Genomic DNA, 82538 nt, shown 5'->3' with positions numbered 1-82538 from the left:
ACCGGCTTAGCCGGAGAGTCACCTAATGAGGCGACGTTTAATGAATGGCTGGAGAGTGGCCAAACGCCAGAAGCACTAGCGGCAAGCCTGCTAGAAAGCGAAGACTTGCTAACCACCGGAGAACCGATAGATTTTGAGATATTGATCGATACGCTTTATGAGCGGGTGCTAAATCGCTCACCGGACACCGCAGGTGAGCAGTATTGGCAAGAGGTGCTGCAAAACGGAGATGCCAGCCTGACTGAAATGGTGATGGCGTTTACTGACTCAAACGAGCACCAGCAGCTCAGTCGTTCAGAAGTGGATAATTATCTTGATGCCGCCAACCTGGTAGGCGTCGAAACTGACCTTGAGTCCTACCTGTTCGGCTAGGGCTATGGACTAACCCAACGGCACCGCAACTAAGTAAGTGGCGGTGCCGATTTCCTCCCGTCGCTCAATACATGCAGTTTTTTTGAGAGCCAAGTGGCTTGGTGAGGTAATAAAAAAGCTTCCCCTACTCAAACTCAGAGCTTATGGGGAAGCTTTTTTGATACTCAATCCTAATGGGCTACAAATCTATCCTTAAGCCACTAGCAATTCTTGGTGAAGAGGCTCAGAGGTGCCAATAATGGGCGTACTTTCCATCAGCGTATCCAGCCCTGCGACTATCTCGCCTTGATGAGACTCTTCACCCTCGCCTGCCCATTCGATCTCTTCAGCGTAAATCTCGTCAAATTCAATTCGCTCACCGCGCTCAGGTATCAGTGTTGCCAAAGCAGGATCAATGCTATCAAAACTGTTTTGCCCCATAGCCTCTACAACGCCTAGCATACTCAGTACGCCCTCAAGTACTATGGCACTAGAAACCGCATCAAAATCTAGCTCTAGCCCTTCCAGCGCTTTTAAGCTCAGCTCTTCCAGGCCCCGTTGCTCAATGAGGAGCGTAGGCACACCATCAATAGCAATTCCATTGCGTGCTATTTGTGGCGTGTCGCCACCGGGAAACAGTGACAAGTAGCCATAATCAAAATCATCGAGCCCTTGTGATATAGCTACCGCCGCTTGCTGTGCTGTTGCGGTAATGGTGGGATCGACGTCATCATTGGTTGGCCACAAGACTGACATCGTGTCGAGCTTGCCTGACTCGTTGATGTAGTTATTTTGGTTATGGTAATCAAGAATTAATTCAGGTTGAATCGCTTCGACCACCTGCCTAACAGCGGTGGTTTCTGGGATTAATGATGCATCAATCACTTCACTAGAATCCCAGGTACGGTTGAGGTCAATGTCCTCGGAGTTACGACGGGGATCGATGGTTGTTTCAGGGTCTAATTCACCTGCAACGAGCCCCTCCCAGCGCTCAAAACCGTCAGGGTTTACTCGTGGCATCACGGTTAACGTCACTTGCTCACGCAATGCTTGAGCAGCTTCACTGTCACCGCTCAGCCACTCTAGAAAATGCATGGCCGCCTCTGTCCCAGTTGGTTCATCACCATGCTGTTGGGTCACGATCATTAATTGGCGCGCCCCTTCGCCTACCGTGGCACTATATAAGGGCCTGCCTTCCAGCGACTCACCCGCCTGCTCTAAGCTCAACGTATCATAGGTGGCATCTAACGCTTCCAGGTCTTGATAAAGCTGTTCATTGCTGCGAAAGCCATCCTGCACAAGAGAGCGTTCTGCATCGTAACTATCAGCATCAACACTGGACGAATAAAAATTAGCAATAGAGGCATAGGCCTCGAGCGCCTCTGCATCTGTCGGGCTAGCGCCCCCAATTAGAGCCTGTAACAGCGCTTGGGGAGAGAGCCCAGCACTAGCCTGCTCCGACCAATATTCAATACCCTCTGCCTCTGCTTCACGAGCAAACAGGCTTTGATAAACTTCGTTTATCCACTCATTATCTTCCAGCCCTGACAGTTCAATGCGCCTTGCCTGGAACTCTTCAGACTGCAACATAAACGCCGACACACCATCCATATCCACTGAGCCGCTTTCTACCTGCTCTAGCCAATAATTAAACCCGTCTGGATCAGCCGCGCGCCCTAGGACACCCAAATAAAGAGTTTGTAGATTTTTTTCAATGGAAAGAGTTGTCATCATTAATGCCTCCAGGCATCACTACATATCGTTCCCTGTATCGCCGGTGGAGCGTCATTAGCGAAGCTGAAAATAGGCAGCTACCGCTAGTCACAGCACTTTACTAAGCACCTTTATATTTTTCACGCAGAAGGCTGAAAGTGACAGCCATCCTTTTCACACCCCTTTAAGGAATAGAGACAAGCACCCTATTTGTCAATATTCACCCTGGGCTTATGTGCTGGCTAAGTCATCGTCAGAGACCTCTATGCTCCAGCACGAGTATTTCTATCCTCTTTTTCATTACAGTATGGCTGGCTTCCACCTACCCAGAAGCACAATAAAAAAGCCAGTCAACATTAGCTGACTGGCTTGTAGATCAAGATGGCCATACCTGACCAATGTCTTCTTTTAGTGTGTCTTTTGCTCAGGAAGCTCATCTTTTAGCGCACGCGCGTAGGCTGTACGAGCCGTTTGGGCGATAGCTAACTGCTGATTCAAACGTTGAATTTCTTGATCAGTCACGCGCAGGTTGAGTAGCTGATTACGTGCATTTTCAGATAGATCTGACACATTGAATTCACTGCCGTCGATAGTAACGGTTTGTGCTTTATCCTTCGCCATACAAAGCTCCTTAGGGTAATACAAATTAGCGGTGAATTATTGCAGCTACGCGCATAAATGTCGAAGCGGTGTGCACCTAACAAACCTTCTACTACGCTGCTTTGGTATCAAGCGCTGTCAACAGCCCATCAATATCGGCCGTAACTGGCAACGCCTGAGATGGGCGACTAGGGTGGCGTAGCGAAAATTCTTTTAGCGTTTTAGCAGGCAGTGCGGCATCCAGCGTTGGCACGCCGACTTGCCAGACCAAATGCCTTTTGGTTGAGTGAGTGTCCTCCTCAACCACTCCCCAACCCACTACCCCATGACCTTTCACGTAGCATAGTACTCGATCATCTTGCCGGTAATCGTTAGTCGATTCAAAATCGCTCAGGCGAAATGTAGCCATTCTGATGGGCCAATGCTTTTGCGCCCATTCTTTTGAAACGCTTTGCCAGAAGTATCGGGGGGATTCGGATACCGAAGGCTGTCGATGAGGATCTGGCAACGCGCTTGCCAACAGTAATTGATAATGCTTGCGAGCGACATGGTGATGCGCCAACCGTTGATGGAGCTCTGCAATGTGCGCATCTACAAGGCCTAAATTGATCAGCTGTTTTCGCGCTTTGGCACTTAATGCCCACGTGGGGTAGCGACGCCCTTCAATAACGATACTTTTCGGTAATTTCGCCATCACTTCCCAATCTCGTCGCTTAAAATCAACGCGGCATTGTACTCAATTCAATCAGCACGGTAAAAAGATTCGTCCTGCGCCTCTGGCGTTAGTCAGTCGGATTCATTCAGTCGCTATGTTTTCTAGCCCAGCAGGTATGTCTCGATATCTTCCGGCACCCCAATAAGACCCTGCTCGTAATGCTGTTGAACATATGCATCAACATTAGCTTGAGTTGCATTGATGTATTCATCAGAATTCGTAAACGCTAACACCAAATCCCCCCCATCAAATGCCTCTTTTTGTAGTTGCGTCTGCCAATAGACGGCTCCCTCTGCATCTGGGGCACGTCCTAAAACCTGCTCATAGAGAGAGTCGATCAGCACCTCTGCCGTCGTCTCAGTTTGGCTATCCAAAAACTCACTGCTTGCAAAGAAGTCTGCAGCGGTAGACGTAAGTGATTTGCCACCTGCTAACGCTTCAAGCCAATAGTCGAAGCCTTCCTCATCAGGTTCTCTCCCTAGCACACCGGTATACAAACGTACCAATGCAGTAGCCAATTCCTCCTCAGCTGCCGTCGGCCGACTGTCAAACCCAAGCGCTTCTGGGTCTAAAGCCTGCAAATCAACGCCCCACATTAACAGCTTTGCCCCCTGAACCAGAGAGTAGCTACTGGTCACATACTCTGCCGAGTTGGTAAACGCTAACGCAATGTCTGCCAGCTCTACTTGCCCCCCTGCGAGCTGCTCTAACCAGTATGCCTGACCCGCTGAATCCGGATCGCGGCCAAGGACACTGTTATAAAGCGCCTCAATACGCCCCTGCATTCCACCGCCTAGCTGGTCTGACAAGTAGGTAAACTCTTCCGATACCACAAAGCTATCCGCCAAAACGCGTAAACTACTCCCCGCATTGAATTGTGATACCCAATACTCAACACCTTCTTTATCCGGCTCTCGCCCTAGCAGACCTGTATAGAGTCGTAGCACTGGATCGATAGTGCTTTCTAAACCAGGGTAGCGAAGTAGTTCATCTCGACTTTGCAGCGCTTGATCAAGCGTCTCAGACCACTCCCAACCCGCTGCAGCTAGCAGGGATTCAAACGTCTCCACATAAGACGCGCTATTCTCAACGTCTTGGCTTGACAGTGGAGAAATCAAGCTGTCATTATCTTTAATCCATTGATCAAGTGTTGCTAAGTGAGCACTCACGTCAGCCGCCCATTCATCAGTCGAAACGGCGCCTACTACCACTGGGCCGTCACTTGATGAGTACCATACTGGCCCACCGCTATTGCCAGGATTAATTTCAAAGTTCTTGAGGTCTATTAAGTCATAACCAGACATAAGTGTTGTGGCACTATTGTCTTCCATAAGCCTTGGGCCACTGGCATCACGATATACACCGGGATAACCTGTCACACGATAGGTCTCTCCAGAGGCATAATCCCCCAATGAAAACCAACCAATATCATCACCAATGGCATCGCCTAACGAGACTAAAGCAAGGTCATACTCGCTTTCGGACGGTGACAAAAACCCTGGTTCTTCAACATCTAACTCATAATAATTAAGCCCAGCCGCTTGAAAGGTGCCATAAGGACGTGCCCCACCATCGCGGCCAAACTCCACTTCTACATCAGTAGCAGCCCCCAATACGGGATCATAAAGCACATGGGCAGCCGTCAGTACATCGTTACGACCGACCAACGTACCCGAGCCTGAGACCCGTGTACCATCATGAAAGGTAGCTTCTAAGTAAGCCACGGCTGAGAAAGGAAAGGTATTGCTATCAGTACCAACATAACGGGTCATGGATAAACCTCTTTAACAAGCCAGTAATGGCTTACCTTATAAAGCAACATTGGACTGCTAAGAATATTTTCTACGCTGCGAGATGCCGCCTCATAACTTTTCGTTAAAAGCCAATAAAATTTTTCTGATATTCTCGGAATGAGCTTAATTATTCACCGCAACCCAATTATGCTGTTATCCCGTGCTGGGCATTACCAACATTGTATCTTTGCGTGTCTGTAATTGACAAAACGTTAGCTGTATAGCATACATTGTTTGAATGTCTAATAAGTAAACTCAAACAATGCAGAAACAAGCGCATGCAATTAAATTACTATCCAAAATCGAATTGCAGATCATCACTATCGTCTGCAAATAATTCATCGACTGATTCAGTCATGCCTATTTTGGCATGCAGTGCAGCACGCTGTGCCAACTGGTCATGCTGCGCCATGGAAAACATCTGACCATAGGCTACCGCCAAAGGCACTCCCTGCAGTTGATGCAACTGCTGCGCTGTCAATCTATTCAGGGCCTCCTCTTCGACTTTATAAAGCCCTTTAATGCCTGGCCCGTCTTCAGTAGTTTGCCATGGCTTCAAGATGCCCTGCTCAGCAAGTGTCTGGCAGGCAGTGTCAGTAAGGCGGCGGTTCTTGGCGCACTCACCAACGAAGTCGAGTTGCTGCCTTACCGACTCTGTCAGCTCTCCCTGCTCATCGAACAGTGGCTCCCCCCCCTGTTGCAACAGATGATCGGCATGGACTTGCAGCACCATTTCATCTGAGTCCTGCCGCCTCGCTACTGCAAAAGGATAACCACGAAAATGGGCGGGAACATACGTCCCTAGCCAACGACCATCCTCGGGGTGGATATAGTGGTGTGAATGCGCTGCTCGACCAAGCAACGCAACAAGATGATAGCGCTCTTCACGCTTAATAAAACCCATAACGAACTGCGTCAAAGCCTGTCGCAGTTCTCCTGCCAGAATCGGTGCTACTGCCTGATCCGCGGTGAACCGATAGTTCTGGCGCGGCGAATAACGCATGGATGCATGCTGTTGACGCGATAAAGTAACCCAATTTGACATGCTATCTCCTTTACAAGAAAACCCCGATCCAAGGATCGGGGTTCAGTTTATCCCATACGTATATCAACAAAGATATAACGTTTAGGAACCAGATGTCGGTACAAGACCGACACCTGGAGTGCGTCCGCTATTACGCAAGGTTAACAGCAGAAGCATCGATTTCGTTACCGAAATCAACGATACCAACCAGCGACGCATCAGTGAACTCGTTGGCGGTATTGGCGTCGTTGACACCAGAACCGGTCAGTTCGAACACTTTGTATTCGCCAGCGTTGTTATCGTTCTCGATCATCACTACAGATTTAACGGTATTGCCAACAAGGTCAGCTACATTGGCAGATACGTCGAGAGTACCGTCGACGATGCTGCCGTAACCAGCGTTGTTGCCGTTTTGGATAGCAGCCAACAGATTTTCTGCTGTCAAGCCACCCCAAGTCTCATCTGCAGCATTACCAGTACCAGCAGCAAAGTCGTTGATGGTGATAACGTTGTTAGCAGTAACGGTAGTTCCACCGTTAACGCCAACAGTAGCGAACGTATCACGCGACTCTGCAGAAGTGCTGCCCTGGAATTCTTCGTTGCCTAAGTAGGCAGTGAAGTCCAGAGTATCAGCGCCAGTGCTAGTGCCGTCGGCGTCGAAGTTAACAACGGTGTTACGATCGAAGTTATCTTCAAATACGATGGTTTCGTTGCTGACATCGTTAGTTGACAGAACGATAACATCGCCGCCAGAACCAGCATTGATTTCGTTGCCGGTGTTGTCAGCAGTAGAGGCTGTACCAGTATAGGTGTCAGCCTGAACGCCACCACCAGTACCGATACCGTTAATACCGTGAGCAGCGCTGGTAGAGCCATTCAATACGGCTTGAAGGTTAGCGTCAGTGCCGTCGAAGTTAGAGTCATTAGACTCTTCACGGATGGCAGACTCGAGACGACCTTTAGCCGAATCACTCATGCCGCTTACGCCAGCAGGTGACAAGGTGATTTGCAGATCATCGGCTTCAAACTGGCCATCAACCTGTGAACGGATCACGAGGCTGTTGTCTGGGCCGTTTTCAGCAACCAGCAGCTTGCTAAGCACTTTATGGTTGTTAACAACCTGTGCAATTGCAGCATTGATATCACGCTGATCACCGAAGACGCGGTCACCCAGGATATCGTTCAGGTTGATGATACCTTCGAAACCATTGTCGAAAGAATCAGCTGCAGCAGAAGTTACTGCACCACCAAGGCTAGCACCGGCCAGTGTTACAGTCAGCTGAGCGCCGTAAAGCACAGCAGGAATATCGTTGCCAGCAGGCGTGGTTTGACCAGAAGAGAGGCCAGCCGCATTGCCGCGTAGATCGTCGAACTCTGTATTTACAGTGTTAACCAACCACGTAGCAGCGAAAGCGCCATCGTTCTTCATCATAGATGCGCCGCTGTTGTCGCTGTAGATGGTGTCGTTGCCAGCACCAGTGCTGATCAATACACCGCCTGCACCTTCAGCCCAAACAACGTCATCGCCTTCACCAGTATTGATCACAACGTTGTGTTGCAGATCTTGCTGGTTAGGCAGACTGAAGTCGTCAGCGCCTTGAGCAATGGTGTGAACAGTATCGTTACCCGCACCTGTATTAATGCCCAAAGAGAAGCCGTTGAACTCAGCAGCTTTGTCGAGGGAGTAATCTACAGTGATGCTGTCGTTACTGGCACTGGTGTTATAGACGTGAGCCTTGTTTTCAGCGTTCGGCGCCCAGTCATTAGCAGTTGAATCCAAACCTGCTTGACCAGCTACAGAAAGGTTCTCGCCTGCAAAAGCAGTAGCGTCGAAGTTGTAGACATTGCCTACGTTTTCGATAGACAGGTCGCCTTCAGCAGCACCAGAAGTTACTTCGATCTGTTCGAAAGCAACAAGCTCAGATTGACCAGCTGCAGTCATGCCGTGAGCAGTAAGAACATTGTCTACCTTGCTGCTACGATCAACTTCCAGGTTCAGCTTCTCGATAACTTTCTGAGAGTTGGACATACCACCGATGATGGCATCGCCAGCTGTGGAGCCACGACCAGCGTTGTCGAGAATCAGGTTGGTTTCGATCAAGGTAGTGCTGACGTCCGGCTCAACCGGCTGTGCAGTACCGGCTACCAGGAATTCGTCGTCAACAGACTCAACGCTGTTGTAGTCGAAGCTAACGTCAGAGAATGCGTTACCTTCTGGATCGGTAACCAGGATTTCCTGGGCAGTGAACGGCAGGTTCACAGTGTTACCGGCTACAGTTACTTGGTTGTAAGGGTTAGCCAGTTCAACGTTGTAGCCATTAAGACCCAGCTCGTCCAACTGTGCTTTTACAGCTTCTTGCAAGCCAGCATAAGTACCGTCAGTAGAGCGCACGTCTTCTAGAACGTAGTCTTCACCGTCAACGCTGAAACCGATAGTCAGTTCAACGTTAGTTAGCGGCGTCTCAGGCGTTGCGGTGGTTACGTCAGCAACGCGAACCATCAACTGAGAGTTGCTCTGCTGAGGACCTTCTTTGGTCAGCGAGTTGGTATCGAATGCAGCACGCAGGTCGGAATCAGTATCAACACTGCGCATACCGAAAGTGATGTCTTTGGTGACGGACAGTTTGCTACCCAGACGCACGTCATCAATGAAGAGACCTGAACGATCGCTGTTGTCAGACCAGAACTCTTCAACGCTGTCCATACGACCAGCATCCAGAACCACGCCATCCAATGCTTCGATGTGTGTTTCTTCGATGTTAGTAGTACGCGGCGCGACATATAAAGCATCAGTACCGAAATTAACGTCTCCAGCATCTACTTTCTGATCGTTAATCAGGCTAGCTTCAATCTTGTCGCGACCAGCGCCGCCGTCAAGAATGTCACCAGTAGACAGTGCGTTGGAAACGGCACCGTTCTGGTTTTGACCAACGAGACCCACAAAGGTGTCGTCTGCGTCAGTACCAGTTAAATTATCGCGACCTTCAGTCAGGACGAACGTTTCGCCAGGATTAGAAGGCTCAGTCGGCTCTTCAGGTTCAGTCGGCTGAGGAATACCTGCAACAACTTCAGCGATGTCCAACTCGCCAAGGTCAGTGCTAGCGTCAATTCCGGCTAGGAATTCAGCAGCATAGTTATCAGCTGCGGTGCCTGACTGATCATCACCTGCCGCTTCGGTATAGAGGTCGGCTGCAGCAACTTTATTTGCCAGCGTATCGGCATCTGGCTCATCAGTGTTGGTTGCATTCTGTACGATGGTTAATGCAATGCTCGCCAAATCTTGCTCACCGCTTTCTAACTTCTCTACATAGAAAGCCAGGCCTTCAGCGTCAGCATCACGACCAAAAGACTGCTGATAAATGCCGTTTACCAGTTCTTCGTTTTCAAGGTCGCCAAAACGAGTGGTGTACTCTTCGGAAGTACCGAAAGCACCAACAACTGCTTGCGCGCCGCGGGCTTCAATTTCCTCTGCCCAGAATTCTAGACCCTCTGCATCAGCAGGGCGGCCATAATAGGCTACGTATAATTGTTGAGCCAGATTCAAATTCTCTTGTGTTGCCATGGGACTATAGTCTCCTTGCTTAAGAAAGATACCACCTACAAAGGCGGCTCTTATCACCTTGAGCGCTCAAGGTATTTTTAGGTTCCTTAAATAGCATAGTTTTCAGCGTACTGACTAAGCAGATTGGCTGATCCTCCTACACTACTAACATCAACTGGAACACGCCTAATGTAATGTCACACATCAAGATAAGTCAATTGCTGTGACCGTGGCAAGGTTGCAAAAGCAACACAGGCTACCCGTGTGAACACCTACTACAATAAGCACTCAACGTCAAAACCTACTACAGGGAACCCGTTTTAGGTTTTCGCGCTAACGTCGAGCCAGCTGTGTCAGAACCCTCGCGTGGAGTTTTTTACTAAACTCCACGTTTTCGAACACTGATCGCTAATAATCAGTATAAAGCGATGCGAGCAATTCTTGCAATACTTAGATTGAGAAGGCGCCCTCTTTAACTTGGTGCATAAACTCGTCTCAAAATAGCTACTTGAGCCTTTAGGTCAAATTCCGCTGGGCGTTTTATTGCTTTTTTTTGACAAATAACTGACCCAACGCAACCACTGCTGCGGTATCGAGCTACCGATCCAGTTCTCGCTTTGAGCTCAGCGCCCAACCGTTTGTTCGCCCCATTTATTCACTGTATACCAGCTTTGTGACAACTTGATGCCAAGAAATTTTCTCCGCGTAATAGGCCTCACGGCCTTGCTTACCCATTTGCTTAGCCTGAGCGCGGTGTGCATAAGCATCATCCAACGCCGCAGCGAGTGCCTGAGGGCATGGTTCGCATTTCCAGCCTGTCACGCCGTGCTCAACAAATGCTGTGGGGCCACCACTATCAGTGCAGGTAATGACGGGCTTGGAGGCTAGCATTGCTTCTAATGTGACATAACCATAATCTTCATCAAAGGGAGGAAACGCTACTGCTAACGCATGGGCGTATAGTGTGCGCTTCTCCTGCTCGGAAATATGCCCTAATAGCCGCACTCGGTTACCCAAACCTAAGCGCTCAATCAGTTCTTCAAGCTGGCGACGCTGACTGCCTTCACCGGTGAGCAATAACTTTATGGGCGTCCGGGTGTTCGCCATGGCCTCTATCAATAGCATCTGACGTTTCAGCGGCTCCAGTCGGCTAGGGTAAAATGCATAGCCCCAGTCATCACCGCAGGTAAAGTGTTCAGCTTGGTGAGGAGGATGGTACAACGGTTCCGCCATTAAGCCGTTATAATAGTGCAAGCGTTCGGCCACACGGGGGGAGTTGGCAAACAGGTGTTTGGCCCCACTAAGGTGGCGCCGGTCAAACGCTTCTACCTGGGGTTTTAATGCGGCCAGTGCGGGACTTGCCTGTTTGGGGTCGTAAAGCTCATAGCAAACGCGGTGCTGATGCATTAACCAAACCACATGTGCGTGGTGGTGTAAGCCATAGGTAGGAAATTGCAGGCTGATAACACGATCAACCAACACGTCGTTTGGAGCAGTAAGGTCGAGTTGCTCAGCAAACATCATTTGGCGTTCAATCTGTGTTTCGCCATAGTGAAACGGTAGGCGTAGGCATTCCACTTGGTGCCCATAACGCCTTAGCGCCGCCACTAATCCTTCCACATGATAGTTGGCACCGCCGGCGATAAAAGGCGTATGGTTAGCTGTCACGAGTAGCTTCACGGTGCTTCCTTGTGGTTGGCCTTTAACCCTCGTAGAGCATCGCGCAACAGTTTAATCATGGCAGCAGCCTGTTCGTCGCTTAGCCATTTAATCGGTGGCTTTGCTTGCGATGATGCCGCTTGTGATAATGATGCTCCCGGTCGTGAAGTATCTGGCAGTGCAATGCCGAGAGTCATCATTTTTTGTTGTATATCAGCCATTTCAGTGAGCGTTATAGCTAACGCTTGATACTCCTCACGGCGCTGCCCTTGATGAACTAAAATATCATAAAATTCGCCCTCTTCTTTCCAGCGTTGTTGATAACGGCGCCACAGTAAGTTGACAATCACTTTCCACCCCCACAACCCCCTACGGCAAACGCCAGACAGCGCCGTTAACCGCCGATGCCAGCGGTTGAGCCGGAGCAGTCCACGGGGCAACTCTAGCCGCTCCTGCTTTATGTAGTCTTGGGTTTCAGTCGCTTGCAGCAGAATCATTAACGTGGCAACTCGACCTTCACGGGCTGCAAGCTCGCTATGATAACGAGCCCCTTGCTGGTCTGGCATACGCCCCATTAGGAAGCTATAGGCGCGTTCGACAAATGCCTGGTCATCTAGATGAGCACTCAATAGCTCGGCTAGGCGCGGCGCACGAGGATCGTAAAGTCGATGTTGTTGTGTTTGCAAAATAGGCACAAGGCGCTGCTGCCATAACCAGAGCCAGCTTTCAATTGCCAGCGAATCTTGTGTATCCGCCAACATCGCTTGATCTTTGAGACGCTTAACCAACGTGTCTATATCCTGCTCAACATTTGTCATGCTGGCGGCCTATTTCAAAAGCGCAGTCTAGGCGACACATACCTGAAAACTTGCTGAACCGGTAGCCCGCCACTTCAAAGGTATCGAGACTGTCATGCCACCAGTAACAGTTTTCCAGGTGGTGGTCACTTGAATGAAGTGCGGCAGAGAGGGTGTACTTGCCGGGTGCGATGTTGGCCTTAATACGCACTACTACATCGAGCTCCTCACCTTCACTCATGACCAGTGTTTGCTTGTGCTGATGGGTATTTTGGCCGAACACATCCTGCCCGTACCGATCGCGCAACAGTACTCCAAGGGCGATGTCATCAAGTGCAGCGCTGGCCTTTAAGCGCAAATGAATTTCCAGTGTTTCGCCACTAGCAAGCATTGAGCTTTGGCTATCTTGCCCCTGTACATGGCAGTGGGTTACCACGACTTCTTGGGTACCGAAGGCACCGGATTCACCTTCTCGCAGGTCATCGCCTTCTGCCTGCTCGGCCATAATTCGGTTGTAATGATTAACAGCGCCTTCCGGGTCGCCGTTATGAATTAAACGCCCTCCTTCTAATACAATCGCGCGGTCGCAAAGTACTTTGACTGCATTGAGGTCGTGGGACACAAACATTATAGCGCCGCCCTCTTGCTTAAATTGGCGGATACGCTGAATGCACTTTTGTTGAAAGTAGCCATCTCCAACCGAAAGCGCTTCATCGACTAAAAAGCAGGCGGGATCGGCGTGAATGGCAATGGCAAAGCCTAGCCGCATGACCATGCCGGAGGAGTATGTCCGCAGTGGTTCATGGATATACTCGCCTAGCTCACAGAACTCGATGATGGCGTCTCTGTGACGCTCGATGTCCCCATGCGTCATACCCAGCATCAGTGCATTGATAGTGATATTGTCGATGCCGCTGAGCTCTGAATTAAAGCCAGTACCAAGCTCTAGAAGCCCGGTTACTCGACCATCGATCTGTAAGCTGCCTGCGTCAGGCATCAATACGCCAGTGAGCAGTTTTAGCAGCGTCGACTTGCCCGCGCCGTTGCGTCCTAATACGCCAAGCACTTCACCTTCTGCCACCTCGAAGCTGACGCCGTCCAAGGCGGTATGCTGGGTATGGTGACTCTTGCCAGTAAGGGCTTCTTTCAAGCGTTCGCGCGGTGAGGCAAACAATTTGAAGGATTTATGCAGGTCTTTAACAACAATCACTGTTATCTCCAGAAACGCTGCACGCGGCTAGCACACATGGCTAACACACGTCGCTAACTCAAGTACTTGTACACGTGCTATAGGCGTCGTCGTCAAAGCGAGTCGCGCAGGTCGCGCTCGGTGCGTTTTAGCAACCAAAATCCGACGTACAGTAACACAAGTGTTACCGCTAGCATGGCCAGCAGCCCGGTAGCCCCAGGAAGACGCTGGTATAAAATCAGCTCTCGATAGGCATCAATAAACTGAAACATGGGATTCAAGCTGATCAGCCCCAGCGCCCAGTCAGGTATAATGTCGTCAACGTAAACAATCGGTGTCAGCCAGAACCATACCGGCAGTAACACCGCAACGCCTTCGCGAATATCTTTTAAATATACGGCGAGAATTGCCAGCGAAAAGCCGAGCGCATAGGTAAATCCCAGTTGTAGGGTGAGTACCACGGGTATTGCCAGCCAGTGCCAATCGATGGGAAAACCGATCATTAGCAGGAATACCGCGAAGAATCCCATGCTGATCAGGTAAACAACAATTTCAGCCAATAGTACCGAGAGCGGCAGCGCGGCTAGCGATGTATTCACTTTGGTGATCATGCCCGCGCGTTCGATAAATAGGTTGGTTATGGTGCTTAGGCTTTTGGCGAAGGCGGTCCAGGCGAGAATGCCGCTGATCAGATAGATACTGTAGGTGAAGCGTTCCACCTCGGCACCAAAGCCTTCAAGCCGTGCGCCCATAATGGCAGAAAAAATCAGCACAAAGACCAAAATATTTATTAGCGGTGAGAGCAGCGTCCAGATTCGTCCCAGCACCGAGCCTTTGTGGCGATCCACCAGCTCTTGGCGGGTTAGCAGAATAATCAGTGGTAAATGCTGCCGCCACCAGCTCAGGGTTTGACGTACTCGTTTTTTCAATAACGGACGCATCTCGCGGTTACCTGGCAATGCCATGGGCATGGCTCCTTGGATAGGTCGCTGTGTTTTCTGACGAACATTGTTCGGTTAATAATTGGTCTCCAAGCACCGCAGCTAACCACTGCTCGCTGCTTTGCTGCCAGCCGAGATAAGGCATGCCATCAGAAGCAATCGTATGACCTTCCCGCCAGTCGCTAGCCCAGTCTTGCAGCGCCTGCGCTAGCGCTTGAGGTGTATCGGCGTCGAAGTAAGTCGCATAGTCACCCGCGACCTCGCGGAAAACCGGAATATCTCGGGCGAAAATAGCAATACCCTGGCGAGCAGCCTCAATCAGTGGCAGCCCAAACCCTTCACCGTAAGAGGCTGCCACAAGCACATCGCTTCGCCGATAGAGCTCTTCCAGCAGCGTATCGCTGGCACCTTCCACCCAAAACAGCTGCTGGCCACGCCTCGGATGCCGTTTGATGCGGCGAACCAGGCCTTCTACCTGCCAGCCTTGCTTGCCCACCACCACCAGATTAATATCAGTGCATTCCGCCCAGCATTGCTCCATCGCGTCTAGCACTTGTTGATGCCCCTTGCGCGGTTCAATGGTGCCCACCATTAATAGGATCGGCCCACGACACCTAGCCAGCGGTTGCAACCATTGTTGCTCTGCTGTGCTTAATACCGCGCTCGTAGGTGGTTGAAAATCGGCTCCAAGGTGGAAGTGCTTGACCCAGGGCCGCTGCCCTTCCTGAAAGCCCTGCCGATCGAGCGCGGCATCAACTTCCTCGGCTACTTGGCGAGAGACACAAGTAATGCCATCTGCCAGCTCACTGACCGATGTAAACCATTCCTTCATCGTCGCTGGAATATGTTCAGGGAAACATGCAGGCAGTGATAAAGGCAGTAAATCATGCACAGTAAAATAAAACCTAACGCCGCTGGCACGCATTCGGCGCATAATGTGACCTGCCTGCTTGAGTAGCGGCGGCGCCCACTCCAAGGATACATAGCGATCGCCGGGGCGTGCTTCTACTGGCACATCGGGGCCCGGTGGCGCTAGTCCTAAGTGTTGGCTGGCAAAACCGCGGGCAAGATAGAAATCATCCCCCCCCCAGCGAATCAGCTCTATCCGCCAACCGGCAGGTGGGTAACGAAGAAGATAGTCGGCTACTCGGCGGGTAACGCGCTCAATCCCGGTTTTAAGGTCTTCCCAGGCAATAGTGCTAACATCAAACAGTAGCCGCGGTGCGTTTTCATCGGGTGTGGTATCCACCTCGCTTAGCACTTTTGTTAGTCGCTTGGCAGACTCAGCCTCTTGCAACTTGTCACTTAGCGGCTCGTGCGCTGCCAGTTGGTCAAGAAATCGTTCGTACTGGTAACGGGGCGCGATCAGTGGTGCCTCCAAAATCGCATGCCGATACTGCTCGGCCACCCGCTCTGGTGCCAGCATGGTGGTCACGTAAGCCCGCCCTGCCTGTCCCAGCCGTTCACGCTCGTCATCATCAGCAATTAGCTGACAAAGCGCTTGACGCAGCGGTGCTAACAGTTGCTGCTCGGGGTCATCGGCCAACTGCCAATGACTTTGCGAAGGCAGTTCCGCACTGCTGCCATGGGCGTTGGCAATCACTGCTAGTCCATGGGCCATCGCATCAATAATAGCGCCTGATGTCTCACCACGAGACTGGGTGCGTAGCTGTACGGCGATATCGGCGGCTTGCAGCCAACGCTGGTATTCCTGGCGAGAAGCATAGCCAGTGACAGTCACTTGGCAACCAAAGGGATGGCGCTTAATCCGACGCGCTAGCGTATGGCCGTACTCACCGCTGTGCTGCGCACCTACCAAGACCAGTCGCACCGGCTGGCTCGTGGCATTGACTAACGGCGGCTCGCTCTCTTCGAGATCACCTAAAAAGGCGTCCAGTAAAAGATGGGACAGTTTTTTGGGGTTAATGCCGCCGAAACTGGCAATGACTCGCTCATTGCTGGCGATTCCCAGCACCTTGCGAGCAGCCTGCTTGTCAAAGGGGGCTGGGAGTTGGCGTAAATGCGGAATTAAATACGTTGGACCGGCTTGCCCTTGCTGCCACCGTTCGGCCAATGAGCGGGCAAAGGCGGAGTGGTAAATCAAACCACCTGCTGGGCGAGTTACCATACCATTCACTGGGTATTGCTCCGCTCCACGCGCATTTTGTGCCGCCTCGGCATGTGCCAGCAGTGCCGGGTAGCCGTGATCAATATAAAGCTGCTGTACTAGCGCGTCAGGCTTCAAACCGCTTTCGTTAAGCCACCAAACAGCATCAAACAGGAAGTAATCGTGCAAGACCACAATCCCCGGATGCCGCTGTAGCAAACCGAATTGGTAGGCATGGTAAAGTGAATTCCCCACCTGATAAAGGGTGTAATCGAAGGATTCAGCTCGCTGCAGAAAAGTGTCAGCATTGATACATTCAAAAACACTGCTTAGCTCGCGATCTACTTCGGGCTGATCAACTACCAGCGTAATAGTAAAATGCGTGGCTAGATAAGGTAGTAATTCTGCACTGTAGTTGGCGATGCCCGTTGTTTGAGGCGGCAGTGGCGAAATAAAGGCCAGCGTCGGTCTGTCAGCATCAATACTTGAAGGCGTAGACGTCAGTTCGAGCGCCAGTCGCCTTTCACCCGTGGCAATATCTATTATCGCTGAGGGCATCAACGCATTAATCATATGCTGTACAACGATATCAGGCAAAGCGGCACTCACCGATGCCAGCGTTTCTTCCTGGTCGGGCAACAGCGTGTGACACCTTCTAGGAGCCACGCCAAGGCGAAACAGATGGCGGTGGCAGGCAACCAGACTAACTTCATCAAAACCAAGCAGCAAAACGTGAGCGCTGCCAGCAGGATTATCTGGCGTGAAAACCTCTGACAATGCCACCAGCCAATCCTCTAGCTGGTTGAACTGTGATTTCTTACGGGCATCAACTATATAAAGGGTATCGTTATTCATGCAGATGCGGCTTCCTACGCTGTTCCAACCCGTTCATTAAACGCTGTTGACGTTCTCCATAGCCTTCGGTGCGATTTGGCGTTACTCCACCTCCGAATGTACCTGCCTGGACTAGACGAATCACCCAGCCTTTTAGCTTTGGAAAGGGCTGAAGTATGCGCTGCCCCAAGCGCCTAATTAGTGGATAGCTGATCAGTTTTTTCACTACGGGGCGCAGCACTCGTTTGACGGCAATCTGAATCACACGTCACTCCTTGGTAATAAGGTACGTTTCAGCGGTACTTCTTGGACGTTTAGTTGAGCTTTTCACTCACGAGTGTTTCCAGACGCTGGGTAAACACGGCATTGCTGAATGCCTCAGCTTGGAGGCGGCAAGCCTGCGGCGAGAATTCGTGCGCCTCAAATGCCTCGATAGCCGCGCTTAGGCTCGCTACAGTTTGCTCAGTAAAGTAAACACCGGTGGCTTGCTGGTGATGCTCCAAACCTTTGACAGTTTCAAGAGCGCCTCCATGCCCATAAGCAATGACCGGCGTACCGCAGGCTTGAGCTTCCAGTGGCACAATACCAAAGTCCTCATCAGCAGCGAATACAAAGGCCTGGGCGCGTTGCATAAGCTGATGCAGCTTTTCCCCTTGCAGGTAGCCTATAAGCTCAATGTGCGGGCTTCCTTCTGCCAGCCGTTTTAAGCGCTGAAACTCAGGTCCGTCACCAACCACTTTCAGTTGGCGTTTTAATGGATCCTGGGCAAAGGCTTGTATGATCAAATCCATGCGTTTATAAGGCACAAGCCGTGATGCCGCCAGGTAGTAGGGCTCCCTCTGGCCGATATGTAATGTAAAGCTGTCGGTGTCTACCGGTGGGTAGAGCACATCTGCGTCGCGGCGGTAATACTTGGCAATACGCTGTGCGACGTTGTGGGAGTTAGCTAGAAAGAAATCCACCTGGGTGGACGTAAAGTAATCCCATTGGCGCAGGCGCTTAAGCGTTTTACGCACATACGCAGTCATGCCTGGCAACCGAAAGTGGCTATTTTCCAGGTAAGCCTCTTTCATATCCCAGGCGTAACGCATCGGCGTATGGCAATAGCAGATATGGGTTTGACCAGGATGTGTGATCACGCCTTTTGCCACTGCGTGGCTAGAGGAGATGACCAGATCAAAGCCGCGCAGGTCGAACTGCTCAATGGCATAGGGCATCAGTGGTAAACAATGGCGGTAAAAACGACTAATGAAGGGTAGACGTTGAAGACCGCTAGTATGAATACGGTGCTGGGTTAACCATGGGATGCTAGCGCGCTCAAGCGTATGCACTAAGGTGAATATTTCAGCTTGTGGGAAGACTTCTGCCAACCCTTTGAGCACTTTTTCAGCCCCACCATTAACCACCAACCAGTCATGTACAATGGCGACGCGAAGGTGCCGAAAACGTGTAGGGGCTACTTGCATGATGGACAGCTTTCCATGTCGAACGGAATAAAGCGCCATAGCTTAAAGTAAGCATGGCACTAGCTCCAGTGAATACGGCAAACAACCAGAGCTAGTGCCGTTGGTGATTTGCACATCGCTGTGTTGAGGACAGAGATCCTTGAGGGCGTTGTTAACGCGTTCTTGAGCGCTATTTTCACCGTCCTTGGGCGAAAGACCTTCGCTTCAACCTGCCCTAGCGCTCGTTATCGAATACTGCAGGAGAAGTCATTTCCAACTGCGATAGTTCTGGCAAACACACCGACGGATTGTGTAAAGAACATGCTTTCGCCCGCCTTCTACTCTCGCCCATACTTGTCGTTGTAACGCACAATGTCGTCTTCCCCAAGGTAGGATCCCGTTTGCACTTCAATAAGTTTGAGAGGAATCACGCCAGGGTTTTCCAGGCGATGTACAGTTCCCAATGGTATATAGGTGGATTCATCTTCGGAAAGCAGGAAACTATGTAAATTAGAGACGTCCCCATGACCTTCGCCTTGGGTTACCTGGGCAGTGCCTTGAACCACAACCCAGTGCTCGGCACGGTGATGGTGCATTTGCAACGAAAGTTGACCACCTGGTTTAACGACAATTTCTTTGACCTGAAAGCTATCCGTTAACACCATGGTGCGGTAATGCCCCCAGGGGCGATAAACCTGCTGATGCGACTGACACTCTTTTCGTCCCGCTGCCTTAAGGGCATTAACAATTAATTTGGTATTTTGCGCCTGACGACGATCGGCTACCAGCACTGCGTCGTCTGTTTCGACAATAATCAGGTTATTAACCCCCACTGCCGCCACTAAGCGAGATTCGCTATATACCAAGCTGTCGTTGGTTTCATGGAGCATTACATCACCATGTATTGCATTGCCGTTCTCTTTATCCTCGCTGGAGCGCAGCTCGTGGAGCGCGTCCCAGGCGCCTATGTCACTCCACCCTGGAGACATGGGCACAACGGCCGCCTGATTAGTATGCTCCATTACAGCATAGTCAATGGATTCGCTGCGACACTGTGCAAAGGCTTCTTCGGCAACACGCAGAAAGTCCATGTCTTCTGAGCGCTGCTCATAAGCGGCCTGGCAGTTGGTCAAAATGTCGGGGGCATAAGCTTTGAGAGCAGCTAAATAATTGCTAGCCTTGAACAAGAAGATGCCACTGTTCCATAGATAGTCGCCGCTGGCTAAGTAGCTTTCTGCTACCCCTAGATCAGGTTTTTCGACAAAGGCCTCAACGCTAAAACCTCCCTCCAGCGCCTGCCCACGTTTTATATAGCCATAGCCTGTGTGCGGCGAGGTTGGCGCAATACCGAAGGTTACCAACTTATCTTGCTGACTCAGTAAGCGGCCTTTTTCTACGGCGTCAGCAAATGCCTTTACGTCTTTAATGACATGGTCAGCAGGCATTATCAGTAACTCGGCTTCCGGGTCGGTTTTGGCTACTGCTAATGCGGCAAGCGCTAATGCGGGAGCTGTGTTTCTACCGCAGGGCTCCAGAATGATTTGGCTCTTCTTAAAGCCGAGTTGATGCATTTGCTCAGCAACTAAAAAACGGTGCTCCTCGTTACATACGATGATGGGGTCACCTGCGTTGGTGACACCTTTTAGACGTAGCGCCGCCTCCTGAAGCAAACTGACGTTGTCTTTATGCAAATTCAGAAACTGCTTTGGATAATGCTCACGCGATACAGGCCAAAGGCGCGAACCAGAGCCGCCAGATAAAATCACCGGTATAACCATATTTTCCTCGAAAACGTATTTTACAAACATCAAAAAGGGGCTGGTATTACTGGGTGAATACCCAACACCGTGCTAGCACGTAACTTGCCACAGCGGCGACTACCACCGCCGTGGCGATGGCCCAAAGCCCGGTTACCCCCACCCCTAAGGCACCCGCTAGCACTAGGTTGTTAATACTAAATCCAGCGAGAGACATGACGGTAAAGCGCCATAGACTTGCACTGCGACGAAAAGTAACCCGCTGATGGCCTGCTAATGAGATGCCAAAGGCGACGCTATAGGCCAGCGCATTGACGATAAACTCATGGAGCGCTGGGAATACCATTATCATCAACGCTGCCGCCAGGATATGGGTCATTGATGCCGCTAGCCCAATAAGGCCGAAGCGCAGCATCTGCCATAGTTCAGCGAGTGGAGGTGTATTCGTCACTGGTGTCCGCCACGATGTATAAGGGCCGCTGTTTACTTTCAATAAAAAGACGGCCGATGTATTCACCTAAAATACCGATAGAGAGCAGCTGCATACCGCCAAAAAATAAAACAGCTGTCATCAATGATGCATAGCCTGGCGCATCGCGCCCGAGAAACAACACTTGGCTAATGATGATGATAATATAGATAAACGCCAAGCAGGCGATGAGCCCGCCAATATACGACCATATGCGCAGCGGCAGCGTACTAAAACTAAACATGCCATCTAAGGCAAAGTTCCATAATCTCCAATAATTAAATTTAGATTCTCCCTTCAGCCGTGCGGGACGCCGATAGGGAACGCCAATACTTCGATAACCGACCCAGGCATAGAGCCCTTTCATGAAGCGGTTACGCTCCGGCATTGAGCGCAGGGCTTCGATCATGCGACGATCAATCAAACGAAAATCACCAGCGTTTTCAGGGATTGGCGTTTCAGTAATACGGTTAAAAAGCCGATAGAAGCCACTGGCCGAATGGCGCTTAGCGGCCGTATCATCAGGGCGCTCGCTGCGAATACCGTAAACCATATCGACACGCTGCTGCTGCCAAATCGTGACAAATTCCAGAATGAGTTCGGGCGGGTCCTGGAGATCCACATCAATGGGCACCGCCGCATCGCCATGTGCGTTGAGCAAGCCAGCCGAGAGCGCTGCTTCTTTACCGAAATTGCGGCTTAGCGCAATAAACCCAACGCTTTCGTAGCATTCAGATAGCCGTTTTATCTCGCGCTGGGTTCCATCTGTTGAACCGTCATCAACCATCAAAATACGCCACTGCCACGGAGCGTCGGCCAGCACGCTGTGCACTCGTTGAACAAAGGTCGTTACGGTATCGACCTCGTTAAACACTGGAACGACAAGCGTAATGAGAGGGGGAGTATTAACGTCCATGCGAACCTTTATTGGGTGGCTTGTGATGACAACGGTGAGTAACGGCCTGACGAAACCGCAACGGGTTGCCATAGAATGGTGACGTTTTCATGCGTCACACAGGCCCAGCTGGCTAATCGACACGCTTGTTGCGAGAGCTCGTGGTCGGTTATCAAATACACATGCCCTTCGGGCAATTCACCTTGTGCCAAATGGCGGCGATAAGTTTGTGTTGCTGCGTCGATGATTTGTTGATTTGCCCTGGCAAGGTAGGCAACGTTGATCGAGAGATGGTGTTCTGCTGCCAACCACAAGTAGGGTTTAATGGCATCAAGGTCATGTGCTGGAAAGGCGATCAAGCTGTCGTGTGATGCCCATACCTGACTTAACTCGTCATCCTTCAATACGTCGTAAGCACGGGGGTCAACACGACTGGCTTCGACTTGATTTTTAACCTTGTTGCGCATGAAACTGTAAAGCTCGCGCAAATCTTCTCTTTGCACCACCATGGCTAGAACCAGCAACGGTAACAGCCAGCATGCTCTCATATTTTGGGCAAGCTGGATAAACGTAATAACCAATAGTAAGTAAAGTAGCGGCCATACCATTCTACCGCTTGACCGTAGATAATCTTTGAACGGCTCAAACAACATGTCGTAGTAGAGCGGAATACTGCCTTGGCCTATCGATACTTCTCCAGCCATAGCGAATCCAAACAGGCCAACGGAGGCTATCCAAGCTGGTAGCCAGCGGTGATCAACTAACGCTTCTTGATGGTAGCCATCATTATTTACTGCATTAACGCTTGCTAGATTTACCTCGCGATTAAACCAGGTGCTGACTATCAGCGCTAACCACAGCAGCAAAACACCTGCGCCAACATAGGCCATACCTTCGTATTGACCTTCTTTAGCGGGCTGCCAGCCGGGAAAAAGCACTGATAGTGACGTAAAATTGTCGTTAAAAAACCATGCCGATGAACGCGGATTGAAAAACGTCAGTAGTTCAGCGGAATAAAAGCCGTAGCCACCCGACGCGGCGCTTTGGCTATCTAAATGAAAGTAGCCTGCCCCCCACATCACAACGAGGATAATGCAGGGTGTCGCCACCCCCATCAGCCACCACGCTTGATAGCTGTAGAGCACACTCATTGTTTGCTGTCGTACTGGCTTGCTTTTTGCGTCAATCGCCCCTTTCACCACCCTATAGCTAATCGATAACCACCAAACCGCCCAAAACACGCCTGCCATAAAAAAAAGATAGAAATGCATCAAAACAGCCACTGTGAGCAGTAACAGCCAACAAGCGGCCCCCTTGAGGCGTTGTTTTTCGGTTGTCAGCGTAAGCTCAATGGCGATTAGAATTATCCAATGCGCAGTTAAGGCTTCGTGGCCTTGAATACCGATACCGCGCAAAATAACGATGGGCAAGCTGCTGATGAGCAATGCGCCAGCTAGCGCTGCATAGGCGGGAACACCGACGCTCAGTAGTAACCGACAAGCTACTAAACCGTTCAAACAATAGTTAATGACAATGGCTAGCCCTAAATATTGAAAAGTGTCGGGCAGCCAGTGGTGGAACAATTTTAGAGGAATAGCGTAAAGCGGTATTGAGTCAGTATAGACAATACTTGTGGATAGTTCAGTGGCTAGCGTTTTCACGGCCCCTAGGGGCCAACCCCACGGCTCCTGACGGAAAAACTGCCAACCAATGTAATGTTGAAAAGAATCACCTTCGTGTAAAAGCCAATCAGCATCGCGAGGGTCCAGCATGCCACGGTAAAAATAAACAGCTAAAAGTGCTGATAGAATGCCAGCACCAACTGCCGTGATCGCCCCGTGCTTTTCGTACCACCAGCGCCACGTCCCTGTCGTCTTCATTGGTCGCTTACTCTAAGGCTGTCGATTCACAAATCCATGCGTGATGGTCATGGCGAGTATTTTGAGATCAAACCCCAACGACCACCGTTCTATATAATAAATATCGTATTCTACCCTCTTTTCCATCAACTTGACGTCGTCCGTGATGCCCCGCAGGCCGTTTACCTGGGCCCAACCTGTCATACCCGGCTTGACGCGATGACGCTGCATGTAGATATCAATGTGGTCTTTATAGTGGTCGTTGTGATCCATGGCGTGGGGCCTTGGGCCAACAAGCGACATTCGGCCTTGTAGTACGTTATAAAGCTGGGGAAACTCATCTAAGCTGGTACGTCGTAAAAAGCGCCCCAATGGCGTTACACGGTCATCATCGTAGGTAGCCTGCTGCGTTGTATCGCTTTTGTGCAGACGCATGGTTCTAAATTTATAAATTTTGAAGCGCTTTCCGTCTAGGCCATGCCGCTCTTGCTTGAATAATACCGGCCCACCCATTTGCCAACGAATTGCCGCTGCAACTGCTAACATTATCGGGCTAAAAAGCACAAAGAGCACTAGACCTAGCACGCGGTCTTCCAGTGCTTTAATAAAACGCATGGAGCCACTAAGCGGGGTGTAATTAAGTTCTAATGAGTAGAGGCCCGCCACCTGCGTAATACGGTGGTTCAACAAGCGTATATCAGGTAAGTCGGGGAAAAAGCGAATACTAGAGGGAATACCGGCAAGCAGGCGCATTAAGTGGCGCACGCGATTACCTTGAACCAGGGGGTAACCTATCCATATTTCGTCAAAATTGCGCTGAAAAATGTTCTCTTGGGCGAAAGCAGCCATTTTGTGAAAAAAAGTCGTGTCGTCTTCATCAATATAATGACCTACCACTACATACCCCGCATGGGGTGTTTCAATGACTTTTTTTTCTAATAGGGCGATATTATCCTTTTTACCAATTAACAGCACTCGCTTTAAGTTATGCCCTTGTGCGCGCAGGCGCCTCAAGTATCCGTACAGCAACGTACGCATTACACTGCCCACTGCTAGCACCGATAATGCAGAAACACCCATCCACAAACGAGAGAAACTCTGTGTGCCTTTAATGGCAACAAGCAATAGGCTGAGCAGGGCAATAGTCGCTACCCAGGTCACAAGATAAATACCGAGCATGGTGTAAAGGCTGCGCCCACGCCAAGGCTGGTAGAGCCCGAATAGCTCACCTACAGCGGGTAGCAATAGACTGCCAATAAGTATCAAGAAAAGGTAGTCATTGCCATCGTGGTCGATATCGGGCATCAGCCAAAGAGTAGCCAATGCTACTAACGTGGCTATACCCGCATCAAAGCAACGCATCGCGCGACGCAACCACTCACTACCTTGGCTTGTTTTTATAACGGCCATAGTATGATGGCTACCGAGCTACCTGCGCTGATGTGGACATTGAGGCCAGTAGCTCCATAATGCGAGCCAAGTCATCGCTTTCCAAGCTCCCGACTGCAGCATGCAGCGCCAGCGTGTCCAAGGCATAATTGCCCACGGTATCAACGTACTGAATACGCTGATCATAAAGACTCGCACGAGCATCAAGCACATCGACAAGATCGCGTAGTCCTAATTGTTCACCTCGTTCGGCGGCATCTAAAAACAGTTGACTCGATGAAATAGCTTGATTCAACGCCTCCAAGCGACGTTCGCCACCGTTAAGTGCTCTGATACGCTGCCGCACCTCTTGAATCGCAAGGTTGCGTTCATTATCGAGAGCAGCCAACCCTGCCTCTATACGCTTTTCACCTTGCCGAACGCTGGCATTAGTGTAGCCACCACGATATATAGGTACGCTTAATTCCACGCTCGCCCGGTAGTCTTCGCTTTCTCTCAGTTCATCGTCACTGACCCGATCTGAATAACTAAGATTTAGGTTTAGCTCGGGGTAGTAACCAGAGCGCCTGACGCTACTATCAGCCTGGACGACCTGTTGCTCTTCGCTAGCATATAGGACATTCAAGTTTTGATTAGTGCGGGCGATCCACGCTTCGGGATCACCAATATCATTATTGAGGGTAACCGTCGTAAGTTCGCCAGGCGCAGAGCTTTGAAATTCGGGCATCACGCCAGTGAGGCGCTCTAATTCGCTTAAAGCATTATCTAGCTCGTTTTCTGCCTCAACAGCATCGGATACCGCCTGATCATACCTGGATTGGGCTTCCAATAGGTCTACTCGATTCCCCACCCCTAAATCAAACGCACGACTTGCTTGGCGGACTTGCAGATCAAGTGACTTTTGCTGGGCTTCCAGCAGCCCAGAACGCTGTGCAGCTAAATAGGCTTTTACATAAGCTTCGCTTACCTGTATCGCCAGCTCTTGTTCTACAACGGCAAGCTGTAGTTCAGCAGCACTTACCTGAGCACTGGCAACATCCATTTTCCTCCAGCGCTCTAGGCTGAAAAGTGGTTGCTGTAGCTGAACTTGATAGTAAGTTTCATCAATTTCGCCGGGCCTTGTTGCGGGTTGACCCAAATCTTCATCACCAACGGTTTGGATATTTGTAGAATCTTGCCATAAATACCCTCCAGTTGCGCTGATTTGGGGCAGCAGCTGTGAGCGGGCCATAGGTACTTCTTCTTGAGTAGCATCTAGCTCGTATCGCTGACGAGTAAGGTCTGAGTCGTGACGCAGTGCCCGGGCAAATAGCTCAGGCAATGATGGCAGCGTTTGGGGTTGTGACTCCGAATTAGCCAACGCTTCTAGTTCAGTAAGCGCTTGATCATCTGCGGTAACATCGTTTTGTGCCAATGCCGGCTGACTAAGCAGCGCAACTGCAAGTACAAGCGCACTCAGGTTAAAAGGTGTCGTCCGTGTCATTAATCCTCCCGGATAGCGCGCGATAGCATGTCAGTAACTGGTTTGGCGATGTAACTAGCAAAAGTACGCTCACCAGTACGGATCATGACTTCAGCAGGCATACCTGAAAGCAGGTGCATTTGCTCCGTCATGTCCTCTTTTCCTTCATCAGTTACCCGAATGCGCGTTTTATAGTAATTCTGACCGGTCGCCTCATCTTCGAAACTATCGGCGCTGATGTGAATAATCTCACCATCAATTACATTTGTTAGTCGCTGGTTGAAAGCGGAAAAACGAATTTCAGCAAGCTGGCCTATGAAGAGGTTATCGATATCACGCGTTGGAACACGCGCTTCCACCACAAAGCCGTCATCTGACGGAACCACTTCCATGATGGGATCCCCAGGTCGAATAACGGCACCGACTGTATGAACTTGACGGCCCACCACGGTACCCGAAACCGGGGCGCTCACAACGGTTCGATTGACTTGGTCGGTCAACGAGGTAATACGCTCCTCCGCCTCCGCTATTTGCGCTTGAGCATTGCGCAGCTGTTCACCTACTTCGGCCTGAAACTCCTGTTGAGTGATCTCTTTTTGCATACGAATTTCGCTGATTTGCGAACGAAGCTGAGCAATATTAGATTGGAACTCAGCATTGTCGCCTTCGTATTGCAACACTTGACGCTCGAGTTCGCGCAGGCGCTGGTTGTCGCCGAGGCCTTCGCGATACAATGAACGGAAGTCTTCCGCTTCTGAACGCAATGAGTTAATGCGCTGGTTATTAACTCGTTCACGCGCTTCTAGACCATCAATCTGCTCTTGCATTTGAATGATCTGCTGATCCATTGAGTCTAGTGTACTGAGCAGCGATTGACGGCGCGCATGAAACAAACTTTGCTGAACAGCTGTTACCTGCTGGATCCTATCGTTATCCACCGACATCAGCTCTTCGGGCATCTCAAGCGTTTCGGCGCCTTGCTGTTCTGCTAGTAAACGCACTTCCATCGCTCGGTTTATATAGTATTGAGATTGAGCAATTTCAAGTTGCGAGCGCACCTGAGTATCGCTCAATATAACTAGAGGCTGCCCGGCCTCTACTTTGTCGCCATCTTCCACCAAAAGCTCTCGCACAATGCCACCTTCAAGATGCTGCACCGTGCGCTTAAACGACTCCATGGATACATTACCTGGGGCTACCACAGCTACCGCCAATGAAGCTGTCACAGACCACAATACGAACCCACCAAGCGCTATACCTAGAATAGCGTAACCGAGCTTACGATAGCCTTTATCACTGGTTGGTAACTTCTCTTGAGCCTCACCTTCAATGGTAGCAGGGCCTTGTGGCGTTACATCAATTTCGCTTTTGGCTGGGAGCTGATCTTTGTGACTGCTCATATTACGACTCCTCACTACCACGACCACCTGAAATGGCGGAGAGGCGAGCTGAACCCTGTTGGCCTACTTGAGGGCGTGGCTTTTTGGCAAACTGGGCAAGTACTTGGTCTCGGGGGCCAAACATACTGACTTGGCCTTCTTTCATGACCAAAAGCTTGTCCATTGTTTTTAGTACGCTAGTTCGATGACTTATTACAAATAGCGTTGTACCTTCTGCTTTTAATTGAGCAATGGCTTGGCTCAGCGCTCGTTCACCAGCGTCATCGAGATTGGCATTTGGCTCGTCTAGCACTACCAACACTGGGTTACCATATAAGGCGCGTGCTAACCCTAAGCGCTGGCGCTGACCACCAGAGAGTGCACCGCTATTTGAGGCAATAATCGTGTCGTACCCATCTGACAGTTCCAACACCATTTCATGAACGCCTGCTTTTTTGGCGGCTGCAACGACTTTCTCTGGGTCAACATTGCCAAACCGGGCAATGTTCTCGCTGATGGTGCCATCGAACAATTCAATATCTTGCGGTAAATAGCCGATATAAGGCCCTAGCTCGTCACGGTTGTATTGATTAATTGCACCTCCATCAAGCCTTACGTCGCCCACCTGTGTTGGCCATATCCCCAGCAACACGCGGGCAAGCGTTGATTTGCCTGCCGCACTAGGGCCGATGATGCCAACATGCTCACCTTTAGCGACACTAAAATTGATGCCTCGGATGGTGGCCATACGCGTACCTGGAGGAGCAGCAGCTACGTTTTCTATATCAACAACACCTTGGGGAGCAGGCAGCGACATGTGGGGTTGTTCGCCTGGAATCTGTACTAGAAGCTCGTTTAACCGGCCATAGGCACCACGCGCCGATACAAAGCCTTTCCAGCCACCTATCATTTGATCGATAGGGGCCAGCGCACGTCCCATAAGGATAGAACCAGCAATCATCATGCCGGGGGTCATTTCGCCTCTGAGCACTAAGAGCGCACCCAGGCCAAGAATCAATGACTGGAACAGTAAGCGCATCACTTTAGATGTATTCGTTAACGCGCCTGCTCGGTCGCTTGCTTGCGACTGCTTAGCAAGAAACTCATGATGGCGCTTTGACCAGCGCCCCATAATGCCAGGCAGCATGCCCATTGCATGAAGCACTTCAGCGTTACGTAAGTTAGAGTTGGCTAGGTTTTGCGCTTGAATCTGCTCACTATTAGCTTCAGCAAGCAAGGTTTTTGTAGACTTCTCATTAGCCACCGCTAGCGCAAATAAAATAATCCCCGCGCAGGTAGCAAACACCCCGAGCCAGGGGTGGAAAATAAACAGAATACCTAGGTAAACCGGCACCCAAGGGGCATCAAAAAAAGCAAACAGGCCATTTCCGGTAAGAAATTGTCGCAAGCTGGTCAGGTCATTAAGTGGCTGGGCACTTTGGCTGCCAGGGGACATTATGCTACGTCGAAACATGGCGCTGTAGAGGCGCTGATTGATAGTGGTATCTAAACGGTTCCCTATCCTCACCAACATCCTTGAACGTACCAGTTCCAGCCCGCCCATCACCATAAATAGAAATACGACGACGAGCGTCAACATGATCAGCGTATCGAGACTTTGCGTGGTGAGCACGCGGTCATACACTTGGAGCATGTACATGGGGGGAACTAGCATCAGCAAATTGACGAACATGCTAAAAAAGCCCACCGATACAAACGAACCCTTACAGGCGCTTAATGCACGCTGTAGATCCGTTGCTTCCTGTTGCTTTGCCATGGAGGGATCACCGTTGAATCAAAAGAAGTCACGCGAAGATTATCGCGGCAGCATAACAGAAACGCCCCTGCCTAGGGTAGGGGCGTTATGAGAGTAAAAACTGTCAGGAAGGGGGTCGAGCTTATCTATACCCAACCCAAGGTCTGCAAATAAACCGTTAACCAAACAGCATCATGCTCTCATCTGACTCGGTAAAACCAACCATAACGGCGCCTCGCTCGGCACCATTATCCAACTGATCCAACCAGAACTCTTTACCTGCCGAATCAGACGTTCTCTCGAGTACGTTTGAATACATCAGTTCAATAAAGGCGTCGTCTTCTAGATTCCCGTTTTGACTATTGAACTCAGCTGACGCAATAAAGCTGTTGGCAATATCACCTAAACCAGTAGTCTCCTTAATTTCCAACCAGTACCCCAACCCTTTACCATCCGCATAGCGATCAAAGGCAGCATCGTAAAGGCGCAATAGTGGGTCAACAGGCGCGCTGAAGACTGCATCGCTACGCTCATCAAGGTTTTGGATGCGCAGGTCTTCGCTGGCAGGGGTTTCTTCTTCGCTAAATGGCGTTTCGCTGAACATGCTGGCCATGTATTCAGCAAAGGCATCCTGCTCAGTGCCCTTATCGGCGAAGGTAAACTGGCCGTCATCTACAAACGCGTCCATAAGATCCACGCGGTCTTGATAGCTGCCTTCATCTAACGGATAACCGTCGCCGCCGTCGGCCAAAAAGCCTAAGGTAACGACTTTGATGCTCTCTTCAGCATCACCTACCAAGCGGCCATTGGCGACCAGTACATCGTTTGCACTGCCATCCTCATTAACGATTACCGCATTTTGGATGCGCTCGCCAGCGGGTTGACTTACATCAAAGCTGTATTGGATACCGCCCACCTGGGCAAACTGACCAGCAGTGACACCCGGCGCTGACGCTGCTACCGCATGCTCCAGGATATCCAATAGCGTGCTACGCGTGACGGTAATGATGGTCAGGTCGTTATTGAAGCGTAGCGATGACGCTGCATCCAGCTGGGATACACCCCCTTCCGGCTTGCCGATAGCGGGGTTGGCGCCCGGCACCTGATAGCTGGGCTCGCTATCGCTTCCTTCCACCACGACATCACCAATCGGCTCACGAATACCACCGCCGTTCTTAAACGATACCAGTACCTCGGCATCCAGCTGTTTGGCGTACCAGAGGTTGGCGTCGGCAGTCAGGTTACCCAGGTTGGTCTCTTCGGTACGCACTGCGCCCCGCTCCCCCACCAGATAAACATCGGTTAAACCAAGGATGTTGCCGTCTTGTTCAGCAACGAATTCCCCTACGGCGCCGATTAGGTCGTTGGCCACATCCCCTTTGGTGCCTTCAGCAAAGGCGCTTTCCAGGTCGCCCCACAGCGCTTCTACCTGTTCGTCAGTGGTGGCATAAACGCCTGAGGTGTTCTCATCGATTGAATCGGCAACAACCCGCCCCTGTTCGTCAAACTCCACCACTAGCTCGGCAACGTAGCGCCAGCCACCATCAGTATTCACTACCACGACATCATTACCTGAGGCGTCCTGGGTAACAATGGGGTATGAGTCATAGGGTTCGCCCGCTCCCGGAAACAAGCCGCGGTCTTGATCTTCTTGATCCGCCAGCAGGCTATTGGAACCACCGGCAATGACGATATCGACCCCATCCAGCAGTGTCGCTAGCTCTTCTTCAAACTGAATTTGCTGAAGGTGCGAACTGAGGATGATCTTATTGATGCCCTGCGATTCTAGGTCATCAATGACTGGCTGAATCAGGTCGGCCAGGGCCTGCATGTCGTTACTACCCCCTGTCAGCACGTCTACATCACCTGGCGAAGAGATGCTTTCAAGGATTTGGGTAGTAACGCCAATAATGCCAATTTTTTCACCACCACGCTCGGCAATCACCGCCGGGGCTAGCTTAGGCTTATTAGCGCCAGCTAATAGCTCTTCCAAAGTAGCTTGGAAAGCGTCTTGGCTGAATAACTCATTGGTAGCCAGCTCGCTTAGGGCGGCATCAGCGGAGAAATCCAGGTTGGCTGAGAGGTAAGGGAACTGCGAGCCCAGCCATTCAATTTCAGCAGCCGTAGCGCCGTTAACCACAGGCGCGATCATTGCAGCAATTAGATCAGTGCCTAGATCAAACTCGTGATTGCCCAATGTCACGGCCGCAGCGTCGACCAGATCCATCAACAGAGTCTCAACACGCCCAGAGGCCGCCGTGATTCCGCTCATGGAACCCGCTTCTAGCCCATAAATCTCTTCAACCGCGGCTTGGAAGGCCGTTTGTAAGCTTGAATCAGCGGCGGCGTTCAAATACGGCCCGGGCAGAACTAAATCACCCGAACCGACAAACAGCGAGTTGGCGTACTGATCTTCTAAGTGATCCACGATAGAAATGAAATTGGGTGCGTTAAGCAGATCTCCACCGCCCCCTTCCATATCGGCTGCGTGCAGGAGTTGAAGCTGGAAATTACTCATGGCGGTTCCCTTTTTTAATCCGTGGAAAAATAGGCAAACGTGAGGTTACGCAATCAACCATTGCAAATACGTGACGCTTTAAAGAAAAAGTATTCTAGTGTCGCCAAAAAATCACTTCGTAATCCAAGCATCATTAAAATAAAACATTTAAGTCATTTAATTGCTATGACTTAGTAATAAATTCAACCTTTCCATTCATCCTGTGAGGGCTGGTTAAATGACCAACTTTGAGCTTGTTTCTACGTTATATCGCGATATTTTATTGCGTGAGCCGGATGAGGCTGGCGCTAATTATTGGACTACCGCCCTGGATAGCGGAACTGTCGATGTTGCAACCACTCTTGACTCAATGGTGACCAGCGATGAATTTCAGCTGCAAATCCAGCCTATTATTACGCTCTATAGTGTTCACCTATTACGTACGGCCGACCCTGCAGGCCTCGCGTACTGGGTCAATGAGTACCGTAACGGCTTAGCATTGGAAGAGATTTCCAATAGTTTTCAAGCGTCTAATGAGTTCGAAGCCAGCGTTTCCAACTTGAACGATACCACTTGGCTAAATCAACTCTACAACAGTGTTTTGAACCGTGAGCCTGACCCAGAAGGCTTAGTGTACTGGTCAGCGCTGCTGGCGGACGGGCTGTCTCGTGAGGAGCTTGCCGCAGCATTTATGAACAGCAGCGAAAGCATTGAACAGCAACCAGCACGTGTATTAGCTCCTTTACTCGGCGATGGCTCCAGCGTGGATGATGTTGCATCGCTACTGAGTAGTTATATTGAGCAGCTTGAGAGTGAGCCAGAAGAACCTGAAGAGCCAACGGAACCTGAAGAGCCAACAGAACCTGAAGAGCCAACAGAACCTGAAGAGCCAACAGAACCTGAAGAGCCCAACAACCCAACTGACCCCAGTCAGCCTGAGCCAAGCAACCCAAACTTCAATCTGGGAGAGCGCTACCACACGGGCACGTCTGACGCTTCAGCAGCGATTGCCGTGGGTGAGGGTTTCATTCTGGTGGCGGATGACGAAGACCAAGTGTTACGCCTCTATGAGCGCGACACTGACGGCGCCCCTCTGGCGGAAATTAACCTAAATACTGCTCTGGGTTTGAATGACACCCAAGAGGTGGACTTGGAAGCGGTGGCGACTTATCAGGGTACCCACTACTGGCTAGGCTCCCACGAGAGCAGCCAGCGCTCAATGATTTTCGCCACTGAAGTGACAGGTGATAACGCTGAGAGTTTGAGCATCGAGGTGACGGGCCAGTTTACCGATTTAGCCAGCCAGCTTAACGACTGGGATGCCCAAAATGGCCATGGGCTTGGTGAAAATGCGCTGAGCCTCTCGTTAGGGGTCAATATTGAAGGCGCTGTGTTTATCGGTGATTCCCTTTATCTTGGCCTACGCTCGCCGTTGGATGATGACTTCGCACAATTAGTGCCCGTTGAAAATGTGATTGACCTAGTCGCTGGAGAGGCTAACGAAGCTTCCTTTGGCGATCCCCTGCGTTTAGACCTGGATGGTCGCGCTGTGCGCTCTATTGAATCTGCTGGCGATGAAGGTTATCTGATCCTGGCGGGCCCGGTTAACGATGACGACGACGTAGGTTTTGGTCTTTACCTATGGGATGGCGATTATGCCGTTCGTGAAATAGACGGCCCGGATCTCAATACCCTACCGGACGCACTGACGGCGAAGCCGGAATCACTTTTCGATGTTTCCATTACCGAGTCGGGCGTTACTGCGAGCGTGCTGTTTGATAGCGGTACGGTGGATTGGTTAGAGGATGGTCAAGAGTCTAAGGATCTGCCCGCCGAACAGCAGCGCTTTGTGAGCACAGACATTGAGTTCAACCTGCCTGATTTTGCACCTCAGGCCGGTGACATTGCGATTACTGCGGTCAGTGGTAGCGAAAAATCCTTCCAGTTCGTAGCATTGAAGGGTATCAGCGAAGGTGCGGAAATTACCTTTACTGACTCAGGCTGGGCAGGCGATGGCTTCCGTGCCAGCGAAGGCGCCGTTCAGTGGACTGCGCCTGAAGGCGGCGTACCTGCAGGCACGGTTGTTACTTACACTGCGGATTCTCCGCAATTCACTACTGCTAACAGCAGCGAGGTGGGTAATAACGGGTTTAATCTTTCGGTCAGCGGTGACCAAGTACTTGCTTTCGTCGGCGAGGCTAGCGACCCAACATTTATCTACGCGGCTCAAACCAACAGCGATGCGTGGCAGGAAACTGCTGACTCCTCTAATAATTCTGCCCTGCCGCCTGGCCTTGAAGAGGGTGTCACGGCGGTTGCCGTTGGCAGCGCACGCAACGCCGCCTTTACCGGTAATGGCTTCGGCACGGCGGAGGAGCTATTAAGCGCCGTTGGCAACCCTGAAAATTGGTCATTTGAGTACGCTGAATTACCCACCAATGCCACCACTGACTTTCATGTGGGCACGATGGAAGCTCCTTATGTGCCGGGCGAGCGCGATATTGGTTTAGCCATCACCGAGATATGGTCGGGCCAAAGCGGTTCTGACGTCACCGCTGATTGGTTTGAAGTAACCAACCGTTCGTCTGAAGCGCTTGATTTCAGCAATATGCCGCTTTACTACGATGATGACAGTGCCGATCCCATAGATGCTATAGAAATTAAGGGGCTAAGCTCGCTGGCTCCTGGTGAATCAGCGATTATTATGGTCGATGGCGATGCCGAATCAGTTGCGGAATTCCGTTCAGCGTGGAGCAACCTGGATAATATCGATGCCTTGAAAATCGGTTATGCCGAGAATGCTTCTGGCCTGGGCGGTGGCGGCGATGCCGTAACGCTGTGGCAAGGTGACCCACGTGTTGATGGCAACCAGGTGGCAATGGAAGCCTACCCAGATACCGACGGGTTTGACGCCGCTTCCTGGGATGTGAATTTAGGCAAATTCACCACCACTGATACTGAGGGGGCGATTAGCTCTGATGCACTGGGCGGTGATGGTAGTGATGTACCCGCCGTAGCGTCACCTGGGCTAGCTAATCAGCCCCAGGTAGATATTACGCTGATTTCTGCAGTACAGGGTGACTCGAGCAGTAGCACTTTAGAGGGTGAAAACGTTACGCTTGAAGCCATCGTCACTATGGTAGCGCCTGGTTTGGATGGCTTCTTCCTGCAAGAGGAAGATAGCGATAACGACAATAATGCCGAGACGTCAGAAGGTATTTTTGTGTACGCGGGTAGCGGTAGTGGCGATTGGCTGGAGCAGCTCACTGCCGGTGATCAAATTCGCATTAGCGGCGAGGTCTCAGAGTATTTCGAGAAAACGCAGTTAACTGCCGAACGCAACAGCCTTGAGGTGCTGGCTAACGATGTGCCTTTGCCTGAAAGCCAGCGAATCATCATGCCGTTTACCGACAAACAAGGCCTGGAAGCCTTTGAAGGTATGCGCGTAGCCATTGAAGCGCTGGACGGTGAGCCGTTGGTGGTCACTGAGCTTTACGAGCTGGGCCGTTACGGCGAAGTTACGCTTGCATCAGGGGGCCGCTTAGAGCAGTTCACGGAAGTCAACGAGCCTGATGTGGCAGGCTATAGCGCTTGGCTTGACGACGCCGAGGCACGCACCATTAAAATCGATGATGCGAATTCGGCACAAAACGCTGATCCGATTATTTATGGTCGTAACGGTGAGGAGCTTTCTGGTTCTAACCCGCTGCGCGGTGGAGATGAGCTTCAGACTCTCGAAGGCGTGCTTGATTACAACTTCGAAGAGTGGAAAGTCCAAAACGTCGAAGGCCTGGACTTTACCGGCGCTGAGCGTCCGGCAACACCTGATACAGATGCTCTGGGTGATGCCGATATTACAGTGGCCTCTTTCAATGTATTGAACTACTTCACTACACTGGATGAAAACGGCAACAAAACAGAGACCTTAAATGGCACTCTGCATGATCCACGCGGCGCCAATAATGCTGAAGAGTTTGCCCGTCAGGAAGCCAAAATCGTTGAGGCAATTAATACCAGCGGTGCTGATGTGGTGGGGCTCATGGAAATCGAGAACAACGGTTATGGTGACGATAGCGCCATTGCAACGTTGGTTGATGCGCTGAATGCAGATGTGCAGGATAAAAACATTCAGGATGTCACTTGGGCTTACAGCGTCCCCGAAGATGGGAATGGCAACACCACTAGCCCTGGGGATGATGCCATTGCGGTTGGGGTCATCTACAATAGTCAGGCGGTGACACCTACTGGCGCTGCAGCCACTAAAACCGATGGAGCTTTCGCCACTGCAAACCGTGCACCGGTGATGCAAACCTTTGAAGATAGTAATGGTGAAACCTTTTCGGTGGTGGTTAACCACTTTAAATCCAAAGGCAGTGTCGTCAATGGTGAAGACGCTATCGGCGACGGACAGGCCAACAACAACCCCACACGGGTCGAGGCCGCGGAGGAATTGCTTGAATGGCTATCCACCAACCCCACCGGTAGCAATGACAGCGACGTGCTGATTCTTGGTGACTTGAACTCTTATGCCATGGAAGACCCCATCATGACCCTGACCGATGCGGGCTATACCTTTCAGGACGATGATTACAGCTATGTCTTTGATGGATTCTGGGGTTCGTTGGATCATGCGTTAGCCAGTGAAACGCTCGCAACACAGGTCACGGGCACCACGACTTGGCATATCAATGCGGATGAAGCATCGGCATTGGATTACAACACCGACTTCACTAATGATCGTCAGGATGACAACCTATACGCCGATGATGCGTTCCGTAGTTCAGACCACGATCCTATCTTAGTAGGCCTGAACTTAGGCCTAGCTGAAGCTTAATTAAACGTACTACCTTTTGAGATGGCCTCCGCTTGCGGGGGCCATTTTTTGTCTTACTAGCCATTACCCCTGATCGCTTCAGCGCTCAAAGCGCCCCGTAGCGCTTCCCGCCTAGGGTGTTAAACTCACCGCAAGCACTTTTTTCAGGAGAAATACATTGAGTTCAGTACGTTCCACTACTGCTATTATTCATGACAGCGGCATTGCTTTTGGTACCAGCGGCGCACGAGGGCTGGTTGAACAGTTTACCGATGAAGTATGTGCAGCTTTCACCGTGGCATTTATTACCGCCATGCGGGACTCTTTTCCAGTAGAACGTATTGCGCTAGGTATGGATCGCCGCCCCAGCAGCCCGGCGATGGCAGCCGCCTGTACCAGTGCGGCCCATACGCTAGGAGTGAAGGTCAATGACTATGGCGTACTGCCTACGCCTGCCCTGGCGTTAAAGACAATGGCGGATGGCATACCTTGCATCATGATTACCGGCAGCCATATACCGTTTAACCGTAACGGCATCAAGTTTTACCGCCCTGATGGCGAGATTACCAAAGCTGATGAAACCGCTATTCTTAATGCTGAGGCGGCTATGCCTACCCTCCCCGCGCCAGTGCGCGGGGAGGTTTCTGAAGCCGCTAATCAGGCCTACTCAGAGCGCTTCACCACCTGGTTTCCAGGTGAGCCATTGAAAGGTTGGCGGGTAGGCTTGTACCAACACTCGGCCGCAGGGCGCGATTTGAATGCGCATATTTTGAGCGAGTTAGGTGCGGATGTAGTGGTACTAGGCCGCAGCGAAGCCTTTGTGCCTGTAGATACCGAGGCCGTTAGCGACGAGGATCAGGCTCAAGGGCGTGCCTGGGCAAACCAACACCAACTACAAGCCCTGTTTTCTACCGATGGCGATGGAGATCGACCGTTGCTTGGAGATGAAACGGGTACGTGGCAGCGTGGTGATATTGTCGGGTTACTCTGCGCCCGTGCATTGGGAATCGAAGCGCTGGCTGTGCCGGTAAGCTGCAATACAGCGATAGAAGCCTGCGGTGCCTTCCAGCTAGTTGAGCGCACGCGCATTGGTTCACCGTATGTATTGGACAGTATGGCTAAGCTCAGTAAGCGGTTTACGCGAGTGGCTGGGTTTGAAGCCAACGGTGGTTTTCTATTGGGAAGCAGATTGGAGAGTGATGGCCGTCAATTAGCCGCCCTACCCACCCGCGATGCGCTGCTCCCCGCCCTTACTTTGATGGTGATGGCCGCCCAACGCGGGATTAACCTCTCGCAGCTAATCGCTGACTTACCTGCCCGCTATACGGCAAGCGACCGACTCAAGGATTTCGCCACGGAGAAAAGCCATGCGTTGCTGACCGAATGGCAAACCTCACCTGAACTGATGCAGCAAACATTAGGTTTACAAGCTGGCATTTCAGCAGTCAATAGCACTGATGGCTTGAGAGCCACGCTTGAAAATGGCGATATCGTGCACCTTCGCCCCTCTGGCAATGCACCGGAGCTGCGCTGCTATAGCGAATCTGCTTCACAAGCAGACGCATCGGCACTGGTAAAACAGAGCTTGGCCGCTCTCGAAAAGCTGAACTAGGGGCCTTACTCTTAGCAAAGAACAGAGCACTAACAAAGAACGGGCGACCCTAATGGGCCGCCCGTTCTTTGTGGCTATCCTTCGCCAAGGAGAATGGTTACAGCTGCTTATTTATAAACCGGAAGCCGCGCACAAACCTCGGCCACTTTATCCAACACCTGGGTTTCGATGGCGCTGGTGTCTTCACCCTTGGCCAGTACGTCCAGAATGTCACAGATCCAACCTGCCAACGTACTACACTCTTGTTCACTGAAACCGCGCGTGGTCACCGCTGGGGTGCCAATACGCAGGCCAGAGGTGACAAACGGGCTTTGCGGGTCGTTAGGAACAGCGTTCTTGTTCACGGTGATATGAGCACGCCCCAAAGCAGCATCGGCATCTTTGCCCGTTACGCCCTGCTTGATCAGCGAAAGCAGGAAGAGGTGGTCTTCGGTACCACCAGAGACGATGTCGTAACCGCGATCGATAAACACCTTGGCCATTGCCTGAGCGTTCTTAACTACCTGCTGCTGGTAGGTTTTGAACTCGGGCTCCATAGCCTCTTTGAAGCAGATCGCTTTGGCGGCGATTACGTGCATCAAGGGGCCACCCTGGCCGCCGGGGAAAACCGCTGACTGTAGCTTCTTCTCGATATCAGCGTCGTTTTCCGCTGAGAGAATCACGCCACTGCGGGGGCCGCGTAGGGTTTTGTGGGTGGTGGAGGTGACCACATGGGCATGGGGCAAGGGGCTGGGGTATACGCCTGCCGCGACCAGACCAGAGACGTGGGCCATATCAACGAGTAAGTAAGCGCCTACTTCATCGGCGATTTCACGGAACTTGGCCCAATCAACAATTTGTGAATAGGCTGAGAAGCCGGCGATGATCATTTTGGGCTTGTGCTCGCGAGCAAGCTGGGCCACTTGATCGTAATCAATTAACCCCTGCTCATCCAGACCGTACTGAATGGCGTTGTAGTGTTTGCCAGAAAAATTAGGCTTGGCACCGTGGGTCAGGTGGCCGCCCGCATCCAGGCTCATACCTAAAATGGTATCGCCTGGCTTAACCAGCGCTTGGAACACCGCGCTGTTGGCTTGCGAGCCTGAGTGGGGCTGAACGTTCACGTAGGTGGCGCCGAACAGCTCTTTGGCGTAATCAATGGCCAGGTTTTCAGCGATATCGACGAACTCACAGCCGCCGTAGTAGCGCTTACCGGGGTAGCCCTCAGCGTATTTATTGGTCAGCTGGCTGCCCTGAGCTTCGAGTACGCGGGGGCTGGCGTAGTTTTCGGAAGCGATCAGTTCGATGTGGGCCTCTTGGCGCTCCACTTCTTTCTGCATGGCATCAAACAGCACATCATCAAATCCGGCAATTGTCATATCGCGGCTGAACATCGGCGGGAACCTCGTAACGAGAAAGGGTCATCATGGAAGAAGCGAGGGCGCTATCATAACGCAGCCTGACGCGACTTTCATCGCATCCTCGTCAGGTCTTGCATGAGCGTGATTCATGTAATGACAGAGAAAGTGTCATCGCGAACACAATGAAGCGATCTCAGGGGGCGTCAATTTGCGTTTTCCTTCGCCATGCAAAATACTGTATATTTATACAATATTTTAAGCACCAGGATGCCGACGATGCCGGGCCAGTCTTCTCACTTTACCCCTGCCTTGCCGTTAACCTCTCAGCCGCAGCCTTGTGGCCGCGCTGGTTTTAGTGGCTTTCCTTCGCCAGCCCAGGATTACGAGCCATGCACGCTGGATCTCAACACACGGCTGGTTAAAAACCCTACTGAGACGTTTTATGTCACCGCCACCGGCGACAGCATGGAGGGTTGGGGAATTTTTGAGGGTGATTTGCTGGTGGTTGATCGCAGTATTGAACCGCAACTGGGACATATTCTGGTCGCTATGCTAGAGGGCGAGGCGCTAATTAAACGCTATGCGCTCTATCGGGGAACGCCGCACCTGTGCTCAACACATCCTAACTATCCGCCACTGCCACTTGAAGGCAGCGACTGCCAGCTATGGGGGGTAGTGCGCGCCGTCGTGCACGAGTACTTGCGATGATCGGTCTAGTCGATGCCAACAACTTCTACGTCAGCTGCGAGCGGGTTTTTCAGCCCAAGCTGGAAGGTAGGCCCGTGGGGGTAATGTCGAACAACGACGGCTGTGTCATCGCCCGCTCCGCCGAGTTAAAAGCGCTGGGTATCCCTATGGGTGCGCCAGCCTTCAAGCTTGAAGAAATGCGTCAGCGCGGCGAGATCCACCTGCTGTCGTCTAACTATGAACTCTACGGAGATATGTCGGCACGGCTGACCCAACTACTACGCGATGCCTGCCCTGCAATTGCGCCCTACTCAATAGATGAAATGTTCGTCTACCTGGAAGGATTAACCACAGAGCAGTGTGAGAGGCTGGGGCGAGAATTGCACCATCGTATTCGCCGCCATTTAGGGTTACCGGTGTGTGTTGGGCTGGCACCCACCCACACGCTCGCCAAATTAGCCAATCACCTTGCCAAGCAAGACCCACATTACCAAGGCGTTTGCCTGCTTAATGGACAAGATCACACGACGCAGGCGCTGCTCAAACGTACGCAGGTGGGCAGCGTGTGGGGCGTCGGCCATCGGCTTGCCGGGCGCTTAGCGATTGGCGGCGTGACCACCGCTTGGGACTTGCGTCAAAGCGACGACAAGCAGTTGCGCAAGCGCTTCTCTGTGGTGCTGGCGCGCACCGCGCTCGAGCTGCGTGGCACGCCTTGTATGGAGATGAACGCCCTGGATCAACCGCGCCAACGCATTATGACCTCGCGCTCTTTCGGCCAGCCCACCGGCGTTTTTGCAGAAGTACATAATGCACTGCGGCGCCACGCCCAGCGCAGCGCTGAAAAACTTCGCGAGCAACGTAGCTTAGCTCGTGCGGTGATGGTATTTCTCAACACTAACCGTCATCGCCGCGATCAGTTGCAATACTTCCCGCAGGCGCTGATCGCCCTGCCCTCACCCAGCGACGATACCCGGGTGATCCTTGATGCCGTACGCCAAGGCCTTGAGCAGATTCATCGCCCCCGCTACCAGTTCATGAAAGCTGGCGTGATGCTGCTGGATTTAGTGGATGCAGAGCAGCACCAGCTTTCGCTGCTGCATCCGCCAGTCCGTGATCGCCATCCGTTTTTAATGGCAACCGTGGATCAGATCAACCAGCGCATGGGGCAAGGCACTATCAGCTTTGGTATGACGGATGCCCCTGCTGCTTGGCAACTGCGCTGCGCCCACCGCTCAGACCGCTATACCACGCGCTGGGACGAGTTGATGAAAGTGGGCACTCACCCCGGCGCAGTCGCCGCCGCCGAGGCAAAGCAGAAAGAGAAGCAAAAAAAAAGCAGGCGTTAACCAGCCCTAAGCGCAGTACGCAGCCGCGGGCTTAAGGTTTCTCCAAGCGCGACCATGGTAAACAGAATCCCCAGCAACCAGGGCCAGTGAGCCGCAAACGAGACCTGATAAACGCCCAGCGCGTCGACAAAAATCACCACAATGCCCAGCGGGCTAACGTAGCGCACCATGGTCAGCCACAGCGCATAAGGCAAGGGGGCAAGCCCCAGCTCGTCGCGGAAGGTCTCGCTTTTCAGCACAAACCCCGCTACCACTACCGTGCCCAGACCACCCAACGGCATCATCCAGCGCGAGGTTAAATAATCCAGCCAGTCAAAGAAGTTCTTACCGGCCAGTGTCCAATCCGCGCCCAGGTTAAACGACAGCATCGCCAGTGTGCTAATCAACCACAGCACAATACCTGTGCCCCAGGCGGCTGCCGAACGCGAGATACCTTTGTTGTCGCACAGCCAGGAAACCGTGGCTTCGACCATAGAGATCGAAGAGGTCAGCGCTGCCATAGAGAGCATCAGGAAGAAGAGAATGCCAAACAGGGTGCCCAGCGGCATCGCCTGGAAGGCCAACGGCAGGCTCATAAAAATTAGCCCAGGGCCTTCGCCGGGGTTCATGCCATTGGCGAAAATAACCGGGAAGATCGCAAGCCCCGCCATCAAGGCAACAACGGTATCCGCCACCGCCACACTCACCGTGGTGCGGCCAATAGAAGCGTCTTTAGGCAAGTAGCTGCCATAGGTCAGAATCGCCCCAGAGGCCAGCGAGAGGGTGAAAAACGCATGACCCAGCGCTGCCAGAAGGCCTTCGCTAGAGAGGCTGCCCGCATTGAAGGAGAACAGAAAGTTAACCGCAGCGCCAAAGCCACCGGAAAACATACCAAAGCCAATCAACACCACCAGCATGATCACCAGCCCCGGCATCATCCAGCTAACGCTCTTCTCGATTCCCTGCTGCACGCCTTTACCCACGATCAACATGGTGGCCAGCGTAACCAGGGTGCTCCAGAAACCGAGGTTCAGCGGATTGGCGTTATTGGCCCCGAACACAGCGGCCATCTCATCAACGCTGCTGCCCGCGAGCCCCCCGGTCAGCATCTTCCACAGATACGAGAACGACCAGCCCGCCACCACCACGTAAAACGACAGGATCATAAAGCCGCAGAGCATGGCCATCCAACCAATCAACGACCAGGCCGATGAACGGCCAGACTCATTGACCACGCGCCGTATGGCATCCACCGGGCTACCACGTCCCCGCCGACCAAACGCGATTTCGACCATCATCACCGGCACACCCACGGCAAAGATGCACGTTAGATAGACCAGCACGAAGGCGCCGCCGCCAAACTCCCCAGTCATGTAGGGGAATTTCCAGATATTGCCTAGCCCCACCGCCGAACCGGTGGCCGCCAACATAAACCCCCAGCGGCCTAGCCATTGGGTGCGAGGTTGCCTAGAAGAGGTCATTTGCCCATATCCCGTAAGAAAAAGGCGCTCATCCTAAAGGATTTCGAGGGTAATGCCCACTAGGCCCCAGTTCCTAGGCGTACACCGTGGCTTTTGCGGCGGCATCCAAGCGTTGAGCGGTTTGATCTACCCGGCGCAAACAGGCCAGCAGCACCGCGCCAAGCGTTACAAAACCGCCCGCCAACCACAGCCCAACATCATAGTGGCCAGAGGTTTCAGCCAACATACCGGTTAATGCCGGGGCGCATATCTGGGCGGCGCCGTATGCCAGAGTCATCTGCCCCATTAGCCGCGCGGGGCTGGAAGGATAGAGCCTACCTGCCATGGTCAGCACAAGGCTGACGCAACCAAGGAAGGTACCGCCATAGAGCACCGCACTGAGCAGTACCACTGCTGAGTTCGCGGTAATCGCAGGCAGTACGATCCCCACTACCTGAATCCCCATGGCGAGAATAAGCGCCCCTAAATAGCCCACTCGACGGGCGACCAGATCCCACAGCATCACCGCTGGGGCGGCGGCTAAACCGGCCAGAGCGAACGTCCAGTTGCCCATCCCCGCCAGCAGCGGCTCACGCTCAACGATGGCAACTAAGAAGGTAGCGCTGATCACATAGCCATAACCGGCGCAAAAGTAGGCGGCGAGCATCCAGCGCATAAAAGTACGTGTTGGCGGCGTAGCGGTTCGGCTACTCGCCACGTGAGCCCCCTCTAGCGGCCTTTCCGGCCGCGGCAGCCAGCGCCAGGCAGGCACCAGCAGCACGGCACCCAGCAGGCTAAAGCCCCACCATTGGGTCTGCCAGCTAAAGGAAAACTGGAGCATCATCTCCACTGCCACCGCCGCGACAATCATGCCTAGCCCCAAACCGGCAAAATGAATTCCCAGCTCGCCGCGCTGGCGATGTTGGATTAACCAGTGAAGAATCAGCCCTGACGCTAATAGCATTGCAGCGCTGCTTGAAAGACCCGCCAGAAAACGCAACCCCGCCCAAACCCAGAAGTGATCGGTAAGCGCCATACCCGCAGTCGTGATTACCGCCAGGATTAACCCGCAGCGAAATAGCGTGTCTTTGATATAAATACTGTGAATAGAGGCGGCCAGCACGGCCCCCAGCATATAGCCCGCGTAGTTAACCGCAGCCAGCCAGCCGCCATCGGCATCACCCATCCAGGTCTGCTGCTGCATCACCGGTAGCAATGGGGTATAGGCAAAGCGCGCGATGCCAACACATAATATTTGGCTAAAAACGCCCGCCAACAGCACTTTGAAGCGCTGGGCACCTAGCGTTGCGACGGTCATGGGGCTACTCCTGAACGGCTCTTTAACGACGACTGAGCTGACGTTATGTTAATTAGCGTGCGTATTTTATCGTCATAGTAAGGCCTTTCAGGCAGCGGGTCATGACCACCTAAGTCGAGGAGCGAGGTTAAAAAGGCCTAGCTCGCATCAACCTCCATGCTTAACAGCAAAAACGATAGCGTCTTGCCATGCCCATCCAAGTTGAGCGCGCCATTAACGCCGCCCTGCAGCACGTCATCGATCACGAAGTTCATGCCCGCCAAATTAGGCAAAGGGTAACGCCGCACTCGGCTGGCACCACGATGAGCAAACAGCGCCAGCACACGCTCCTCGGTTACCTGCTCCAGCAGGGTGGTGTAATGGTCTGGGTCATAGGCAAACAGTGCCACGTTTAGCCGTTCCCCCTTATCACCTGCGCGGGCATGGGCGAGTTGATGAAGAGCGACTGAGGTATCCGGGCGCACCGTTGTTTGCGTGTGGTCAGCTTGCAGCATAACGTTCACTCCTACGTTCGCCGAGCGGCGACGATTCAAACAGGCTGGCATGAGCATTAACGTCGCTACGTTTGACCAAATAAGAGGCGGTAAATACTCGCCTTTGAAATTGGCGCCGCACGCCACCGCCACCCGCGGGCCCGGCACAATAAAGCGCCAATAGCTCCTGGGTGGCGCGGGCTACCCAGCGCCGCTCGCTGTGCTCGGCCGCCAGTCGCAGCCGATAATCGCCGCTGGCAGACGCTGAAGCGCTACGCTGCAGCTCACCGCTATCGCTATCGAATACGCTGGCCAAGCCAATGATATCCAAGCGGGTACGCAGCTCAGCAGGGGCTCGAAACACCAATCGTTCACGCAGTACCTGCGCTGCAAGCTGGGCTCGTGCCAAGGCGTTCGGGCCGGCATAGGAGATTTCCGCCTCGCCCTGCCAACCGCCTTCATAGCACACGGTGGTTTTTAGCCGCTCAGGCGCAGGCTTGCCGCGAATTCCCGTCACCGCCACACGGTTAGGTGACAACTGACGCACCTCGGCGTGGGAAAGATCCACCGTGACATCCGGGGTTAGGTAATTCGCCGGGTCATGCACTTCGTAAAGCAGCTGTTCTTTCACCGTTTGCTCGGTAACACAGCCACCGGTATTGGCAGGCTTGGTAATAATAAGGCTGCCATCCTGCTCCACTTCAATAATCGGATAGCCCACCGTGGCGAGCCCCGGCACGTCTTTAAAACCCGGATCGGCAAAGTAGCCGCCGCTTACCTGGGCGCCACACTCAGCCAAATGCCCCGCCATCATCCCGCAAGCCAGGCGATCCCAATCGTCCCAACGCCAATCGAAGTGGTGCATCAGCGGCGCTAAAAACAGCGCCGGGTCGGCAACACGGCCTGTAACCACCACATCCGCCTGCATGGCCAACGCCTCAGCCAGCGCCTTGGCTCCCAGGTAGACATTGGCTGAAATCAGGGCGTCATCGCCAGGCATATCCAGCCGCTCGGCCTCCCAGCGCTGTAAGTCCAAGCTATGTAGCTGCTGGCGGATATCGTCACCGTGCACCTGGGCAATGCGCACATCCCCGCGCCCAAGCTGTGTCGCCAAGTCAGCAATTACCTGACAAGCACCACGGGGGTTCGCCGCACCAAAGTTGCCTAAAATCTTAATGTCGTGATCCAGGCAGTCGCGCAGCACTGGCGCCAGCAGCTCGTCTAACAGCGGTTCAAACCCGCTTTCGGGATCATCACGCATCGCGCGGTGAGCTGCCGCTAATGTCCGTTCACCCAGGGTTTCAAATACTAAAGCGGAGGGCTGCTGTCGCTTGATCAACTCTGCCACCACCGCCACGGCCGCATCGGTACGGTCGCCAGAAAAACCCGCACCACTGCCTAATAAAAAGCTCATAGCTGTGTCTCCTTGGCCTGAAGAGAGTGGTGGTCGCCCGCGACGGTCCCCTGCTCGTCTCTCAGCAGCGAGCGGCGGCGTATAAATAGCCCAATGATCAGGGCTAGCGCCGCCAGCGTGGTCAGCCAGCCGGGTGTCAGCGCCAGTCCAATGACCGCGATCAGCCCCACGACATCGATCACGCGCTTACCCGTCATGGCTACCCGGGACATCAGCGCGGCGAAGGCCATCACAAACACGACCCCTTGGCAGCTGGCCAAGACGATCTCCAGGGCAGAACCAAACCCTGCCAGGGCTGGGTAGATCAGCAGCAGGAAGGGAATGACGTAGATAGCCGCCGCCAAGCGCACTGATTCAACCGCCGCAGGCAGCCAGTTGGTGTCGGCAATGCCTGAGGCCACAAAGACCGCAATGCAGACAGGCGGTGTAATGACTGAGAGTGTCGCGAAGTAGAAAACGAATAGGTGGGCAATCAGCGGCTCAACACCGATGGTGGTGAGCGCAGGCGCCAGCACTGATGCCACCAGAACATACGCTGCCGTGGTCGGAATCCCCATGCCCAAAATCAGACACACGCCGCCGACGATAAAGGCGACCAGGAACAGCGACTCTCCGCCCACCGTGACTATCAAGCTGGCTAGGGTCACACCGATGCCTGTCATACCGATCATCGCCACCAGTATCTGCGCCCCGGCCAGCAGCACGCCAATAATCACCATGCCCTTGCCTGCATCGACTAAGCCTGCCACCAGCTTGCCGAGGATCTCGCGCAGCGGCATCTTAGCCATGAGCGCAAAAGGCACGAACGTTAGCACGGTCATCAAGATGCCGTAGAACGCCGACATTTGGATCGAACGACCGCTGAGCACGCCGTAAAACAGCCCGCCTAATGCAGCCAGAATGGGAATAATTCGTTCAGGGCGTATCACGTCTGACCAGCTTGGCAGCTCATCATCGGGCACTACCTGCAGTTGGCGGCGCTTGGCGACGAGGTGAATGGTGACAAACACCCCGAGATAGAAAAGAATCGCTGGCAACAAGGCCGCCAAGGCGATACGCAGGTAACTTTCGCCTAGAATTTCCGCCATGATAAATGCCGCAGCACCCAGGATTGGCGGTGCGATTTGGCCGCCGGTAGAGGCCACGGCCTCAACTCCAGCTGCGAACGGGCGTGGGTAGTTCAAGCGCTTCATCATGGGAATGGTGAAGTTGCCCGTGGTGGCCACATTGGCCACCGCACTGCCGCTGACCATGCCGAATAGCCCGGAGGCCACCGTGGCCACTTTGGCAGCACCGCCTGGCGAGCGGCCGCTAATACGCAGCGCCAGATCCATAAAGGTATTACCGCCTCCGGTATGTAGCAGCAAACAGCCGAACAACACGAAAGCAGCGATAGTGGTGGCGGCGACGCCCACCAGCATGCCCCACACGCCTAAATCGCCGAGGTAGATGGTTTCGGTCATGTAATACAGATCAAAACCACGGTGGCCGAGCGGCCCTGGAATGGCTGCTCCAAACCACGCATAGGCCAACCCCACTAACACCAACAGTGGAAAGATCACGCCGATGGCACGGCGTGACAGTTCCAAAATAGCCACTAGCAGTACGCCGGTCAGCAACATATCCCGAGGCGTTGCCCAGGGTAGTTCGACCAGAATTTGTTCGTAGTTAAGCGCCACATAGCTGCAGGCAACTACCACACCCACTGCCAACACCACATCAATAGCGATACCCAGCGGGCGCCAGCGCTTGCCTGCGCCTAACGGATAAACGGCAAGCCCTAGCAAAATGACCAGCGCGAGAAAGATACTCCGCTGAATCAAACTCTCGAACGGCCCAGTGGCGGAGGTATACAGGATTAGCCCGCCCAACAGGAGCGCCAAGCCTTTGGTGACTGTCTCACGCATGATCATCTTCTCCGATTGGCCTTACTGGACTGGCTGCAAGGCATCGGGGATGTCATACCCCTGCTCTTCGAAATAGCGCGCAGCGCCAGCATGCAGTGGCACGGTGCCAACCTCCAGGGTCATCTTCGCCATATCCGCATCCTGCATGGCAGCGAAGGCGTTAACCTGCGGCTCTGGGTTTTCCATCACCGCTTTGACGATTTGATAGGCGGTTTCTTCATCCATATCCGGATGGGCGTGCACGGCCACACCAAAGGCCCAAGTGGTGTAGGCAGGAATCCCCTCCGCAGCACCTTCAGGTACATCGACAATCGCCACATCGGGCATTTCGCTGCGCAGTGTGTCGGCCTGCTCTTGGTCAAGCGACAGCACGCTAATCGGTGTGAAAGTGGCGATATCCATGGAGGAGCCATCCAGGCGTTCTCCGACACCCGATTTTACCGACCCCATCACTCGGCCATCTTTCATGGCGTCGACCATATCGGTGGTGGAACCACGTACATAATCCGGTTCGATACCAAGTGCGCGCATTACCGCTTCGGTGGTTTTCTCAGTAGCTGACCCCGTAATGCCTGGATTGAAGCGCACACCGTTTAAGTCAGCAAAGGTTTCCACCCCTGCATCCTGGCGCATTACGGTATTCTGCGGTGCCACGGTGTAGACCCAGAGCAGGCGGTTATCGACGGGGCGGCCTTCAAAATCCTCCTCACCGGCGTAGGCGTGATAACCCGTATTGGTGGTCACCAGGCCCATATCGATTTGGTTGCGGCCTAAACGGCGCAGGTTATCCACAGTGGCACCGGTTTCGGCAACCGAAGAACTGATCCCTTCAACTTGGTTATTAATAATCTGATTGACTGCCACAAAGTAGCTGTAGTGGCTGGAGGAGCTTGAGGTAGAGCCAATCAACAGGCGTTCATCGGCATGAGAGGTCGCAGCGGCTAGCACAGCGGCGCTTGCCACCATGGCGGTCAGTAGCGTTTTCATTGTGTCTCCGAAGCTCGCTAAGCGAGCTATTGTTATTGTAGAGCGGTTTTTATCTAAAACGGTGATCGCGACGAATCTAATCGCGATAAGCCAAGCATGGTGCTCCGGTTTAATTTTGTATATTGAATAGTTTTTAATTTATGTTTTACTTTCTAAATGAATCCAAGCATCCAGCAGTTGCGTGTTTTTGTTGCCGTCGCCCACTCGCGCAGCCTTGCAGAGGCCAGCGAGCGAGTACATCTTTCCCAACCGGCGATCTCTATTGCGCTGCGTAAACTTGAGGAGAACGTCGGTGGTGCACTGTTTTCCCGCACCACGCGCCAGCTCGCGTTAACACCGGAAGGCGAGGCTTTTCTGCCCGTTGCCGTGCGGCTCTTGAATGATTGGAACGAAGCCTTTGAGGATCTCAACGACCAATTTTCCAAACAGCGCGGAAAGGTAACCGTGGCCGCCCTCCCCACTCTGGCGGCAGGACTATTCCCGCGGGTCATTAAGCTTTTTCATGAAGCCTACCCACGTATTAACCTCAGCCTGCACGATGTGCTGGCCGATCAGATCAATCAAATGGTGCGCGAAGGCCGCGCCGATCTGGGTCTTTCAGTGCCGCCAAGCGACGCAGACGACTTAACGTTTGAACCCGTCCTCGAAGACAGCTATGTGGTCGTTTGCCCCTGCGGGCATCCGTTGCTGGCGCAATCAGCCATCGCCTGGAGCCAACTTGCAGCTTATCCGTTTATTGGTATCAATCGCCTTTCCAGCTCGCGCCAGGATATTGACCGCATTATGCAGAGCGTAGGAGAACGGCTGGATATCTTGTGCGATGCGCGCCAGATCGCCACAGTAGGCCGCATGGTAGCTGCGGGGTTAGGCATTAGCGTGCTGCCCTCGCTCAGTTTTCGTCAAATTGCCGCTGATGGGATTGAGTACCGCCCGTTGGTAGAGCCAACCATTCGTCGTGAGCTGGGCATTATATTGAGCCGCCGTCACCCTCCTTCCGCCGCCACCAGCGCCCTGCGCGAGCTAATTCATCACCATGAATAAGCGGCTTTCTCTACACACAGTGCGGGAATCTGGCAGACTAGAGGTGATTAACATCCACCTAAAAATGAGTGAGCGACAACGATGAGCGATAGTGCGAAACCCTGGACACAACCGATGCCCGACGCGCAGTTCAAACTGATGCGCGATATTCTTGCCGCCCCTAGCCCCGTAGGCCTGGAAGCTGCCATGACCTACGGCGTGCTCAAGCCGCATTTTGAGAGCTTCGCGCCTAAAAGCTGGCACCTTCACCAGTTTAAGGGCAACGCGGGCGTTGTGCTGGACACTCACCCCGGCCGCGACGACATGTTCAAGGTCATGCTGATCGGCCATGCGGATAAAATCCGCATGCAGGTGCGCTCGATTGGCGAAGACGGCAAGATCTGGATCAACACTGATTCGTTTCTGCCCACTGTGCTGATCGGCCATGAAGTGAAGCTGTTTAGCGAAGACCCGGACGCCCCCGGTAGCTACCGCTGCATTGAAGGCGGCACGGTCGAGGCCCTGGGCGCGATTCACTTCTCCGATCCTGCCCAGCGCGATGGTAGCAAAGGCCTGAAAAAAGAGCAGATCTACCTGGATCTACAGATCCACGGCGAGAATAAAAAGCAGCAGGTGCTGAACCTGGGCGTACGGCCCGGCGATTCGATTATTTTCGACCGCCCTATCCGCCCCGGCTTCAGTCCCAATACCTTCTACGGCGCTTACCTGGATAACGGCCTAGGCTGCTTTGTGGCCGCCGAAGTGGCGCGTTTGATCGCCGAAGCAGGTGGCACCCAAAATGTGCGCGTGCTGTTTGCGATTGCCAGCTATGAAGAGATTGGCCGTTTCGGCAGCCGCGTGATGGCGGGCGAAATGAAGCCAGATGCGCTCATTGGTGTCGATGTAAATCATGACTATGTGGCTGCGCCCGGCATCGGCGACAAGCGTATGCAGCCGCTAGAGATGGGCAAAGGCTTCACCATGGCGGTGGGCTCTATTGCCAGTGAACAGCTCAACCGCATTATCGCCACGGCCGCGAAAGAGCAGGACATTCCGCTGCAGCGCGATATTGTCGGTGTGGATACGGGTACCGATGGCATGGCAGGCGTATTGGCGTCTATCGACAGTGCCGCTACCTCGATTGGTTTCCCCATCCGTAATATGCACACCATCTCAGAAACCGGTCATACCCAGGACGTGCTGGCGGCTATTCACGCCCTCACCCATACCCTGCAAGCCTTGGATGCCATACCTGACCTGCAGCGTGAATTCCTGGATAACCACCCGCGCTTAGACCAAGCGAGCCCGCTCACCCATCAAGGCGGCGACAAGCCTGACAGTGAGAAGGATGACAGCAAAGACGAGAGCAGCGAAGGCAAAACAGTTAGCCAAGGCAACGACAGTAAGAAAAGTAAGAAAAAGGCGAAGAAATAAAACAAGCGTATAAAAAAGAAGCCCCGGCCACTCCCTGGCTGGGGCTTTATCAAACCTTCCTTGATTCGTCTTCACAAACATCCTGTTTGTGCTTCCATGAGCGTAAGCTTTCCTAGCTTTATCTTCCCTGTTGCCACTTCCTTGTGCTGTGTACTCACAGTGAACCTTAAAACACTCTATTTATCTAACCTATGTTATTAAACCGGAAAAAATTTATCTTTTTTATTCAGATTAACTGCACCTATTTAAAGCACGCTTTTTTATATGGCACATATGCCTTGCAGCGCTATACTATTAAAAGTATCGGCAACGATACCACTCTACACGGACGTTACCACGCCTGAACCATCATCTAACCTAATGGTAGGAGGTCAGCGTGCGAGACATTATTATTAGCAGCAAAGTCAACGGGCTGGATGTCATCTGTCGGCATTGTGGTAACTCAGAGTCACCCAAAGACCCGTTTTTGAACCGCTTCCGTTTAGAAGGCACCGGTAAAGACAGTACCACCGTACGCTGCCTGAACTGTCAAACAGCGGTTGAAATACCCTTGAGTGAATTAAGCTCGCTTTATTATCACTATGCTTGTTAAAACAATCGCTTACCAACTTGAGCAATTATTATAAAAAAGGCTTATCTTTGTGACCGCTGCCTTTTTACTAGCAATAGCAATACATTATTAACAAAAGCGTCATAAGAGCTTAATTAAATTTTTATTTATTCCAGGGTAAAAAAAACCCGGCCACTCCTTGGCCGGGTTTTCATCTGTTCTTCCCTGATCTTGCACCACAAATATCCTGTTTGTGCATCCTTGTGCTACACAAGCAATCCTTGCTTGTTCTTCCCTGTCGCGAGTTCCCTTCGCTGTGTGCACACAGTGCGCTTTATAACAGCAGGTTTATCTAACCTGTGATATGTAGCGGCAAATAAATTGTTTTTTAACGGATTTTTGGATTTTAAATAGCATTTTAGCCAAGCAAGTTTTTGACGACGATTGTTATAGCAACATTTTCAGCGGCATCCATAGCCCCATCAGCACCATGGCGATATTTTCTGTCAGCGATACAAACCCTAGTGGCACATTGCTGCTTCCGCCAACGCAGGCACATTTCAACTCACGCTTATCCACGTACACGGCTTTAAAAACCGACACCGCGCCCACCGTGCCGATAAACAGCGCCAGCGGTGCTGCCAGCCAAAGCATGGCACCGGCCAGCATTAGTATCCCTGCCAGGGTTTCTGCGTAGGGGTACACATAGCTGTAAGGGACATAGCGCTGAGCCAGTAAGTCGTAGTTAAGGAACATCGAGCTAAAGCTCTCTACATCCTGCAGCTTCTGCAAACCCAGCAGCACCATGGCCGTGGCCACCGCATACTCAGGCATTCGTGCTGCCACTAAGGTGCCATTGGCAACCCAGCTAATCGCCAGACCGATGAGCAAAGCGGTAACAAAAATCGCGATCACTGGCCGATATGCGGTCTCTTTTGCACTCGGCACGCTCATGCCTAAATGCTCACGAACCTCTTCATAGCCGCCAATACGTTTATCACCTATATAGGTTTGCGGAGTGGTATCGACATTCTCCTGGGCCTTGAACGCTTCAATTTCATCTCGGGATGTAAGCGGATGGTCATCAACCTGATAGCCTTTGCGTTTTAACAAATCGACTGTTTTCATACCGAATGGGCAGAGATGTTCCGCGGTTTTCATCCGATAGACGCGTGCTGTCTCCATGTTAGTCGCCTCCTTGTTGCGCTGCTGAGAACTGCGCTGTTGAGAACATAGCTAATTAAAAATAAATAACCTATCTCCCTATAAGCATAGTCAGAATCTAATCGGCACCCAAAAATACAAACGGCGAGGAGAGCCTCGCCGTCGTCACCAAACCCGGTATTAATACCGGCGGGTTATTTCGTCAGCCACGCCATTAGCGTTTCAGCCGTGAGCGCTGAGGAAGGCGGGTTTTGCCCTGTGATCAGTTGGCCATCTTCACGTACGTAAGGAGTGAAATCATCCGCTTTGCTATAAATCCCGCCGCACTTTTGCAAGGCATCTTCAACGAGATGCGGCACGATATTGGTCAAGCCCACAGCCTCCTCTTCGCCGTTAGTAAAGCCCGTTACTTGGCGGCCTTTTACTAGCGGTTCACCAGCGCTGTCTTTAGCATTTACCAACACTATCGGCGCGTGACAAACCGTGGCAACCGGCTTGCCTTGGGCGATAAAGGTTTCGATCAAGCGAATCGAGTCCGCGTCGTCAACGAGATCCCATAGCGGGCCATGGCCTCCGGGGTAGAATACCGCATCGAAATCATCAGCCTTCATGTCGCTCAAGCGATGGGTAGCGGCAAGCTCCGCGTTAGCTTTTTCATCTTGCTTAAAGCGGCGCGTTTCATCGGTTTGGCTATCGTCTGCGTCACTTTTTGGGTCAAGCGGCGGCTGCCCACCCTTGGGCGATGCCAACGTTACTTCAGCACCCGCGTCTTTAAAGACATAATAAGGGGCTGCCAGCTCTTCGAGCCAAAAACCGGTTTTATTACCGGTATCACCCAACTGATCGTGAGACGTCAGTACCACTAAAATACGCTTGCTCATATCTCTCTCCTGGCGGTGGAAAATGAGGCAATTAAAATGCGTTACGGTTAGTTAGTGGGGGTCTGGATGGCGGAATGCAAGGAGAAACGACAAGTGAACATCGAAGCGCGGGATTTTTATCGCAGTGGTCCTGACCATCGCCAGGGGCAAGCCAGCAGTTTTGCCCTGATCCGGCGTCAGTTTGATTTTCGCTCCATTGAGATTGGACGCTGGGTAACCAACGCTGAGCGCGACCGTGCCGCGGAGCTGTTTCATGATGCACTGTGCGATCTTATGTTGATTTTACAGGGAACAGAGGCGTTGATTTCCCTACGCGGCTCAATCGCGCTGCAGTACGGCAGCGGTGGTCGACCGGGTGTTTCTGCCCACTATGACCCCAGCCAACGCAGTTTTGCGCTGGCTAAAAACGCTGGCCCCGGCAGCATTGCCCACGAGTGGTTTCATGCTTTTGATCACTACATCGTCAGCAAGTGTTTTCGCGGCACACCCGTCGGTATGTTCGCCTCTACCGCTTGGCTAGCTGATGCAACGCCCATTGCACACCCTCTGAATCAATTATTGATGGACTGCTTCAAAGCTATTCTGCTGCAGCCAGCAGGCGATCAGCCTAGCGAGCTGTTTCAGCACTCGGTGCAGGTGGACAAAAAACTTGGACAGCTCTATTACAGTAAACCCGAAGAGCTCTGCGCACGCGCTTTTGAAGCGTTTGTGCAGGATGCGGCCACCACCAATCACTTCCTGGTCAAAGGCACCAAGGCCTCTCCTGAAGCGGAAAGAGGTCTTTACCCACGGGGTGCACAGCGGGAACAGATCAATGCAGCGTTCAGCGACTACTTTGGCAGGCTGGGGAAAGCGTTGGGTAGTGAAAATTTAGTCAAATAAATCATTTTCAGTACTGATATCTACCTTACTTTCATTGCGAATCGTTTTCAGATACTCAAGAAGCTCAGGTACATTGTCTTGAATAATGCTCCATACAGTATCTTCGTCAATACCCAAATATGCATGGATAAGTCTATTGCGTGTCGCAATGATCAAGCGCCAGGGCACTTCTGGATACCGTTGGCGCACTTCATCTGGAATTCTGGTGGCTGCTTCACCGATAAGCTCTAAATTACGCAACGTAGCATCGTAGATGAGATCATCATTGAGGAAACCAATTTGATCTAACCCATCTGTGTAGGAAAGCACTTTTTCACCAAAACCGACCATATCATCAATATAGAAGCGCCATTCACGCTCCAGGCCTTTCTCAGACATGTAGCGCCTCGCTCTCGATGTATGGCCTCAATTCATTCCGAAGGGCTTTATCTGTCACTAAATCGACTGGAGACCCAAGCAGATCTTCTAAATAAAATTGAAGACCAAAATAGCGTGCGGAGGTTGCTGGGCCATCGAAACTGACAAGAATATCAATATCGCTTGTATCTTTAGCGCTCCCACGGGCCATAGAGCCAAAAAGAGCAAGCTTCTTCACATCGAACTGCGAAGCCAATATCGGCTTGTGCTCATGTAATAGGCGCAATGTTTCGTCTCTGTTCATTTTGATCCTCTCCTTGCCATGGGCACACCATATATGACGCAGCCATATGTGCGCCTGCTTCCGTCTTACTTCAGCAAATTTTATATCATCAAATCCAGTATGGCATGCTTACAAAGGTTCTGGTTCAACTACTCATCCATATATCCAATGTTGCACTCCTAACAGGCAACAGGAGCAGGTTAATGCCGCGTTTTGCGACTATTTTAATGGACTAGGTATAAAGCTCTGGATCGTGAAAATTAGTAGTTTTGAGTTGATAAAATGCAATGACATCACATCTGGGGGGCAGGCCTACACTTTCAGCTCTAGCACAGGAGATTCATCATGGCTCAGCAAGAGTGTGCATGTCCCAAGTGTAAGTGCGCGGTCGATAGCAAAGCCGTAAAGAAAGACGGCAAGCTTTATCGCTGCGAGTACTGCGCTACCGGCCATGCCAATGGCTCCAGCGACTGCGGCCACGACTGTCAATGTGGAAAATAAGTCCGTTACTGGGGGGTTCTGCTGTTTTGTTAACGCTCGACAGCTTTTGATTTCAAACCTCGTTGTCGGGCTTTCTGGCAGGAACTTTTCTGCCACCATGGAAAGGTTACTCAGTTGTCGCCTACGTGCGAAATAACGCTTTCGCGACTACGCTATAGCAACGCTCACTACTCAAAGGAAGAGAATATGTCTACTACCACTATCGTCGTTATCGTTGTGGTTATCGTTGCCGTGCTGGGTATTGGCTTCGGCGGAGTGCTGCCTTTTTAAACAGCTTTCTTTATTTTTCCCAAGACAACCCCTGAGAGCCAAAAACAAAAAAGGCCGTCGAGCTAATTGCTTGACGGCCTTTAAAATTCTGTGGCGGAGGGGGAGTCCGCATACTACATGTACAACAGCATCCACAATGATACAACAAGCCACTGATTTATAATAAAATAATAGTCGATACAGTCCAACCACACCCACTCACATACAACGTAAAACATATTAGAAGTATGGGCTGGTGTATGGGCTAAAATGTGGTACGCTAAAAACATACTTCGGGGATAGCGGCTATGGGCAAACTCACGACAAAAGGCGTTCAAAAGCTGGTCAGGGAGTCAAACCCTGGCATGACCAATGATGGGGATGGGTTGTACCTCAAAATTGGCAAAGGTGGCGGCGCAAGCTGGATTTACCGTTTTCGATGGAATGGCAGGTTACGTGACATGGGTCTTGGTAGTTATGCTGACAAAACACTATCAGACGCACGCGAATCAGCCGCAGAAAATCGAAAGCTCGTCAAACAAGGCATCGACCCACTGGCTGTTCGTGAGCAGAAAAATGAAAAAAAGTCCGTGACTGTAACGGTTACCCACTGCGCAGCACGCTATATTCAATCCCACCGTCGCAGCTGGCGAAATGCCAAGCATGCACGTCAGTGGGTAAGCACTCTTAAAACATACGTGCGCCCGGTAATAGGTAACCTACCCGTAGAAGAGGTCACCACTCAGGATATATTGAAGATCCTCACGCCTATCTGGACAGTCAAGAATGAAACAGCTAAGCGTGTTCAAGGTCGAATTGAAAACATATTAGACTTCGCAGCAGCCCATGAGTATCGCGACCAGGTCAACCCTGCCCGCTGGCGTGGCCATCTCGATAAACTCTTAGCTAAGCCGTCAAGGGTTCAAAAGGTGAATCACCATCCTGCTATGCCTTATGATCAGGTAGCGACATTTATGGGCTCAGTTCAGCTCTACAAAAGCATGTCATCAAAAGCACTACTATTTTTGATACTGACAGCCACACGTACCTCAGAGGTGCTCAACGCTGAGTGGAAAGAGATCGACATTGGAAAAGCTACGTGGCAAATACCAGCAGAGCGCATGAAAGCTAATCGAGAACACAGAGTGCCACTATCTAAGCAGGCAATTGATCTTTTACTGAGCCTCTCTCGCGTGAAAGGCAATAGCTTTATTTTCCCGGGAATGAAAGCGGGTCGACCATTATCCAATATGTCGCTTCTGCAATTTATGCGTGGGCTAGGTTACGGGCCTAGTGGTGAAAAAGGCAATTATGTGCCCCACGGATTCCGCTCAAGCTTTAGGGATTGGACAGGCGAGGTAACGAGCTATCCAAGGGATGTAGCTGAAATGGCACTGGCTCATGCAATTGAGAATAAAGTTGAGGCCGCCTATCGTCGAGGAGACCTTTTTGAAAAGCGCCGAGCTATGATGCAGCACTGGGCCGATTACACTTTTTTGGTATAACAGCTAGGCCTTATCATTGATCCGCCAATTATCCCGTGTAATAAGCATTTGGTGACTGAAAGGTAGTCGAATACCTCATTGCACGTCCGCAAGCGAGACGCCTATCGTTAAACTACTTTTGAACACTACGCGTTCGTAGTGTTGCAACGACACGATAAATACCGTTTATCAACCGGTAACCGACATCTGAATTGATGACACCTTATGGTTGCTGGTGAATGGGCGTAGTGCTTTCTCCCATTATTGATATCAATCCCAACAATTCACGTAGTTAAGCCACCACACCAAATACCCGCCCTATGCCGGATGTGATGGCCATAGCAAGTGCACCCCAAAACATGACTCGCAAAGCAGCCTTGAGCGTTGGCGTCCCACCTGCCCGCGCGGCAACGGCCCCCAATAAGGCTAGAAAATATAATGAACATAGCGATCCCAACACCGCAAGCTGCGTTAGCGGCCACAATGGCTAGCCCCAGTCCACTGCGCTGCTGTTTACTGGCGCGCCAGAATCGATGCGTTAATTTGCGCTATCAACACCTGAGCCTTGGTCGCTAACGCTAAAAGTGAGACGACGCTCCCCTGACTCCCACTGCGCATCAACGTTAACGTGGGCATCGCAAGAGCAACATCAGGCCAGTGGGATGGCTCTATAAAGCGGACTTGTTTGTCGTACAAGCTATTTGCCGGGGCATGTTCGGCCACATCTGCGACGCGACTAGCTTGGCCATAATCAAAACGCACACGCACCTCTAGACGAGCCAGAGTGAGTAACTGGTCAAGGGTTTAGCTCAACCGCACAACGCACTCTTGAGCATAGTTGAGCGATGTTATTGCAGCCTGACTTTCGACCCTGCGAGCCATTTGCAGGTGGGTTTTGATTACAGTCAGCGGAGGCATGGTTTGTAAAGCGCTGCTCGCGGATAATGGCTTGCTGTACACACTCAAGAAGCGTATTTGAGGTTTCAATTAGCGGACGAGTCTCTTTAGGGAGGCCATACGTAGCGACCGGGGCGAGTGCATCGGGTAATCCGCGATCAAGAATGACCAAATCACTGGTCACCGCTCGCACCGCCTGACGGGCGTTAACCCAGTGTTTAGACAAATAAAAACACCCTTGCGGTGAAGGCAAGGGCGTGGGCATGGCAATCGCCGAATAAGGACGAATGGCTAGGCGAGACGCTTAGCGGCAAACCACCCCAACACCATGGTCACCAGCATGGCCAATAGCGGTAAGGAAAGACCGCCGATGGAGGCAATCGCTGGCCCTGGGCAGTAGCCGGAAAGTCCCCAGCCAATGCCAAACAGGGCCGCGCCCCCTAACAACTTCGCATCTAACTCTCGTTTGGTCGGTAACTGAAAGACGCCACCCAGCAGTGGAGCAGTACGCTTGAATACCAGCCGATAGCCGATAAAGGTGGTAACGACGGCCCCGCCCAATACGAACATCAGCGTTGGATCCCAGGCACCCGCTACGTCTAGAAATCCCACTACTCGCGCGGGGTCCGTCATGCCTGAAACAGCCAAACCAATACCGAAAAGTAGCCCCGCCGCATAGCCTGCCGCCGTTTTTATCCAACTGCTCTTGTTTGACTGACTCATTGAACTATTCATTGAACGCCACCTAAACCTAGCAAGTGGCGCGAGATATAAACGGTCACTAGCCCCGTCACTAAAAACATACCGGTGGCCGCCATGGAGCGTGGCGCCAAGCGCGCCAGTCCGCATACGCCATGGCCGCTGGTACAGCCACTGCCCAGCCCCGTGCCTACGCCCACTAACAGCCCAGCCACTAGCATTAACCCTACACCTCCTACTGATGCGCCGATCACCTCGCCAGGGCTACCGGCAACGTTGCCCAAACCACCACCAAAAGCCATAAGCAAAAGCGGGCCGCTAATCAGCCCTAACAGAAAAGCCACTCGCCAAGCGCTATCGCCCTTGGGGCGTTGTGTTATCAAATTGCCCACGATGCCACTGATACCCGCAATACGCCCTAGCGTTGCCATCAGCCAGGTAGCGGAAAGCCCGATCAACACACCCCCAACCAGCCCTTGTAAGCCTGCTGTCCAATCCACTGGTGACTCCTTAGATCGCACTCAAACCGTTAGAAAAAATTAATCGGCACTTTGAGATAGACGGTGCCGTTCTCTTCCGCCGGAGGCAGCTCCCCTGCACGCATATTGACTTGCACAGAGGGAATAATGAGCTTCGGCATGCCTAAGGTGGCGTCGCGCTCAGTGCGCATCTTCACGAACTCGTCTTCGCTGATACCTTCATGAACATGGACATTCTCACTGCGCTGTTCCGCAACGCTGCTTTCATGCTCAAAGTTATCACGGCCGGGGGCTTTATAGTCGTGGCATAAGAACAGCCGCGTCTGCTCGGGAAGCGCCAACACTTTTTGAATAGAGTGATAAAGGGTGCGCGCATCGCCGCCGGGAAAGTCACACCGCGCGGTGCCATAATCCGGCATAAAAAGCGTATCGCCTACAAAGGCGGCATCGCCCACTACGTAGGTTAAACAGGCGGGCGTATGCCCAGGAGTGTGCAGAACATTGCCCTGTAATTGGCCAATGGTAAACGTATCCCCTTCTTCGAACAGCGCATCAAATTGGCTGCCATCCCGGGCAAACTCGCTGCCCGCATTGAACGCCTTACCGAATATCTCCTGCACCTTCACTATGTTGGCGCCAATGCCGGTTTTACCGCCTAACTGATCATGCAGGTATGGCGCAGCCGAGAGGTGGTCGGCATGCACATGGGTCTCCAAAATCCAGACCACCTCGAGATCGTGTTCGCGAATAAAGGCGATGATGTTGTCAGCGGATCGCACGTCCGTCTGCCCAGCGGCATAATCAAAGTCGAGCACTGAATCGATGACCGCACAGGCACGGCTGTCTGAGTCTTGAACCACATAGCTAAAGGTATTGGTGGGCTCATCAAAAAAGTGCGTAACGATTGGGCATTGCATCGCGATCACCAAGATAGGTAATTTAATTTTTTGATTATGAAAATAGTATATATCAAAATAACTCATAAGCTTAGATTTATTTCGAATATGATTCCAGAATAATTTTTTTAAAAAAATTCTATCGTTAAATTACAAAGCTGGTTAGCTAGCCAATGGGTATACCCGCTCTGTCGCGACTTGGATCTGGGTAGGCTAAGTGGGGATTAACATATCTTATTGCTCAACACGGATTCCATTGTGTCAATTGCGATATTTGCAAGTCCTTCAAGATAAAACACGAAAGACGAATAGCTTTATGAAGGTTTTGTCGAACATCGAATTTTCCCTTCTTGGTGCAGCACTGGTCGCGATTAGCTACGGGTTTGGATGCTTCACTTTTGGCCTATTTGTCCTGTCAATTATTACCGAGCTGGCTAACGTCCTACTTGATCGGCATTATCAGGGTGCTTAGGCGTTGCAGGTCTCGCGCTGCTCAGTCAGTCGTATGCGCACTATCAATGGGTATTGGTGGGTTTATCTGCGGTATCTGCGCCGGTTTGATGATGCCAAAACTTACCGATGCGATGACGGCATTGGTGAGTCGCACGATGCACGGTCGTGTAATATCCATCATGAATGCTGGTACCAGCATCGGTATTAGCATTGCCGTGCCCTCCGCCGTGTTCCTATACGATGCATGGCGTCTCACTTGTATGGTATTTGCTGTGCTAACGGCTGCTGGCGTGAAGGCTGCATGGTACTTCATTCCCTTGGATTCTCGTTTAACACCTGGCAATGCTTCCCCCACCGCCACCAATCACTCGGTTACAGTGGTCGCGTTTTATTCGGCTTTCGTTGTTCGGCTTCGCGATGGGCTTTGTGTTAGTGCCGTACTGGCTTTTACGTCTTAGGCAAGCGGTCGGTTCACCCGTTATCGGTATTTTTAAGGGCCCAACCTCGTTTGGGATAGCGATGTCACGTATATCTAAACTGGAGATCGCTGGGCCTATCTAACGGTTGTCATTGACATATTAGCTAGAAAACCGGTTGGCTGGGCGAAGTCGTTATCGCCGGATAGCGAACTCACCAGTTGTGTATTAAAAATGGTCTATAAAAGCCGAGGGCGACCCAAAGCCGTTATGTTCCACAGCTGACCAGGGCAGCTATTTTACGAGCTGTAGTTTCCGTCAGACGCTCTGAAAATGCCTGATAAAACAAAGCCTGAGTCGGCGTGGGAATTACTGTGATAATGCGCCAATGGAGCGGTTCTTTTGGAGCTTATAGGTTTAATGGGTGCCGACGTATGGCTATCGCTCATTCTTGGAGAGCCAGCATCATATCGTGAACTATTTAATCAGGTATTAAAGCCAGCTTAGGCCTCATCAGCATAATGTGGGTGTTAGCCTGAATCAGGCAGAGGAAAAAAATGGGTTAACTATAAACCGGTGGCCAGTTTTACTTGACCACTACAGGCGCCAGAAAAACGTGCTCAATAATCAGTTTTTTTGCTGCTTACCTTTTTTTAAGCCTGCCATAAGTTACCTCATTTAGGATGATCCTTGTGCCAATCGACAAATATGTCTTGCACAGCCACCCATCATCGAAAAGAGGTATTACTTATGCGAACTCACATCACTAAGATTATAACATCGGCGTTGTTACTGACGGCTAGCACGGCTGCGCTGGCCGAGACTCATTGTACTGATGCCCCCAGTGACGAATGGATCAGCCAAGCTGATATGGAAGAACGTATCAGCGAGATGGGTTACAAAATCAAAGAATTTAAGGTCACCGAGGGAAACTGCTACGAGATATACGGCTGGGACGAGCAGGAGCGCCGGGTAGAGATCTATTTCAACCCAGTAGATGCCAGCATCGTGAAGCAGGAAGTCGAAGACTGATCAGGAGGTTACCATGGCCGATAATACCCGTATCCGTGTTTGGGACCCGTTGGTCAGGTTGGTACATTGGGCTTTGGTTGCTGGCGTAGCCGTCAACTTATGGCTAACCGAAGAAGGGGGCGATATACACCAATGGGTCGGTTATGCCTTGGTGGCATTAATCGTCGTACGCATCCTTTGGGGATTTATCGGTCCCTGGAGTGCACGCTGGCGGAGCTTTTGGCCTACCGTGAGCCGACTTCAATGTGTGCTGCGCGGTCGCGACAGCAAGATAGAGCAAACCGGCATTACCCATACACCGCTGGGCGCTATCATGATGCTGGTGCTGCTTGGGCTAATCCTCGGTCTGGGACTTACTGGCTACATGATGGAAGAAACGGATCGTTTCTGGGGGGTTGGCTGGGTTGAAGAAACCCACGAACTCATGGCCAACGCGATTCTTTTTCTAGTACCACTGCATGTATTGGGTGCTGTGGTAGAAAGCCTCAAGCAAGGCGATAATTTGATCGCTAGCATGTTGCATGGCTATCGCCGCCGCCCTACCTCTACCCCCAACACTAAGGCTCATGATGTTCAGTCTTAATTAAGATGTTGTTAAGACAATGCAATGATAATGGCCACTCCTTAATTTTGCACGAGTGGCCTTTTCAGACCTGTTTGACACAGAGCAATGGCTGCACTATCCCTTATTTATGCCACGACACCGAACAAGCGGCCTATGCCGAAGGTCAAGGTCATCGCCAATGCGCCCCAGAACATTACGCGCACCGAGGCTTTGAGTATCGGCGCGCCACCCACACGGGCAGCCGCCGCCCCTAGAAAGGCTAAAAACAGTATCGAGAAGAGCGCCACCAGAAGAATAAGCAATGGCGGCGGCGCCCACCAGGCGATTAGCAACGGCCACATGGCGCCAGCCGTGAAGGTCACAGCCGATGAAAAGGCCGCCTGGAGTGGGCGCGCTTGGCTTGTCTCGGTGATGCCAATCTCATCTCTGGCGTGAGCGCCTAGCGCATCGCTTGCCATCAGCTGTTCAGCGACTTGCGTGGCTAGCGCCGGTGTTAACCCACGCGCTTCATAAATCGCTGCCAGCTCTTCCAGTTCAGCATCAAAATGTTCTATCAACGCTTGGCGCTCAAGCGCAAGATCCGCATGTTCGGTGTCAGACTGTGAGCTAACGGAGACGTATTCACCGGCGGCCATCGACATAGCCCCGGCCACTAGCCCCGCAATACCGGCCAACATAATGTCGCTTTGCGCGGTGCTCGCTGCTGCCACGCCGAGTATCAGGCTGCTAGTCGAGACAAGGCCATCATTCGCGCCCATGACGGCTGCGCGCAGCCAACCTGAACGGTTAGATCGATGGTGCTCTGTATGTTGCATGGCCTCACCTCGTGATTGATTTCCCCTTTCTTTTCAGAGGGAGAGTGGCAGATAGCTGTGTGGCAACAGCCTTCAGGGCATATTTTTAGCCAGCGCTTGTAGCAACAGTGCGATTCTCTGGTGCATATAACGGTTGAAATGCATTTAGATTCAATCACTTGTTCCAAAGAAAAGCACTGTAAGCTAATCAGCGATCCTGATGTTGGTTTTGCTCCCACACCACACTGACCGCCAGGCCATTGGGCGTACGTTTCCTAAGCGTAAGGTGTGCGTTCTGGCGCTGAGCCAACTCCGAGACAATCGATAAACCCAACCCGCTGCCGGTGGTACCCTGGCCAGACGCGCGCCGAAAGCGCTCAGTGACTTTATCCAACAGTGCCTCGGGGAGGCCGGGGCCAGTGTCACTCACCGTGAGTTGAGGCAACCCCTCCCAAAGCGCTAACGCTACCTCCACTTGACCGCCTTCCGGGGTATAGCGCAAGGCGTTATCCAGTAGGTTACGAAAGAGAATTCCCACCTCGACTTCGTCGGCGCGAACTTCCAGACGGGTTAAGCCTGTTAGCCTCAAGTGCTGATCTCGCTCTTCAGCGAGTGGCCACAGCTCGGCTATCAATTCAGCAATAATCGGATAGAGGTCAATAGTGGCCGGTGAGGTTGTGGCAACTTGATCCAAACGAGCCAAAATGAGCAGCTGTTCTACCACCCGTTGAAGCCGCTCAACCCCGACATAAGCCTTTTGTAATGATTGCTCTCCCCCTGCCTGCGCATTATCTAAGTGGATTCTCAGCGCTGCCAAGGGCGTGCGTAATTCATGGGCTGCATCTGCGGTAAATCGCCGCTCACGCTCTAACGTGGCTTTCAACCGGGCGATAAAGTCGTTTAGTGATTGGCGTAATCCATTAAGCTCTTGAGGAACCGGATTATTGATTTGACGCAGGTCGTGGGCGGAGCGACCTTGTACCTGGCTGGAAAGTGCTTGGATGGGTGCAACACCCCGCCGGATAACTCTACTCATCAGCCAAAGAAGGAGTGGCAGCAACAAGAGCATCGGCAATAAATTGTTCCAGGTGATGCGCTCCACCACTTCATCATGAAACGAACCCCGTAGTCCCATGCTGATCCAGGTATCGCTGGCAACATCGAACATGCTGAAAACCCGCCAGCGATGACCATCGTAGCTTTCCCAGCGAAAACCCTCCTCTAAAGGCGCGGGGAAAGGCCCTGCATCACTCCATTTGCCCCCTAATAGCCTGGGTGAGCCATCGGCATTCCAAAAACCCAGTACTAATTTAAGCTCTTCCTCGTGGTAAAGCTTGGGACCTGATTCAGAGCTGCTCATGGGGACTGCTTTACCGTCACGATATAGCTGAGCCGGATGTTCTGGTAGGCCCATGCGTGAAGCCAGGCGAGCATAGTCATCAATGGTCGCGTTTGGATCGAGTTGACCAGCCACAATCCGGCTATGCAGACTGAGCTGTGTATCGAGAATTTCTTCTAGCTCGTGATCGGTAATTAAGTAAGCCGCGGTAACGGCCACGCCCCCAGCGACAACCATGGTAATGGCTAGCGTGCGAAGCAGATAATGCCGTATCGATCTCATTGCGCCTGGCTATCCAGTCGGTAGCCAATCCCCCGCACGTTAATAATCAGATGTTTTTCAAGCTTTTTACGCAGATGATGAATGTGAACTTCCACCGTATTGGACTCTACCTCTTCGCCCCAGCCGTAAAGCAAATTTTCTAAACGAGGCCGAGATAGCACCCTGTCCGGGTGCCTAGCGAGCTCTAGCAATAAGGCATACTCGCGCCGACCCAACTTGACGTCTTTACCCCGCCAACTCACCGCATGGCGGGCTTCATCAATACTCAACGCCCCCAGCGTCAATATTTGCGAGGCACGCCCCTCAGCACGTCGCATTACGACACGCAAGCGGGCGAGTAGCTCCTGCAAATTGAAAGGCTTGAGCACATAGTCATCCGCCCCCGCATCTAAACCGCCAATCCGGTCTTCCATCGCATCACGGGCCGTCAAAATAAGAATCGGCAGAGTAGATTGCTCTCGGAGTAAATTCAGTACCTGCATACCGTCCATATCGGGCAGCCCAAGATCCAAAATAATCACGCTGAAGGCCTCGCTGCCGATAGCGCTGATTGCCTCGCGGCCAAGCATGAACCAATCGACCGCGTAGCCCTCGCGCTCTAGCGCCGTCTTGATGCCATCCCCAAGCAGGGGGTCATCTTCTATTAGTAGTGCACGCATGCTGATTCCCTCAATCGGCAAACCGCTATCTTGGCTACCAAAACTTAAGCTTTTCTTAAATAGAGTAACTTACTTCTCAACAAGCAACCTCATCTAAATCCAACCAGCAAGCCCACCACCCTATTTTTTAAATTTCTTACGCAGTTTAACTCTTCTTTAAGTTATTTAGACTCAAGCTGCCTCTTTCGCCATAGGCAAAGCCAAAGCAGTGCCTTCACTGGCGGTCATTTTTAATGTTCTGTCGCTACCGCGGGCAGGTCATTTCCTATTAACTTAACAGAGCGCCAGCGTATGCACTTACTAACACTTATTAGAACAAACGATTATTTAAAAATAATGGCCCGTTTTTTAGAAAAAAGAATGAAGCGTTATTTAATGGGAGGGATGCGTCTTATTCTCAAAGCGCCTGCTCCAGAAACCATTGACAGCCTTGTGGGCATAGAAAGAATTCTAATTATTCGCCCTAACTTTCGTCTAGGCAATGCGCTAATCAGCACCCCCATCATCGATGCTTTGCGTGACCGTTTCCCTTCCGCTCGCATAGACTATTTAGCGACGGATAAAACATGGCCACTGTTGCAGCAAAGGCCGGTTGATCATTTTTATTTACTGTCGAGAGCCGCTATTCTGCGTCCTTGGCAGTGTGTGACACTATTACGACGCTTACGAGCACAACGCTATGACCTGGCGGTACAAGTGAGCGGAGGATCAACGAGCGGCTTTATCGTGACCCGGTTAATAGGGGCACGGTACAGCATGGGTTCACGTAAAGGTCACCAGCGCTGGTACAGCATTGAGGCGGAAGGTAAGTCATCACATGCCTACGATGCCATCGTCAACTTGACGCGTCCGCTCGGTGTTGACTGCCGTAACCGGCCATTGCTCCAGCTAACAGAGCAGGAACGCAATCAGGCAATGACGAAAATACATCAGCTTGTCAGCCTTCATAGCGATCATCCATCAGATACAAATTTTATTGCCATCTTCGTAGGTGGGCATCAAAACAAACGCTGGCCGTTGGCATTTTGGCTACTGCTCATTGATGCTATGGAAGCCCAAAAAATACGTCATGTTGTTTTTCTTGGGCCCGAAGAGTTTAGGCTTCTAGCACCTATTAAGCAGCGTTTGAAGTCATCACTTTATGGCAGCTTATGCGCACCGCTTCCTATCCGTCACTTTGCCGCTGTTCTAGTGCGGGCGCGGTTACTCGTGACGCCAGACTCAGGGCCGATGCACTTAGCGGCAGCACTCGATGTCGCCACCATTTCCCTAGTACGACAGAAAAAATCACTCGCCTTCGTACCACGAGAAGCCTATGACACCATTCTTTGGCGCCCAGAGATAAGCACGGTTATAGAAGCTATACGCGCTACTCTTGACGGACAAAACGCAACGGCTCCCGTTCAATCGGCATCGGTAACAAGCCAACCAACACAATGGGCAACACCGCCACCCAGTGCTGACCATTTGTATTCTAGCCCTAAATTAAAGCACATAACTGTTCGTTAAGTTTTGCACTTTATAGTGATCCCTCTATTACGTTATCGAGTGTACTATTTTGCCTATCTCAACGTCGTCAAAACCTAATGGCACGGGCGTTAAACGCATCTTCCGCGCTTCTATAAATGCAGCATCAGGTTTGAAATCTTGCTGGATAAATGAATCTGCCTTTAGACAAGAGGTGATGCTCTGTCTCATCCTCTACCCTTTTGTATTTTTTGTTAATGTCACTTCCGTAGAAAAAGCGTTGCTGTTTTCTTCACTCACCCTTGTAGTGATAGTGGAACTCATTAACTCCGCCATCGAAAGCATTATTGACCGTATTGGACTAGAACATAACGAACTTAGCGGGCGTGCTAAAGACATGGGGGCTGCCGCCGTCATGATGACCATTTTTATGATGATGGGTGTATGGCTATGCGTGCTGCTCTACTAAATGTTTTCAAACCCGTAGCATCCGCATGGCTTTTATTTCTAATCGCCATGTCGGTCTTCAGTATTTTAAAAATAGATTTTACGATAACTGATTTTATATATCGCTTTCAGGGTAATGCCTGGGTGTGGAAAGATACCTTGATTACCCAAGATGTTCTTCACAAAGGCGGTAAATGGCTAAGCTTAGCGATGGGTTTAGTCACACTCCTCCTTTTGATACTAAGCACCGTGGTAACTCGTCTTAAAGCGTATCGCACGCCGCTTTTATATCTTTTTTCCGCAACGCTTCTTTCAACGCTGCTTGTCGCAACGATTAAACACCTAGTGAACATGGAATGCCCTTGGGATTTAGTTCGCTATGGTGGGGCACGCGACTTTATTGGCTTGCTCAGCATACGGCCTTCCTCAATGCCAGCGTCCGCCTGCTTTCCCGCCGGGCATGCCAGCGCAGGGTATACCTGGATAGCCCTCTACTTCTTTTTTGCCGCCATACGGCCCCACTGGCGATGGGCAGGGCTTGCACTGGGCTTAGGGCTTGGCCTTACGTTTGGGATCACTCAACAGTTCCGCGGGGCGCACTTTCTCTCCCATGACCTCTGGACCGTCATGATTTGTTGGACCGTAAGCTTTGTCCTTTCAAGATTCTTATTACCCCCCAGCGTTCATTAATCTTTTCATATAGAGAGCCTTTCAATGCCCCCTTTGCTGTCATTGCCTTCAAAAATTGTAGGCACCGCTTGGCATTATCGCCCCACATTAAGTACGGAGCAGCTTGTCTTATGGGGTGTTGTCATATTCAGTGTTTTTTACAATGTCCCTTTTTGGCAACAAGCCTTTGCTGGCTATGACCCTCTTGCCGTCCAGACGTGGCTAACCTTTGCCAATATGTTTTTGGTGATGACCTGCCTTAACTATTTGATCTTCGTGAGCCTTGCTTTTCGAACGCTGGTAAAACCTTTATTAACCTTGCTGTTTCTGATTGCCGCCTTTGTCAGTTACTTTACCAGTTACTACGGCACCTATTTTGACACCTCCATGCTAGACAATGTGCTTCAAACGGACACTAACGAAGCACAGGAACTTCTCACCGCTGGTTTACTGATTCATTTGGCAATCTTTTTTGGCTTGCCTACCGTCATGATTTGGCGCGTTAAAATCACACCGTCAACCTGGAAGAAGGCAGTGTTGCGTCGCTTAGCTTATTGCCTTGCCAGCACTGCTATATTGCTGTTAGCAATTTTCTTATCTTACCAAGAAGTGTCGTCACTCATGCGCAACAATAAAGAGCTACGCTACTTGGTGACCCCAGGTAATTATATTGTTTCGATGGCGCAGGCCCTTTCGAGCCAACACGCTTCCGCGAATACGGTGCGTTCCCCGGTGGGTGAGGACGCCAGTATCAGTTCACAAGCGGGTGACAAACCCAAACTGCTCGTCATCGTGGTGGGCGAAACGGTACGGGCGGCGAATTGGGGGTTAAATGGTTATGAACGCCAAACCACACCCAAACTTGCCCAGCAGCCTGACGTTATCAATTTTTCTGATGTTTCCTCATGCGGTACAAGCACAGCGGTCTCATTACCCTGCATGTTTTCATTACCAGGGCGTGCCGATTACGCTAAATCGTATGCTCAGCAATATGAATCCTTGCTGGACGTATTAGCCCACGCCGGGTTAGAGGTCACCTGGCTTGATAACCAGTCAGGCTGTAAAGGTGTCTGCGACGGAGTGACGACAGAAGCGCTCTCGCCAGAGAAGTATGCTTCTTTGTGTCAAGATGGGCGATGCTTGGATGAAGCACTGGTTCAAGCCTTGACCACGCAAATTAGCGGTACCTCAGTTGATCAGGTTGTTGTGCTGCATCAGCTAGGCAACCACGGCCCCAGCTATTACCAACGCTACCCTGATGACTACGAACGTTTTGTTCCCGCTTGCACCACCGCTGATTTAGCCAAGTGCTCAAGAGACGACATTACCAACAGCTACGACAATGCCATTCTGTATACCGACACTGTGTTGGATCAGGTGATTGAGATGTTAAAGCGTCAGGAAGACTACGCAACTGCGATGATCTATCTCTCTGATCATGGTGAATCACTGGGCGAAAAGGGGCTTTATTTGCACGGCATTCCCTACGCCATTGCCCCCGACGAACAGACGCATGTGCCTATGGTTTGGTGGCTTTCCAACTCATTTTCAAAGCAGCGAAGACTCGATACGGAGTGCTTACGCCTAGTCTCTGATCAAGCCGCTTCCCACGATAACTTATTTCACAGCGTGCTGGGATTGCTTGGCGTAGCAACGGACGTATATCAGCAGGCAGAAGATATTAGCCAAACGTGCCGGAGCCTCGCCAATTAATGAATGCTTAAGTGATCGTTAAGTATTGCATGTCAAGCTGTTCTCCATTCTGCTCAATTATTCTGGTGTATGCACATGGTTTTATCGCTACTATTGGACTCCAACCAAGGTTTTTGGAGACGGCTGCTACCCAAAAAAAAGGCAACAGCAGGAAGCTTGGTAGGCGGTGTCGATACCTCTATTCTTTTTGCTAAATGGCTTTCCTTTAGAGCCAGCGTTGTTTTAATTACTTTACTAGCGACTCTGCTGTGGCTAACCGGTATTGAAAACATCGAGATCATCATCGGCGTATTAAGTGTAACGTCAAATGGAATATCACAGTTATTTGAACGCTATTTTTCTGTCAGTGTATTGAAAATGGTTGAAAATGATTTGACAGATACGCTAGACGCATTGGGAATTGCAGGAGTTGGAACCTTAATAATTTTATATTTATTAGGGTAGCGCACCTAATAAGTACCCTCAACGCCAACTCCATAAAATAATCATCCTTGGTAGTCCAGTATAAGGCCTGGAGGTGTCTACGAAACCTGGGGCGATTCAGTATCGACTAGCCGTTCTAAATTAGTTATTTAAGCGTGATGAGTCAAACAGCCTCATTGATATTGCACAGCCATCAATCGCTAACACAATCCATTACCTTCTCCGTTCATACAGAAGAGAAAATAACCGCATGTCACAAACAAAAAACCCGCTCCCTGATAAGCATTATATTAAAGAGGATAACGAAGCCTCACATTTAGCTGGGAGCATGATGGCAGTGCCTGACATCTTTTCCGCTTTTTCCAAGTTGCCGTTGAGAGAGCGCATAGAGCAATTCAAGCAACAACTGAGTGAAACTTACCTATTCTTGTTGAATGGTGCCCCTGAGACAAAAGAGCTCTCGGATGAAGCATGCCAGGAGCGCTTTTTGGATGAGTACCAAATTTCCCTAGATCGTTTAAAAGATAATATTAGCGCTACCAAATGCAAAAACATCATTTGCCACTCACTGCCTACTACCCATAGCACTGAGGTTAGCAACCTCTTTCCCGTAGCATTCATGTGGATCGTGTGTGCAGATCTCCTTGAGCAACATGGCTTTCATGAAAATGCTTGGTCATCGTTAATCGAGTTTAAGAATATCGAGCATCAACTTGGACAAGCACTGGCCACAGAAGAGAAGCTGCAGAAAAAAGCTTATTCTCAAAAAGCAGGTGGACAAGCCTATAAAGATTACTCGAACCTGAAATACAGCTTTATTGATTTGCTTAGAAACTCTCCTCCTATAGGGGGTTGGAAAACACTCGAGTCCGCTGCTCACGAACTAGCTGAAAAGGTACTAGCAGAGCATGAGAACAGCGAACATCGAGCAAGATATTCAATTAAAAAGGAAAGAGTAGAGACGAAGCTCAACACTTGGTTAAGAGATGTTAATGGTGAGTGTAGAGCAGCATATGACGAAAATGCCGCTAAACATCGCTGAAACTCATTACGCTTGACGGCTCATCAGCCACTCATCCACTTGATTTTCAAGCCACCCGACAGAGGCTGCGCCTAACCTGATGGGCTTGGGAAAAGTTGCATCGAATCGAGGCGACTTGGGGTTCATTTTTTCATAGATTGATGAGCGGCTGATACTGAGCTTTTGGGTCATTTGCTTCATGCGCAGGACAATGCGATTACGGTGGCTGTGGGTCATGGCTTAACTCCTTTCGGTTGATATGTGAATGATAGAGAGCCGCCACTACCACCGCAATTCGAGATGCTAGCTATGGAAATAATAGCTTTTAATGCTTATTTAAAATAATAAAACCCCTTAATTTCAAATACTTATTAATTATTTATGTTTATGGGAAAGAATACTCACCCTTTAGAAGCACTTTAGAGGTGGGTATTGCATGGCTCACCGCGATGAAAGCTAGCACCAAACCAGACGCTTACTTAAGCAGTACTGAATGGAAGCAAAGTGTCACCGGATAGGCACTTATTGTTCGTCTTATCACACTCTCCTGTGTAATGGTTTTTGACTAGCACCAAAGCAGTGAACCCATTGACCGAGGGGTTTGCTGTGGTACTTGCAGAGATAGCTAGCTACGTACATCACCTCCGCAAAGCTATAGGGATCGTTTCTATGCAGCATGCAGAGGAAATATTTATTGGTACGTCTACCGTGTTTCCACTTTTTCACTATCTCGACAAGCCCTTTATTTTTATATATTGGGAGTTCAAGCGCTTGGCTCCACGCGCGAATAGCCGCATGAATCAAGGTATTGTCTTGGTATCCTCCCCACGCGGACTCCTTACTGCTCCCTAGTTGTTGAAATGCATTCCCATTCAGCAAAATAAGCAAGTGGTAGTGCGGCTTATCGCTGTCTTTTTGCTCTCGGCACCACACATTGCGAAAGTTTGTACTGTGGATCTGTGATTGATGTTTTAGCCTCAATAAGGCTAACTCCTCCTCATAATTATCCAAAAAACGCCGTATATATGTGTTCAATACATGCAAAGTGTTAGGTGGCATATCGTCGGGAAAGCGAAGATCTAGTCGGAAAACGAATGTTTTGTTCTGCATTTCACAGACGTATAGCAGAGCGTCGTAGGTGCTTTCCAAATAGTTTTCGATAAGAGGACCCTGTCGCGTAAGTACTTCACAACCACGGTAGTAGCATTCGTAGAAAAACTTAAGCTTCATATTTTCAGGAACCCGCTTGCGCAGTTTAAGGCTAACAGTTTTCATAGTTGTACCAGGCTATCAATGAGACATGCATACGCAGCGGCTTAAAGGCCGTGAGTAATGGCGTCTTTAAAGGGAGGAACCAGGAAGCGGTGCAACGCTTCTGGGAAGGCGTAATGATTAACAGAAACACCACGCTCATCCTGGCGTGGTTGTGCAATTAACTATGCCGCTATAGCTTCGTTAGTCTAGGTCGTGAAGTTGGTTGGATAGGCTGCTGTTTTATTGAGGAAATCGTCGGCTTGTTGGCCTCCTCTTGGTGGATGGCTTTTCGCTTCTCTACACCCCTTATTTATTCTCTAAATGAACATATATATTACCTATTACCTAAACAGCTAAGTGGAAACAATATGTCCTCAGCCGCTCTGCGCCTAGCTATCGATCTCACGCAAGTGGCTAAAATACCAAAGCAAAAAGTCCATTTTTCTTACTCGAACAATGGCGACCCAACTGGGCGCGCAATGACTCAGAATATGACTCTTCCCAGTAAAACTATTTTTGGATAAGTGTATAACGACAACAGAATTTTCTTTCCCTGAGTATTCTTAACCCTGGGCACGCTAATGTCCTTTTTTAAAAAAAAGGTAAGGCTTACTCCACGTGGCCAGTGACGATTTTACTGGGCAGGCTTTTATGCATTCCCTCCCTCAAAGGTAATCTTACAACCAGCCTGACCGGTTCTTTTAGCCTACCTCCTTAATATGAGTGATGCTGCCGTTTACAGGACACGTGCGCAATCCGCCAGTACCGCATCGGCCAGAACATCGGTGCGCTGGTAATGAAATAGGAAACCTACGCGACATATAGCCGATAGGTCAGCTTGTCCAGTACAGGCGGCCACCGGAACGAGAGCAATTTTAATGCGATGATCTATCTGATTGGCAGCCCAGTGTTACCTTCAGATGAGAAAACCCTACACGTATATAGAACTCTATATAAGCACAGCTTTCAGACTCATAGCTTTTATTTATAACTGCTTGAATTATGTTCATGCAGTAATCTATCCATCGGTGTCCAACCAAGTTTAAATACTTCTTTTACCATCCAGCAACAAATAAAACTCGATATTAAAAAAAGTCATTAGACACATTAATTAAATCTGATAAATTTAAACTTATTGCCTTATGGATTAAATTTAGCGAAAGAGAGGTTTTTTTAAAAGACATCATGGATCAGTTTCTATGCATAACTTTCTGTTCATCACCATGATATAAAACATGCGGAGTAATGATTACTATGAACAGCACGCGCCCCTGCTAATAAAACCAAGGAACCAACCTAATGACATATGATAGTTTTCATTCTCAAGAACATGCTTTGGACGGCATACTTCTTTCCAACCAACCTTCTCACTCCCAACAAGCTGATCAGCCTATTTCCTCTGTAGGTGCATCACTGGGGCATTTAATGCCGTCTATACCCCGCACCAGACGACTACCCAAGCTTTGCAATGCCAATCTCGTCAGGGAAATTATTCACCATTATTATCGACTAGCCATAGACCCCAACGGGGTTAATTTCCTCTTGCCACATTCATCAGGTCCCGTGCTAATAATGGAAGCAGAGATGATTGCACCGATCATCAAAAAAATTGTTGCTGAAAGCAGTAATCGTGATGTTTCTGACAAAAACATCCAAAATGCACTAGATATTATTCGCTTCAATCAAGCTGATTTTCGAACTATCGGCAACGGCCGAACTTGGCTGGGTGAAAGCAACGAACGCTTTATTGAACTAGGTGGCGAGGTGATGATGTTCCCCTCGGGGCATGAATCAATGGTTCGCCCCCAACAACACTATCCTTACTGGCAGCCCATCAATAGTCGCCCCTACAGCGAGTTACACACGCATGGGCGCAGTGCAGACCTGAACGTCATGGAGACTTACGTGGCGCTACCAAAGGATCGAGAGCTGTTAATTTACACATATATGGTGTTGTGCCTAATGCCAGAACGACAACAATTAGCTTTAGAGCTCACGGGAGAGCCTAAAAGTGGCATGTCACTACTTCAACGCATCATCAAAAACTTAGTTGATCCAGTGATTAAGGAAACTGCAATACGTGATATACCCACAACTGTGAAAAAAGTAAACCGGCTTGCTTGGCAGCATCAAGTCATTAGCCTAGAAAACGTTGAAGCGCCTTTGAGTGCAGTAGTACAGCGTCGCTTGTTTGAGTTGCTCTGTACCACTCAACTAGAATGGAGAGCAAACGACGGTAATGAGACTACATCCAGTTTGGATGTGTCACGCCCTTGCGTTCTAAGCAGTTTAGAACCAGTTATTTGTCATGATGAATTAGCTGAGCTCACTTTGAGTCTAGAGATGCCGTCCCCCTCTATTGCTAAACCACGTGAGACTTACCGGATAAAAACTCGTCATGAAAACCTGACACCGATGGATCAGACTTGCGCTTTCAGCGCACTGCTTACACTGCTTGGCAAGGCACATGCCAATATTGACCAAGTGAGATTAGAACGAGAAGTGCCGGGCAACTGGCAAGACTTCTGCCGAATTGGAATGATTGTTTCCGATAGTTTGGTCGGGAACTCAGAAGGCTTCTGGACACAGTATCAGGCGTATCGTAGTGATCGGCTCTGCGAGATGACCGAAGAGGAACCGGTTGCTCAAGCTCTCATTAAATATCTTAAAATCGAGGCCATCACGGAAGCCGTTGAAAAACCAACGGGAGTGTGGCTCGCCATTTTGACAAAATATCGGCCGAGTTGCACTTTGGGTAGCCAATGGCCGCGTGAGCCCCGTGGCCTTGGCGCAGCGTTCAAGCGAGCTGCCTCACTGCTCAATGCCCAAGGGATAATCTGCTATAGCAACGGTAAACGTGGCTCGAAGCGCCACTGGGTGATCGGACCCACCCCCTCTCCCCACAGTATTTCTGTGAGCAATGGACAAACATCAGGCAGCGAGCATTCGGTGCTAGGCTGTGAGGAAAGGGATTTCTTATGAATGTTATTCAACTTTTTTATAAGTCCCTCGAAGACACAGCACGTTGCCCAATGCACTATTGACGTGCCTTACAACGCGAAGTTCTTGATGGAGTATCCACGACAAGACGACGTTCGCTGCCAAGAATTTCGTAAATTGCCAACCTATATGGTGTTTTTATGATTTTTTTGCTCTCAACGTCGTGACGTCGTGCTTAAGGGTCCATCCTTACGGCACTTTGGTCACACCGATGTTTTCTTCATCAACTTTATCAATAGTTTAATTTGTTTAGCATGGCAAAAATATAAACCGATGCTTGATCTACTTAACGACCAGAAGCTCGTTCCACTGTGTGGTGTACCGCGGCGTACGTCGTTCACTGCGCAGCGCCCATGCATTGCCTTTACGGGGTAGACCAAGCTGTACCGTTCCTTTACCTAGTTCACGATTGAGCTTATCCATCGTCGCCATCAGCCGTTCACTGCGTTTAGCCTCTTCGTCGGTTTGCGGGGTTTCAGTGAGGGTAAGCTGTCGGTTGGCCTTAGGTGAAAGGTCGAGCAGCATCAGACCTGCTTTATGGTAGGCGTAGCCCTTGCGCCAGAGACGGCGTAGGCCTTGTACCGCTGAGGCGATGATATCGCGGCTATCATCGGTGGGCCTCTCTAGAGAGACAACCACACGTTGTTGATATTGCGGTAAGTCAGTACGGAATGGGTTGGTTCGCAAAAACACCATCACGGCACTGGTTACACTTTGCTGTTTGCGCAGCTTTTCTGCTGCCCTCGCGGCGTGATGCCTTAAGGCTTCGCGTAAGTCATGGGGGTTGCCGGTAAGCCTGCCGAATGAACGCGACACCATGATTTGTTTTTTAGGTAGACTCATGTCATCAAGCTGGATGGCGGATTGCCCGCGTAGCTCCCATACGATGCGTTCCTGAACCACACTAAAGCGCTGCCTAATACGCTTAGCGTCTGCCTCACGCAGATCCCATGCGGTATCAATACCCATTACGCTTAATCGTTCACCGGTACGGCGTGCCACGCCCCACAGCTCGGTTACCGGCAACTGTTTTAGCAATGCTTTGGTCGCTTCACTATCAGCGGTTAGCTTACATACGCCATGCTGCTTGTAGGCAGGATGTTTTTTAGCCGCTTGATTCGCCACTTTGGCGAGTACGCGGGTAGGTGCAAACCCCACGCACACGGGAATGCCCGTCCACTGTCGAACGGTATCGCGCATGGCTTGGCCCCGCGCCTCCAGCGAATCTGGGTCAAAGCCCTGAAACCCGACAAAGCTTTCATCAATGGAGTACACCTCCACATGGGGCGAAAACTCGCCTAGCACCTCAGTTACCCGCTGGGACATATCGCCGTATAACGCATAGTTACTGGATAGCAGCACAGCCTGGCGACGAATCGCGGGCGGTAACAAGTGCATGGCCGTCCCCATCTCAACACCCAGGGCTTTGAGTTCGTTGCTACGGGCAACGACGCAACCATCGTTATTCGACAGCACCCCTACCGGACGCCCTTCCAGCATTGGATCAAAAACGCGCTCGCAACTGACATAAAAGTTGTTGCAGTCAACGAGTGCAATCACGGCAGTGCCCTCAGCAGATTGTGAATCACGTCGGTCACTACACCCCATACTTGGGATTCGCGTCCATCAAGGGGAATCGGCTTAAAATTGGGGTTGCTTGCTTTGAGGTAGGTACGCTGACCAACGCGCTCCAGACGCTTAACAGTCATTTCCCCATCTACGCAGATCACCACAATCCGACCAGGCAGCGCTTCCAGGCTGCGATCCACCACCAATAAGTCCCCAGGGTGGATGCTGTCTCCGATCATTGAATAACCTTCGGCACGAGCAAAATAGGTCGAGGCTGGGCGTTTAACGACGTAGCGGTGCAGATCTAGCTCGGTATCCAAGTGATCATCGGCGGGCGAAGGAAATCCCGCGCGCACGGCGGTTGAATAGAGCGGCAAGGGTAGTGACGAGGCCATGGTGTCTGCGCGGCCCAGGAGTGAAACGTTCGATGACATAATAGGCTACCTATTTTACTGTATATATGAACAGTATCAGTAAAGGAGTTTCATGAAGCAAGCACTCAAAGGTCAAAGCCAAAAAATTACAGACCTATATCACTCCTATGAATCCTGCACACGGGATCACTTTGACACCTATAGGAGTGTTGTTTATGTCCCCGCCTTGCCTGCGCTGTGCAGCCCCATGCACGCTTAACTTTGAAACCGCCCAACGTATCGGCACCGTTGGCGGCAGCCTTGTCGGCGCTGCCATTGGCGCGTGGCGCGAGTCCTATACCCTAACGTCCCCTTTATCGATGGCCTCAACCCGCTTCCCGTTAGCCAAACTGCCCACTGCCGTGATGGGTGCTGTGTTCGGTAGTCAGGCAGGCTCGCGCGTCGCAACCCAATTTTTCACCCAGAAATTGCCACTCGGTGAAGGAGTTTCCTGGCTATGCATATCGTGTGGTCATGCCTTCCGGCAATTACCCCACTCCTACACTTCACCTCGTTAATTCGTCACCATTAATCGACTTACCCCTAACTTTCCAACCATAAAGCGCTGGCGATTTTCGTCAGCGTTTTTTTATTGCTAGGAGTTTTCATCATGGCTCATCTCGTTGAACAAATGGCTTACGTCGGCGCTACCCCTTGGCACGGCCTGGGACAGCAGCTATCCCGTCAACAACCGTTAGAGGTCTGGCAGCAACAGGCCGGAATGAACTGGCACATTGAAGAAGCCCCGGTGCGCTTTATTGCCGAGGGTGCCAGTCACTTGGGCAGCATTCACTCGTTCCCTGAACAGAAAGTGCTCTACCGCTCGGATACCAAGGCACCGTTATCGGTGGTATCACAGCGTTATAAGGTGGTGCAGCCCGAGGAGATTCTGGAGTTTTACCGCGACCTCACCGAGTACGCTGGATACGAGCTGGAAACCGCTGGGGTACTGAAAGGCGGGCGTAAGTTCTGGGCCTTGGCGCGCAGTGGTTTAAGCACCTCCCTGAAAGGCCAGGATGAGGTCAACGACTACCTACTATTGGCAACCTCCTGTGACGGCACGCTGGCCACCATGGCGACACCCACCACGGTGCGGGTGGTGTGTAACAACACGCTGCAGATTGCGGTGGATGGCACGTCGCAGGCAGTGAAGGTACCCCACCGGTCGGAGTTCGATCCACGTGCGTTAAAAAGCCAACTAGGTATTTCTGTTTCCCAGTGGAATGACTTCATGTACCGCATGAAGGCCCTGGCAGAACGTAAGATCGATCATCGCGAGGCGCAGCAGTATTTCCAGTCAGTGCTCTGCGGTATCGATAAGCCAATCGAAGATCCTTCCAAGCTGCCTAACTATCGGGCGCTCAACAAGGTACAGAAGCTTTACCACGGCGAAGGCCGCGGCTCCCACCTCGACACGGCCAAAGACACTGCCTGGGGTCTGCTCAATGCCGTGACCGAGTACGTGGATCACGACAAGCGGGCTCGCAGCAACGATACCCGTCTGGATTCCGCGTGGTTTGGCCAAGGGGCGCAGCTGAAGCAAGAGGCGCTACAAACGGCCCTTGCCCTGGTGAGCTGACATGCTGTTTCTGATCATTCTAATGCTGATTTTCCTGGTTTTTGTCTTACCCCTCATTGGATAGCGCGATAAGCCCAGCCACTAACAGGCTGGGCTTTTTGCTTTTACGTGGAGCACATCATGGCCTCTCTTAGCCCCGATTTAGATATCGCCTTAACCCAACTGACCGAACGACTGCTCACCCAGGATCAAACCTATGCCGAAACCTACGTGATGGCAAAAGGACAGCTGTATCGCACCGAGCTGCACCTATGCCCCGTTCCCCCGCACGAACTTCCCGCCGATCTTTAACCCCTATTGAAGGAGCCTTGTCATGGCCACCAAAGCTAATGTGGTAAATCACGAGACGTCTGCATCCTCTTTACAAGCTGTTCCTGGAGCATCCCCGCCACACCTTGCGGAAAGTACGGCCATCATCCAGGTGATAGAACGTGCGGCACTCAACCCGGACGTCGACATCGATAAGATGGAACGCTTGCTACAGATGCAGGAACGGGTAATGGATCGCCAGGCCATGATGGCCTATAGCGCTGCCATGGCGGCGATGCAGACCGAACTGCCCAGCATTGAAGAGCGCGGGCAAACCAACAACGGCTGCTACGCCACGCTGGAAGATATCGTCGATACCGTGCGCCCCATCATGCAGAAACACGGCTTTGCGGTGAGCTTTCGTATTCAGACGCAGGAGCGTGGTATTGAGGTGACCGGTGTGCTGATGCATAAGGATGGCCACCGTGAAGAAACCAGCATGTTGCTACCTGCCGACATAAGCGGCAACAAGAACGCGGTGCAGGCGTTTGGCTCTTCCACCAGCTACGGCAAGCGCTACGTACTCTGCGCCCTACTCAACATCACCACAAGGGGCCAGGATGACAATGGCAAGACCAGTACCAAAGTGGGTATCAAGCTAGTAACGCCCTTTCAGGCCGGACAGATCCAGCGACTGATTAGCCAGTGCCCCGCCACGACCCAGGAATGGTTCAGTGGTAAATACGGTTCAGCCGTGCAAGTACCTCAGACTGACTTCGACAAGCTACGCGCCTCACTCTCTAAACGGGCGGTTAAGTAATCCACGCTCTACCCCTTATGACAGGAGTCTTTAATGCAACTGCTTACTATGGAGCAAGGCACCCCAGAGTGGCTGGCGGCGCGGCTAGGTCGCGTCACCATGTCGGAGCTAAAGGTCGTGCTGGTGAAGGGTAAAGGCCCAGGCGGGTTGAGTACCGGGGCGATTACTTACATGCACCAGTTAATCGGTGAACGCATTACCGGGGAGCTGGCCGAGCCGTTTCAAGGTAACGCGCATACTCGACGAGGCCATGAGTTGGAAGGCTTGGCACGTGCGCTTTATTGCGATGCCACAGGCGAACCCCAGCCCCAGGAAGTGGGCTTGATCCTTAACCATGGCGTGGGCTACTCGCCCGACAGCCTAGTAGACGCTAACGGTCTGTTAGAAATCAAAACAAAGCTACCTAAGTTCCAGATTGAGGTACTGCTCAGCGGCGAAATACCTGATGAGCACGTGCCCCAATGCCAGGGCGGGCTATGGGTCAGCGAACGGGAATGGATCGACTTTGTGAGCTATTGGCCAGGTATGCCGCTGTTTATCAAACGTGCCTACCGTGACGACATTATGATCCGCACCATTGCCGAGCGGGTAGAACGATTCCATGAGGAGATGGAACGTCGCATAAACCAAGTGATGGCTGCGTGACGCGACGATTCCATAGATACACCAACCGATCATTAACGACATAGACGCCGGGGCCACCACCCCGGCGTTTTTTATTTTTTGGAGACAACCATGACACACGCCAAACTCAAAGCTGGGGAAGTGGCTGGTACCTATCACGTTACCTCGCCAGTGACTGAAAACGATATCATCACCATGGCCAAGCGCTTCGCAAGACGCAAACTCGCTAAAGGCCGCAAGATCACGCAGCCTTCCCAGGCGTTTGAGCACCTGCAGTTACTGCTTCAAGATTACGAGCACGACGTGTTTAGCGTGCTGTTCCTCGATAGTCAGCATCGCGTTATCCGTTTTGAAGAGCTATTACGTGGAACCATCGACGCGGCCAGCGTCTACCCACGTGAAGTACTAAAAGCCGCCCTTACCTACGACGCTGCGGCCGTTATCCTCGTGCACAACCACCCAAGCG

General features: G+C 51.5%; 72 protein-coding genes and 1 pseudogene (1 of these 73 only partly in view). 28 read left to right on the top strand and 45 right to left on the bottom strand.

Annotation, left to right across the window (positions count from 1 at the left end; translation table 11 throughout):
- Positions 1–372, top strand: a 372-nt coding sequence (locus HALTITAN_RS19375; RefSeq protein ID WP_039860184.1) for a DUF4214 domain-containing protein, incomplete at its 5' end; no start/stop codon positions are given.
- Positions 373–564: 192 nt separating this feature from the next.
- Here the strand turns inward: HALTITAN_RS19375 and HALTITAN_RS24560 are convergent.
- The 22 genes from HALTITAN_RS24560 to HALTITAN_RS19265 all read right to left on the bottom strand — a co-directional run bounded on the left by HALTITAN_RS24560 (position 565) and on the right by HALTITAN_RS19265 (position 32193).
- Positions 565–2085 carry a M14 family zinc carboxypeptidase gene (locus HALTITAN_RS24560; protein WP_009288104.1) on the bottom strand — a complete coding sequence of 507 codons (1521 nt, stop codon included), beginning with the start codon at positions 2083–2085 and terminating at the stop codon, positions 565–567.
- Positions 2086–2472: 387 nt separating this feature from the next.
- Positions 2473–2685 (bottom strand): DUF6447 family protein, encoded by a 213-nt coding sequence (locus HALTITAN_RS19365; protein WP_022519984.1) that lies wholly within the window; start codon positions 2683–2685, stop codon positions 2473–2475.
- Positions 2686–2776: 91 nt separating this feature from the next.
- Entirely contained in the window at positions 2777–3073 is a 297-nt protein-coding gene (locus HALTITAN_RS25470) for a hypothetical protein (RefSeq protein WP_152419290.1), read from the bottom strand.
- A gap of 407 nt (positions 3074–3480) precedes the next feature.
- The gene (locus HALTITAN_RS19355; RefSeq protein ID WP_039860180.1) at positions 3481–5151 is read right to left on the bottom strand and encodes a DUF4214 domain-containing protein; all 1671 of its coding nucleotides are present in this window, start codon (positions 5149–5151) and stop codon (positions 3481–3483) included.
- A gap of 313 nt (positions 5152–5464) precedes the next feature.
- Positions 5465–6217 (bottom strand): SapC family protein, encoded by a 753-nt coding sequence (locus HALTITAN_RS19350; protein ID WP_009288102.1) that lies wholly within the window; start codon positions 6215–6217, stop codon positions 5465–5467.
- Positions 6218–6347: 130 nt separating this feature from the next.
- On the bottom strand, positions 6348–9758 hold the full coding sequence (locus HALTITAN_RS19345; RefSeq protein ID WP_039860178.1) for a DUF4214 domain-containing protein: 3411 nt from the start codon (positions 9756–9758) through the stop codon (positions 6348–6350).
- Between the two features lie 630 nt (positions 9759–10388).
- Positions 10389–11417 (bottom strand): glycosyltransferase family 4 protein, encoded by a 1029-nt coding sequence (locus tag HALTITAN_RS19340; RefSeq protein ID WP_009288101.1) that lies wholly within the window; start codon positions 11415–11417, stop codon positions 10389–10391.
- The gene (locus HALTITAN_RS19335; RefSeq protein ID WP_009288100.1) at positions 11414–12214 is read right to left on the bottom strand and encodes a hypothetical protein; all 801 of its coding nucleotides are present in this window, start codon (positions 12212–12214) and stop codon (positions 11414–11416) included. Before HALTITAN_RS19335 ends, HALTITAN_RS19340 begins: the two co-directional genes overlap by 4 nt.
- Positions 12201–13403, bottom strand: coding sequence for an ABC transporter ATP-binding protein (locus HALTITAN_RS19330; protein ID WP_009288099.1), 1203 nt, complete (start codon positions 13401–13403; stop codon positions 12201–12203). Before HALTITAN_RS19330 ends, HALTITAN_RS19335 begins: the two co-directional genes overlap by 14 nt.
- A 92-nt stretch (positions 13404–13495) precedes the next feature.
- Positions 13496–14347 carry an ABC transporter permease gene (locus HALTITAN_RS19325; RefSeq protein WP_159176464.1) on the bottom strand — a complete coding sequence of 284 codons (852 nt, stop codon included), beginning with the start codon at positions 14345–14347 and terminating at the stop codon, positions 13496–13498.
- Positions 14331–17285 (bottom strand): glycosyltransferase, encoded by a 2955-nt coding sequence (locus HALTITAN_RS19320; protein WP_009288097.1) that lies wholly within the window; start codon positions 17283–17285, stop codon positions 14331–14333. Before HALTITAN_RS19320 ends, HALTITAN_RS19325 begins: the two co-directional genes overlap by 17 nt.
- Complete coding sequence (locus tag HALTITAN_RS19315; RefSeq protein WP_039860174.1) at positions 17278–17529, bottom strand: hypothetical protein; 252 nt, start codon at positions 17527–17529, stop codon at positions 17278–17280. The genes HALTITAN_RS19320 and HALTITAN_RS19315 overlap by 8 nt, the downstream gene beginning before the upstream one ends.
- A 49-nt stretch (positions 17530–17578) precedes the next feature.
- Complete coding sequence (locus tag HALTITAN_RS19310; RefSeq protein ID WP_039860173.1) at positions 17579–18730, bottom strand: glycosyltransferase; 1152 nt, start codon at positions 18728–18730, stop codon at positions 17579–17581.
- A 317-nt stretch (positions 18731–19047) separates the two neighbouring features.
- A complete protein-coding gene (locus tag HALTITAN_RS19305) occupies positions 19048–20487 on the bottom strand; it encodes a mannose-1-phosphate guanylyltransferase/mannose-6-phosphate isomerase (protein WP_039860171.1) in 1440 nt (479 codons plus the stop codon).
- 46 nt (positions 20488–20533) lie between these two features.
- Positions 20534–20917 carry a GtrA family protein gene (locus HALTITAN_RS19300; RefSeq protein ID WP_022519996.1) on the bottom strand — a complete coding sequence of 128 codons (384 nt, stop codon included), beginning with the start codon at positions 20915–20917 and terminating at the stop codon, positions 20534–20536.
- Entirely contained in the window at positions 20892–21851 is a 960-nt protein-coding gene (locus HALTITAN_RS19295; RefSeq protein WP_051052147.1) for a glycosyltransferase family 2 protein, read from the bottom strand. The genes HALTITAN_RS19300 and HALTITAN_RS19295 overlap by 26 nt, the downstream gene beginning before the upstream one ends.
- An 8-nt stretch (positions 21852–21859) precedes the next feature.
- Complete coding sequence (locus tag HALTITAN_RS19290; protein WP_039860169.1) at positions 21860–23710, bottom strand: DUF6311 domain-containing protein; 1851 nt, start codon at positions 23708–23710, stop codon at positions 21860–21862.
- Between the two features lie 12 nt (positions 23711–23722).
- Entirely contained in the window at positions 23723–25099 is a 1377-nt protein-coding gene (locus HALTITAN_RS19285) for an undecaprenyl-phosphate glucose phosphotransferase (RefSeq protein ID WP_009288094.1), read from the bottom strand.
- Positions 25100–25109: 10 nt separating this feature from the next.
- Complete coding sequence (locus tag HALTITAN_RS19280) at positions 25110–26561, bottom strand: TolC family outer membrane protein (protein ID WP_009288093.1); 1452 nt, start codon at positions 26559–26561, stop codon at positions 25110–25112.
- Entirely contained in the window at positions 26561–27940 is a 1380-nt protein-coding gene (locus HALTITAN_RS19275; RefSeq protein WP_039860168.1) for an HlyD family type I secretion periplasmic adaptor subunit, read from the bottom strand. Before HALTITAN_RS19275 ends, HALTITAN_RS19280 begins: the two co-directional genes overlap by 1 nt.
- A 1-nt stretch (position 27941) precedes the next feature.
- Complete coding sequence (locus tag HALTITAN_RS19270; protein WP_009288091.1) at positions 27942–29696, bottom strand: type I secretion system permease/ATPase; 1755 nt, start codon at positions 29694–29696, stop codon at positions 27942–27944.
- A gap of 157 nt (positions 29697–29853) precedes the next feature.
- Positions 29854–32193: a DUF4214 domain-containing protein gene (locus HALTITAN_RS19265; RefSeq protein ID WP_009288090.1), complete on the bottom strand. Its 2340-nt coding sequence runs from the start codon at positions 32191–32193 to the stop codon at positions 29854–29856.
- 217 nt (positions 32194–32410) lie between these two features.
- On the opposite strand from HALTITAN_RS19265, the gene HALTITAN_RS19260 reads away from it, so the two are divergent.
- Both HALTITAN_RS19260 and HALTITAN_RS19255 read left to right on the top strand, forming a co-directional pair.
- Positions 32411–37006, top strand: coding sequence for an ExeM/NucH family extracellular endonuclease (locus HALTITAN_RS19260; RefSeq protein WP_009288089.1), 4596 nt, complete (start codon positions 32411–32413; stop codon positions 37004–37006).
- Positions 37007–37163: 157 nt separating this feature from the next.
- Positions 37164–38597, top strand: a complete 1434-nt coding sequence (locus HALTITAN_RS19255; RefSeq protein ID WP_009288088.1) for a phosphomannomutase — start codon at positions 37164–37166, stop codon at positions 38595–38597.
- A 107-nt stretch (positions 38598–38704) separates the two neighbouring features.
- On the opposite strand, the gene glyA is transcribed toward HALTITAN_RS19255, so the two are convergent.
- On the bottom strand, positions 38705–39970 hold the full coding sequence (glyA, locus tag HALTITAN_RS19250; protein ID WP_009288087.1) for a serine hydroxymethyltransferase: 1266 nt from the start codon (positions 39968–39970) through the stop codon (positions 38705–38707).
- A 243-nt stretch (positions 39971–40213) separates the two neighbouring features.
- On the opposite strand from glyA, the gene HALTITAN_RS19245 reads away from it, so the two are divergent.
- Together HALTITAN_RS19245 and HALTITAN_RS19240 are read left to right on the top strand one after the other, a co-directional pair.
- Complete coding sequence (locus HALTITAN_RS19245) at positions 40214–40645, top strand: LexA family protein (RefSeq protein WP_022520377.1); 432 nt, start codon at positions 40214–40216, stop codon at positions 40643–40645.
- A complete protein-coding gene (locus HALTITAN_RS19240; protein WP_039860166.1) occupies positions 40642–41970 on the top strand; it encodes a Y-family DNA polymerase in 1329 nt (442 codons plus the stop codon). The genes HALTITAN_RS19245 and HALTITAN_RS19240 overlap by 4 nt, the downstream gene beginning before the upstream one ends.
- Here HALTITAN_RS19240 and HALTITAN_RS19235 read toward each other — a convergent pair.
- The 6 genes from HALTITAN_RS19235 to HALTITAN_RS19210 form a co-directional block, all read right to left on the bottom strand.
- Positions 41967–43430, bottom strand: coding sequence for a sodium-dependent transporter (locus HALTITAN_RS19235; RefSeq protein WP_009288086.1), 1464 nt, complete (start codon positions 43428–43430; stop codon positions 41967–41969). The two genes, HALTITAN_RS19240 and HALTITAN_RS19235, sit on opposite strands and share 4 nt — an antisense overlap.
- 73 nt (positions 43431–43503) lie before the next feature.
- Positions 43504–44727: a YbfB/YjiJ family MFS transporter gene (locus HALTITAN_RS19230; RefSeq protein WP_009288085.1), complete on the bottom strand. Its 1224-nt coding sequence runs from the start codon at positions 44725–44727 to the stop codon at positions 43504–43506.
- Between the two features lie 137 nt (positions 44728–44864).
- Positions 44865–45221: an AtuA-related protein gene (locus tag HALTITAN_RS19225; protein ID WP_022520381.1), complete on the bottom strand. Its 357-nt coding sequence runs from the start codon at positions 45219–45221 to the stop codon at positions 44865–44867.
- Positions 45208–46614 carry an acyclic terpene utilization AtuA family protein gene (locus HALTITAN_RS19220; RefSeq protein ID WP_039860164.1) on the bottom strand — a complete coding sequence of 469 codons (1407 nt, stop codon included), beginning with the start codon at positions 46612–46614 and terminating at the stop codon, positions 45208–45210. Before HALTITAN_RS19220 ends, HALTITAN_RS19225 begins: the two co-directional genes overlap by 14 nt.
- On the bottom strand, positions 46611–48521 hold the full coding sequence (locus tag HALTITAN_RS19215; RefSeq protein ID WP_236614974.1) for a TRAP transporter permease: 1911 nt from the start codon (positions 48519–48521) through the stop codon (positions 46611–46613). Before HALTITAN_RS19215 ends, HALTITAN_RS19220 begins: the two co-directional genes overlap by 4 nt.
- Before the next feature lie 21 nt (positions 48522–48542).
- Positions 48543–49508 carry a TAXI family TRAP transporter solute-binding subunit gene (locus tag HALTITAN_RS19210; RefSeq protein WP_009288083.1) on the bottom strand — a complete coding sequence of 322 codons (966 nt, stop codon included), beginning with the start codon at positions 49506–49508 and terminating at the stop codon, positions 48543–48545.
- 156 nt (positions 49509–49664) lie between these two features.
- Between HALTITAN_RS19210 and HALTITAN_RS19205 the strand changes: the two genes are divergently transcribed.
- Both HALTITAN_RS19205 and HALTITAN_RS19200 read left to right on the top strand, forming a co-directional pair.
- On the top strand, positions 49665–50549 hold the full coding sequence (locus tag HALTITAN_RS19205) for a LysR family transcriptional regulator (RefSeq protein WP_009288082.1): 885 nt from the start codon (positions 49665–49667) through the stop codon (positions 50547–50549).
- An 81-nt stretch (positions 50550–50630) separates the two neighbouring features.
- Positions 50631–51962 carry a M20/M25/M40 family metallo-hydrolase gene (locus HALTITAN_RS19200; protein ID WP_009288081.1) on the top strand — a complete coding sequence of 444 codons (1332 nt, stop codon included), beginning with the start codon at positions 50631–50633 and terminating at the stop codon, positions 51960–51962.
- 997 nt (positions 51963–52959) lie between these two features.
- On the opposite strand, the gene HALTITAN_RS19190 is transcribed toward HALTITAN_RS19200, so the two are convergent.
- Positions 52960–53697 (bottom strand): glutaredoxin, encoded by a 738-nt coding sequence (locus tag HALTITAN_RS19190; RefSeq protein ID WP_039860162.1) that lies wholly within the window; start codon positions 53695–53697, stop codon positions 52960–52962.
- 173 nt (positions 53698–53870) lie between these two features.
- Complete coding sequence (locus HALTITAN_RS19185; protein WP_009288080.1) at positions 53871–54557, bottom strand: type 1 glutamine amidotransferase domain-containing protein; 687 nt, start codon at positions 54555–54557, stop codon at positions 53871–53873.
- A gap of 93 nt (positions 54558–54650) precedes the next feature.
- Here HALTITAN_RS19185 and HALTITAN_RS19180 point away from each other — a divergent pair, with 93 nt between their 5' ends.
- On the top strand, positions 54651–55439 hold the full coding sequence (locus tag HALTITAN_RS19180) for a CLCA_X family protein (protein WP_039860160.1): 789 nt from the start codon (positions 54651–54653) through the stop codon (positions 55437–55439).
- Here HALTITAN_RS19180 and HALTITAN_RS19175 read toward each other — a convergent pair.
- Positions 55428–55817 carry a HepT-like ribonuclease domain-containing protein gene (locus HALTITAN_RS19175; RefSeq protein ID WP_039860158.1) on the bottom strand — a complete coding sequence of 130 codons (390 nt, stop codon included), beginning with the start codon at positions 55815–55817 and terminating at the stop codon, positions 55428–55430. The genes HALTITAN_RS19180 and HALTITAN_RS19175 overlap by 12 nt on opposite strands.
- On the bottom strand, positions 55810–56100 hold the full coding sequence (locus HALTITAN_RS19170; protein ID WP_039860157.1) for a nucleotidyltransferase family protein: 291 nt from the start codon (positions 56098–56100) through the stop codon (positions 55810–55812). Before HALTITAN_RS19170 ends, HALTITAN_RS19175 begins: the two co-directional genes overlap by 8 nt.
- 324 nt (positions 56101–56424) lie before the next feature.
- On the opposite strand from HALTITAN_RS19170, the gene HALTITAN_RS24980 reads away from it, so the two are divergent.
- The 3 genes from HALTITAN_RS24980 (at position 56425) to HALTITAN_RS19160 (ending at position 58334) form a co-directional block, all read left to right on the top strand.
- Positions 56425–56580 carry a metallothionein gene (locus HALTITAN_RS24980; protein ID WP_200890227.1) on the top strand — a complete coding sequence of 52 codons (156 nt, stop codon included), beginning with the start codon at positions 56425–56427 and terminating at the stop codon, positions 56578–56580.
- Positions 56581–56694: 114 nt separating this feature from the next.
- Positions 56695–56850: a hypothetical protein gene (locus tag HALTITAN_RS25635; RefSeq protein ID WP_161609188.1), complete on the top strand. Its 156-nt coding sequence runs from the start codon at positions 56695–56697 to the stop codon at positions 56848–56850.
- 287 nt (positions 56851–57137) lie between these two features.
- Positions 57138–58334 carry a tyrosine-type recombinase/integrase gene (locus tag HALTITAN_RS19160; RefSeq protein ID WP_009288078.1) on the top strand — a complete coding sequence of 399 codons (1197 nt, stop codon included), beginning with the start codon at positions 57138–57140 and terminating at the stop codon, positions 58332–58334.
- A 271-nt stretch (positions 58335–58605) separates the two neighbouring features.
- Here the strand turns inward: HALTITAN_RS19160 and HALTITAN_RS25465 are convergent, their stop codons facing one another.
- The 5 genes from HALTITAN_RS25465 to HALTITAN_RS19140 form a co-directional block, all read right to left on the bottom strand.
- Positions 58606–58773: a VIT1/CCC1 transporter family protein gene (locus HALTITAN_RS25465; RefSeq protein ID WP_370657681.1), complete on the bottom strand. Its 168-nt coding sequence runs from the start codon at positions 58771–58773 to the stop codon at positions 58606–58608.
- Positions 58774–59109: 336 nt separating this feature from the next.
- Positions 59110–59436, bottom strand: a complete 327-nt coding sequence (locus HALTITAN_RS26100; RefSeq protein WP_231500696.1) for a hypothetical protein — start codon at positions 59434–59436, stop codon at positions 59110–59112.
- A 65-nt stretch (positions 59437–59501) separates the two neighbouring features.
- The gene (locus tag HALTITAN_RS19150; protein ID WP_035538505.1) at positions 59502–59933 is read right to left on the bottom strand and encodes a DUF6691 family protein; all 432 of its coding nucleotides are present in this window, start codon (positions 59931–59933) and stop codon (positions 59502–59504) included.
- A gap of 8 nt (positions 59934–59941) precedes the next feature.
- Positions 59942–60409, bottom strand: a complete 468-nt coding sequence (locus HALTITAN_RS19145) for a YeeE/YedE family protein (protein WP_022523392.1) — start codon at positions 60407–60409, stop codon at positions 59942–59944.
- A 29-nt stretch (positions 60410–60438) separates the two neighbouring features.
- Positions 60439–61305 carry an MBL fold metallo-hydrolase gene (locus HALTITAN_RS19140; RefSeq protein WP_027959644.1) on the bottom strand — a complete coding sequence of 289 codons (867 nt, stop codon included), beginning with the start codon at positions 61303–61305 and terminating at the stop codon, positions 60439–60441.
- A gap of 497 nt (positions 61306–61802) precedes the next feature.
- Between HALTITAN_RS19140 and HALTITAN_RS26095 the strand changes: the two genes are divergently transcribed.
- The 4 genes and pseudogenes from HALTITAN_RS26095 to HALTITAN_RS19125 all read left to right on the top strand — a co-directional run bounded on the left by HALTITAN_RS26095 (position 61803) and on the right by HALTITAN_RS19125 (position 63768).
- Positions 61803–62195: an MFS transporter gene (locus HALTITAN_RS26095; RefSeq protein WP_022523390.1), complete on the top strand. Its 393-nt coding sequence runs from the start codon at positions 61803–61805 to the stop codon at positions 62193–62195.
- 39 nt (positions 62196–62234) lie between these two features.
- Positions 62235–62747, top strand: a pseudogene (locus HALTITAN_RS26090) (DDE-type integrase/transposase/recombinase); the annotation flags it as partial.
- A 156-nt stretch (positions 62748–62903) separates the two neighbouring features.
- Positions 62904–63185 carry a PepSY domain-containing protein gene (locus tag HALTITAN_RS19130; protein ID WP_022523388.1) on the top strand — a complete coding sequence of 94 codons (282 nt, stop codon included), beginning with the start codon at positions 62904–62906 and terminating at the stop codon, positions 63183–63185.
- A gap of 13 nt (positions 63186–63198) precedes the next feature.
- Positions 63199–63768, top strand: coding sequence for a cytochrome b/b6 domain-containing protein (locus HALTITAN_RS19125; protein ID WP_009288075.1), 570 nt, complete (start codon positions 63199–63201; stop codon positions 63766–63768).
- Positions 63769–63875: 107 nt separating this feature from the next.
- On the opposite strand, the gene HALTITAN_RS19120 is transcribed toward HALTITAN_RS19125, so the two are convergent.
- The 3 genes from HALTITAN_RS19120 to HALTITAN_RS19110 form a co-directional block, all read right to left on the bottom strand.
- Complete coding sequence (locus HALTITAN_RS19120; protein WP_009288074.1) at positions 63876–64565, bottom strand: VIT1/CCC1 transporter family protein; 690 nt, start codon at positions 64563–64565, stop codon at positions 63876–63878.
- Positions 64566–64752: 187 nt separating this feature from the next.
- The gene (locus HALTITAN_RS19115) at positions 64753–66165 is read right to left on the bottom strand and encodes an ATP-binding protein (RefSeq protein WP_009288073.1); all 1413 of its coding nucleotides are present in this window, start codon (positions 66163–66165) and stop codon (positions 64753–64755) included.
- The gene (locus HALTITAN_RS19110; RefSeq protein WP_027959647.1) at positions 66162–66824 is read right to left on the bottom strand and encodes a response regulator; all 663 of its coding nucleotides are present in this window, start codon (positions 66822–66824) and stop codon (positions 66162–66164) included. The genes HALTITAN_RS19115 and HALTITAN_RS19110 overlap by 4 nt, the downstream gene beginning before the upstream one ends.
- Positions 66825–67115: 291 nt before the next feature.
- On the opposite strand from HALTITAN_RS19110, the gene HALTITAN_RS19105 reads away from it, so the two are divergent.
- The 6 genes from HALTITAN_RS19105 to HALTITAN_RS19080 all read left to right on the top strand — a co-directional run bounded on the left by HALTITAN_RS19105 (position 67116) and on the right by HALTITAN_RS19080 (position 72585).
- On the top strand, positions 67116–68333 hold the full coding sequence (locus tag HALTITAN_RS19105) for a glycosyltransferase family 9 protein (protein ID WP_009288071.1): 1218 nt from the start codon (positions 67116–67118) through the stop codon (positions 68331–68333).
- Positions 68334–68382: 49 nt separating this feature from the next.
- The gene (locus tag HALTITAN_RS19100; RefSeq protein WP_231500697.1) at positions 68383–68760 is read left to right on the top strand and encodes a diacylglycerol kinase; all 378 of its coding nucleotides are present in this window, start codon (positions 68383–68385) and stop codon (positions 68758–68760) included.
- The gene (locus HALTITAN_RS19095; RefSeq protein WP_035538510.1) at positions 68742–69428 is read left to right on the top strand and encodes a phosphatase PAP2 family protein; all 687 of its coding nucleotides are present in this window, start codon (positions 68742–68744) and stop codon (positions 69426–69428) included. Before HALTITAN_RS19100 ends, HALTITAN_RS19095 begins: the two co-directional genes overlap by 19 nt.
- A 24-nt stretch (positions 69429–69452) precedes the next feature.
- Positions 69453–71120, top strand: a complete 1668-nt coding sequence (locus HALTITAN_RS19090) for a phosphoethanolamine transferase (RefSeq protein ID WP_009288070.1) — start codon at positions 69453–69455, stop codon at positions 71118–71120.
- A gap of 75 nt (positions 71121–71195) precedes the next feature.
- Complete coding sequence (locus HALTITAN_RS19085) at positions 71196–71564, top strand: hypothetical protein (protein WP_027959652.1); 369 nt, start codon at positions 71196–71198, stop codon at positions 71562–71564.
- A 229-nt stretch (positions 71565–71793) separates the two neighbouring features.
- Entirely contained in the window at positions 71794–72585 is a 792-nt protein-coding gene (locus HALTITAN_RS19080) for a hypothetical protein (protein ID WP_009288069.1), read from the top strand.
- 6 nt (positions 72586–72591) lie between these two features.
- Here the strand turns inward: HALTITAN_RS19080 and HALTITAN_RS19075 are convergent, their stop codons facing one another.
- Complete coding sequence (locus HALTITAN_RS19075) at positions 72592–72801, bottom strand: AlpA family phage regulatory protein (protein WP_027959653.1); 210 nt, start codon at positions 72799–72801, stop codon at positions 72592–72594.
- 300 nt (positions 72802–73101) lie between these two features.
- Entirely contained in the window at positions 73102–73839 is a 738-nt protein-coding gene (locus HALTITAN_RS24550; protein ID WP_009288068.1) for a YagK/YfjJ domain-containing protein, read from the bottom strand.
- A 1278-nt stretch (positions 73840–75117) separates the two neighbouring features.
- Between HALTITAN_RS24550 and HALTITAN_RS19065 the strand changes: the two genes are divergently transcribed.
- Positions 75118–76800, top strand: coding sequence for a hypothetical protein (locus tag HALTITAN_RS19065; RefSeq protein WP_009288067.1), 1683 nt, complete (start codon positions 75118–75120; stop codon positions 76798–76800).
- Positions 76801–77100: 300 nt separating this feature from the next.
- Here HALTITAN_RS19065 and HALTITAN_RS19060 read toward each other — a convergent pair whose 3' ends face one another.
- Both HALTITAN_RS19060 and HALTITAN_RS19055 read right to left on the bottom strand, forming a co-directional pair.
- Positions 77101–78378 carry a Y-family DNA polymerase gene (locus HALTITAN_RS19060; RefSeq protein ID WP_027959655.1) on the bottom strand — a complete coding sequence of 426 codons (1278 nt, stop codon included), beginning with the start codon at positions 78376–78378 and terminating at the stop codon, positions 77101–77103.
- Positions 78375–78821, bottom strand: coding sequence for a LexA family protein (locus tag HALTITAN_RS19055; protein WP_027959656.1), 447 nt, complete (start codon positions 78819–78821; stop codon positions 78375–78377). Before HALTITAN_RS19055 ends, HALTITAN_RS19060 begins: the two co-directional genes overlap by 4 nt.
- 155 nt (positions 78822–78976) lie before the next feature.
- Between HALTITAN_RS19055 and HALTITAN_RS19050 the strand changes: the two genes are divergently transcribed.
- The 6 genes from HALTITAN_RS19050 to radC form a co-directional block, all read left to right on the top strand.
- Entirely contained in the window at positions 78977–79318 is a 342-nt protein-coding gene (locus HALTITAN_RS19050) for a hypothetical protein (RefSeq protein ID WP_027959657.1), read from the top strand.
- 92 nt (positions 79319–79410) lie between these two features.
- Complete coding sequence (locus HALTITAN_RS19045; RefSeq protein ID WP_027959658.1) at positions 79411–80379, top strand: DUF932 domain-containing protein; 969 nt, start codon at positions 79411–79413, stop codon at positions 80377–80379.
- A gap of 120 nt (positions 80380–80499) precedes the next feature.
- Complete coding sequence (locus HALTITAN_RS25630; protein ID WP_155830866.1) at positions 80500–80670, top strand: hypothetical protein; 171 nt, start codon at positions 80500–80502, stop codon at positions 80668–80670.
- Between the two features lie 22 nt (positions 80671–80692).
- Positions 80693–81448 (top strand): ERF family protein, encoded by a 756-nt coding sequence (locus tag HALTITAN_RS19040; RefSeq protein WP_009288065.1) that lies wholly within the window; start codon positions 80693–80695, stop codon positions 81446–81448.
- Between the two features lie 33 nt (positions 81449–81481).
- Positions 81482–82093 (top strand): lambda exonuclease family protein, encoded by a 612-nt coding sequence (locus HALTITAN_RS19035; protein WP_027959659.1) that lies wholly within the window; start codon positions 81482–81484, stop codon positions 82091–82093.
- A 90-nt stretch (positions 82094–82183) separates the two neighbouring features.
- Positions 82184–82538 carry the 5' portion of a RadC family protein gene (gene radC, locus HALTITAN_RS19030; RefSeq protein ID WP_027959660.1) on the top strand. Its footprint extends 143 nt past the window's final position, so the window shows 355 of its 498 coding nt (coding positions 1–355); it begins with the start codon at positions 82184–82186; the stop codon falls past the right edge of the window.

The sequence above is a fragment of the Vreelandella titanicae BH1 genome, assembly GCF_000336575.1.
Classification (GTDB): domain Bacteria; phylum Pseudomonadota; class Gammaproteobacteria; order Pseudomonadales; family Halomonadaceae; genus Vreelandella; species Vreelandella titanicae.
This window is presented reverse-complemented; position numbering and strand designations above follow the sequence as displayed.

Coding starts and splice junctions, on each gene's coding strand:
- HALTITAN_RS24560 (WP_009288104.1), bottom strand. CDS start 2,085: ATGATGACAACTCTTTCCATTGAAAAAAATCTACAAACTCTTTATTTG.
- HALTITAN_RS19365 (WP_022519984.1), bottom strand. CDS start 2,685: ATGGCGAAGGATAAAGCACAAACCGTTACTATCGACGGCAGTGAATTC.
- HALTITAN_RS25470 (WP_152419290.1), bottom strand. CDS start 3,073: ATGGCTACATTTCGCCTGAGCGATTTTGAATCGACTAACGATTACCGG.
- HALTITAN_RS19355 (WP_039860180.1), bottom strand. CDS start 5,151: ATGACCCGTTATGTTGGTACTGATAGCAATACCTTTCCTTTCTCAGCC.
- HALTITAN_RS19350 (WP_009288102.1), bottom strand. CDS start 6,217: ATGTCAAATTGGGTTACTTTATCGCGTCAACAGCATGCATCCATGCGT.
- HALTITAN_RS19345 (WP_039860178.1), bottom strand. CDS start 9,758: ATGGCAACACAAGAGAATTTGAATCTGGCTCAACAATTATACGTAGCC.
- HALTITAN_RS19335 (WP_009288100.1), bottom strand. CDS start 12,214: ATGACAAATGTTGAGCAGGATATAGACACGTTGGTTAAGCGTCTCAAA.
- HALTITAN_RS19325 (WP_159176464.1), bottom strand. CDS start 14,347: ATGGCATTGCCAGGTAACCGCGAGATGCGTCCGTTATTGAAAAAACGA.
- HALTITAN_RS19320 (WP_009288097.1), bottom strand. CDS start 17,285: ATGAATAACGATACCCTTTATATAGTTGATGCCCGTAAGAAATCACAG.
- HALTITAN_RS19310 (WP_039860173.1), bottom strand. CDS start 18,730: ATGCAAGTAGCCCCTACACGTTTTCGGCACCTTCGCGTCGCCATTGTA.
- HALTITAN_RS19305 (WP_039860171.1), bottom strand. CDS start 20,487: ATGGTTATACCGGTGATTTTATCTGGCGGCTCTGGTTCGCGCCTTTGG.
- HALTITAN_RS19295 (WP_051052147.1), bottom strand. CDS start 21,851: ATGGACGTTAATACTCCCCCTCTCATTACGCTTGTCGTTCCAGTGTTT.
- HALTITAN_RS19290 (WP_039860169.1), bottom strand. CDS start 23,710: ATGAAGACGACAGGGACGTGGCGCTGGTGGTACGAAAAGCACGGGGCG.
- HALTITAN_RS19285 (WP_009288094.1), bottom strand. CDS start 25,099: ATGGCCGTTATAAAAACAAGCCAAGGTAGTGAGTGGTTGCGTCGCGCG.
- HALTITAN_RS19280 (WP_009288093.1), bottom strand. CDS start 26,561: ATGACACGGACGACACCTTTTAACCTGAGTGCGCTTGTACTTGCAGTT.
- HALTITAN_RS19275 (WP_039860168.1), bottom strand. CDS start 27,940: ATGAGCAGTCACAAAGATCAGCTCCCAGCCAAAAGCGAAATTGATGTA.
- HALTITAN_RS19270 (WP_009288091.1), bottom strand. CDS start 29,696: ATGGCAAAGCAACAGGAAGCAACGGATCTACAGCGTGCATTAAGCGCC.
- HALTITAN_RS19265 (WP_009288090.1), bottom strand. CDS start 32,193: ATGAGTAATTTCCAGCTTCAACTCCTGCACGCAGCCGATATGGAAGGG.
- HALTITAN_RS19260 (WP_009288089.1), top strand. CDS start 32,411: ATGACCAACTTTGAGCTTGTTTCTACGTTATATCGCGATATTTTATTG.
- glyA (WP_009288087.1), bottom strand. CDS start 39,970: ATGTTCAGCCGCGATATGACAATTGCCGGATTTGATGATGTGCTGTTT.
- HALTITAN_RS19245 (WP_022520377.1), top strand. CDS start 40,214: ATGCCGGGCCAGTCTTCTCACTTTACCCCTGCCTTGCCGTTAACCTCT.
- HALTITAN_RS19240 (WP_039860166.1), top strand. CDS start 40,642: ATGATCGGTCTAGTCGATGCCAACAACTTCTACGTCAGCTGCGAGCGG.
- HALTITAN_RS19235 (WP_009288086.1), bottom strand. CDS start 43,430: ATGACCTCTTCTAGGCAACCTCGCACCCAATGGCTAGGCCGCTGGGGG.
- HALTITAN_RS19230 (WP_009288085.1), bottom strand. CDS start 44,727: ATGACCGTCGCAACGCTAGGTGCCCAGCGCTTCAAAGTGCTGTTGGCG.
- HALTITAN_RS19225 (WP_022520381.1), bottom strand. CDS start 45,221: ATGCTGCAAGCTGACCACACGCAAACAACGGTGCGCCCGGATACCTCA.
- HALTITAN_RS19220 (WP_039860164.1), bottom strand. CDS start 46,614: ATGAGCTTTTTATTAGGCAGTGGTGCGGGTTTTTCTGGCGACCGTACC.
- HALTITAN_RS19215 (WP_236614974.1), bottom strand. CDS start 48,521: ATGCGTGAGACAGTCACCAAAGGCTTGGCGCTCCTGTTGGGCGGGCTA.
- HALTITAN_RS19210 (WP_009288083.1), bottom strand. CDS start 49,508: ATGAAAACGCTACTGACCGCCATGGTGGCAAGCGCCGCTGTGCTAGCC.
- HALTITAN_RS19205 (WP_009288082.1), top strand. CDS start 49,665: ATGAATCCAAGCATCCAGCAGTTGCGTGTTTTTGTTGCCGTCGCCCAC.
- HALTITAN_RS19200 (WP_009288081.1), top strand. CDS start 50,631: ATGAGCGATAGTGCGAAACCCTGGACACAACCGATGCCCGACGCGCAG.
- HALTITAN_RS19190 (WP_039860162.1), bottom strand. CDS start 53,697: ATGGAGACAGCACGCGTCTATCGGATGAAAACCGCGGAACATCTCTGC.
- HALTITAN_RS19185 (WP_009288080.1), bottom strand. CDS start 54,557: ATGAGCAAGCGTATTTTAGTGGTACTGACGTCTCACGATCAGTTGGGT.
- HALTITAN_RS19175 (WP_039860158.1), bottom strand. CDS start 55,817: ATGTCTGAGAAAGGCCTGGAGCGTGAATGGCGCTTCTATATTGATGAT.
- HALTITAN_RS19170 (WP_039860157.1), bottom strand. CDS start 56,100: ATGAACAGAGACGAAACATTGCGCCTATTACATGAGCACAAGCCGATA.
- HALTITAN_RS24980 (WP_200890227.1), top strand. CDS start 56,425: ATGGCTCAGCAAGAGTGTGCATGTCCCAAGTGTAAGTGCGCGGTCGAT.
- HALTITAN_RS19160 (WP_009288078.1), top strand. CDS start 57,138: ATGGGCAAACTCACGACAAAAGGCGTTCAAAAGCTGGTCAGGGAGTCA.
- HALTITAN_RS19150 (WP_035538505.1), bottom strand. CDS start 59,933: ATGAGTCAGTCAAACAAGAGCAGTTGGATAAAAACGGCGGCAGGCTAT.
- HALTITAN_RS19140 (WP_027959644.1), bottom strand. CDS start 61,305: ATGCAATGCCCAATCGTTACGCACTTTTTTGATGAGCCCACCAATACC.
- HALTITAN_RS26095 (WP_022523390.1), top strand. CDS start 61,803: ATGGGTATTGGTGGGTTTATCTGCGGTATCTGCGCCGGTTTGATGATG.
- HALTITAN_RS19130 (WP_022523388.1), top strand. CDS start 62,904: ATGCGAACTCACATCACTAAGATTATAACATCGGCGTTGTTACTGACG.
- HALTITAN_RS19125 (WP_009288075.1), top strand. CDS start 63,199: ATGGCCGATAATACCCGTATCCGTGTTTGGGACCCGTTGGTCAGGTTG.
- HALTITAN_RS19120 (WP_009288074.1), bottom strand. CDS start 64,565: ATGCAACATACAGAGCACCATCGATCTAACCGTTCAGGTTGGCTGCGC.
- HALTITAN_RS19115 (WP_009288073.1), bottom strand. CDS start 66,165: ATGAGATCGATACGGCATTATCTGCTTCGCACGCTAGCCATTACCATG.
- HALTITAN_RS19110 (WP_027959647.1), bottom strand. CDS start 66,824: ATGCGTGCACTACTAATAGAAGATGACCCCCTGCTTGGGGATGGCATC.
- HALTITAN_RS19105 (WP_009288071.1), top strand. CDS start 67,116: ATGCACTTACTAACACTTATTAGAACAAACGATTATTTAAAAATAATG.
- HALTITAN_RS19095 (WP_035538510.1), top strand. CDS start 68,742: ATGCGTGCTGCTCTACTAAATGTTTTCAAACCCGTAGCATCCGCATGG.
- HALTITAN_RS19090 (WP_009288070.1), top strand. CDS start 69,453: ATGCCCCCTTTGCTGTCATTGCCTTCAAAAATTGTAGGCACCGCTTGG.
- HALTITAN_RS19085 (WP_027959652.1), top strand. CDS start 71,196: ATGGTTTTATCGCTACTATTGGACTCCAACCAAGGTTTTTGGAGACGG.
- HALTITAN_RS19080 (WP_009288069.1), top strand. CDS start 71,794: ATGTCACAAACAAAAAACCCGCTCCCTGATAAGCATTATATTAAAGAG.
- HALTITAN_RS19075 (WP_027959653.1), bottom strand. CDS start 72,801: ATGACCCACAGCCACCGTAATCGCATTGTCCTGCGCATGAAGCAAATG.
- HALTITAN_RS24550 (WP_009288068.1), bottom strand. CDS start 73,839: ATGAAAACTGTTAGCCTTAAACTGCGCAAGCGGGTTCCTGAAAATATG.
- HALTITAN_RS19065 (WP_009288067.1), top strand. CDS start 75,118: ATGACATATGATAGTTTTCATTCTCAAGAACATGCTTTGGACGGCATA.
- HALTITAN_RS19055 (WP_027959656.1), bottom strand. CDS start 78,821: ATGTCATCGAACGTTTCACTCCTGGGCCGCGCAGACACCATGGCCTCG.
- HALTITAN_RS19050 (WP_027959657.1), top strand. CDS start 78,977: ATGTCCCCGCCTTGCCTGCGCTGTGCAGCCCCATGCACGCTTAACTTT.
- HALTITAN_RS19045 (WP_027959658.1), top strand. CDS start 79,411: ATGGCTCATCTCGTTGAACAAATGGCTTACGTCGGCGCTACCCCTTGG.
- HALTITAN_RS25630 (WP_155830866.1), top strand. CDS start 80,500: ATGGCCTCTCTTAGCCCCGATTTAGATATCGCCTTAACCCAACTGACC.
- HALTITAN_RS19040 (WP_009288065.1), top strand. CDS start 80,693: ATGGCCACCAAAGCTAATGTGGTAAATCACGAGACGTCTGCATCCTCT.
- HALTITAN_RS19035 (WP_027959659.1), top strand. CDS start 81,482: ATGCAACTGCTTACTATGGAGCAAGGCACCCCAGAGTGGCTGGCGGCG.